Below are 112371 nucleotides of genomic sequence, written 5' to 3'. Positions count from 1 at the left end.
CGGACACAGCGGCTCAAGACACCACGGCCCAGCAGCCGGCTCAGTAAAACGCATCGGGTTTCGTCCCACTCCCGGCCCGGCTTGCGAAAAGCCGGGCTTTTTTTTGGGGGGCTCGACAACGGCGCCTTTCGGCTCTCCCCTTTTTGACGTACTTTTCCGGAAAACCAGGAGACCAAAATGAAGCGGCTCGCTCTAGTTGCCTTATGGGCTTGGTGGCCAGCTGGGCTTTTGGCGCAGTCGGCCTTGAGCTGGACCCCGGAGCTAGTCCTGCGCTTCCGCGCCGTTTCGGATGTGGCCATGTCCCCGGATGGCGATCTAGTGGCCTACGTGGTCCGAGAGGCCCTTACGGAAGGCGAAAAGTCCGAGTACCTAAGCCACATTTGGGTCGCTTCGCGCCTAGAGGGCTGGAGCCGCCAATACACGCGGGGTGATAAGTCCTGCACCGCCCCCGCCTTCTCCCCCGACGGCCGATATTTGGCCTTCTTAAGCACCCGGTCGGGCCGTAACCAGATCTGGCTTCTGCCCATGCACGGCGGGGAAGCCGAACAGCTCACAGACGTCGAAACCGGCGTAACCGGCTTCCGCTGGGCCCCAGATGGACGTAGCCTGGCCTTTTTGGCCCCAGACCCAGAAACGCCCGAAGAACGGCAGCGCAAACGCGAAAAGCGCGACGCCTACGTGCTGGACGGGGACTTTAAATACCAACACCTGTATCGGGTCCCCGTGGAGCCAAACGCCCAGGGCAAGCGGCCCATACGCAGGCTCACGCGCGGGGCCTTTCACGTGGTGAGCTTTGACTGGACCCCCGACGGGCGCCGCATCGTGTTTGCCCATCAGCCCGATCCGCGCCTAAACACGGGACTTGTGGAGGTGGATCTTTCCTGGGTGCCGGCCGATAGCGGCTCCGTTACGGCCCTTGTGCGCCGTCCGGGCGTGGACACCAACCCCAAAGTCTCTCCAGACGGCCGATGGGTGGCCTTCACGTCCCACGGCGGCCAACCTGAACGCATCGGGCTTGCGGACGTCTGGGTCGTGCCCCTAGAAGGGGGGCAGCCCCGCAAACTGGCCGACACGCCGGATCGCAACGCGACGCTGCTGGGCTGGTCGGCAGACGGCCGGTATGTGTTCGTGGAGGAAAACGTGCGCGTGGACCGACACGTGCTCCGCCTGCCCGCAGATGGCCGCGCTCCGGAGTTTCTTACGCGGGGCCCGGGCGTGTACGGCCAAGCGGCCTTCGATCGGAACACGCGTTGGATGGCCTTCACCTACGAAAACTCCGACACCCCGGTTGAAGTCTACACGAGCGCCGTAGAGCGTTTCGCTCCGCAGCGCCTGTCGCGGCTCAACGTGGACGTTCCTCTGCCCCCTATGGGGCGCACGGAGGTCCTGCGCTGGCGCTCCTTCGACGGGCTGGAGATCGAAGGCCTGCTCATCTACCCAGTGGACTATCAACCGGGGCGACGTTATCCGCTTATCCTCAACGTGCACGGCGGCCCAGCCGGGGTCTTCAGCCGCACCTTCACGGGCCGAGCCGGGATTTACCTGCTGCAGTACTTCGCCCAACACGGCTACGCGCTGCTATTGCCCAACCCGCGAGGGTCGACCGGATACGGCAAGGATTTCCGCTACGCCAACGTACGGGACTGGGGCTATGGGGATTTCGAGGACCTTATGAGCGGCGTCGACGAGGTCATCCGCCGCGGCGTCGCGCACCCGGACAGCCTGGCGATCATGGGCTGGAGTTACGGGGGCTACATGACGGCCTTCGCTGTTACGCGCACCTCGCGCTTCAAGGCCGCCAGCATGGGGGCCGGCCTGTCGAACCTGATCAGCATGGTCACCACCACCGACATCCCGGATTATCTGGTAGCCCACATGGGGGCGGAGTTCTGGGAGGACTACGCCACCTACGCCAAGCATTCGGCCATCTACCAAATCCAGAACGTACGCACGCCCACGCAGATCATCCACGGGGAAAACGACCGACGCGTGCCCTTCTCGCAGGGCCTGGAGATGTACGTGGCTCTAAAACGCCGCAACGTGCCCACGGAGATGGTCGTGCTTCCCCGCACGCCGCATGGGCCCACCGAGCCCAAACTGCTCCTACAAGTCTCCGGCTTCATCCTGGACTGGTTTGAGCGGCACCTGCGGGGACGAGCCCGCGTAGTCGGCAACGGCTAGCGGCTATGCGGCACAGGCACCAGGCGAAGGTCCTGAAAATCGAAGCTAAAGTCCGTAGCCGGCGACACCGGACGCAAGCGCGCTTCGGCGATTGAGCCGTCGGGGCTAAGCCAGAACGTCAGGAAGGCATCGGCCCGCAGCTCCCGATCATCCCAGCGCACCCAGAAGGTGTCGTATTGCCAGTGCCGCAGCTCCCCCTGTAAGCTTTCGGTGGGCAGAAACCGAATCCGCAGCCGGCCCTCTGCGTAAGTGATCTCCACGTCCCCGTACCAGGCGTCTCGATAGCGGCCTGCATAGCGCTCCAGAGGCAGCGACGGACCTCGGGTGCTGTCGCGCTGGGCCAAGATCCGGGCCTCGGTTTGGGCTAGCTCCCGCTGCGTCCGTTCTTGCAGGCGGCGGTAGGCCTCGATCCAGTCGTAGGCGGGGCGAACGCCCAAGTAATAGTCCAACACCCACCAGGTCAACGCGTTGAAAGCAGCGCCGGATTCTTGATTCGTCAGCACCGCCACCCCGAGCTTGAGCTCCGGCACCAAGGCCACGCGCGAAAGATAGCCCGGAAGCCCTCCCGTGTGCGTGGCCAGCTTTCGGCCTCGATAGTCGCGCACCTGAAAACCAAGCCCGTAGCCGTTAAACTGCATGCGCAGGGGCTCCAGCTCCGCCTCCATGCGCTCCGGAATCGGCATGGGGGTGACGATCGTCCACAGCGCATGCGCCAGGCGCGGACTAAACAACCGCGACCCATCGGCCAGACGACCGGAGTCGAGCAGCGCGATCATCCAGCGGGCCATGTCCTCAGCGCAGGAGTTGATACCCCCGGCCGGATTGGCCGCATCGTGCGTGTAGGGCCGAACGGGCCGCAGGCGCCCCTCTACGGGCGCATGCGGCGTGGCCACGTTGCCTGGCTGCGCCGCCGCAGACAGACGGGGATCGGAGTTGCGCATACCCAACCGATCCAAGATGCGCCGTCCCACGAACTCCTCCCACGTCTGGCCTGAGACGGCCTCTATAAGCTCTCCGGCCACGATGTACAGGTTGTTGTTGTAGGCGTATCGATAGCGCAGCGGATGCGCGATCGGCAGCTGCCGCAGGCGGCGCACGATCTCCTTCCGTGTATACGTCGTGGGCGGCCACCAGAGCAGATCGCCGGCCCCGAGCCCCAACCCGGATTGGTGCACCAACAGGTCCCGCACCGTAAGCTGGCGCGTGATGTAGGGATCGGCCAGCTGAAACCAGGGCAGATACTCGACCACCGGCCGATCCCATTCGAGCTTGCCCTCCTCCACCAGCATCCCCAAGGCCACGGCGGTGAAGGCCTTTGAATTCGAGGCGATGCCGAATCGAGTCTGCGCGTCCACGGGCTCCGTTCGGCCCACGGTGCGCACCCCATAGCCCTTAGCGAGCAAAACCCGGCCGTCCTTGACGATCGCCAGCGCCAGACCCGGCACCTCGAAGGTGCGCATGAGGCGCTCTACGTACGCATCTAGCCCCGGCGGCAGCTCTGCACGGCGCTGCGCCTGCGCCCCCTGTAGGGGCGCAACGAACACAAAAACGGCAACTAGCAGACGCTTCATAGATCCCCCCTTTCGCGGTGCGCTTATGAAAATCCGCCTTCGGACGAGATAAGGCAAACGCCAACGGGTGGGGAAACGCGAGCGCGGTCTTAGGCGTGAAAACGCCTAGAGCCGTCTCCTAGCGAACGATGGCCAAGCTTCGACATCGGAGCCGCAGAAACCGCCTACTTGCCCTCTTGCACGTAGCACGGCGCGAACTAGGCTGGACCGAAGCGCAGTATCGGAACTGGCTAGAGGCCCAAACGGGACGGCGATCCGCCGCCCAGTGCACAGAGGAGGAACTTGAGCGAGCCCTCTACGCCCTACGCGCATGGGGTTGGCCTATAGGGCCGATCCTGAGCCCACAGGCGCGGCTTATTCGGGGTCTATGGGCCCGGCTGCATCGGCTAGGCGGGGTGCGCAATCCGTCTTTGCGGGCGCTGCGCCGCTTTGTACGGCGTATGACCGGAAAGCCCGATGAGACGTGCCTGGATACGCGCGAGGCCAATCGGGTAATCGAAGCCCTCAAGGCCTGGAAAGAACGCCTACGGACATCCCAGGCGGAAGGAGACTAACCGATCCCCGGCTCCGGGTTATCGGGCCCGCCCTTGAGCGGCCACGGCCTCGGCGGCTCGGCGGACCTCCTCGGGATCGCCCAGGTACCGGCGGCCGACCGGCCGCAGGCTCCGCTCGTCAAGCTCATAGACGAGCGGAAAGCCGGTGGGGATGTTCAGCTCCATGACCTCCGACTCCGATAGCCCCTCCAGGTACTTCACCAGGGCTCGGAGGCTGTTGCCATGGGCCACCACGAGGGCCCGGTATCCGGCGCGCAGAACGGGGACCAGATGATCGTGCCAATACGGCAGGACCCGCTCCAGTGTATCGTGCAGCGACTCGGCGGCCGGGAGCACCTTAGGATCCAAATGAGCGTAGCGGGGGTCGAAGCGCGGATGCCGCGGATCATCCCAGGCGAGCTCCGGAGGCCGCACCCCGTAGCCGCGGCGCCAGAGCCTAACCTGCTCCTCCCCGTATCGGACGGCGGTTTCGCTCTTGTCTAGGCCCTGTAGCGCCCCATAGTGGCGTTCGTTTAAACGCCATGAGCGGTGCACGGGCACCCACATCCGATCTAGGGCGTCTAAGACGATCCAGAGCGTGCGGATGGCCCGTTTGAGCACAGAGGTGAAGGCGAGCTCGAAATCCAGCCCGGCCTGGCGCAGCAGCTCGGCCGCGCGCAGCGCCTCCCGTCTTCCCTCCTCGGAAAGATCCACATCGACCCAGCCCGTAAAGCGGTTTTCGAGGTTCCACTGGCTCTGTCCGTGTCGCAGCAAAATGAGCGTCCGGGGCATAGCGAATCCAAAAGCCTACGGGATAGCAAGTTAGCTACGGAAGCCCCCATAGCGCTATGGGGCTTGCTGGGCCGGCCAAGCCAGAGCGACCTGGCTTGGGCTGAAGAGCTCCTGAATTCGCGCTTGGCGGTAATCGAAGATGCGCGCTAAGGCGCGCCGGATCCAAAGCGCATGCAGAATCTTACCCAGGGGGCCAAAAGGCACCTGATACAAGACCTCGTCGGTCATGAGCGTATCGGAGCCCTCTTGGCTAAACCGATGCGTGTGGTGCCAGAAGCTATAGGGGCCGCGCAGCTGCACGTCTACAAACCGATACGGGGGATCGTAGGCAGCAATATAGGTTGTCCAGCGCACAGGCAGGCCCAGGAGCCGAATCCGATAGTCGATAAGCGCTCCCAGATGCATAGGAACCGGCGAGGGGGTGAGCAGCACAAAGCCCAAATCGGGTGGGGTGATGAGGGACAAATTCTCGGGCCGCTCAAAGAAGGGAAAGACCTCTTCTATCGGGCGCGGAATGCGCTGCTGCCGATACAGGCGGTATAGGGCGGCTTGTGGTGTTGCACCCGCTAAGCTGCGCCGAGCCATAGCCCAATCTCGTGTACGCGGTTTAAGCGAAGCATCGACCCAAACCGATCCGGACCCTGATCTTGTTCCCTAGAAAGGGTCTAAGAGCAGCCCAAACCACACCGATGAGCTTTTCCCAAAGAAATGGAAAAAGACCGCCTTCGGGCGGCCCGTGGTGCACCGCCGGGGACTCGAACCCCGAACCCGCTGATTAAGAGTCAGCTGCTCTGCCAGTTGAGCTAGCGGTGCACAGGTAAGTTAACACGCAGGGCCAGGGCGTTTCAAGCGCCCCTTAGGGGTTAAGCCGCTGGCGCAGGGCCTCGTAAAGCAGAAGGGCCGCGGCCACGGACACATTTAGGCTGTCGGCCAAGCCTCGCATCGGGATGCGCAAGCGCACCTGAGCCTGGCGCATCCAGCGTTCCGGAAGCCCCTCGTGTTCGGCTCCCAAGGCCAACGCCACGGGCGGACGCCAGTCGAAATCCCAATACAGCCGCTCCGCCCTCGGAGAGGCCGCAACCAGGGTAAGCCCGCGGAGCCGGATCCAGTCTAGAGCCTCTTGCTCCGAGGCGGGATAAACGGGAAGCCGAAAAACCACCCCCGTGCTGTTGTGAATCACCTGGGGGCTATATAGATCCGTTCCACCCACGACAAGCACAGCGTCTACGCCTGTGGCGTCGGCGCTGCGCAGAATCGCGCCCAGATTTCCGGGTTTTTCCAACCCGAAAAGCACGAGCACTAGCGGCCGTTCGGAAAGGCCTGCGCTTTCAAGCCTACGATCCGGCAAGGGGAAGACCCCGATCAAACGGGCCGGGTGTTCCCGTGTGGAGACGCGCTCCAGGGCCCGCTTCGAAACCCACAACACGGGTCCCGGAGCCCAAGCCAGCAGCTTCTGGGATTCGGGGTCCAGGTCCGGATGCGCCAGGATTGCCTCGGGTAGCAGTCCCGCCTCCAGGGCCCGGGCTATCAGGCGCGGGCCCTCTACAAGCATGCGACCTTGTCGTTCGCGCTCGGCGCGCTTTTTTAAGGCGGCATAGGCCCGGATGCGCGCGCTTCGGGGTCCAAGCAGCTCCGTCATGGAGGTGTCGCCTTCTGATGCCCGTCTTCTCGTCCGTATTTTTGTTTTGGCGGAATCGGTTTGTCTATGTGCGCCTCGACGCAACATGAACGCACCGGGAAAGTCGTCGTCTCGCACGGAGCCTGGTATGAAGTCGATCTAGGCGAAGCAGGACGCGTACGCGCGCGCATTCGGGGTCGGTTTCGGATCGGGGACCGAACCGAGATCCACCCCGTTGTTGTGGGCGATGAAGTGCGGGTGCGCCTGGAACCTGACGGCACAGGCCTGATCTTGGAGCGGCTGCCCCGACGCAATCAGCTCGTTCGGCGCGCGGCAGGGGGGCAGAACTTGGCCCAGGTGTTGGTGGCCAACGTGGACCTGGCCATCTGCGTTCAATCCGTTCACCAGCCGCGCTTTAACCCGGGCTTCCTGGATCGGTTCCTCGTAGCGGCCGAGTCTTATGGCATCCCCGGTGCGCTGTGCGTGAACAAAATCGACTTGGCGCAGAAGCGCGACTGGCGCTGGCTAGAGCCTTTGTTGCGCGTTTACGCGGCGCTAGGCTATCCGGTCGTGCGCACAAGCGCCCACACAGGCGAAGGGCTTGCGGAGCTGCGCGCGCTGCTGAGCGGGCGCGTCTGCGTCTTTTCTGGCCCCTCCGGGGTCGGCAAATCCTCGCTGCTTAACGCCCTTCAGCCCGGCCTGAAACTGCGCGTAGGCGAGGTGAGTCCGGCCACAGAAAAGGGCCGGCATACGACGACGTTTGTCGCCCTGTACCGGTTGGATTTGGGAGGCTACGTGGTCGACACCCCGGGGCTGCGGGAGTTTGGACTGTGGAACATCTCCCCAGAGGAGCTGGGACATTATTTTCCGGAAATGCGCTCCCTGTTAGGGGCCTGCCGGTTTCACAACTGCACGCACGCGCACGAACCAGGCTGCGCTGTTCGGGAGGCCGTCGCCAGGGGCGCAATCGCCCCTTGGCGTTACGAAAGCTACCTGGCCATGCTGGCTACGCTGGAGGAGGCCGAAAGTTAACCTGCCGGCGTCTCCGCAGAGGATGCCCCGGAGCCCATTGTAGGCGGAGAGGCGCTCTGCCCCAGGGACTCCCGCATGCGCGTGTCGGCCTGCAGGTTGCGCAGGGCAAAATAGTCGAGTGCCCCGAGGTTACCTTGGCGGAGGGCCTCGGCGATGGCCCGCGGGATCTCGGCTTCAGCCTCGACGACCTTGGCGCGCATCTCCTCCACACGGGCCCGCATCTCCTGCTCCAAGGCCACGGCCGCAGCCCGGCGCTCTTCGGCCTTGGCGCGGGCGACCTTCAGATCGGCCTCGGCCTGGTCGGCCTGCAGCTTGGCCCCGATGTTTTCGCCCACGTCCACGTCGGCGATGTCGATCGACAGAATCTCATAGGCCGTTCCGGCGTCCAGACCCTTGGAGAGAACCACGCGCGATATTTCGTCGGGGTTCTCCAGCACGCGCTTGTGTGTTTCGGCTGAGCCGATCGTGGTCACGATCCCCTCGCCTACGCGCGCGATGATCGTCTCCTCCCCGGCCCCGCCCACAAGGCGCTCGATGTTGGCGCGCACCGTAACGCGCGCAATAGCCCGCACCTGGATGCCGTCCTTGGCCACGGCCGCCACGGGCGGGGTTTCGATCACCTTGGGGTTGACCGAGATCTGCACGGCCTCGAAAACATCCCGGCCGGCCAGATCTATGGCGGCGGCCCGCTCAAAAGAAAGCGGAATGCCAGCCTTGTCGGCCGAGATCAAGGCGTTGACCACGCGCTGCACGTTGCCGCCGGCCAGATAATGCGCCTCCAGGCGCGCCAGGTCGATCGGAATCCCGGCCTTCGTGGCCGTGATCAGGGCCTTGATGATCACATCGGGCGGCACCTTGCGCAGCCGCATCCCCACGAGGTCCCGCAAGATGTTCAGCCGAACCCCCGAAAAGTAGGCCGTAATCCAGAGCCCGATGGGCACAAAATAGAAAAACAGGATCACGCCCAGCAGAATGGCCAAGATCACCAATAGCGATCCAAGCGTGAGCACCTCCATGGAAAGACCCCTCCTGTTCTGTTTGGGTTAGTCCGCTAAACGTACGACAAGCCGTCCGGACTCGACGCGCACCACCCGCACGCGCGAGGAGCGCGCGATGAACTCCCCTTCGGTTACCACGTCCCAGCGGCGGCCGTCGATCTCCACTATGCCCGAGGGCCGTAGCGGGGTCAGGGCCGTGCCCTCGCGACCGACCCAGCGCTCCGGATCTTCCGAGACGGCAGACCGAAACCCCTCCTGGCTGCGCAGCTCGGCCCGGTTTACAAAGCGCTCCCAGGCCCCCGAGCGGTGCAGCATCCAGAAAAGCAGCCCCACAAGGGCCGCCGCCAGAAGCAGCACCACCGTGCCCCAAGTCCAACCTTCGCTCGAATACGCATAGACGACCCCTGCGGCCAGGGCGAGTAGACCCAGGACGCCCACCACGTTGATCCCGGGTATGAACAGGATCTCCACAAGCAGAAGGCTGGCGCCTAGCAAGACCAGCACGATGGCCAGCAGCGCGTCCATGGGCTCACTCCCGAGCGCGCACCAGCAGCTGCGCTCCGCGCACGTCGATCACCTCCACCTCTGAGCCGGCCGGAATATACGGGCCCTCCGAGACGGCATCCAGCCGCCTGCCGTTGAGCTCGATCACCCCGGAGGGGCGCAGCGGGGTAAGGGCTCGGCCGATCTGTCCGATCCAGTCGGCGGCCGGCTCTACAGCCGTGTAACCCGATTCGGCCTCCTCCAGCACAAGCCGGCCCAGCGGCCTCAGGCGCGGCGCATAGCGACCAAGCGAGAACACGAGCGCCAGAAACAGCACCAGCGTCAGGGCCAGCGTCACTGTAGCGCGAGCCAGCTCATCGAGGCCGGGGAACCGAAGCCCCACATTGCCGATAAGCGCCGCCAGCAGACTCGCCAGCATAAGGCCGATCCCCAATACGCCCGCCACCCCGAAGCCGGGCAGCAGAAACAGCTCCACAAGCAACAACGCGACCCCAATCAAGAAGAGCACAAGCTCCCAGGCCTCAACTAGGCCCAATAGGTAGTGCGGAGCGAAAAAGAGCACCGCGCCCAAAAGCGCCATCAGTCCCGGAAAACCCACACCTGGGGTCTGGAGCTCAAAGTACAGCCCCCCTAGGATCATGAGCAGCAGAATGCTCGTCACCAGGGGATGGCTGAGAAACCGAAGCACGCGCTCCGCCCAAGAGGCCCGATGATCGACAAGCTGAGCCCCCGCCAGCCCTATGGCGGCCAGCGCCTCCTCGATGCCGGCGGCCTTGGCCTCGGCCACCCCCAAGCGCATCGCCTCCTCGGCGCTCAGCGTAAGTACGGTCGTCGAATCATCCAGGCCCGGCACCACGACGCGTTCGTCGACCATGGCCTCCGCAATGCGGGGGTCGCGCCCCGTGGCCTCGGCCGTTGCGCGCATGAGCGCGCGCATGTAGCTCTGGTACTTATCGGGCGCCCGCTCCCCGGAGGAGCCCTCTACGACTGTGGCCGCACCCATGGAGGCGCCCGGGGCCATAACGATCCGATCACAGGCGTAGGCGATAAGCGCCCCGGCGCTGGCCGCGTTCGGATTGATGTAGGCGATCGTCTGGGGCCGGGTCTCCAAGATCACCTTGCGGATCTTGTCCGCCGCCTCCAGCAGCCCCCCGAAGGTGTCGATCTCAAACAGAATGGCGTTGAAGCGCTCGCGCTCGGCGCGCGCCACAGCCCGCTCGATGTACTTGGCTAGCCCGTTCTCCACTAGCCCCTCCACATGCACCCACAGGACCCGAGGAGGCTCGGCGGCCCAAGCAGAGGCAAGAAACGGTAGCGTCCATCCAAAGAGAGCTATCCCGATCGTATGCATCATCGGCAACATACCCGACTTTACGCGTCCTTCAACAGGAAAGATACAGTCAACCCAATTGCCCACGCCTCCTTAGCGAAGGTCATCTCGCCGCAGCCCCTCGCGGTTGAACCGAAGGTGGCCTAAACGGGCTCGCATCCAACGCCGGGAGGCTAAGGCCCCCCTAGAACGCCTATGGCCGGCCCGAACCCTGATATGGACCCACACGGCCAGGCGGTTGAAAATTTTGGAAAACACGATCCCAAATGGAACGATTAGAAGCCCTCAGCGGGCGCTAATCCGAGGCAACTTAGCTGAGGCATAAATGCGCCCAGTGTTGCGGCACTTAATCGGCCACCCTGAGGAAAAATGCCATCAGGAAACGGCAACGCGCGGGCCATCTCAATAGATCGCGGGCCTTTGGGGCTCTCGAGGCCGGCACGCATAGGCGACGGTATCTAAAGACAGCCCTATGGGGCATACGGGAAACCGACAGTTTAGGTGGTCAAACAAAAACCCCTCGCCACAACCCAGCGTAGGGGGAGCGCCGGTTTGGGTGATCCCGATCGCTATTGGATCGCGCCCCGTCTTAAGATTCGGACATGCGGGTATCCCGCCCTTGTACGGGTTGCGTGACATCAACGCGCGAGCCTATAGAGGTCGTAGGCTAAGTAAAAGAAAACCGGCCCGTTCGGGGTCACTACCGCCGCTAGCCCCTGCACCGGAACCTCCTGACCCAGCAGATCGGAAAAAAGCCGATCGGCCCGCTCAAGAAGCTCTGCCCGCTGGGTGGCGAGGTTGTACCGAATGAGCCCGGAACGCTCATAAAAGTCCCCGATGTAGTAGAAGTCGTCCCCAATGAAGACCCCGTTGTGCGCTGTGGCAGGAGGCGCGATACGCATACCGTCGGAGTTTAAGACGGCGATCCGGTGTCCTGCTTCCGGGGCTAGCGTCGTGTCGGTGCGGCCCCCCAGAAGTTGGATCAGCGCCCCCGTATTGCCGTTGTAAATGACCGGCCCCCGGCTGGGATGCAGAAACAGAGAAAACAGCGGACGGGTACCCCGAAACGGGCTGCGCAGGGACTCGTTGTTGAAGACGTAATAAAGCCGCAGCCCCCCTTCGAAGGAGCCCCGGTAGAGCGAATATCGATATCCCCCGACGATCGGATCGGCCACCAGAGCCCAGAGTTGTCCCTGCTGCACGGCGACCTCGGTGATGAGTCGATCGGGGTTTTCGAAGAACCGACGCGCTTCCAGACGGCCTGAGCGGAAGCGCAGCACGGATTTCGGATCGGCTGCGTTTACAGCATATAAAACCCCCCCCTCTACGGCGTCCAGGCCTAACAGGCTATCTGTTACGACCTCGGGCAAGCCCGTTCGGCGTCCCGTGGCCAAATCGAGCGGAATCCTATAGATGCGGCCCTTCCAGATATCGGCCGTGTACAGATAGCCATCCTCAAGGCGCAGGCCCCGATAGAGGCCCGGGCCCAGGACAAGATCCAGATACGGGTTCTCGGGGGCCCGCTCGCAGCCGCAAAGCCCCAGCCAAGCCAACAGCAGGAGGGCGCCCCAGACCCGCGCAGGGCGCCTCCGCTTAGGAGGTGCGGGGCTCAGAGGATGCTGCGCGCACGGCCCAACGCTCCCGGCTTTTCTGGCGGGCCAATTCACGCAGATCGGCCACGGTATCGAGCTCATCGACGATCTCAAAACCGATTAAGGTCTCCAAGACATCTTCCAGCGTGACAAGCCCCTCCAGCCCCCCGAACTCGTCGACGACCAAGAACAGGTGCTCGCGCTGCCGCAAAAAGGCCTCCAGAGCCTGCGCCGCGGTGGCCGACTCATAGACGGCGGAGACCGGCCGCAGCATCTGGCGAATCGGCTGATCCAGCTCGTCACGCGCCGCGGCTAGCTGCAGATCGTTCCGCAACACGATGCCCAGCACAGAGTCGAGCTGACCCTCGTAGACCGGAATGCGGGCATAGGGCAAAACGGCGTGATGGGCGAAGACCTCCCGCACGGTCCAGGAGGCGGGCAAGGCGAAGATGACCGTGCGCGGGGTCATGATGTCTTCTACGCGCACAAGGCGCAAGCTGAGCAGGTTCGTGATGATCCGCCGCTCGTTCTCCTGCAAGGCTCCCTCTTGTTGACCGATCTCGGCCAACACGCGCAGCTCCTCGCGCGTGACCGTAAGTGCGCGCTCGGTACGCGGGGTAAGGCGCCGGATGAGCACCTGTGTGAGCCCCACCACGGGGCGCAACAGCCGCTCCAGCGCCCACAGCACGTAAGCTGCCAGCGGGGCCAGACGCTTCCAATAGAGCACGCCGATCGTTTTGGGCCAGATCTCCGTAAACAGCAACACCAGAAGCGTAAAGGCAGCGGAAAACAGGCTTACGACCTCGTTGCCCCACAACCGTTGGGCTTGGGCCCCGGCGCCGGCGGCGCCGAAGGTATGGGCGATCGTGTTGAGCGTGAGAATCGAGCCCAGGTAGCGCTCCACGTTGGCTTTAACGCGCTCCAGGATCCGCCCCGCCCGTCGCCCTTCCTGCACCAGCAAGCGCACGTAGCTATGGGGCATCGACAGAAGCACAGACTCCAGAAGGGAGCACAGAAACGACACCCCCAAAGCGAGCCCGACGTATGCGAGCAGGGCCCCCATGTTCGTCACGTGACCTCTTTTAGAGCCAAGCGGATGAGCTCTTCCAGGGAAGGCTCGCCTTCGGGATGCGCCCGAAGCACGGCGCGCACGGCCCGCTCGGCGGAGGCGCGGCTGCATCCCAGGGCCATGAGAGCCAGCACGGCCTCCCGATAGCGCTCTATTGGGGGATCGGGTCTTCCGTCAAGGGCTAAGCACAAGGGAAGCCGGTCCGCCAGCTCCAGGATGAGCCGCTCGGCCGTTTTGCGTCCGATGCCGGGGGCGCGCCGCAGCGCCTCGGCATCCCGGGCCAGGATCGCCTCGCGCAGCTCCTGGGCCGATAGGCTGCTTAAGAGCGCAAGCGCCGAGCGCGGCCCCACGCCCGAGACGGCCAGCAGCTGCTCAAAGAGCGCCCGCTCCAGGGGCGTGGCGAATCCATAGAGCGCAACCGCCTCAGACCGGACGTATAGATATGTGTACAGCACGACCTCCGCCTCCGGATCGGGCAAAAGCGCGCAGGTGCTGGTCGGCGTCCAGAGCTCAAAGCCTATTCCGCCGACCTCCAGCACGATCCGAGGGGGGGTCTTCTCAAGCAAACGCCCGCGCAGACGCGCGATCATGCTTCGCGATCCACGATCGCCGCTATGAGTTCGGCTTCGCAGGCCCGCTCCCCATCGACTAGGGCCTTGCCGGCCATGGTGCACAGACGCCGGCGCAGGCTTAGGAGCTCCAGCTCAAAGATCACCTGATCCCCCGGCCGAACGGGCCGGCGAAAACGCGCTTTATCGATGCCCACAAAATAAAACAGGACCTTGCTGGGATCCTCCACATGCTGCACCGCCAAGCAGGCGCCCACCTGAGCCATCGCCTCCAGTAGCAGCACGCCTGGCATGATCGGATGGCCCGGAAAGTGGCCCTGAAAGAAGGGCTCGTTGATCGTGACGTTCTTAAGCCCCACGACCCGGTTTTCCTCCAGCGACAAGATCCGATCCACGAGCAAAAACGGGTAGCGGTGCGGCAGTATCTGCAGGATGCGCGCGATATCCAGCACCAAACGTTCCCCCTTCTTAGTAGCGTGCGCGCAAAGTAGGGGGGCCTTGCCGAACCGCGCAAAATCCACTTTCAGGCCGAAGCAGCGCGGTAGGCGGCCTCGGCTCGTTCGAAAGCCTCCCAGTAGGCCTGCAAGGCCTCGGCAAACCGCTCCCAGTTCCGCTCCGCGTAGGCCTCATCACAGGCCTCTCCGGCTTTGTTGATCGCCTCTAGGTCTTCGGGGCGCTCCGAAAAGAGCCAATGCAGCAGCCCCTCGCGCAGCCGCGCCCCCAGGGCGCGATGCGCGCTTCGCAGCAGCCGAAAGGCCAGCGCCTCAGACCAGGGACCGGCTAGATGCATCAGCTCCCGCCGGTAGCGCCGGAGCTCAGCCTCATGCTCACGGGCCAGCTCAAGAGGATGAACCCAGAGCCGATCCTCGGCCACCCAGATATCGGCCCCGGCTCGGCGCAGCCGAGACCAAAGCAGAAAGGCGGCCATCCAGTCCCGCATAGCGGCCTTTTTGTTTTTTACGGCCCGCCTGCGGGCTTTGTTCTTACGGCGGCACGATGGCCAAGATGCGCAGCGGTCCGCCGCTACCGCCCCGGATCTTCATAGGAAGCGCCACGACGTAAGCGCCCTTCGGGGGCAGCGCCTCTAGATTGGCCACGTTTTCAAAAGCAGGGATGTTCCGAGCGGCCAAGATCCGATGGCTCTGAAAGTCCTCGGAACGCCCATAGTCGATGCTCGGGGTGTCGATGCCGATGGCCTTGATCGCCCGCTCCCGAACAAGCCATTGGGCCGCTTCCGGGTGCAGCCCAGGAAAGCTTAGCCGCGCGAGGGCCTCCGGGCCCCGAAGCGCTGTGCCCAGATAACGGGTCCGATCCGGCCAGAAGCGGCCCATACCCGTGCGCAGCAGCACGATAGCCCCATCCGGGATGCGCCCATGTGCGCGCTCCCAGGCTTGTAGGTCGGCCACTTGGACTTGATAGTCCCGATTTTGAGCGCATGAGTCCGATACGTCGATCAGCACGGCCGGGCCCAAAAGCCGATCCAGGGGGATCTCGTCCGCCCTCCAGCCTCCTTGGGCGAAGTGAATCGGGGCATCCAGATGCGTGCCCCCGTGCTCGGCCGTGGCGAAGCGGTTGGCCGCGTAAAAGTAGCCGCGCTCGGTTACGCCTTCGAAGAGCCGCTCAAGCCGAAATCCGAGCGTGTCCGTAGGCCAATAGATCGTGAGGCTATCGTAGGGATGCGACAGATCCACAAGCCGGCCGCTCGGAAAAGGCAAAGGGGCTTGTTGGCAAGCCCCAAGGGCCAAGGTGAAAAGACAGACGCGCGCACGCATAACCAGACCCTTCTTGCTATCCGAAAAGCTCCCGCGCGATGCGGTAGGTTTGCAAGTGCGCCTCCACGGTGCGTTCCATGGGCTCGGCGTAGCCTCCACCCAAGGTGAGCGCGATCGGCACCTTGAGGCGCCGGGCCCAGGACAGGACCAGCTCGTCGCGCTTGGCCAACCCCTCAAGGGAAAGCGCCAGACGGCCGAGCCGATCCTCGCGCAAGCTATCGACCCCGGCTTGGTAGAGCACGAGATCCGGCCGAAAACGCTCCAGCTTCCGCAACACGGCCTGGACGACCTCCAGGTACGGGGCGTCCTCTGTGCCGTCGGGCAGACCCACGTCCAGGTCCGAGGGCACTTTGCGGAACGGATAGTTGGCCTGCGCGTGCACGCTTGCGGTCCACAAGCCCGGTCGGCCGCGCAACAAGGCGGCTGTGCCGTCGCCCTGATGCACGTCCAAGTCGAGCACAGCCACCCGGCGCACCCAACCCTGGGCGAGAGCCTCCAGAGCCGAGACGGCCAGGTCGTTGAACACGCAGAAGCCCGCCCCCCTGTCGGCGAACGCATGGTGCGTGCCACCGGCCAGGTTGCCCGCTATGCCGGCCTCCAGGGCCGTGCGCACGGCCTGCAGGGTGCCCCCCACGGAAGCCCGGGATCTGCGCACAAGCTCTGGGCTCCAGGGGAAACCGATTTGCCGCTGCTGAGCCTGGGAAAGCCCCCCGAAACGGACCGCAGCAAGGTAAGTCGGGCTATGCGCCCGGGCCAGCACATCCCAGTCCGCCATGGGAGCCAAGGCGAGCTCCGCCTCGCGTACTAGCCCGCAGGCGAGCAGCCGTTGGCGCAGCATGCGGTACTTGCCGGCCGGAAACCGGTGCCCCGGCGGCAGGGGCAGCTCATATGGATCGGAGTAGTAAACCCGCATGTCGACGCCTAAGCATTGAGGGCCAACCACCAGTCCCGGTAAGGGGTGTGCTCTACGCGCTTTCCCGTCCAATCCGGCCCTTCCCCCCACCAGGGGGTGCCCCGCTCTCCCAGAGCCCGCTTGGCTCGATCCACCGCCTTCCGGGCCTGGCTGAGCTGCTCTGCATCTCCGGTGCGCTTGGCCTCGCGCACCATGCGCCGGGCCCGCATGAGCTCCCGAACCCAAAAAGCCCTCTCCGCCTCCGAGAGAGCCGGATCCGTGCAGCGCCACAACCGGCCCTTGGCCACAAAGTATCGCCCATCCGGGGTCACAGGGTAGCGTTTCATGAGGTATTTTATGGGCCAACTTGGATCCCCGCGATGCCTTTACAGGCCCCTAGCTCGAACACAGCGCGCAACGAGAGGGGTTCCGGCCCTGCAACAAGCCTAGGCGGGCCCAGAGAGCAGCCAAAATTCATAAAACATTGCGTATGTTTAGGAGCGCACCGTAGGCATTTGCCATGCCCCAGCCTGCAAGCTTCTGGATAGGCCTGGTTGCCCTCGGCTTGGTTTTGCCCGGAGGGCAGAACGCGCCCGTACGCACCGGGGCTGAGCTCCTCTACGAGCAGGGATGGGGGTGGCTACGCAACCGGCGCATAGGGCTCATCACCAATCACACGGCCCTTTTAGGGGATACGCTGCATTTGGCCGATGCGCTGGCGCGCTCCGGGGTCGTGCGCCTGATGGCGCTTTTCGGGCCGGAGCACGGGATCCGAGGCGCAGCCCCGGCCGGCGAACCCATCGCGGATGAACGAGACCCCAAGACGGGCGTGCCCGTGTATTCGCTCTATGGACCGACCCGAAAGCCCACTCCGCAGATGCTGCGCGACGTGGAGGTGCTTCTCTACGACATCCAGGACGTGGGAGCGCGCTTCTACACGTACATCAGCACCATGGGGCTGGCGATGCAGGCGGCGGCGCAAGCGGGCATCCCGTTTGTCGTGCTGGACCGCCCCAATCCGCTTGGAACTCTCGTAGAGGGACCGATTCTGGACACGGCCCGAGTGCGCTCGTTTGTGGGCCTTTATCCGATTCCGATCGTCTACGGGCTCACAGCCGGTGAACTGGCGCGCATGATCCAGGCTGAGGGCTGGCTTCCAGGACTGGAGCAGTTGGACCTGCGCGTGATTCCCGTCTCAAACTGGCGCAGAAGCCGAACCTGGCCGGACTGGGGACGACGCTGGGTGCCCCCCTCGCCGAACATACCGGACTGGGAGACGGCTCTGCTCTATCCGGGCACCTGCCTCGTCGAAGGCACCACGGTAAGCGAAGGCCGCGGCACCCGCGCGCCGTTTCGCTTAATCGGCGCCCCTTGGGTGGATGGGCTCGCCTTGGCGCGCGCGTTAAACCGGCTGAATCTGCCCGGGGTGCGGTTTCAAGACACCGCCTTTACGCCCGTGGACGTGCCGGGCATGGCCGTTGATCCCAAGCACAAGGGGCGGCGCTGCTACGGGGTCTACATCACGCTCACCGAAGAGGCCCGAAGAAAACCCGAGATCCTCCAACCCGTCCGGCTGGGCCTAGAGCTTGTGCGCCTGCTTTATGCCCAGTGGCGGGTCCGCGGCCAAGGAACGGCCTTCTGGCGCACGGAGGCCTTCGATCGCCTGGTGGGCACTGAAGCGGTGCGCCAATGGATCGAATCCGGCAACAGGCGGGCGCTTTGGGGTCCGAGGGGGTACGCTTTAGATGCGGCGCGCGCCTTTTGGGCCCGCACAAGGCCGTATCGGCTCTATCCGGACTAGGACGACGAGGTTTTCTCGCGAAGAACCTCCCAGAGCGTCCGCAGCAGGGCCTCTCGGGTGATGGGCTTGGGCAGATACCCCTCGAAGGCGGCCTTTTGGATTTGTTCGCGATCCTGATCGGTCGCATAAGCCGTTTGCGCGATGAAGGGCACCGCAAGCAGCGCCGGCCAGCGAGCCCGAAGCGCATCCCGTAGGACCCTCCCTTCCCAGGGATGCGGTAGGTGCAGATCCAGCAACACCACATCGGGCCGTTCCCCGCGAGCCTGGGCCTCTTGACAGAGCCGCATGGCCTCCTCGCCGCTCGGCGCCCACTGCAGCCGAACCAGCCCCCGAAGCGCCTCCTCCACAAAACGAGCGCTTTCGGGATGATCTTCGATGAGCCAGATCCTAGGCAGTAGACCGCGAAGCAGGGCCACGTGCTCCGGATCAGGTCCCTGCCTTTCGACATCGGATACGGACTCCTGAGGGGCCTGAGCGGCCGGAAGCCGGATTTCGACCGTTGTGCCCTCCCCTTTGCGGGAGCGCACTTCGATGGAGCCCTCCATGAGCTCCACTAAGCGCTTGGTGATGCTAAGGCCCAGCCCGCTGCCCTCTGCGCGCCGCTCCCAACCCGTGGACTCTTGTGCAAAGGGCTCAAAGATGCGCGAAAGAAAGGCCGCCTCTATCCCTATGCCCGTATCTTGAACCTGGATGAGCACGTGATCGGCCTTCCTGCGGGCGAGCACATGGATCCATCCGGCCTCGGTGAACTTTACGGCGTTGGAGATCACGTTCAGCAACACTTGATAGAGCCGCTGCTCATCGGCGGACAAGAACAGATCGGCCGGAACCTGACAGCTGAAACGCAACCCCTTTTTGTGCGCCTGGGCCCGAAAGGTCGCCAGGGCCTGCTCCACAAGGGGAAGCAGACGCACGGGGCGGATGTCGACTTGGACTTTTCCCGCCTCTATGCGGCTCAAATCGAGGATATCGTCTAACAGCCGCAGCAGACGCTGGCCGCTACGCTGGATGATGTCCACGAACTCCACAAGATCGGGCCGCTTCAGGACCTCCAGCTCCTCGCGCAGGAGCTCGGCAAACCCCAAGATGCCGTTCATGGGGGTTCGGATCTCATGGCTCATGGAGGCCAAAAAGGCGCTTTTGAGCTGGCTTATCTCCTCAGCCTGCCGACGGGCTTCCCGCTCGGCTTCCAGGGCCCGACACTGCTGGGTGATGTCCTGCGCCGCCCCGTAGATGCGCTCAGAGCCATCGGAGTCGGCAGCCGCAGCCGGCCGAGCGTAGTCCCGAATCCAACGCACCGAGCCGTCCTGGGCAAGAAGCCGCAGTTGGCATACGCTTTCCTGTCCGGCGCGCAGCCGCTCCAGATGGGCCCGCCAAAGGGGCCGATCCTCCGGCACCACCCAGGGTTCAAGGCCGCCGGCCTCGTTGAGGGTCGTTCTCTCCAGCCCCAGGATGCGCAAAAAGGCCCCGCTCAGCCACAGGTACCGAAGCCCGCCCTCCGGCTCCAGCTGCGCCTCGTAGGCCATATCGGAGATGAGTTCGGCGATCGCCCGATGGCGCGCCTCGGAGCGCGCAAGCTCCTGCAGGGCCTGGTCGCGTTCCCGGCGCAGGCGGGCTTTGGCTAAGGCTTCCTCGATGGCCACAGGCAGCCGGGCCGGGTGTTGCTTCAGCACGTAATCGGCTAGCCCCTGCTTCATGCCCTGCGCGGCCACCTCTTCGCTTCCGGTGTCCGTGACCATGAGCACCGGCAGATACGGAAGACGGGCCTTGAGGGCCTCCAACACCTCTAGACCCGTGGCCCAGAACAACCGATAATCGGTGAGCACTACGTCCGGGGGCGCTGTAGCCAAAGCCTCCTCAAACTCGGCGGCGCTGCGAATCTCCCGAAACTCGGCATCCGGAAAGGCGGTACGAAGGCGCCGCACTAGCAGCAGCCGATCGTCGGGATTATCGTCTATAATCCAGATCCTCATGCGCCCCCCTGGATCCATCGGCCTCGGCGCGCAACAGTTCGATCCAAAACACGCTGCCCTGAGTCGGGCCGGCCTGCAAGCCTATGCGGCCGCCCATGAGCTCGACGGCCTTGCGCGCGATCGCCAAGCCCATGCCCGTACCGGGGTAGGCCTCTGGCCCATGCAGGCGCACAAGGGGCTCGAAGATGCGTTCTTGGTGCTCTGGGGGAACCCCGATCCCGTTGTCCTCAAAGGCGATCCGCACCCAACGGGGGCCCGGCTGCACCGTTATGCGCACCCAAGGGGCCAGGCCGGGCGATACGTAGGTAAGCGCATTTCGCAGGAGTTCGCTTGCGCCCGTACGCAACAGGCTCGTATCCCCCCAGACCCAGGCATCGGGGCCTAGGACGCTAAACTCAGCCCGACGCGCGGCCGCAACCTCCCGGTGGGCCGCTAGCGTCTGCTCCAGTACGGGCCGAACTTGAATGGGCCGCAACGCGGTGGGCTCTTTGAAGCCCAGCTGACAGAAGGCATATAGCCGATCTACGAGCACTCTCAGCTGATGCGCCGAGGCCCGGATCCGCTCCAGAAACCGATCCGCCTCCGGCTTCAGCAGAGGGCCCAGGTCTTCGCGCAGGGCCTCTACGTACCCGTCGATGATCCGCAGCGGCGCCCGCAGATCGTGCGCGACGCCTCGGAAGAAAGCCTCAAGCTCGCATTGACGCCGGCGAAGGGCGCGCGTATGCTCGCGCACCTGCTCCAGAAAACGCAGGCGCGCCTGTAGCTCGGCCGGCTCCAGCGGCAGCGCGGCTACCTCGTCGACAAGCTCCCCCCAATACGGCCGCAGATCGGGGAACTTACGCCGGGAAACCAGACACAACACAGGCCAGAAAAGAGGTCTTTCGGCGGCTTTGCGCTGATGCAGGCGCGCCTGATATCTTTCCAGCGCGGCCCAGTCTACAACAGCGCCCACAGAGGGCTGCTCCCAAGGCTCTGGACCCTCAGCCCAAACCCAGATCGATTGGGACCCCAGGAGGGCATTTACTCGCTCCCGGAGGGCGCGTCGTGTTATAAGCAAAAGCCAGCGACCCAGCATAGGGACTTCAGGCAGCATAAGGTGGAATGGCTTTCGATGCGCTCCTCTTCTCCCTCCCCTCCGGTTTGTATCCAACCCCTTGCAGGTCAGACTTTTTTAGCAAAAGAAGATAAACTTTAGAATTCAAAGCGGTCAAGCCTGGCCTAACCGTCCCTCTCGAGATCGAGCGCACACTCAACGCCAGCGCAGGCCCTGCCAGGCGCGCTCCAGGCGGGCCAGCAGTTCCGGCCAGCTTCCCCCGATGGCCGTGATATGCCCCATTTTGCGGCCGCGTCGGACTTCGGCCTTGCCGTACCAGTGGAAGAAGACGTTTCGTTCTCGCAGAAGCGCCTCTAGCCCCTCAAGGCCCGCCCCGTCGAAGGGACCGATCAGGTTGCGCATAACACCGCGGCTGCGCGCGCGCCCGTCTCCAAGCGGCAGACCGCAGATCGCGCGCAGGTGCTGTTCAAACTGCGACGTATAGGCGGCCTCCCAGGTGACGTGACCGGAGTTGTGCACGCGAGGGGCCATTTCGTTTAGCAGCACGGCGCCATCGGGGAGCACGAACATCTCCACGGCCAGCAGGCCCACGTAGCGAAGCCCCTCGGCCAGCCGCCGGGCGTAGCCTTGCGCGCGCCGAGCTACGGAGGAGGGCAGACGAGCCGGAAAGCGGGTCTCGAAGAGAATGCCCTCCCGATGGGTGTTTTCGAAGACCGGGAAGACGGCAAGGCGCCCCTCTGCGGTGCGCGCCAACAAAACGCTGATTTCGCGTTCAAAGGCGACCCAGCGCTCCAGGATCCACGGCCCACGGTTGGGATCCAGCTCCCTTAAGACGTTCTCCACAGAGGCCGAATCTCGCAGTACCCACTGGCCCTTGCCGTCGTAGCCCCCCTCGCAGCTCTTGAGCACGGCGGGAAAGCCGATACGCTCCAAGGCCGGCCCAAGGGCCTCTGGGCTATCTATGGGCTCGAAGGCCACCGTGGGTAGGCCCAAAGAGCGAAAAAACGTTTTTTCCCGCAGCCGGTTCTGGCCAATCCAGAGGGCTTCGGCCGGAGGGTGCACGCGGATTCCTTCGGCCTCCAGGGCGCGTACGGCCTCGGAGTCGACGTTTTCGAACTCAAACGTCACCACCTCGCAAGCCCGCGCCAGAGCGCGCACGGCCTCTAGGTCTTCGTACGGGGCCGTGATCTGTCGGTCGGCCACCTGGGCGGCTGGGCTATCTGGGCTGGGGTCCAGCACCAGCACCCGATAGCCCATCCGGCGCGCCACAAGAGCCAGCATACGCCCCAACTGGCCGCCGCCCAGAATCCCGATTCGCGCCGGAGGAGCAAGAGCGCTCATCAGGCCTCCTCCTTTGGGGGCAACGTCCAGCTGAGCACCTCCTCGGCTAGCTCGCGCCGGTAGTTTTCCAGGCGCTCTACGAGCTCCGGGTATTTGAGCGCGAGCATACGCGCCGCCAGCAGAGCCGCGTTGCGCGCCCCCGCCTCTCCGATGGCGACCGTGGCCACCGGCACGCCCGCGGGCATCTGCACAATCGACAGCAGCGAATCCAGCCCCCCCAGGGCTCGAGTGGTTATGGGCACCCCGATTACGGGCAGCGTCGTCTTCGAGGCGGTCATGCCCGGAAGGTGCGCGGCCCCTCCGGCGCCCGCAATAATGACCTCGATGCCGCGCTCCCGGGCCGATTCGGCGTACTGAAACATCCAGTCCGGCGTTCGGTGGGCCGAGACCACGTGCGCCTCATACGGAATGCCCAGGCGCTCGAGCATGCGACAGGCCTCCTGCATAACCGGCCAGTCTGAACGACTGCCCATGATCACCCCAACGCGCATACTTCGCTCCGCTGTTGGATCGAGCCAGAAGTTAGGGCGCTCTAGCGGGCCCGGACAACGATTGCGCGCGAGCTCCAGTCGGACTATTTTGTTGCGCTCGCTTACAAAATGAGAAAACGATGATCCCCCGGGACGCCTGCATTTACGTGGCCGGCCATCGCGGGCTGGTCGGCTCCGCGATCCTACGTCGGCTTCAAGCCGCCGGCTATCGGAACCTCATCCTGCGCACCCGACAGGAGCTGGATCTGTTGCGGCAGGCTGAGGTGGAGGCGTTCTTCGAGCGGGAGCGCCCGGAGTACGTATTCGTAGCCGCCGCCAAGGTTGGCGGCATCTGGGCCAACGCTACCCGTCCAGCGGAGTTTTTGTACGAAAACCTCCTTATAGAGGCCAACCTCATACATGCGGCCTGGCGCTTCGGGGTCAAGCGGCTGCTTTTTTTGGGCAGCTCCTGTATTTATCCGAAGTTCGCCCCTCAGCCTATTCGGGAAGAAGACCTGCTAACGGGCGCGCTGGAGCCCACCAACGAGCCCTATGCGATCGCCAAAATCGCCGGGTTAAAGCTTTGCGCGGCCTACAATCGGCAGTACGGCACGGACTTTCGGTGCCTGATGCCGAGCAACCTCTACGGTCCGGGGGATAACTTCGATCTGGAGACCAGCCACGTGCTGGCGGCCTTTATTCGCAAGTTCCACGAGGCGCTTCCGGATCGGCCCGTGGTGCTCTGGGGCACGGGCAGCCCGCGTCGGGAGTTTCTGCACGTCGACGACCTGGCCGAAGCTTGTCTGTTTGTGATGAACCTGCCCGAGTTCCCTTATGAGTTTCTGAACGTGGGCACGGGGGAGGATCTGGAGATTCGAGAGCTGGCTGAGCTCGTACAGCGCATCGTCGGACATCGAGGCCCCATCCAATGGGACCAGACGCGGCCCGACGGCACCCCACGCAAGCTACTAGACGTTTCGCGGCTGCGCGCCCTGGGTTGGGCCCCGAAGATCGGGCTAGAAGAGGGCATCCGACAGACATACGCCTGGTACTTAAGCCAAGTGGCCTCCTCGGCCGCTTAGCGGGAGAGGGCTTTATGTTGCGCCCCAAACGCGCGCTCATCACCGGCATCACAGGCCAAGACGGCGCGTACTTGGCCGAGCTGCTGCTCTCGAAGGGTTACGAGGTGCATGGCATCAAGCGCCGCTCTAGCCTATTTAACACGCAGCGCATCGATCACCTGTATCAGGATCCCCACGAGCCCGGCACGCGCTTCTTTCTGCATTACGGGGACATGACGGACTCCACGAACCTGATTCGGATCATCCAGGAGGTGCAGCCCGACGAAATCTACAACTTGGCCGCTCAGAGCCACGTCAAGGTCTCCTTCGAAACCCCGGAGTACACGGCCAACGCCGACGCCTTGGGCACACTGCGGTTGCTGGAGGCGATCCGCATCCTGGGGCTCACGGATCGCACCAAGTTCTATCAGGCCTCCACAAGCGAGCTTTTCGGCAAGGCCCCAGAGGTACCGCAACGAGAAACCACCCCCTTCTATCCCCGTAGCCCCTACGCCGTGGCTAAACTCTACGCCTACTGGATCACGGTCAACTACCGAGAAGCCTACGGGATCTTCGCTTGCAACGGGATCCTGTTTAACCACGAATCTCCGATTCGGGGCGAGACCTTTGTAACGCGTAAAGTCACGCGCGCGGCGGCCCGCATTAAGCTGGGCCTGCAAAAGAAGCTCTACATCGGCAACCTGGAGGCGCGTCGCGACTGGGGGCATGCGCGCGATTATGCAGAGGCCATGTGGCTTATGCTCCAACAGCCGGAGCCGGACGATTACGTCATCGCCACAGGCGAGACGCATTCCGTGCGGGAGCTCTGCGAGCTAGCCTTTCGGGAGGTCGACATCCCTATCGACTGGATAGGGAAGGGCGTAAATGAAAAGGGGGTCAACGCGCGGACCGGTGAGGTCATCATCGAAATCGATCCCCGATATTTTCGCCCCACCGAGGTGGACATCCTGCAGGGAGACGCGACGAAGGCCCGGGAACGACTGGGGTGGTGCCCGCGCTACACTTTCGAAGAGCTTATCCGAGAAATGGTACGAGAGGACCTACAGGCCATCCTCCATCCCCCCGTCTCCCATGCAACGGAGGATTGACGGCGCCCTCTCGTTGCCCGATCCGCGACCATTGGCCGATATTTCGCCGATCTAATCCGGAAAGAGGCGCTGTATGCGACTGCCCTTTGCCCTAGCCCGTCGCTTCGTGGCCGGAGAGCAGTTCGAGGAGGCGGTCCCCAAGGTGCGCGCGCTCAACGCACGCGGGATCGGGGTCACGCTGGATCTTTTAGGCGAATACGTAACGGACCGCGCGCGGGCCGAAAAGGCCGCTCGTGATTACCTAGAGCTGCTCGAGCGCATCCAGAAGGCTCAGCTGGAGGCCACCGTTTCCATCAAGCTCAGCATGCTGGGCTTGAAAATCGACCGCGATCTGGCGCGTGCAGGATTGTTTCGGCTTTTGGAAAAAGCCCACGCCCTTGGCCAGTTTATCACCATCGACATGGAGGGCTCTGATCTGACCCAAGCCATTTTGGATCTGTTCGAGGAGGCCCACGATCGCTACCCCGAAAACGTCGGCACGGTTCTACAGGCCTATCTGTACCGGACCGAGCAAGACGTAGAGCGCATGATCGCTCGGGGTGCCCAGATCCGGCTCTGCAAAGGCGCCTACAAGGAGCCGCCCTCGATCGCGTACCAGCGCATGGATCAGATCCGCGAGCGCTTCTTGCAGTACATGCGTCGCCTTTTGGAGCACGGCCGCTATCCGGCCATCGCCACCCACGATGACCGCCTTATTGCGGCCACCAAAGCTTTCGCCCAAGAAAAGGGCATAACCGCCGATCGCTTCGAGTTTCAGATGCTATACGGTATCCGGCCGCAGATGCAGGTGCGTTTGGTCGAGGAAGGCTACCGCATGCGCGTGTACGTGCCTTTCGGCCGGGAATGGCTGCCGTACTTCAGCCGTCGGTTGCGGGAACGCAAGGAGAACGTCTGGTTCGTGCTCACGAACCTCTTCAGAGCCTAAGGCCCGATGCGAGCCGAAGGGGAGCTTCTGGAGCTGTTGCGGCAGATCCGCGCTTTCCTCGCCTACCAGGTGGAGGTGTTTGGCCCGGAGCTGCTATGCGCCTCGGCAAAGCCGGCCCAGCCCTCCTCCTCCGAAGGGGCTAGCAAGGGAAACCGCCCCGCCGATCCCTGGGAAGCGCTCGGCGAGGCGCTTCCGGAAGCCCTGCGAGGCATACGGGATCTGGAAACGCTAGAGGCTCTGGTGCGACCTTGCACGCAATGTCGGCTGGCGCGCACCCGTCGGCACGTCGTCTTCGGAACAGGCAACCCCCAGGCGCGTCTTGTGCTGGTCGGGGAGGCCCCAGGGGCCGACGAAGACGCCACAGGGGTCCCCTTTGTGGGCAAAGCCGGTCAGCTTCTGGATCGTATCTTGGCTGCCATTGGGTTCACGCGCCATGAGGTTTACATCTGCAACGTGCTCAAATGCCGCCCTCCATACAACCGGGACCCGGAGCCCGAGGAGGTCGCGGCCTGTCGTCCGTACTTGCTGCGGCAGTTGGACCTTATCCGCCCTCGGCTTATTTTAGCTTTGGGTCGGCATGCGGCCACGGCGTTGCTGCAGACCACGGAGCCGCTTTCTCAGCTCCGGGGGCGCTTGCATCCGTTCTATGGAGCGGAGGTAGTCGTCACCTACCATCCAGCCGCTTTGCTGCGCAACCCGGGCTGGAAACGGCTGGTCTGGGAGGACGTACAGCTGCTGCGCCGTCGATATGATGAACTCATCGGGTCATGAGCGGCCGAGGTAAAGATCTGCCCAGACGCGTTGAGGACCTGCTGGGAGCCTTCTCAGAGCCCAACCCTCTTTTGGGGTCCACCCCGGTTTCGGGCTCTCCTCCGACGCGGCCGAACCCTCCCGGAGGCCGCCTGCCTCCTCAGGCTGTAGAGGTGGAACAGGCGATACTGGGAGCCCTGCTCACAAGCCGCGAAGCGATCCCCAAGGCGATCGAAATCCTTCCCCCAAGAGCCTTCTATCACCCCGGACACCGGTGGATCTACCAGGCGATTATGGAGCTCTTCGAACGGGGCGACCCCGTGGACTTGATCACGGTCCAGGAAGAGCTGCGCCGGCAGGGACGCCTGGAGGAGGTGGGCGGGGTGGCGTATCTGGCCGGATTGACCGCGCAGGTGGCCTCCAGCGTCCACGTCGAATATCACGCCCGCATCGTTCTGGAGAAGGCCATCTTGCGGGAGCTGATTTCCCTGGGCTCTCACATAGCGCAGCGCGCTTTCGAGGAGGACGCCGATCCATTCCAGTTGCTCGATCAGGCCGAGCAGGAGATCTTCCAGCTATCTGCCGCGGGCATGCGGCGGCCGGCGCAGCGCATGAACGACGTGCTCAAAGAGACCCTGGAGCGCCTTGAGGCTCTGCATGGCCGCGACGGAGGGGTTACGGGCGTGCCCTCCGGGTTTCATAAGCTCGATGAGCTCACCGCGGGCTGGCAGCCCTCGGATCTCATCATCGTGGCCGCGCGCCCGTCGATGGGCAAAACGAGCTTCGTGCTTTCGGCCGTGCGCAACGCGGCCCTGCACCCGCGCAAACCTACGGCGGCTGTGATCTTTAGCCTGGAGATGTCGGCCACGCAGATCGCCCAACGGCTTCTGTGCGCTGAAGCGCGCGTTGACGCCCAGGCGCTGCGCACGGGCAAACTCCATGACGACGAATGGCCCCGGTTGGCGCGCGCAGCCGGCGTGTTATCCCGGGCTAAGATCTTTATTGACGATACGCCCTCGATGAACGTGCTCGAACTACGCGCCAAGTGCCGACGCCTAAAAAACGAGCACGACATCGGGCTCATTGTGCTCGACTATCTGCAGCTCATGCACGGATTGCGAGGCGCACAGAGCCGAGAACAGGAGATCGCGCAGATTTCGCGCTCCCTTAAGGCCCTGGCCAAGGAGCTCGACGTGCCCGTGATCGCGATTTCGCAGCTGTCGCGCGCCGTGGAGCTCCGGGCTGATAAAAGGCCTCAGCTATCAGATCTGCGCGAGTCGGGCTCGATCGAGCAAGATGCGGACGTCGTGCTCTTTATTTACCGCGCCGAACGCTACGGGGTCAAAGTCGACGAACGGGGCAACCCCACCGAGGGCATTGCCGAGCTGATCGTGGGCAAACAACGCAACGGACCAGTGGGGACCGTGTACCTGGCCTTTATCGATCAGTACGCACGCTTCGAGAACTTGGACACGATATATGCCTCTTATCCCGGCTCTCCCCCCGCGAACGCGCCTTTTTAGGCCCCCTCTGGTGCTTTTTGTGCTCTTCTGGCCGTTTTCCCCGGCCTTCGGGCAGGGCGCTTGGGCCGTACACGGGCAAATAGGCCCCACGGTCTTTCGGGGGGATTATGATCCGGGGCCCTGGCGGCTGGGACTGAGCATAGGCGGGGCCCGGGAACTATGGCCCGACGCCTGGTTGGGGGCCGAGTGGGGCTGGTTACCCTTCCAAGCCCGCGTTCGTCCCCTTTGGCTGAGCCAACATCCCCAGCTGCCCAGCTCAATCCAGGCCGACCCGATGTACCTCAGCCTGCTTTTGCGCTGGACCCCCAGACTAGGGGCGGAGTCTTGGTATCCTGTGCTTGAGGCCGGTGCCGGCCTTATGTGGCTAGAACCGCAGAACGCCTCGGGCGCGCGGCTTCGCAGCCTTCCGGAAACACGCGCCCCGGGAGAATCCTACAGCGGGCTGGGGAGCGCTTTTCCCCTTCGGATCGGCCTGGCCCGGGAAATACACCCCCGCTGGGCCGTGCGCGTTTTGGTGGAGGCCTGGCTTCCATTGCAGGATTACTGGGATAACACAAGCCACCTGGCCAACCCCCGTACAAAAGACGCGCTCTGGGGACTCCGTGTAGGGCTGCTCTATCTCCATGATCGCCCTTTATCCGGCTCCCCGCTGCCCGCCGAAAACCGGTCGGAGGACCCGTTGGTGTGGACGGTCCGTATCGTAACGCTTGCCAGCGCCGATCAAGCGGTCCAGGTGCGGGCCTTCCTTTCGGCTAACCGATGGGAGGTGGAGATGCTCGAGAAACCGGACCCGATACACGGCCGTCTCTGGGTGCTCTTTTTCGGCCGTTATAGCAATCGCCAGGCTGGGGAGTCAGATCGGGCCCGCATAGAAGCTCTGCTCAAGGAGTCACCCTACTTCCGACTCGACCCCAACCCTCCTGAGGTGGTCCTGTTGCGCACCCTGCGCCTGATCCGCAATCAGGAGTAGCCGGATCCGGAGCCGACGGGGGCGTGCTCGGAGGAATGCGCCCGGACACGCCAGAAGGCCTCCACGCGCGCCGCGATGCCGGCGGGATCCAACCCCACCTCGGCGTACAGCTCGGCCGGGGAGCCGTGTTCAACGAAGCGGTCCGGTAGCCCCAGACGCAGCACGTGCCCCGAGTAGCCGCGCTCGGCCAGGTATTCGAGAACGGCGCTTCCGAAGCCGCCCATGAGGACGCCGTCCTCTATGGTGACCAAAACCGGGTAGCGTTCGGCCGCCTCATCAATCAAAGCCGTATCGAGAGGCTTGACGAAACGCATATCGTAACAAGCGGCCGAAATGCCGCGCTCCTGTAACAGCTGACGGGCCCGCATCGCGTGCGTTCCGATGTGTCCGTAGCTCAGCAGGGCCAGATCCGTTCCATCAGCCAGCTTGCGGCCCCGGCCGATGGGGATGCGCGCAAATCCGGGCCGCAAGGGCATGCCCGTAGCGGGCCCTCGCGGATAGCGGATCGCAAAGGGCCCCTCATGGTGCAGGGCCGTGTACAGGAGATCCCGCAGGTCTTGTTCGTCCATGGGCGCGGCCACAACGAGGTTTGGAATGCAGCGCAGATACGCGATATCGAAGGCCCCATGATGCGTGGGGCCGTCAGCCCCCACGAGCCCAGCCCGGTCCATGCAAAAAATGACCGGCAGCTGCTGCAGGCAGACGTCGTGGATGATCTGATCGTAGGCCCGCTGCAGGAAAGTCGAATAGATGGCCACAAAGGGTCGGAAGCCCTGCGTGGCCAATCCGGCTGCGAACGTGACGGCGTGCTGTTCGGCGATGCCCACGTCAAAAGCGCGATCCGGCATGGCCTCCATGAGCAGGCGCACGCTTGTGCCCGTAGGCATGGCGGCCGTGATGGCGAGCACACGCTCATCGCTTTGGGCTAGCTCCACAAGGGCCCGGCCGAAGACGTCCTGCCAGTTCGGAGCCTTGGGAGCGTCGGCGCCCTTAAGCGGTTGGCCAGTGATCTTGTCGAAGGGATGGCCCTGTGCGTGCCATTTGACCTGATCCCGCTCGGCGGGCCCGAAGCCCTTTCCCTTGACCGTGACCACGTGGAGCAGCTTGGGGCCGGGTAGCGCGCGCAGATCCTCCAGCACGCGCACTAGCCGGAACACGTCATGGCCGTCTATGGGGCCAAAGTAGCGAAAGCCCAATGCCTCAAAGAACATCCCCGGCGTAAAAGCGGCCACGAGCGCATCTTCCAGACGCGCGGCCACATGGCGCAGCTGCTCACCTAGACCCTTAAGATGCCCGAGCCACTTCCAGATCTCGTCTCGGATGCGGTTAAAGGTCTTTGTGGCCGCCAGTTCCGCCAAGTACTCTTTAAGCGCCCCCACGTTGGGGTCGATGGACATCTGATTGTCGTTGAGCACCACGAGCAGATCGGTCTTGAGAGCCCCCGCGTTGTTGAGCGCTTCAAAGGCCATGCCTCCGGTAAGCCCCCCGTCGCCGATCACCGCTACGACCTTTCGGTCGCGCTCGCCCTTGCGATCTCGGGCTATGGCCATGCCCAGGGCGGCCGAAATCGAGGTAGAGGCGTGCCCCACACCGAAGGTGTCATAGGGGCTTTCACCGCGCTTGGGAAAGCCGCTCAGACCCCCGTACTGACGATTGGTGGGGAAGCGATCTCGACGCCCAGTGAGGATCTTGTGCCCGTAGGCCTGATGCCCCACATCCCAGACGAGCAGATCATACGGGGTCTGGTAGACGTAATGCAGCGCCACGGTCAGCTCTACGGCCCCGAGGCTGGCGCCGAAGTGGCCGCCAATCACCGAAATGACATCGATGATATACTGCCGGAGCTCCTCGCAAACCTGAGGGAGCTGATTGAGGGGTAGACGGCGCAAATCGGCCGGCTCGTCGATCTGCCGAAGCAGGAGACCTGGGGTGAACGACATGCGCGCCCTCGCTTTACGTGGAGGCCTCGTCCTGGAAGTCTGAGGCGATTTGCCGAACCCGCAGCGTGGCCTCATCCAGTTGCCGCAGGCAATAGCGAATAAGCGCCATGCCCCGTTCGTAGCGGCGAATCGCCTCCTCAAGCCCGATATGGGCTACGTGCGCGGACTCCAACGATTGCACGATCGCCTCCAGTTCCCGCAACGCCTCTTCGAAGCTCAAAGGATGTTCGGGGTGTTCGCTCATGCAGATCTCCCTTCGATACGAGCCGGCAAGCGACCGTCATAAAACTCCAGCTCAATCCGATCTCCGGCGGTTAGCTCCCGAGCCTGATGTATCAGGTGGCCATCGTGCCAGACCAAGGCAAAACCGCGTTCAAGGGGCACCGTAGGCCGTTGGGCAGCAAGCCGCATCCGTAGCTGCTCCAAATGCGCACGCTCCCGCTCTAGCCGCCACGCGATGGCCCGCGCAAGCCGTTCGGCCAGATCCGAAAGCCAGCGCTCGCGCTCGCGCAGTAGATCGAGCGCCCGGCGCAGCCCGTGTCGGTTGCGCAGGGCCCCTAAGCGCTCCCGCTGCCAGCGCAGCATGGCGCGGAGAGTCGCCTCCAACCGCTGAGCCTGCCTGAGAAGCCGATCCCGGAGCTCGACTTGATCCGGCACCACGAGCTCGGCCGCGTTCGAGGGCGTAGCCGCGCGCACGTCAGCGGCCAGATCGCAAAGGGTGATATCGATCTCATGGCCCACAGCGGACACAACGGGGATGCGCGAGCCGAAAACCGCCCGCACGACGACCTCCTCGTTGAAGGCCCACAGGTCCTCGGCCGACCCCCCACCGCGGCCCACGATGAGCACGTCAACGGGTTCGCAGCGGTTGAAGTACGCGATACCGGCTGCGATCTCATCGGCCGCCCCCACCCCCTGCACGCGGGCAGGATAAACGAGGACCTCTACAAGGGGAAAGCGCCGTCTGAGGATGCGCAGCATATCCTGCAGGGCCGCTCCCGTAGGCGAGGTGACGATCCCGATTCGCCTCGGGAAGGGGGGAAGCGGTTGACGTGCCTTAGAAAAAAGCCCCTCGGCGTGCAGACGCGCCTTTAGCAGTTCAAAGGCCCGTTGCAGGGCTCCGATGCCGTCAGCCTGAAGCCGGTCGACGTCAAGCTGATAGCGCCCCTGCCGTTCGTAGACCGTGATGCCGCCGTGGGCGCGCACCTGCATGCCGTCCTCGGGCCGAAAGGGCATATAGGAGGTACGCTGACGCCAAACTACGCATTCCAAGGCAGCCTCGGCGTCTTTAAGCGTAAAATACCAGTGCCCGTTTCCGTGTTGGCGAAAATTCGAAACCTCCCCTACCACCCAGAGGTCGTCGAAACCTGCCTCCAACGTAAGGCGAATGGCGCGCGTAAGCTCCCCCACGGTGAGGGGGCGTACCTCAGTATGCTCCATCAAGCTCACGGCTTCTAGGGCAAGCTAATCCGATCGGCGTGGACCTCTACGAAGGTCTTCCAGCCGCGCCGGGGCTTTCTTGCGCTCGCCTGATCTCGATGGGCGTGGCAATAGGCCACGGCCAGCGCATCGGAGGCGTCGGATGAAGGGGGCTTTTGCTCTCCGGACAACCCCAGAAGAGCGCATAAGGTACGCCACACCTGCTCCTTGGAGGCGCTTCCGCGTCCGGTGACGGCCTTTTTGACCTGCGCCGGCAGGTATTCGACCACCGGCACGCCCTCATGCGCGGCGGCCAGCATGGCCGCGGCTTGAGCGCGCCCCAATTTGAGCATAGCTTGGGGGTCGCGTCCGTAAACAGGCATCTCCAGAGCGCAGACATGAGGCCGATGATGGCGCATGATCTGCCGCAGGCGCCGGTAAAGCTCTTCGAGCCGCTCCGGATGCGGGGCCCGGCAGGTGAGCTCGAGCGCACCAAACCCCCGGAGCAGGCAGCCCCTAGAGTCCGCCTCCAACACGGCAAACCCGGTGCGACGGGAGCCCGGATCGATGCCCAAGATGATCATGCGCCCGCCTCAGAGAGCGCGGCCACCGTCTCTTCGTCCATCTCCAGGTTCGTGTAGACGGCCTGCACGTCGTCTAAGTCCTCCAGAGCCTCGATGAGCCGCAATGCCCGACGGGCCGTTTCGGGATCGACTTTGACGGTCGTCGTGGGCACCATCTCAAGGGCGGCCTTCTCCATGCGGAAGCCGGCCGCTAGAAGGGCCTCCCGAACAGGGGCGAAGGCCTCGCGCGGGGTGGTGACCACGTATACGTCCCCTTCCAGAGCCAGGTCCTCAGCTCCGGCGTCCAAGATGGCCTGCAGCAGATCCTCCTCCCGCACCCCGTCGGCGGGCACGTGCAAGATGCCCTTGCGTTCAAACAGGTAAGCCACGCTGCCGGAGGTGCCCAGGTTGCCCCCATGGCGGCTGAAAAGATGACGCACCTCGGCCACGGTCCGGTTAGGGTTGTCCGTGAGCGCATCGATATAGATCGCCACCCCGCCGGGCGCATAGCCTTCGTAGGTCACCGCTTCGTAGGCTTCGGCCTGGTCTTGGCCTGCGGCCTTCTTGATGGCCCGCTCGATGTTTTCCTTGGGCATGTTCACGGCGCGCGCGTTTTCGATGGCCAACCGGAGCCGGGGGTTGCCATCGGGATCGGGGCCACCTTCGCGCACGGCCACCGTGATCTCGCGGATGAGCTTGGTAAACAGTTTGCCCCGCTTGGCATCGACAACGGCTTTTTTGCGCTTAATCTGCGCCCATTTGCTGTGCCCCGCCATAATGCGCTGCCTAGCTTAGCTGCGCTTGAGAAGAAAGGCGCCCGGCTAAAAATAGCCATATGGAGGGGCCGGGCGCAATGAAGCCGGCCCGCTTTCGGGCGGACCGGCTTCGAAGGAGGAGAGGAACGCCCGGAGGCGTTTGGAGTAGGCTAAGCAGGGCGTGATTCGACCTCCGCTGAGGCAACAGGCAGCTCGGCCACCGGCACGGAGTCGGCCAATGTAAAAGTACGCCGGAACCAGGCGCGACCCCGCTCGACCATCACGTACATAACGGGCACAACAACGAGCGTCAAGAACGTGGCCACCGTTAGTCCTACGATCACGGCCACGCCCATCGGCCCCCACCAGGCGGACTGCTCACCACCCCAGAAGAAGTCCGGCTCCAGACGAGTAACCAGCCCTAGGAAGTCGATGTTCATGCCGGCCGTAAGCGGCACAAGACCCAAGATGGCCGTGGAGGCCGTCAGCAGCACGGGCCGCAACCGGGTGCGGCCGGCTCGAACCACGGCCTCCTCAAGCGGCATTCCGCGAGCGCGCAATAGATCCGCGTAGTCGACGAGCACAATCCCGTTGCGCACGGCGATCCCGGCTAGGCTGATGATGCCCAGGCCCGTCATGATGATGGAGAAGGGCATCCGAAACAGGATCAAGCCCCAAAGCACCCCGATGATGGAAAGCAACACGGAGGTGGCGATGATAAGGGGCTTGACGACGGAGTTGAACTCCGCCACCATAATGAGCAGAATGAGCAGCAGGCCAATCAAGAAAGCGCGGCCCAGAAAACGAGAGGCCTCCTCTTGCTCCTGCCGCTGGCCTGTAAAGCGCATCGTGTAGCCTGGTGGGAGCTCAAAGCCCTCCAAGAGGGCACGCACCTCGCCCAGGACCGCGTTCGCGTTGTATTCGTCCTTGACGTTGGCCGAGACCGTGGCCACGCGGTTGAGGTCCTTGCGGTTGACCGTGCCCAGCCCTTCGGTGAGCTCCCAGCGGGCCACGGCGCTTAAGGGGATCTGCCGGCCCTCTTTGAGCACCACCAGGTTGGCCAGCACCTCTGGGGATAGGCGATCTTCGGGCGAAAGCCGCACGGTGATGGGGTATTCGTCCTCGCCGTCCCGGTATTTGCCGGCCTCCACGCCGTTGATGGCGCTTCGGATCGTGGAGGCGATCATCTGCGTGTTCACCCCGTAGAGGGCGGCCCGCTCCCGGTCGATGTGCACCACGAGCTCGGGCCGAACGTCGTTCATGTCGCTCTTTAACCCGTCGAGCTTGGCATACACGGGAGAGCGCTTGAGGGTCTCAAGCACCTGATCCGAAAGCCGCTTGAGCACCTGAAAATCATCCCCGATGATCTCGATGTTGATGGGCAGGCCCGTGGGCGGCCCGATGTTATTGCGTACCACGGACACGTCGGCCCCAGCTATAGCCTCCGGCACGACCTGGCGGATCTGGCGCAGAGTCTGGAAGGCGTCGTGCTGACGCTTGTGGTAGTCGATCAGGTTGAGCGTCACACTGCCCTTGTTGAGCCCTCCGCTGCCGCCAGCGGAAAAGCCAAAGGGATCGGCGGCCCCACCGGAGATGGCCACAATGGACTCTGCATCCTCTCTGCCGGGCAAGCGCGAGACGACCTGCTCCGCGGTGCGCACGGCTTCATCGGTGCGATCCAAGGTGGTACCGGGTGGGAATTCCAGGTTTACGGCTACCGTCCGAGGCGGGGTGTTGGGAAAGAACTCCACCCCAGCATTCAACAGGGCGAAAAGCAGGAAGGTGAGCACCCAGATGCCAAACGTCCCCCCCAGCACGAGCATCCGGTGGCGGAGCCCCCAACGCAGCAGGCTTTCGTAGCGCGCGCTCAACAGAGGCATACCTTGATGCATGAGCCACCGAATGGCGGGCTTCAGCAACCAGCGGCCCGCCGCCCAGGCCAGCACGGAGCCCACCACCAAGACCAGAAACGTCACCCAGCTTACGAGCAGGGCCAGAAGGCCGAAAAGGCCCATACCCAGGGCGAGCAAAATCTTGGCGTTGCGATGCAGGCCGGGGCCGCGCTCGCCCTCCCGACGCATAAACGTGGCCGCTATGGCCGGATTGATCACAAGGGCCACAAACAGAGAGCAAGTAAGGGCGATGATCACCGTGATGGGCAGGTACTTCATGAACTCGCCCACGATGCCCGGCCAGAAAAGCAGCGGGAAAAAGGCCGCCAAAATCGTGAGCGTGGCCGTGATCACGGGCACGGCCACTTCGGCCGTGGCCAACCGGGCGGCTGTAACGCGATCGTAGCCCTCCTCAACGTAGCGGTAGATGTTCTCCACGACCACGATCGCGTCGTCGACCAAAATCCCCAGCGCGAGCACCAGGCTGAAGAGCACAATCATGTTCATGGTATAGCCCAGGGCCCAGATCACGATGAAGGTGAGCAGCATCGTGATCGGGATCGCCACGCCTACGAGCACGGCGTTGCGCACGCCCATGAAGAAGAGCAGCACGGCCACCACCAGAATAAGCCCGGCGATGATGTGATTTTGCAGGTCGTGCACCATGACGGCGATCGTCTTGGACTGATCGCCCGTGATGTCGATCCGCACCCCGGGCGGCAGACTGGGCTTGACCTGGGCCAAGATGGCCTTAATCTGCTCGGCCGTTGCGATAATGTTCTCTCCGCTTCGCTTTTTGACGGAAAGCGTCACCACCGGCTGCCCGTTTAAGCGGGCGTAACTGGAGCGCTCCCGGAAGCCGAAATCCACCACCGCCACGTCGCGCACATACACGGGCCGGCCGTTTACGGTTTTTACCACCAAGTCCTGGACTTCCAGGGGGTCGCGAAACTCCCCAGGCACGCGCACCGCAAAGCGACGGCTTTCGAAGTCGATATTCCCGCCCGGTATGGTGAGGTTTTCGGCCCGAATGGCGTTCACCAGATCCGTGAAGGTGAGGTTGTAATACTTAAGCCGGTTCAGGCTGGCGTAGACCTGCACTTCTCGGTCCAGCCCGCCCGATACGGTCACCTCGAGCACCTGCGGGACCTGCTCAAAACGCTCCTTGAGGTCGTCGGCGATCTTTTTGAGCACTACGAGGCTGTAGTCGCCGGATATGTTCACCTGTAGGATCGGGAACTGGGAGAAATCGATCTCCTGGATGACGGGCTCATCGGCGTCGGCCGGAAGCTTCGTCTTGGCCAGCGCGACCTTTTCCCGGACCTTCTGCAGCGCCTCCTCCATGTTGGTGCCGGCCACAAATTCGACGGTGACCTGGCTGTAGCCCTCTCGGGACTTGGAGGTGATCTGCTTCACCCCGGGTATGGCCTTCAGGGCTGTCTCGATGGGCCGGGTGACGAGCGTCTCGATGTCTCCGGGAGAGACCCCAAGGTAAGGGGTGGCGACGATGATGGTCGGCACCTCGACTTCGGGGGCGGACTCCTTGGGCACGCTCACGTAGGCCATCAAACCGGCCACTACGATGAGGCCCACGAGCACGAAAACGGCGGTTCGATAGCGTACGGCCAATTCCGTGAGCCCAAACCTGCGCGGCCCTGAAGCTCCGTTTCCCGGAAAACCCTGCTGCACAGCGGCCATAATCGGGGTCTCCTTACTTGATCGCCACGGGTTGAACCGGGTTCAGGATCCGGACCCGGTCGTTGGGATTGAGCTTCTCGTATCCGACAGTGATAAGCAGCTCTCCGGGAGCAAGACCCTTGGTTACGACGACCTCGGTTTCGTTTTCAGGGCCCAGCTCCACCCGGCGCGCCTCGGCCCGATAAGAGCCATCGGCTTGCCGAGCGGCCACGAAAACCTGGAAGCCGGCTTCTGTGCGCACCAGCACGGCCTTGGGAACCACGAGGGCGGCCGGCAGGCGCGTTAGCAAGATTCGGAGCTCGGCCACCATCTCAGGCTTGATCAGCCGACCGGGATTGGGGATCTCCACCTCGATCGGAAGCGTGCGGTTTTGCGCATCGATGGATGGGCCCACGTAAGCAATGCGACCCCGAAACGTTCTGCCCGGCAGGACGTCGAAGGACAGCTGCGCAGGCATGCCCGGCCGAATCCTTTCAGCCCAGCGCTCCGGCACCCCGGCCGTGACCTTGATCCGGTCCACGTGAACCAAACGAGCCACAGGGGCGCCGGGAGCGGCCATTTCGCCCTCATGCACGAAAAGACGATCCACAATCCCCGAGACCGGGGCGCGCACGACGGTCTTCTCCAGGCGGGCGCGCAGCGTCTCCAGCTTAGAACGGGCGGCCGCATACGCATAGCGGGCCTGCAGGTACTGAAGCTCGGTTCCGATCGAGTCCTCCTGCCACAGGCGCCGCTGCCGCTCGTAGGTCTCCTTGGCTAGTTCATGAGACGCCTCGGCCTCTTCGAGAGCCGTGCGCAAGAGCGTGTCATCGAGCTTTACAATAGCCCCTCCGGCCGAGACGTAGGCGCCCTTGTCGGCGTATACCTTGGCCACACGCCCGCCCTCCTCTGCGGCCAGGCGCAGATCGTAATAAGCCGCCGCCGTGCCCGTAAGCCGCAAAAAGGCGTCAAAGGGCTTCTCTTGCAGGGGAGTGACCTCCACATTCAGGATGCGCTCCGAGGCGGCGGCCGGCTGAAGTTGGATCGTGGTCTCCTGGGGTGAGCGCGCAGAGCCGCCCGCCTCGGGGCGCTGACATCCGATGAGCACGAGAGCGCCAATGCCGTAGGAAAGCAACCGCAGTGTGTGCACGGATCTAGCTCCTTTACTTTTCGATTTCGGGCACATGGCCCATCGCCCGATCCAGCTCGGCCCGGGCGATGAGGGCATCGTAGATGGCCTGCAGTCGATTGACTTCGGCCTGTGTAAGCAGAAACTCGGCGTCGGTGATCTCTAGTTGGCTACCGGTTCCCTCGCGATATCGAGCACGGGCGATCTCATAGCCTTTTCGCGCCTGTTCTACGGCCCGATTCTGAGCCTCTACGCGGGCTAGGGCCTCGCGCAGGTTGCCGATCAGAGTCCGCAGCTCGGCCTTGGCCAGCTCCTCAAGCTGCTCCTGTTGGGTCCGCGCCTGTCGATAGCCCAGCTGCGCCTGCTCGATGCGAGCGATGCGGCGAAAGCCCGAAAAAATCGGCACCTGCAGCTGCAGCCCAACGGCCAAACTGCTCACGAAACGCTGTTGGGGGTCCCCCATGCCGAAGAAGCGGAATTGTTCGCCTTGAGCCTGCCCCTGCCAACTGGCGAAGGCGTACAAGCTCGGATACAAAGCGGCGCGCTCGGCCGCCACGCGCTGCGCCTCCAGGCGCGCCCGAATCCGCGCCTGACGCAGATCCGAGCGCCGCTCCTGGGCTATAGCGAAAGCCTCCTCTAGGCTCGGTATCGGACGCGCGTCGGCATAGGCCAAGGCGCCCGAGACTTCGATCGGAGCCTCCACATCCAAGCCGATCTGGGCTTTTAGAGCGTTTTTGGCTGCCTCTACCCCGTTCTGTGTCCGGATCAGCTGGGGCTGCAAGTTTGCCAGCTGCACCTCCAGACGCAGCACGTCATAGCCGGAAACCAGCCCCTGGGCCTGCAGGGCCCGGGCTTCCCGCAGGGCGGCCTCGGTCCGCTCTATACTCTGCTGCACCAGGCGCAGCTGCTCCTGTGCCAGCAGCACCCCGTAGAAAGCTTGTTTGACGGCCGTGACGACCTGCAGGCTGGAGCCGCGCAGGGCCTCCTCAGCCAACTCTTCGTACACTTGGGCCACACCGAGCCCCACAAAGACTTGACCCTGAAAGAGCGCTTGCCGAACCGTAAGGACGGTGTTCCAGGCGTTAAGCGCCCCCACCGTGATGGGCCGCAGGGGACGCTTGCCATCCGGGCCCGGCTCGGCCGTGAAATCCGGGAAGAAGAAAACCGGACGCCTGACGTTGTTCGTGTACTGCGTCTGCGCCGTGATCTCAGGGTAGACGTTGCCCCAGGATTCGCGCACCTGCTGTTGGGCGCGCTCCCACTCGAGCACGGCCACCCGCAGTTGACGGTTGCGATCCAAGGCTATCTGCAGAGCATCCTCCAATCGAAGCGGCCGCCCTGCGCTTTGGGCTTCGACCGGTATGGGACCCAAACAGCAAAGCCCTATCAGGGTAAGGACACGCATAGTGGATTCCCTTCTTTAGCTTCTCGGTAAAAGCCCCTCAAAAAGCACCGAAACCACGAAATCGGCCAGCTCTTCGGGGCGCGGCGCCTCCTCTTGACGCGCCGTGAGCATCATGTAATGGTGCACCGCCCCCAGAATCATGTACACCACGCCGCTAGGGGCAAGGGGCCGAATCTGCCCCTCCGCGATGGCTTGCTCCAAGGGCTGACGCAGCACCTCCACCAGGGCCTGATGTTTGTGCATCCAGTAGCGGCCGGCCTCGCGCTGAGACGCCTCCAGCAGCAGCCGCTGACCGTCTTTGATGAGGATCTGGAATAGGTCCAGGTTGTCTTGAAAGAGCCCAATGGCCTCCAGCATGTACTGGCGGTACTTCTCCTGAAGGGGCAATGGGCGACTCATAACGGCCTTAGCCAAGGCCAGACCCTGCGCGTGGACCTCGTCCAAAATGCTGAAGAAAAGCTCCTGCTTGCTGGGGAAGTAGTTGTATACGGTCCCCTTGCCGAGCTGGGCTCGTTGGGCGATCTCCTCTAGCGTAGCGCCCTCGTATCCGCGCTCGGCAAAAACCTGGCGGGCCGCTTGCAATAGCTCGTTGCGTCGCTGCTGTTTTTCGCGCTCCCGGCGCGAAAGCTCAAGTGTGCTCACCCCGGCCTTCCCGGTTCACCTAAAAGTTGACCGATCGGTCATTTCATGACCAATGGGTCAGCGCGGTAAACATCTCCACCCTGGGATAAGTTCCCGGACCAAACGAAGCGGGGATCGGTTACATAGGAACTCCGTTAAACACTCCCACGCGGAGAGCCGTCTAAGCTTGCTGCCGCATTATGGAAAAAACACGCTGGGATAAAACTGCAGAGGAAGCTTGGGCGGAAGAGGCCGCGCTATTGGAGGCGTTTCGCAACGGATGCCGCGAGGAGGCGTTCACCGAACTCGTACGGCGCTATCAGGAGCGGATCTACGGCCTGATCCGTCGCTTGGTTCGCGACCATGCCACGGCCGACGATCTCACGCAGGAGGTGTTCTTGCGGGCATGGGAGGGCCTGGGGCGCTTCCGCGGCCAGGCGCGGTTGTACTCATGGCTGTATCGCATCGCGCTCAACGTGACCATGAGCTATTTTCGCAAACAGCGCCTGCGTCGCTGGATACGTCTGGAGGAGCTCCTGCCGATTCCTGTGGATCCCGCCGAAGATCCCGCAGAGGTTTTGGAGCTTGAGGAACGACAGCGCGCTCTCGAGCGCGCCGTAGAGCGGCTCCCGCCCAAGCAACGCATGGTCTTTATGCTGCGTTATTTTGAGAACCTGCGCTACGAAGAGATCAGCCAGCTTTTGGGTCGCAGCGTGGGGGCGCTTAAAGCCAACTACCATCACGCCGTGGCCAAACTGGGCCGGTACTTAAACCCCAATAAACCTAACGAGCTGCTATGAGACCGTATGCTGTGCCCGAGGGGTACTTCGAATCCCTGCCGGCTCGGATCTGGTCCCGCATCCAGAAGCGGACACAGCAAAGGCGCCGGCGCCGCTGGATCGCTGTGGCCTCCCTCCTGGTGGGAGGCCTTGGCATGGTTTTCTTGCTCCGGTGGCGCACCGATTCTGCCTGGTCTGCAGAGGACGTCTGGGCGCTGCAGCTCCTCCATACGGGCTATGATGCGGCGCTCCTGTGGCTGGATCCCACCTTTGCGAACCCAGAGCCGGATTACCCCTTTCCTGAACCTCCCCACTGGAACGGACTGAACACGGAGTAGCCGCGATGCGCACGTCCTGCTTCTTGACCCTGTTGGCGCTGTCCCTGAGTCCGCTGCAGGCTCAGGCTCAGGACCCAGAGCTGCTTGCTCCTATCGAGCGGCTGGAGCAGATGCACCGTCGATTTCTTCAGAATCGCCTGGCCCTGCCTCCAGAGCGCGCGCAAGTGTTTTGGGCGCTGTATCAGCAGTACACGCGAGAGCTCAACGACCTGCGCCAGGAGCGGATTCGGCTTAACCGCCAACTGCGCCGCGAACGAGACTTCGGCACAGACGAGACCCGCCTGGCCGAGTTGGCCCTGCAGGTGGCAACCTTTGAGGGGCGTATCGCCGAGCTTAAACGCCGCTACTACGAGCGGTTCCGCGAACTGCTGGGCCCACGGGGACTGGCCGCCCTGGTCATCAGCGAACAGGATTTTCTGCTGGAGTTGGACCGTTTAAGACGGGCACGATCCCGTTTTTGACAGCGCCCATCCCGTCGCCGTCTGCCGTGCCCTAGTGGCGGCTGCCTTCATCACGGCTCCCCTCTGGAAAGCGACCATAGCCAGGGGGCTTTCCGGAAGAGAATTGGTAAAATTCACACCAAATTGCGCTTACTTAAGGCGCAGCGCCTTCTAAGGAGCTCGGCATTCCGGGCCTCGCAAACGTATATCTTTATGAACTCCGCCTGAAGAGGTGCGACCATGAAATCCCGCTTAGATGTTCTTGTGGTGGGGGCCGGTCCCGTGGGGCTATGGACGGCCCTGCGGCTACACCAGCTCGGTGTGCGCGAACTAAGGCTCATCGATCGAGCCCAACGCACCAACCTGCACAGTTACGCCTTAGCCCTCCACAGCCGTTCCCTGGAGCTCCTAGAGGCTGCGGGCCTGCTCGAGGACGCACTAACGCGCGGCCACCGCATCAGCCGGATCGGGCTTTACGAGGGATCTACCCTGCAGGCCGAGCTAGACCTAACGAGCCTGCCCAGCCGGCATCCCTACGTGCTTGTGCTCCCGCAAAGCTCCCTGGAGGCCATTTTGGAACATCACCTGCGCGCCCAGCATCAGCCCGTGGAGTGGTATCATGAGCTAGTTGAGGCCACTTCCGGGCCAGATAGCGTGCGGGTGCGCATAGCCACGCTGACGCAAACCATGCAGGGATACCCTATACTGGAACTCGTGCAAAGCGTAGCCCATGTGCGGGAGCTCGAAAGCCGCTTTGTGATCGGGGCAGACGGATTTCACTCCTTCGTGCGTCGGGCGGCTGGAATCGAGTACTCCTCTTTCGGGGAGGCTACCTATTACGCGGTCTTCGAATTCCGGACCCCGGCGATTTTGCCCGACGAACTGCGCCTGCAGTTTGACGGATCCTTGGGCAGCGCCCTCTGGCCGATGGGTCACGGCTTGTACCGGTGGAGCTTCCAGATCGACGCCGGACAGGTGAGCCTGCCTATCAACCCCGAGTGGTTCGAGCAACTCCTGCGCAGCCGCGCCCCGTGGTGGGCCGAGATCCCCTTCGAAATCGTGTGGATGTCCAAGGCCCGCTTTGAACGCCGTTTGGCCGATCGATTCGGCTCGGGCCGCATGTGGCTGGTGGGCGACGCAGCGCACCTGAGCTGGCCTTTTGGTGTGCAGAGCATGAACCGGGGGCTTGAAGAGGGCGAGGAGCTAGCCCAGAGCATAGCGGCGATCCTGTCGGGCAACGCCACGGAGGCGTCGCTCGAGGCTTATGGGGCCAGAGCGCAGGCCGCCTGGGAAGCGCTATTAGGGGTGACGATCCAACCGGAGGCCACCGATACGGCTTCAGCCTGGACACGAGCACACCGGCTGGAGTTGCTCTATAGCCTGCCCGCCACGGGAAAAGCGCTGGAGGCCCTGCTAGCCCAAGTAGGCCTGCGTTGGCAAGCGCCTCTTATGGCGACTTAGCGTTCCCTACCGGGGATGCAACCGCCTCTAGCGCCGGGACCATGGACGTCTGACTCTGCAGGACATCCCGATAATGCCCCAGGAGCTCATCCATGACGCGCTCCCAGGCGAAAGTCTCCGCCCACTGGCGGGCCTCCTGCCCCATACGCCGCCGCAGGGGCTCATCGCGCAACAGAAGCCGGATTCGCTCCACGTAAGCCTCCACCTCGTAGGGGGGGCAGAGAAAACCCGTCTGTCCATGTCGGACCAAGAAGCGGCTGCCGGCGGCGTCGGCGCATACGGCCGGCAGGCCGCTCGCCATAGCCTCCAGCGTAACGTTGCCAAAGGTCTCCGTATCGGAGGGGAATACGAACACATCGCTTGAGGCGTACCCTGTGGCGAGCGCCTCTCCTGTTTGATGCCCCAGAAAGCGCACAAACGGCAGGGCGCGGGCCAGCTCCTCTCGCTCCGGACCGTCTCCAATGACGACAAATCGAAGCTCCGGCTCCAGAGCGTGCAGCTGCTGAAAGACGGCCTTGAGCGTGGGCAGGTTCTTCTCCTGCACGAGACGGCTGACGAAAAGCACGACCCGCTCCCGATCCTGAACCCCGACCATACGCCGCCAGGCCTCGGAGCGACGGGCGGGGTGAAAAAGATCCGTGTCCACGCCGCGCGCCCAGCGTCGGATTTCGGTTTCCACGCCGTGGGCGCGCAGCTCCCGCTCCATCTCCGGGGTGGGCACGTATACGTGCTGGCATTGATTGTAAAACCAGACGAAGTAGCGCCAGCTGGTCTGCTCCAGGCCGTCAAAACGATAGTACTTGAGGTAGCTGGCAAAGTGGGTATGATAGGAGGCCACGACCGGGATCCCATGCCCTTGCCCATAGCGAAGCGCCATCAGACCCAGCAGATCCGGGGTAGCCACGTGCAGTAGCGTGGGCCCAAAGGCGCGCAGCCGGCGCCAGAGGCGGGGGGAGAAGGGGATCGAGAACCGATATTCCGCCCGCCCCGGCACGGGCACCGAAGGAACGGGTACCAGCTCTCCGGTTGGCTCCAGAGCAGGTCGGGGCGCAGTGGGGCTAAAGACCAGCACGGGGATGCGCCGCTCCAGCAGAAACCGCACCAGCCGGTTGAGCGTGAGCGCCACCCCGTCGGGGATGTAATGATAATTGCCCGTAAAAAGGGCAACACGCAATGCGGTAGCCGACATCGTCGTCTCGGCCCTGTTAGCTTCGCAAACCGTCAGGCCGGAGCGCCTGGCCTTCTGGGATCGAACCCCCTACATGCCAGCCCTTTCGGGGCAGTCGGCCTGTGTCCTCCAAGTACTGCAACAAAGCGGGCAGAAGCAACAAGGCGCTCAGGAGCGTCAAGCCCACGCCCCAGAAGGCCACAAAGCCCATACTCCACAGTCCAGGGTGGAAGGTGGTAAAAAGACCCCCAAAGCCCAACATCGTCGTGGCCGAGCCGATGGTAATATGCTGCCCGGTACTGCGCAGTACCCGGAACAGACCGCCCGGGCCCTCCTCTTGGTAGCGATGCGTGATGTGCACCCCGTTGTCCTCTCCGATTCCGAGCACGGCGGGAAGCACGGTGATGTTATACAGGTTCAGCAGAACCCCGGCCAGCCCCATAAGCCCGAAAAGCCACCCGAAGCCCACCAGAAGGGGCAGAAGGGCGATGAAGGTCCAGCCCAGCGAGCCAAAGGTCATCCACATAAGGAGCACGATCACGCCCAGGGTCGCCCCCACCATATACGGGGCCTCGGCTTGCATGAGCTCGATCATGTCAGCGGCGACAATCGAGGAGCTCGCCGCATAGTAAACCTTGCCGTTGGGAAGCGCGATGCGCCCCACGTCCTCTTTAAAGGCGATGGAGTTGCGGGCGTCCGAAAGGCCCACGGCGGGGTAGATCACCACAAAGTTGCCCAGCGTCCCCTCCCGGGTAAGGAAAAGCTGCTTGAGGTAATCCGGCACCTCTTCGACCCGAAGGGGGCGGTCAACCTGGGCCGCCTCCCGCAGCCGATCCAGAAGCGCCTGCTCCTCGCCCTGCGCGCCTCGCAAAAAAGGGTCCTCAAGCAGGGTTCGGATCTCGGCCAGCAGGGCGAGCTTGCGCCGCTGCGTTTCGGGATCCACGGGCAAGCGCTCGGCCAGGGCCTCAACCGAAAGGATCGTAGGCGAGCTCGTGTCGGCCGCCATGCGACGGCGCAGCTCTGCGGCCACGGCGGCGGCGTCCTCTGGGCTAGCGGTGATCACGTAGGCCGGGTTGCGCTTCTGCACCAGGCCAAAGACCCGAACCTCAAGCTCGCGCAGATGGGCGTACTCGGGGAATTCGGGCTCTAGCCTGCCGAAGTCGTACTCGAATCCCAAACGGGGCAAAGCCGCAAGGCATATCGCGGAAAGCCCAAAGCCCAGGCCCAAGACGAACCGGGGGGCCGGGAAGCGTCCCGCAGGAGAGGCGGCCCGCTTCGGCGGGGTCACCGCCGGGGGGAGGTGCACGAGTCGAAAGCGCTCCGCCCAAACCAGAAGGGCCGGCAAGATAAGCAGCGCGCCTACGAGGGCGAAGAGCACGCCCGTGCCCGCTATGAAGCCAAACTCCGAAAAGCCCCGAAAGCGGGCGAACACGAGCACGTATAAGGAGGCGGCCGTGGTGAGCGCGCTTGTGGCGATGGCGGGCCCCACCCAACGGATGAGGTGCTCCAGGGCCCCGAAGACGTCGTCGCCCCGCGTACGCAGCTCTATATAGCGTGCATAGGCGTGAATGCCGTAGTCGATGCCCATACCGAATAGGATCACAAACAGCACGGCCGTCATGAGGTTGAGCTTGCCGAAAAGCCACCAAGCCAACCCGAAGGTCCAGCTCAGGCCCATCAGCAGGGGAAGCCCGATAAGCAGCAGCGGCACCGGAACGCGCAGAAGCTCCTCCAGATAGGCCCGGCGCTTGGAGAAGCCGGCCCGAATGCGGGCCCGAGCGGCTTTAAGCCAAAAGTATCCGGCTAGCAGCGCAAGCACCGAGGAGAAGCCGGCCGCGAAGCTGGAAAAGACGTCATGGGTGACGGCCTCTAGTTCGAAAAGCCGCCGGCGCATGCGCCCTCCGAGCTCCACATGCATCTGCGGATGATAGCGCGCCGGCCTTAGCTCCCCGACCAACCGCTCTAACCGCTCATAGAGCCGGCGCACGTACCCCACGTCGATTTCGCTCCCCACGGGGACGAGCTCGACGATCATGACCGTACTGTCTTCCGAGATCGGGTAGCGCTTGGGCAGGATTGTATTATAGGCGTCCTGCAGCAGGCTGCGCTCTCGCATCCAGACGGCCTGCTCGGCGCTATCGGGCTCTTCTTCGAGCTCGAAAAAAAACGGGTTGGCGCGCAACCGAGCCCGTTCGGCCTCACGCTCCAGAAAGCGCTTTAAGGCCTCTAGCTCCTGCTCAGTGGCCAGATAGAGCGCCTTGGTGCGCAACGGGCCCGGATCGCGCTCAAAGTCGATGCGCCGAAAAAACGGCTCCCCCGTTACGGTGTCGCGCAGGGAGCGCGCGGCCTCGATAAGACTTTGGGCAAAGGCCAAGTTCGCCGCAAAAGAGGGGCTCTGGATGATAACCTGCACCTTGGATTCCGCGCCTAGGGTCTGGCGCAACCGCTCCAGGGCGAGCACGCTGGGGGTCTCCCGCGGCAGCAGGTTGGCCAGATCCGTATCGATGCGCAGCCGAAGACCGTAATAGGCCCCCAGAAGGCTGAGCGAGCCGGCCGCCAGCAAGACCCATCCCGAGCGCCGATACAGGCGCACCAGATGCGGAGCCAGGCGGGCGAACAAGGCGTTCATGGCAGCAGCCGCATGGCCAGCTCAGCGCTCGGAAGCGCGATCAGGTTGTCGAAGTCCGCCTCTGATTGATCCTGAGTGGAGTCGGAGTCCGACCACAGCCCGATGGCAAGCGGAATCGCCGGAGGCTCACCCCCGAAGAGGCGGCGGTAGTCCTGCCGCACATCCCGGACGAGACTCATCCACCGGTTGAGCCCCTCGGGGCCGCTGGCCACCACCACGATTTTGAGGTTCCCCCAGACGCCCTTAGAGAGGACCGTGCCCACGGGAAGCGTGCTGCTCCAAACGTATCGGATCGTGCGAGGAACGCCCAGGGCGTTGACGGAGAAAGTGATCATAAGGCCCGCGGCGGAATCGTCTATGGCCCTTTGGTCTTCGCGCGCGCCCCGGGGGAGCCGGCGCACGCGCCAGTTCCAGTAGAGCACCGGATGGGTGTGCAGGTTCCAGATCCGGCGCTCGCCGTTCGGATAGAGCACGTAGGTCCAGATCCCTTCGGTGCGCACGCGCACGAATTGGTTGTCGCATTCCCGTCGGATCCGAAACGGATATCGGCCGGCCGCCGTATCCTGAGCCGTAATAGGGCGCAGCCGCCGATCCTCAAGCGCCCCCCACGCCTGGGGCCAATGCCCAGGGGGATCGAGCTCGAAATCCTCGATGAGCACGGCGGATCCCGGAAGGGGCCTCCTCAAGGGCGGCAGGCAGTCCCCGAGGCGGGGCATCCCTTGGGGCTCAGCGCCCCACAACCAACCCGCTAGCACCCACAGAGAAGGACCCGAAAGGACCACGATAGCCTCCGGCTTCAGGCAAGATGCGTCTCCGATGCGGACGCTTGCGCCCCTTTAAACGCACCCCGGGGGCTAAGGTTGCCGACCTGTAGGAGAAGCACCAGCACGTTGAGCAGCTTATCCAGAGCGGTTTGCGCCAAAAACAGCGCCGCCACCGCCGCAGCCGGCAGGGCCAACGACCCGGCCAGGGCGATCTGCAGGTTCATTACCAGCACGTCCTTGCCCGGCAGAGCCGGCAGGCGGGCCGACAGGATATCGAGCGCCAGCAACGTCAACCATCCCCTCAGGGGCACCTCCGGGGCGCCCGCCCACCACATGCACACGGTGAGCGCGTGCACCAGGATCAGCCGCCCCGTATGCACCCCGGCTAGCTCCAGCAGCACGCGACGGGGCAACTGGAAAAGAACCCTCCGAAACCGGTATGCGATCGCGCCAAGTAAGAGCAACCCCAAGGCGCATGCGGCCCAGGAGAGGCGGTCCGCTCTCGGCAGGAGCCGGCCGGCCAAGGTGGCGTCGCTTAACAACAACGCCAGCAGAATGCCGACAGCTGTGATGCTTGAGATAAGAGCCGAAAGCAGATTGTTGTCCTTGACCCCCAACCAGGCCTGCCGAGGGGAGACGCCGGCTACACGCTGAGCCCAGAAGAGCAAATAGGCCTCTCCGGAGTAGCCCAGTAGATCGCGGTTATAGACCTTTTTGACCAGAAACGCGCGCAAGCCCTCCCGGAGCGGGAACCGCCAGAGCCTGCGGTACACCCATAGCTCCGAGAGCGGCAAGGAAAGGTAAAGCACTAAAAAAAGGCCATAAAACCAGGGGGAGGTGGGCAGCTTGGCGGCGATCTTCTCCCACCCCAGCTGGCCCAGGTGATAGAGGGAAAGCCCGATTGCGCCCCAGAGGAACAGCGCCGAAGCCCACCGGCTCCAAGAGGAGGACTTAAGAGCGCATGCAACCCGTTTAAGAAGCTCCCGCATAAAAGGAGGCATGTTCTTGTCGTACGATTTGCGTGTCGCGCTCAAACTGGGCGAAGGCCAGCTGCTCCTGAGGGCTTAAGCGGAAGGCGGGGTGATGCGCCCAGCTGCCCCGAAGCCGCGCATACCAGTAAGCCAGGTATCCAAGGGGATGGTTGCGCAGCCGCACAAGAAAATGGGCCAGGTCCCAGGTGTTGCGCCCATGGTAGCAGCGGATGAACAGATACGCATAGCGGCGCCCCAACACCCGCACCCGTCGGGAGCGCCATTGGTCCCGATAAGCCGTATCCTCCTGACGAGCCCATTCCGGGTAGCGCATGCGCAGGTCGCGGCGGTGCAGGATCGTGCCGGGGGTGCCGTGGGGCAGCCAGGCCCGAAAGGGGTGTTTTCGCCATAACGGAACGTCCAGATGCATGAGCGTGTGGCCCAGCAGCACAGCTTCATAGCCCATGAGGGCGTAGCGCATCTGCACCCGGATTCTATCGGGGTGGTACCAATCGTCGTCGTCCCATTGTATGCAGTAGTCGCCCGTGGCGAGCTCCAGGGCCAGGTTCCGGAGCGCCCCAAGGGGCTTGCGGGGTCCTCGGAGGCGCTCGTATCGGACTTGTTCAGGGGGCAATTCAGCCAAAATCGGGCTTAGGTCCTCTTGCCCGTCGTCGAGCACGACGAGCTCCCGGTGAGGCCAGGTTTGCCACTGAAAACACCGCACAGCCCGCCGCACCCACAGGGGGCGGTCAGCGGTTACCATGAGACAGCTCACTTTGGGAAGGGCCATGGTCACAGAACTTGGGCCGAAAGGGCGGGCTCCTCAGAGGTTCCGTTTAGCGGGGCGGCTGTGAGCGTCAGCTCTGCCCACAGCCGGTCGGCGAAGGCGTCAAAGGGCCCCTTCTCCGGCAGTATGCCAAAATGCAGGGCGTACGGAGTCACATACAGATAATCCCCCCATCCCGGTAGCAGGCTAAGTAGACCCATGAGCAGCGTGCGCAGCCAAGCGGGTCGATAGCTGCGCAGCGCATACAGCAGGGGCCGACAGTAGTACAGTACAGAGACGCGCTCAAAATCCGGATCGTATTCGGTAAAATCCGCCACGAAATCCAGCTGCGGGCTTTCCTGGCCCTGCAACCAGGGGAAAACGGGCAGGTTTAGCTTGGCCATCGCCATGGCTAGGCTCCATTCGGCCGATTCCTCAGAGCGCCCCACCTCCTGCCGACGGCTGCGAAAATGCGTCTGGGGCATTTGGCGCAGAAAGTAGGCGGCCAAATCACCCACCCGACGGGCCAGATCCCGATCCTGCGTAAACATCATACCGGCCTGCACGCGGCTTAGGTAGGTGAGGCCGAAGCGATTGAGCGTGCGTTGGCGGCGATTGAGCAGCCAATCCCAAAGCACGCGCACGTCCTTGGGCCCCCCGAAGAAGATGTCCGCTACTTGGGTGCCGGTGATCGTAAAAGAATAGGCCCGCAAGTGCTGCCAAAGCGGATCCGGAGCGCGGCACCAGATCAGATCCGCGTCCACGTACAGGGTGCGCTGAAAGGGTAGATACCGATAAAAGTTGTGCTTAAACCCTACGACCGAGGCGTGCTCGGGGGCCAGCGGCAACAGGAGATCAAAGAGCCCCTCCAGAGCGCGAGCCCGAAGGGCCTCCCGGTGCGCCTCTGAACAAACCAGGGCGACCGGTCGGGATGTATCGTAACGGCGCAGCGTGACCACAGAGGCCACGGCATGCCGTAGGTATCGTAAGTCCCCGTAGGTGACGTATAAGTAGCCCTCTTCTCCAAAAGCTTGGGGAATATCGCGACTTGACATGCTGGCCTGGCTCCTTTGGCTTGCCTAAGAGGATGCTGGACGCGCCCGACGTTGCAGGCGCTCCAGGAGATAGTGAAATCCGCGTGATCGAAGCACGGGTTCAAAAGAACGACGGTAGCTCTGGGCTGTGCTGACCCCATCGAGCACATAATCCACGATCACCCACGCGGCCCCGCGTTTGCGCAGAACATAATCGACGCGCGCGCTCGTGCGCTCCAAGGCGGCGCGGGTCTGCACGTAGGCGGAATCGCCCACCACGCGAATACCCTCGTAGGCGACGCGGGCGCGGTAAATATCCAGGTTTTTGAGGGAATTTTCCTCTATCACCCGTCGAAAGGCGCTCACAAACTGAGTTCGCTCGGCTGCGCTGATCCGCTCCCACCATGGGCCGAGGGCCACGCGGGCCATAGCTTCGAAATCCATGAGCTCCGTAAGCACGCCCTTGAGCCGCTCCCGCTGCTCAGAGCTATAGCTCGCTCCCTGAGGACCCAGGATGGCTTTGATTTGGCGATCGCGGGCCTCCAGAAGCGCGCGGACCCGCGCCTCCTCGCCCTGGCCCCTGGCGACAGAAACGGCGCCCAGCAGAAGAAGCGCCGTGCGAAACCCCCAGCCAAACCGCAGCATTCCTTTACTCCTTTCGCGCCAGTAGTTCCGCCCGCAGGCGCCCGGAGACCTGCTGCAAGCGCAGCCAGGCCAGCTGGCGCTCATAGAGCGTGGTATATAGCGCCATGCGCAGCTCAAACTGACTCTGCACGGCCTCCACCAGATCCTTGGCGCTGCCCAAGGCCAGATCGAAGTTGATCTCCTCGGTGCGCAGCCATTCGTTGGCCACCTGAAGGGCGCGCTCCAGCGCCGCGCAGGCGCTATCCTTGGCCGCAAATTCGGCCCAAGCCTGGGTCACCTCGGCCCGTATGGCCTGTTGCAGCGCCTCCCGCTGCGCCTGCAGCTGCTCTACGCGCGCCCGCGTTCGCTTTAGCGCAAGCGCGCTTTGCCGGAAGTTCAGGTTCTGCCGAATCACCACGCCCGCGCCCACGTAACGCGCGTTCAGAGGATCGTAAACAAACGGATTGCGAAAACTCGACACATGAGGGGCCATGCTCCACTCGCCGCGCAGGCCGAAAAAGACTTGGGGCAGGCGTTCGGCTTGGGTGGCCCGGTGCGTGGCCATGGCGGCGGCAAGAGCCGCCCCTAGCCCCCGTAGTTCGGGCCGCTGATCCAGGGCCAAGGCCACATAGTCGGCCAGAGGTCGCAGGAAATACGGTTCCCGGCGCAGCGCGGAGTCGGCCGGGTAGACGCGAACGCCTTCCGGAAGATCGAGCTGTAGCCGCCACCCTTCCTGCAAGACCCGCTGCTGCCGCTCTAGCTCAAGGGCGCGCAACCGCAACTGCTCCTGAAGCAACCGGGCCTTGTACAAGTCCGCCTGCCGCACGCCCTCTTCGCCTTGTGCAAACAAGCTATCCAGCAGGCGCAGGGCGCGCCGCAGCAGCCCCTCGGCCTCCTGACGCAGTGCTTCGAGCTCCCGCAGGTATAGGCTCGTGTAGTAAAGCTGCGCCACCCGGAAGGCGATCTCGTCGGCTTTGCGCGCACGTCCCTGCTCGGCGGCTTCTTGGGCCGCCGCCGCGGCCTCATACAGGGCACCGGTGCGGTTCCAGAGGTAGATGGGCTGCAGCGCCTCCAGAACCCATTGGCTGAAAGGACCGGGGCGCGACCAATCCCAGGAGAGATCAGGGTCTCGGTAATCGCCCTGAGCCGACGGGGTGAGGGTCAAGAACCCGCGCAAGCTGAGCTCGGGCAGCCAACGCAACGCGCGCGCGCGCTCGCGTTCGAGTTCGGCCAGCCGCACCTCGACGGCCGTTGCCCGCAACTCCGCGGAACGCTCCAGGGCTCGCTCCAAAGCCCCAGGAAGCGTCAGCACCAGCGAGTCGGCCCCCCATAACAGGCCAACCCCCCACACCCATCCCGGCACCATATGTGTCTCCGCGGACTCCTTGCGCCTGCCGCGTGACCTTGACCGACCAGCGGGTCATCTTCCGACCGAAGGGTCGCGCGGCGTTAACGTGTGCCCCTCGCCGGAAGTTCCAAAAAACCGGCGCCCCGCCTCGGGGGGGCCCGCGAACACCGCCATTGCGGCCTTTCCGGCTTGGCCTGTAGCTTTACGCGAATCCCGAGCTTGCTTGCTGCTCCCTCAAAGGGGGCGCATGCCTTTTAGACGAACGAAACAAGGAAAGGGGACATGCGATTACCGAAATCCATCGCCGTGGTGGGCGCTGGCACCATGGGCAACGGAATCGCGCACGTCTTCGCCCTGCATGGCTTCTCGGTGCGGCTCTTCGACGTCGCCCCCGAGGCAATAGCGCGCGCCCTGCGCACCATCGAGCGCAACCTGGATCGGCAGATCCAAAAGGGCCTCATCCCGAAGGGGGACAAGGAGGCGGCCCTTGGACGCATCCAGGCGCACGCGGATCTGGAGGCGGCCCTGACCGAGGTCGAACTGGTGGTGGAGGCGGCGCCCGAACAAGTGGAGCTTAAGCTTGAGCTATTTGCGCGTTTTGACGCCCTCGCGCCCCCAGAGGCGATTCTGGCCAGCAATACCTCCTCGATCTCGATTACGCGCCTGGCCTCGGCCACGCGCCGTCCGGATCGGGTGATCGGCATGCATTTCTTCAACCCCGTGCCCGTGATGGAACTCGTGGAGATCATCTCCGGCCTGCAAACGTCAGAGGAGACCTTTCGCGTTATTGAGGAGACGGCTCGACGTTTGGGCAAAACGCCCGTGGCGGTGCGGGATTTTCCGGGTTTCGTCTCCAACCGGGTGCTCATGCCCATGATCAACGAGGCCATATGGTGCCTCTACGAAGGCGTGGCCACCGCGGAGGCCATAGATCAGGTGATGCGGCTTGGCATGCGCCATCCCATGGGGCCGTTGCGGCTAGCCGATCTTATTGGCCTTGACGTGTGCCTGCACATCTTGAACGTGCTCTACGAAGGCTTCAAAGACCCGAAATATCGCCCCTGCCCGCTTCTGGTGAAGATGGTCGAGGCGGGCCAGTTGGGGGAGAAAACCGGACGGGGGTTTTACGAGTACAAGCAAGCGGAGCCATGAAAGGAGGACCGCCGGTATGCAGCCCGATGTGCTGCCGCAGATGATGAGCTTCGAGCTGTCCGAAGAACAGAAGCTGATCCGACAGACCGCGCGCGAGTTCGCCGATCAGGTATTGCTGGCGGGCGTAATCGAGCGCGACGAGGCTGAGCGCTTCCCCTATGACGAGATCCGCCAGCTGGCCGAGTTGGGCTTCATGGGTATGATGGTCTCCCCGGAGTACGGCGGTGCGGGCCTGGATACGCTGAGCTACGTGCTGGCCATGGAGGAGATCTCCCGCATCGATCCGGCGACGTCGGTCGTCATGTCCGTGAACAATTCCCTCGTCTGCTGGCCCATTGAGCAATACGGGACCGAAGAGCAGAAACGGCGTTATCTGCCCCGGCTCGCTTCCGGGGAGATCTGGGGCGCTTTCTGCCTCTCGGAACCCGAGGCCGGATCCGACGCCTCCAACCAGCACACCACGGCTGTGCGGGATGGGGACTACTACGTGCTCAACGGCACCAAAAACTGGATCACAAACGGCGCCACCGCGGGCCTGTACCTGGTCTTCGCCCAAACCAACCGCGAACTGGGCCACCGAGGTATCTCGGCCTTTCTCGTCGAAAAGGGCTCCCCCGGACTTACCGTCGGGAAAAAAGAGAAAAAACTGGGCATCCGGGCCTCCGACACGACCTCGCTGCACTTCGAAAACGTGCGCGTGCCCGTAGCCAACCGCCTAGGCGAGGAGGGCATGGGTTTTAAAATCGCCATGAGCACCCTAGACGGAGGGCGCATCGGGATCGCGGCCCAAGCCCTGGGCATCGCCCAGGGTGCTTTTGAACGAGCCCTGGCCTATGCGCGCGAACGCAAGGCCTTCGGGGAGCCCATCGCCCAGTTGCAGGCCATCCAGTTCAAGCTCGCCGATATGGCCACGGAGATCGAAGCCGCGCGCCTGCTCACATACAAAGCGGCCTGGGTGAAAGACCAGGGTCGGCCCTACACAAAGGAGGCCTCCATGGCCAAGCTATATGCCTCGCGCGTAGCCGTGAAAGCAGCCCTGGAGGCCATCCAGATTCATGGGGGATACGGGTACGTGCGGGAATACCACGTCGAGCGCATGCTGCGGGATGCAAAGATAACGGAAATCTACGAGGGCACAAGCGAAATCCAGCGCCTGGTGATCGCGCGGCAGTTGCTGAAGGAGTTCGCTTAGGCCATTTGCTAGGCGAGCACACCCGCGATGCGGCCCGGCACCGAGGCCAGAACGGCATCCAGACGGCCGGCCTCGCGCCCCCCGGCCGTAGCCAACGTGGGCTGTCCGCCGCCGCCCCCGCCGAGCTCACGGGCCAGCTCCGAGACGAGCTGACCCGCGTGCAGGCCCCGTTCGCGCACTAGGTCCTCTGAAACCGTGGTCAGGAGCAGCACCTTGCCCTCTGCTGTGACAGAGCCCAGCACGCCCACGGCGCCGGGTCCGAGCCGCTCGCGCAGGTAATAGCCCAGCTGTTTGAGCGTCTCTACGTCCTGCACCTCGATGCGGCCCACTAGCAGCCGCACAGGACCGACAGCCTGCAACTGACTTTGAAGCAGATGCTGCAGCTGGGTCTGAGCGATCTGCAGCCGCAAGCGGGCCAACTCCCGCTCCAGCTCGCGTTTGGATTCGGCCAGGTGCCGCACGGCCTCGGCTACGGAGCGCGACGCGGTGCGGAAAAGCTGCTGTATTTCGGCTAGCTCGGCCTTCTCCTGACGCAGCACCGCATCGGCGGCTGGGCCCACGACGGCCTCCAGGCGTCGCACGCCCGCGGCCACGGCCTCTTCGTGAAGCAGGCGGAAGTAGCCGAGTTCGCCCGTGGCGTCCACGTGGGTGCCGCCGCAGAGCTCCACGGAAAAATCCGGGTCAAAGGTGATCATGCGTACAAACTCGCCGTACTTCTCCCCAAACAGGGCCCGAGCCCCGCGCGCCAGCGCCTCCTCCAGGGGCACTTGGCGCTCCTCGATCTTGGGGATGTTCTCCCAGATTTTTTCGTTGACCAGGCGTTCGATCGCATCCAGCTCGCGCGCGGAGAGACGCTCAAAATGCGAGAAGTCAAACCGCAGCCGATCCGGAGCCACTAGCGATCCCTTCTGGACCACGTGCTCACCCAGGATCCGACGCAGGGCGGCGTGCACCAGATGCGTGGCCGTGTGATGCCGCTTAGCCCCTTCGCGCCAATCCCGATCCACTAGGGCCTCCACGGGGCCCTCGAGCTTTTCGGGGAGGCGTTCCAGTACGTGCGCGATTCGTCCGTCGCGCTTTTGCACATCCAGCACGCGCACCGCCTCCTCACCCCACACAAGCAGGCCGCGGTCGGCGACCTGACCGCCGGCTTCCGCGTAAAACGGGGTCACATCGAGCAACACTTCATATCGGTCCCCTAGCGGACGCCAAGCCCGAACCTGCGAAAGGGTTCTGAGCGTGTCATAGCCTACGAACTCCGAATCGGGCCCCTCGGATACGACCCTCCATTCTTGGCCCAGGGACTGTTGGGCGCGGAAGAGACCGGCTGCGCGAGCTCGCTCCCGCTGCTCCTGCATGAGGAATTCAAAGCGGGCCGTATCCACGGATAGGCCCCGTTCGCGGGCCATGAGCGCCGTTAGGTCGATGGGGAATCCGTAGGTGTCGTGCAAAAGAAAGGCCGTCTCTCCATCGAAGACGCGCTCGCCTTTGGCCTGCAGCTCCGCTGCCCGTCCTTCGAAGAGCTCAATACCCCGGCCCAGAGTGCGCAAAAAGGCCTCCTCTTCGGCGCGCATCACCCGTTCCACGTATGTGGCCTGCTGGCGGATTTCCGGGAACACGTCCCCCATAGTATCCGCTAGAGCGGGCAACAGAGCGTGCAAGAAGGGCTCCCGAAAGCCCAACGCCTGATAGCCATAACGAACGGCCCGCCGAAGCAGGCGCCGCACCACGTAGCCCCGACCTTCGTTGGAGGGCGGAGCCCCGTCGGCTATCGCGAAGGCCACAGCGCGCACGTGATCAACGGCCACGCGCATGGCCACCTGCACGCGCTCCCGTTCGGGCTCCGGCAGCTCTATCCGATCGTAGTCCTCGACCTCTGGACGCGGCACCAGTTCGGCTAGACGCCGCAGAAGCGGCCTGAAAATGTCCGTATCGTAGTTGGAACTCTTGCCCTGCAGCACAGCCGTGATGCGCTCAAAACCCATCCCGGTATCCACGTGCTTGGCCGGAAGCGGCTCCAGTCGGCCGTCCGGACGGCGGTTGAACTGGATGAAGACCAGGTTCCAGATCTCCATCACGCGCGGATCACCGGCGTTCACAAGAGCCGAGCCGGGCACAAGGCGCCGTTCCCGATCCGAACGCAAATCGATGTGGATCTCCGAGCAGGGCCCGCAGGGGCCGGTCTCGCCCATCTCCCAGAAGTTGTCCCGCTTGCCGAAGCGCAACACATGACCGGGGTCTATGTCCGTGACCTCCATCCAGAGGCGAGCGGCCTCCTCATCGGGCTCCAAGTTCTCCTCCGGATCGCCGGCGAAAACGGTCGCATACAGGCGATCCTTGGGCAAAGCCCAACGCTCGGTGAGCAGCTCCCAAGCCCAAGCGATGGCCTCGCGCTTGAAGTAATCGCCAAAGGACCAATTGCCCAGCATCTCGAAGAAGGTGTGATGATACGTATCGTGCCCGACCTCCTCGAGGTCGTTGTGTTTGCCCGAAACGCGGATGCATTTCTGCGTATTGGCGGCCCGCTTGTAGGGGCGTTTGCCCAGACCCAGAAAGACGTCCTTGAACTGGTTCATGCCGGCGTTGGTGAAAAGAAGCGTCGGGTCATCCTTGGGCACCACGGGCGAGGAGGGCACGATCTCATGACCGCGGGCGCGGAAGAAATCCAAAAACTCCTCTCGGATGACGCGGGCAGGTTTCATGGCGAGCAGCTAGGGGCTACCTGACTTCGTGAACAAAAGTACAAAGCAGTGCGCCGTAGAACAAATGAAAGAACGTTTTTTGCGAAGACAATTTGATATAGACGTATCAGCTTGTCTTAAGTTATATCAAGTAAGTACATTTTACTGCTTTGTTGCATTTTGGCCGATTGCCCTCTGGGTTATGGAGGTCAAAATCGCGCGGCCTGTGCGCAGCCGCGACAGGTTTTTGGTTTTTGGTTCTCCTTTGATCGAGCCCGAAGCGATCGAGGAGGTGGTCGACTGCCTCCGAACGGGCTGGCTGGGTACGGGGCCGAAAGTAGCCCGCTTTGAGGAGGCCTTTCGTCGTTACGTGGGCGCACCGCATGCGGTGGCGGTGCACTCTTGTACGGCCGCGCTGCATTTGAGTCTGTTATCCTCCGGCATCGGGCCCGGCGATGAGGTCATCACCACGCCCCTTACGTTTTGCGCTACGGTCAACGCCATCCTGCACGCAGGCGCGCGCCCGGTGTTGGCCGACGTTGATCCGGTGACCATGAACCTGGACCCGGCGGCCGTCGAGGCCGCCATCACGGGGCGCACAGCGGCCATTTTGGCCGTGCACTTCGCCGGCCGCCCCTGTTCGATGGATGCCTTGACTCGGATCGCGGAGCGTCATGGGCTGTTGCTCCTAGAGGACTGCGCCCATGCGATCGAGGCCGAATACCGGGGGCGCAGAACCGGAACGTTTGGTCTTTTTGGCTGCTATAGCTTTTACGTGACCAAAAATATCACCACCGGCGAAGGCGGCATGGTCGTAACCGGCTCCGCTGAACACGCCGCGCGCATCAAACGGCTATCCCTGCATGGACTATCGCACGATGCGTGGAGGCGCTTTGGCGACTCCGGCTACCGGCATTATCAGGTGCTTGAGGCGGGGTTCAAGTACAACATGACGGACCTGCAGGCCGCTATAGGCCTGCATCAGCTGCCCAAGATCGATCTTTGGTGGACGCGCCGCAAGGCGATCTGGGAACGCTACAACGCAGCCTTCGCCGATTTGCCCGTAATCCGGCCCACAGACCCCGAACCCGAAACCCGGCACGCCTTTCATCTGTACACGCTGCTCATCGACGAGGAGCGGGCCGGACTGAGCCGCGATGCGTTTCTTCAGGCCATGACGGCCCATCACATCGGCGTCGGGGTGCATTACGTGAGCATTCCCGAACATCCGTTCTACCGAGAGCACCTCGGCTGGCGACCGGAACAGTGGCCTGTGGCCATGCGCATCGGCAGGCAAACCGTAAGCCTTCCCCTCTCCCCCAAGCTCACGGACGAAGACGTCGAAGACGTCATAGCCGCGGTGCACGACATATTTTCACGCCTGCATACGAGATGGCTTTAGGCCGATGCGGCCCCTTGTATCGGTCATCCTGCCCGTATACCGACGCCCAGCCGAGTGGCTCTGCGAGGCGATAGCGAGCGTTCGGGAGCAGCATCTCTCAGACTGGGAGCTTCTGATCGTAGACGACGGTTCCGAGGACGAAGAGGCTCGCCGGGCCTTTGAGCGCTTTCGAGACGAACGCCTGCGCTTCTATAAGCTCCCTCAAAACCGCGGCCCTGCTGGGGCGCGCAACGTCGGTGCGTGCTTAGCCCGGGGACGATATCTGGCCTTTTTAGACAGCGACGACCGCTACTTGCCGCACCGTCTGCAGCGGCACTCGGAGCTGCTGGAGGCGCACTCCGAAGTGGGTTTTGTCTACGGAGAGCTGATCGGCCAGTTTCCCGATGGTCGGCTCACCAGCCGACCCCTGCAGGGCAAGGGACGTGCGCTGCCGTCGGGCTGGATCGCGCCCGCGCTGCTTCGCCGAAGCTTCATTCGGACCTCGGCTGTGACGGTGCGCCAGGCGGCCTTCCTGTCCGTGGGGGGGTTTGATGAGGCGCTGCGTTGGAACGAAGACGACGACCTGTGGTTTCGCCTGGCGCTGCGCTATCCCGTCCTGTTTTGCCCGGATCCGGTTGCGGTATACCGGTTTCATCCCGGCCGCATGAGCCTAAAGCGGACTGAAGCCGCCCGCTATCAAATCGCCACGTACGCCAAGTACCTCAGCTGGTATCCGGAGCTTATGCGCGCCCTTTCGGCGCCGCTGCGGCGCCGCCTCCTGGGGATCGGTCGGCTATACGTGAGTCGATCTTTGGGGGCCGGATGCGCGCCAGACCGGTCCGTGTTGGGGGCTCTTCTGAAAACGCTGCGCCAGCTACGGCGCCTGCGGCGTCTGGTCCCATGGGAGTGCGCATGAGCGATCCGATCCGCGTGCTGCATCGGGTGCGCACTTGGCTGCCCCGAACCCAGACTTGGCTCTACGAGCAGCTTCGGCACCTGCCCAGAGAGCGCATCCGCAGCGCGGTGGCCGCCGAACGTCCCGAGGGGGATCGCACGGCTTTTCCGTGGCCGGAGCTTTACCTGCTTTTTCAGGATAGCCCTCTTCGATGGGCCTTGGAGCATTTGGCCTTTGCCGTGGGCCTGCGCCCGTATTGGCCCTTTGTGGTCGAGCAGGCAAAGCGCTTAAGGGCCCAGCTGCTGCACGGACACTTCGGCGATGTGGCCTGGGAGGATCACCGAGCGGCAGCCGCGCTCGGGCTTCCGTTGGTGGTGAGTTTTTACGGTCGGGATGTGGGCTGGCTTCCCCGGCGCGATGCGCGATGGTATGCCCGATATCGGGCGCTTTTCGCCCAGGCCGCCTTGGTGCTCTGCGAAGGGCCGCACATGGCCGCTCGAATCGCGGAGTTGGGATGTCCACTGGGGAAGATCCGCGTCCATCATCTGGGGGTGTCGCTGGAGAGGCTACCCTTTGCGCCCCGACGCTGGCATCCGGGACAGCCGCTGCGGGTGCTGATCGCCGCCTCCTTTCGCGAAAAAAAGGGCATCCCGTACGCGCTCGAGGCGCTGGGGCTTTTGCAGCGGGAAGTTCCCCTAGAGATCACGCTCGTGGGCGGCGCAGACGGCTCCTGGCGCAGCCAACGCGAACGGCTCCGCATTGAGCGCGTAATACGCCGTTACGGGCTTGGCCGAATCATGCGGCGTCCGGGGTTTTTGTCCCATCGGGCCCTGCTGGAGGAGGCCTACCGGCATCATGTGTTTCTGGCCCCGAGCGTAACGGCGCACGACGGGGACAGCGAAGGCGGCGCGCCCGTGGTGCTTATTGAAATGGCCGCCACGGGGATGCCCGTGGTAAGCACCTGGCATGCAGATATCCCGGAGGTGATCGTAGCCGGGGAGACGGGGTTGCTCGCTCCGGAACGGGACCCAGAGGCCCTGGCTGAGCAGATTCGCTGGCTTCTTCGGCATCCGGAGCGCTGGGAGGCTATAGCGCGCGCTGCGCGCGCACGCACAGAGGCGGAGTTCGACGCCATCAAGCAGGGAAGGCGACTAGCCGAGCTGTATGTCTCCTTAGCGCAAGCCGGATCGGTTTAAGCCCCTTTCCGTTCCGCCTCCTCGGCCTGTAGGGCGCGTTGGAAGAGCTGCATGAGCTCGTCGCTCATGCCCATCGAGGAAAAGCCCCCGTCGTGATAGAGGTTTTGCATGGTGACCTTGCGCGTGAGGTCTGAGAGCAGGGTCACCACGTAATCGGCGCAATCCTCGGCCGTGGCGTTGCCCAGCGGGGCGAGCCGGTTGGCGAACTCGAACATCGCGTCGAAACCCTCGATCCCCGTACCGGCTGTGGTGCGCGTGGGGCTTTGGCTGACGGTGTTAACCCGAATGCCCCGCTTGCCCAGACGCGAGCCGAAGTTGCGGGCGATCGACTCCAGAAGCGCCTTGGCGTCGCACATATCCGAGTAGCGCGAAAAGATGCGCTGCGCTCCGATGTAGGTCAGCGCCACGATACTGGCCCCGTCGTTGAGCACAGGCAAGGCGTGATGGATGATGCGATGCAAGGAAATGGCCGAGATGTCGAGCGTCTTCACGTACCAGTCGTAGTGCAACGCCTCATAGGGACGTCCTTTGCGGATGTTAAGCGACATGCCGATAGAGTGCACAATGAAATCGACACCTCCAAAGAGCTCCCGCGCCCGCTCGAAGACCGCCTGGATGTCCGCGTCGTTTGTGGCGTCGGCGTATACTACCGGAGCGCCTCCGCAGAGGCGGGCAAGCTCTTCAACCTTGCCGAAGCGCTGCGTAACGGGGGCGTTGGAAAGGATAAACCGCCCGCCCTCACCGTAGACGGCCAAGGCGATATGCCAAGCGATGGAGTGCTCATCTAACGGTCCGAAGATGACCCCCTGCTTACCTTCCAATAGCCCGTAGAATTTCCGGCGCATAGGGTAGCTCCCCCTGTTGGTGTGCGGCCCAAAGGTAGGCCCGCGCCTTAAGGCCGAGCAAGGGCCGGGATTGCCCAGCGCCGCAGGCTCCCGGTATATTCAAGAGCCGGTTGCAGACACCGGGGGTTCGCCATGTCGATTCAGCTCGCCCCGATCGCCGAGCGCGTGCAGCGCCTTACCCCCTCCCAGACTCTGGCCATGACGCATCGGGCTATGGAGCTCAAGCGCCGTGGAGAGCCGATTATCAGCTTAAGCGCCGGAGAGCCGGACTTCGACACGCCAGACCACATCCGGGAGGCCGCCATCGAGGCGATCCGGGCCGGATTTACGCATTACACCCCCAATCCGGGCATACCGGAGCTTCGGGAGGCGATCGCGCGCAAGCTGGCGCGTGAAAACGGCCTCCACTACGAACCCGATCAGATCCTCTGCTCCTCGGGCGCCAAGCAGTCCTTAGTGCTCGCGATACTGGCCTTGGTCAATCCGGGAGAGGAGGTGCTCATCCCCGCTCCGTACTGGACCACATACCCGGAGATGGTTAAGCTCGCTGGCGGGATCCCGGTGTACCTGCAAACGGGCCCGGAACGCCGCTTTAAGATCACGGCTTCGCAGCTAGAGGCCGCCATCACGACGCGCACACGCCTGCTTTTGCTCTGTTCGCCCTCCAATCCCTCGGGCATGATCTACACGGAGGCCGAACTAAACGCCTTGGCTGAAGTGCTGCGTCGACACGAACGGGTCTGGGTGCTTTCGGATGAGATCTACGAGCATCTGGCCTACGAGCTACCCCATGTAAGCATAGCCAGCCTGCCCGGCATGCAGGAGCGCACGATCGTCGTCAACGGCTTCTCGAAGGCTTACGCCATGACGGGCTGGCGGCTAGGCTATGCGGCCGGCCCCAGGCCGGTAATCGAGGCCATGGAGAACCTGCAGGGCCAGATGACCTCAGCTCCCAACTCGATCGCGCAGAAGGCCGGGGTGGCCGCCTTGGAGGGGCCGCAAGAGCCCGTCCGGCGTATGCGCGAGGCCTTTCGGGCGCGGCGCGATTTCCTGCATGAAGCCCTTAGCCAGATCCCGGGCCTGGTTTGCCCTAGGCCCGAGGGGGCCTTTTATCTGTTTCCGGACGTATCGGCCTACTTTGGCCGCAGGGCGCCCGATGGGCGCCGGATCGAGACAGCCCAGGACCTGTGTCTGTACTTGCTCGAGCGACAGCTAGTGGCCCTCGTGCCCGGAGAGGCCTTCGGAGACCCTCGATGCGTGCGCTTCTCGTATGCCGCCTCCATGCCGGATCTGGAGGAGGCCGCACGGCGGATCGCATCGGGTTTAAGCGCCCTGCACTGAGGGCCCGCAGCGATGTCCAGGCGATCTACGGTGGCCTTCGCATACGCTAGAGGCGCCCTCTTCTGCGGCCTGCTAGGAATCCTGGGCGGATGCCGCGCGGACGATCCGAAGCTTACTGAGGCGCTACTGGCTCGGCTGCTTGCGGAAGCGCATCTAGTGGAGGCGCGTTATACGGAAAAACGAGCCCGTGATTCCGCTTTCGCCGCCGTCTGTCGGGCTTACGGAGTGGACACGGCTCGGTTTTTCCGAGCTTATCGATCTGCCGTAGAGGACCCGCAGCGGCTGCGAAGGCTTCAGGAGCGCGCCTTGCGGTGGTTGGAGCTCGGCTCGGATACCTCGCCATGAGCACGCCGGAAGACCTCAGCCTACGCTTTCGATCCCGCTTCTTGGTACCCGAGGGCGTTGTGGAGCTGCGCGCCTTCACGCACGGGCTTATGCCCTGCACGGTGCCCGAGATGATGGCCCGTTTCGCGGAGGACTGGGCCCTGCGCGGGGTGGACGCCTGGAATCAAGTGCCCAACCATTGGGATCCAGGGGATCCTACTCCGGTGGGCTGGTGGAACCTGCCGGAGTACCTGGGCGACCGCTTCATCGCCCCCCTGCTGGGGGCCCAGCCCGGAAGCTGCATCCTGCTTCCCAGCGTGCATTGGGCCGTGCAGGCCTTGTTATCCTGCCCCGAGCCCTTTCGGGGCCGCAGACGCCTGGTGTGGACGGAGGCCGAGTTTCCTTCGGTGCGGCATAGCGCTCTGCGGTGGGCCCAAGCCGAAGGCTGGGAGGCCGTAGAAACCCCATATCCGAGCTCGGCAAAGGCCCTGCACGCCTTGCTGGAGGCGATCACGACGAACACGGCCCTGGTCTTCGTAAGCCATGTGGCCTTTTTGACGGGAGAGCGCCTGCCGGATGCCGTCATCGCGGAGTTGGTTGATCGGTGTCGCAAGACCGGCTCTTTACTTGCGCTAGACGGCTATCATGCCGCGGGCTCACGACCCATTCGGGTTCAGGAGCTGGGCGTGGACTGCTACCTCGGGGGGCTGCTTAAGGAGGGGTGCGGCTCAACCGGAAACGCTTTTCTGTACATACGGCCCGGATTAGAGCTCAACCCGCGCCTGGGGGGCTGGGTGGGAGAGGCCGATCCTTTCGCCTTCGAGGAAGCGTATCGCCCGCATCCAAGTGTGCGCCGGCGTTTTCTGGGCGGAACGCCCGCCATCGCCCCTTTGTATCACGCCGTGGAGGGGGTGCGGATCCTGCTGGAGGCTGGACTAGAGGCGGTTGAAGCGGACAACGCAGCCAAGACGCAGTGGCTGCTGGAGGCTATTCGGCGTTCGCACGTACTAGGCCGCTCGGTCCGGATCGCATCCCCTGAGGATCCGGACCGACGCGGCCCTATGCTGGTGCTCGAGGTGCCCGAGGCCGAATGCTTGGTCCGTTGGCTCGCTCAACGGGGCATCCTGCTCGACAGCCGACGGAACCGCCGAGTGCGCCTAGCCCCCTTTGTATGGAATAGCTATCCAGAGCTGGAACGCTTCATAGAGACCCTGCAGGAGGCGCTGCGTTCGGGGGCTTACCAGGAAGCCCCTCGATCCCTGGGCCCTGTGCCCTAGGAGGTCACCCGGGTGAGCACAACCGAGATCGAACGCCCGCTCATGCCCATGCTCATCGACCCCACTAGCTGCCCGTTTTTGAGCTCTAACTCCAGCTGCGTGCGCACGGTGCGTTCCTGTCCGTCGGGTGTCTGAAAGGTGCGCACTTGCTCCAGCAGGACCTTGCTACCCTTGATCTCCACCTTGTTGAAGGGCATTTTCCCCTGCGGGGTGGACCAGTAGGCGGCAAGACCCGCTTCGGTTTTCTCAAAGATCAACTGCCGCTCCCCCATGGCGCCCATCATACGACCGCCCCCACCGCCCGCAGGCGGGTTTGCGGGGGTTTGAATCTCAAGCCTCCAGGTGCCCGCCAGCTGATCGGGCTCTAGCGTCTGAGCACGCGCATCCCAAGCGCTCAACTGCGCCAGCACCCCAGAAAGTAAGAGGATTCCCAAAGCGCGCATAGCTGAACCTCCTGTCGCTTAGGGTTCTTGCGGAAGGGTATCCATAGGCTTTGGAGGCGCGGGCCGTAGGGTATCCCACCTCCGAAAGCGCCGTTCCTCTTCCCGAAGCCCGAGGCGTCGCTCGCGCCGCAGGCGCTCCAGACGCTCCCACTGGGCGTCTGTGAGGACCGGGCGGATCGCCTCTCGGTAACGCTGGGCCATAGCGCGCAGCTCCCGACGAAAGCGCTGCCGAAGGGCGTTCATCTGCTGCGCGTGCGCTCGGGTGATCTCCTCCAGCCGCCGCGCCTGTTCGGGGGTGAGCGCCAGCTCCTGGCGGACTTTCGCCCAAGTGCGGCGCTCTAGCAAAAGCAGCTCCGGACCACCCCGGAAGCGCGAATGAAGCAGGAAGCGATCCACGAAAACCCCCGCTCCGATCCCGGCTGCGAAGATGAGCACTCCCAGTAAAACAGGCCACAGCCATCGGGCTCTCATGGCGAAGGCTCCTCCGTGGAAGCGCTCTCTAATAGGATCGGGCCAACCGCATCTGCCGTCAACGGCTCAGAAGAGGAGAGCATAATCAGTTCAACGCGGGTAAAGCTCTCCCAGCCGTTCCAGCTCCAATCGAACTCATGCCCCTGACGGGCCGCCATCCAGGCCAAAACCCAGAACGCCACGGCGGCCGCAGCGGCCCAGTACCAAAGGCGCTTGGCCCAATGGCCAACCCAGAGCGTGTGCCCAACGCTGCTGGGTAGGGTCTGACTCCAAAAACGCTCCAAAGCCTGATCCGGCGCCGAGGGAGCGGGAAACTGACGGGCCTGCTCCAACAAGGCCCGATAACGTATTGCCCACAACGTGCGCTTCATGACCTAAAAGCCTCCGCATGCGTGCGCAACCACTGTATGATCTTACGTCGCGCTCGGAAAATACGGGTTTTGACCGTACCCAAGGAGACCCCCGTAATCCGGGCGATGGTTTCGTAGTCCAATCCCTCTACATCGCGCAGCACCAACGCCTCGCGCAGCGGCTCCGGCAGGGCCCGAATGTAGCGCCACAGACGCTCGCGATCCTCGGCGCGCTCCAGCTCCTCATGGGGAGACTCCGTCCTGGGCCCCATCAGATGAAGCTGCTCCGGATCGGGCTCCGGAGCCCAATGACGCTGCCGCACCTGCCGGCGCCGAAGGACGTCCCGCGCATGATTCAAGGCAACTTGATAGGCCCATGTGCTGAACTGCGCATCCTGCCCTCGAAAAGAAGGTAGATGCCAATAGAGTTTGAGCATCACCTCCTGCAAGGCGTCGGCGGTTTCCTCGGGATGTCCCAGTACCGAGTACACAAGCCGGTACAACCGCCCATAATGCCGACGCATGAGCACCGTGAACACCCGATCCCGATCGGCCTCCGAATGGCGAAACCGTTCTACGAGCGCGCTATCGGTCCAATCCTCCAATCGGAGCACGGGCATCGCGAACGTACGGTCGTTTTTTAGACGACCTCGCATCCGAAAAGTTCGCTGGTGCGGCGACCCTTGGCAGAAATGGCAAAACTTTTGCTCAAGCCCTAAAGTGTCCCCCAACCCGAGCATAGAGCCCCTTTAAGGGCGGCATAAAATAGACAAAAGTCCCCTCCCTTTTAGAGGGTGTGCTAGGGGCACGAAGGAGGTTTTTCACTAAAGAGGGGAAGAAAGGTAGTCGAAATGGACCTAGCTCTCCAAGAGGCGCGTCGTCTGGAGGCCCTGGCCCGGTATCAGATTTTGGATACCCCGCCAGAGCCCATGTTCAACCGGATCGCGGAGCTAACGGCGCGCATTTTCAATGTGCAACTGGCCTTCGTTGAGCTTGTCGACGATCGACGCATCTGGTATAAGGCCTGCGTGGGCTTTGACCGAGGCGAGGTGCCCCGAGAGGGCACGCTGGCGGATCTAGTGGTGCGCACCGGCGAGGTGCTCTTCGTCGAGGACGCCACGCAAGATGCGCGTTTTCGGCATAGCCCCTACGTAACGGGCCCTCCCTACGTGCGCTTTTATGCGGCGGCGCCCCTTGTTACGCCCGACGGATTCGTGATTGGGGTCTTGGCCATGGCCGATCCCCATCCCCGCACGCTTACGGACAACGAGCGGCACATCTTCCTTGAGATGGCCCAGCAGACGATGAACGAGATCGAGCGCCGCTATGCGCTTCTAGAGCTCCAGGCCTCCGAGCGACGGATCAAAACTATCTTGGAATCCTCCGGGGACATCATCTTCACCCTGGACGCCGAGCATCGGCTCACCTACCTCAACCCAGCCGCGGAGCGCTTCTTTGGCCTTAGCCAGGATCACCTCCGGGGGTGCCATTTCTGCGAGCAGGTTCTGCCCGGCTTTCGGCGCCCCCTCTGCTATGCGCTCAGCGCGCACCTGGTTGACCTACACGGGGAGGTGCGCGTGGAGGTCCCCGTGCATACCTCCCAGCACGCGCGACGTTGGCTCAGCCTGTACTTCACGCGCCAGCCCGGCGGGGAGGCGGACGGCGCCTTCACTTGCGTGGCGCGGGACGTCACGGACAGGCGTGAGGCCGAGGAACGCCTCCGCCAAAGCGAGGGGCGCTTCCGCTTGGCGCTTTCGTTTCTGCAGGAAGGCATTACGCTGTCCGACCCCGAGGGCCAACTGCTCATCTACAACCCCGCCATGGAGAAGCTAACGGGCTACAGCCTGGAGGAGGTGCAGAGCACAGACCTGCACATCCTTCTATATCCCGATCTGAGCGAGCGACAGCAAGCTCTGGATGCGCTCTTGGAACTGCTCCGAACCGGAAAGCCGCAGCAAATCGAAACGCGCATCCGACGCAAGGACGGCGGCGAGCGCCTGGTGCAGGTCTCGGTGTGCCTAGTGCCCTACGAGGGCAAGGCCATGTTTCTAAGTAGCTACCGGGATATCACCGAACAGCGCCAGGCTCAAGAGGCTCTGCGGCGCCGGGATGCGATCTTGGCCACGATCGCGGACTGCGCCCATGAATTATTGCGAAGCTCCGATATAGGGGAAGCCATCGCGGATACCCTGACACGTTTAGCCCGCATTACGCAGGCCCGGGGGGCGGCCCTATGGCGCTGTGAAGAGGCTTGGCTGAAACTAGAGCGCGCGGCATTCGAAGGGGCACAGCCCGATCCCCCTCTGCCCAAGGCGCTGCCCATGGAGGGCGCATTGGCCGCTTGCAGAGCAAACGTGTTCATCCATCGAAAAGGGATTTTCGCCTGCCGCGAATGCGTATCCGACCCCGAAATGCTGAAGCTTCTCGAAAGCCTGCACGCGGACACGCTGGCCGTTGCGCCTATCTTCGTGGGCGAAACCCTCTGGGGTGTACTCAGCCTGCATCATGAGGACACCTATGACTGGCTCGAAGCCGAACGCGACGCGCTTCTGGCCGCCGCAAGCCTCATCGGATCGGCCCTGCAGCATGAACGCAACGAATCCGCCCTTCGGCAAGCCAATCGTATGCTGCAAGAGCAGGCTCTGGAACTGGCCCGCGCTCGGGACGAAGCCCAGCAGGCCAGCCTGGCCAAGAGCCAGTTCTTGGCCAATATGAGCCATGAGCTGCGCACCCCCATGAACGCGATCATCGGCTACACGGAGCTGTTGATGGAGATCCTGGAAGAAGAAGGACAAACGGAGCACGTAAAAAACCTCCAGAAAATCCACACGGCCGCGCGCAACCTGCTCGGCATCATCAACGACATCTTGGACTTCTCCAAAATCGAAGCGGGCCGCATGGAGCTTTTCGTCGAGGAATTCGACCTGGAGCCGTTTTTGGAGGAACTTGCGCACACGATCGCTCCGCTTATGGCGAAAAACGGCAACCGATTCGCCATCCGCGGCCTGCGCAAAATCCGCCTGCGGCAAGATCCCGTCCGACTGCGTCAGGTGCTGCTGAATTTGCTTTCGAACGCGGCCAAGTTCACGGAAAACGGGCGCGTTCTTCTGCGCGTCCGACGCAGCCGATCTCCGGCGGCGGAGCCCGTGCTCGTTTTCGAGGTGGCGGACACCGGCATCGGGATCGCACCAGAGCACCTGCCGCACTTGTTTGAGGAGTTCCGGCAAGCCGATATGTCCACCACGCGCAAGTACGGCGGTACGGGCTTAGGGTTGGCCATCTCGCGCCGACTGGTCCGTATGATGGGTGGGGAGATCTCCGTCGAAAGCGAGCCGGGCAAGGGCTCCGTATTTAGCGTCTGCTTGCCGCAATGCCTGCCCAAACGCGAGGGCGGCGATCTGCCGAAACCCGAACCACCCCCGCATCCCCCTGTGCTCGGAGGAGATGGGCCCGTAGTGCTCACGATCGACGACGATCCCTCCGTCGGCGAGCTGATCCAGCATTATCTGAGCCGAGAAGGCTACCGGGTCGTTTACGCCGCCTCCGGAGAAGAGGGCCTAGAGCTGGCCCGTAGGCTCAAGCCCATCCTGATCACGCTGGATGTGCTTTTGCCCAAACAAGACGGATGGGCGATCCTGCGAACGCTCAAAACCGACCCGCAGACGGCCCACATCCCGGTGGTGATGTTGAGCTTTTTGGAAGACCGCCATCTGGGCTATGCCTTGGGGGCGGACGATTACCTGCTTAAGCCCGTGGACCGGGAGCAACTGCACCGGGTCCTGGCCCGCTTCACCCCTGAACACCGACCGGGCCAGGCGCTGATCGTAGAAGACGACGAGGCGCTGGCGGAGCTCATGACGCAGGCGATCGCCCGCGAGGGATGGCAGGTAGCTTCGGCCCCCAACGGCCGAGAGGCCCTGGAGGCCCTGGCGCAGAGCCGCCCGGATGTGATCTTTCTGGATCTCATGATGCCCGAGATGGACGGGTTCGCGTTCCTGCATCGGCTACGGCAGCATCCCGATTGGCGGCAGTTGCCCGTCGTGGTGGTCACGGCCAAGACCTTATCGCAGGCTGAGATCCAGTACCTAAACGGGGGCATCCTCTGGATCCTGCAAAAAGGCCTCTATGACCAGCTTAGCTTGCTGGGGGAAATCCGGCGCATATTGCGTTACGTGGGAAGACGCATCCTCAATCCCAGTTAGCCTGGCTATGCGGATCTTGCTCGTTGAGGACAACGAAATGAATCGCGATATGCTCGTGCAGCGGCTTCAGCGGCGGGGCTTTAGCGTGCTTACGGCGCACGATGGAGCCGAGGGCGTGGAGCTGGCTCGCCGAGAGCGGCCCGATCTGGTGCTCATGGACCTGAGCCTGCCCGTCATGGACGGCTGGGAGGCTACGCGACAACTTAAAAGCGACCCCGACACAGCCTCCATCCCCATCATCGCCCTTTCTGCGCATGTGCTGCCGGCCGAACGCGAGCGGGCCCTAGCCTGCGGAGCCGACGCCTACGCCACCAAGCCGGTGCATCTGCCTGAACTGCTCGGCCTCATCAAGCGCCTAGATCCTCGCCGAGGCCCCGATGCCCCATAAACCCGCCCATATTCTGATCGTCGACGATCAGGAGTTCAACCGCGACCTGCTTGTGCAGCGGCTGCGGCGCGAAGGCTACGAGCCGGAAGCGGCCGAAAGCGGCCCACAGGCCTTGGCATGTATTGCCCGGCGTGTTCCGGATCTCATCCTGCTCGACATCATGATGCCCGGCCTAAGCGGCTATGAGCTCATCTCGATACTGCGCGCGCAGCCGGCCACCCAGGAGGTGCCGATCATCCTGGTCTCGGCCAAGGGCGAGACCGAAGACATCGTCCAGGGCCTGAGCTTGGGGGCCAACGACTACGTGACCAAGCCCGTCAACCTGCCTGTGCTCAAGGCCCGCATCGAGACCCAGCTCCGCCTGCGCCGCTCCCTGGAGCAGGTGCGCATGCTCAGCCAAGAGAAAGACGAAATCCTCTCGGTGGTATCCCATGACCTGCGCTCTCCGCTTTCGGGCATAGCGGCCCTGTCGCGCCTGTTGCTCTCAGAAGAGATGGGACCGCTCACCTCGCTTCAGCGGGAGGCGCTTCAAGATATCGCGCAGACAGGCGAACGGCTGCTGCGCCTGGTAAACGAATTGCTGGATTGGGCCCGTCTGCAGGCCGGACAACAAGAGCCGAACTGGGAGCCCATTTCGCTCGGGGAGCTGCTATCGGAAAGCGTTCAGGCCCTGCGGGGAGCCGCCCTAGAGCGGGGGGTGCGGCTCCTCTGGACTCCTCCGGAGACCGCCATTACGATTTTAGGCGATAGCACATGGCTTTTCCAGATCTTCAGCAACTTGATCGGAAACGCCATCAAGTTCTCCCCCGCCGGCGGAGCGGTTACGATTCGGCTCGAGCACAGCGCAGAACAAGTGAACGTGGAGATCTCCGACGAAGGTCCGGGCATACCCCCAGAGGAGCTGGAGCGGATCTTCACGCGCTTTTACACGGGCAGCCGCGCCGGTCCCAGAAAAGGGGCCGGCTTGGGTCTGCATATCTGCAAGGTCCTCACCGAGCGCCTGCAGGGGCAGATCAGTGTAGAAAACCGCACCGAAGGAGGGGCGCGATTTCGGGTGCGTTTTCCCGTACAGCGCTCCCTTCCGGCGGCCGTCTCCTAGGGACTTGTGCCTTCCGGAAACCCAAGCGTATATTTAATTCCTGCGTCGGGGCTGTAGCTCAGTTGGCTAGAGCGCCAGAATCGCACTCTGGAGGTCAGGGGTTCGAATCCCCTCAGCTCCACAACAAGAAGGGTAAGTCCTGTACGGCCAGCTCCCGCTGAACCCCGCCAGGCCCGGAAGGGAGCAACGGTAGGCGGTCGCAGCGGCGCGATACAGGGAAGCTTACCCTCATTTTTTATGCGCCTACCTTCGCCTTAGACCGGCTTCGCTTAGCCATCCAGGCATCCAGGGAATACCTTCCCCCTCCGTACAGCAGAAAGCCCAAAGCCACAAACAGGTACAGCAACGCCAATTCGCGCTCCGCAAACGGATCACCGGCGTGGCGCCAGAAGGCGGCCACGGTCATCGTGATCAGAATAAAGGCCGCGGCCGGACGCGTGGCTAGCCCCAGGGCGAGCAGCGCACCGCCGATGAGCTCCGAAAGAGCGGCCGCGGCGGCGAAGAACTCCGGGACCGGAAAGCCCATCCGTTCTACGGAATCCACAAAGCGCTCCCAACGGCCAGGTTCAAAGAGCTTAGGCCAACCGTGGGTCATCATGCCGAGCCCGGCCAAAACGCGCAGGGGCACCCATGCGTAGGAGGGGAGCGACTCCAGTATCGGACAAGCAAATCGCATATACGCCCCGAGTCCTTCTCGCCCCTATATTAACCGGGGCCTGAAAAGGAAGGTAAATGCGCGATGCGCTGGATCGCAAGGCTTGGCCAGTTGCTCAAGGGCCCTCTACCCGGACCCGAGGCGCAGCGCGAAGCCTTTCCCGATGCTCCGGATCGGGTGGCTCGCTGTGAGCCGGGGGCCCGTCCAGCGGCCGTGCTGGTGCTCTTTTACCCTCGGCCGAGGCGTTGGTGCTTTCTTTTGGAAAAGCGTCCGGAAAACCTGCCCGTGCATCGCGGCCAGATCGGGCTGCCGGGTGGGGCCCAGAAGCCATGCGATCCCTCTCCGGAGGCCACCGCCTTGCGGGAGGCGGCCGAGGAGTTGGGGCTGGATCCGTTGGCCGTTGAGGTCTTAGGCCGCCTAAGTCCGGTCTACATCCCCGCATCCGGCTTCGTCGTCACCCCCGTGGTGGGCTGGCAACCGCATCCGCCTCTGTTGCGGCCGAATGGGCGCGAAGTGGCCCGGGTGCTAGAGGTCTCCACGCGCGCGCTACTGGATCCGGGCCGCTTTCGATTGGAAACCTGGACCCTGCACGGCCGCCCGCAGCGCGTGGGCTGTTTCCGGTTTGGCGGGGAGACGGTTTGGGGGGCCACGGCTATGATCCTATGTGAGCTGCGGGCGCTGCTGCGCCAGCGAAGCTCCAGGTCGGCTTTTTGCAACTTTAGGTAAAACCCTCCGAAGTTGCACTGAAGCCCTCCAAAGGGAGCCATGAAGGTTATCGAACACCTTGAGCGGGCTCGCGAGACACTTGTGAGCTACGAAATCATTCCGCCCAAGCGGGGGGGAAACATTCAGCACATCTTCGCCCTTGTGGAGAGCCTGCTGCCCTTAAATCCGCCCTTTATCAACGTCACCAGCCATGCGGCCCAGGTGGAGTACGAAGAGCTGCCCGACGGCACTTGGCGGCGTCGCGTGATCCGCAAACGCCCCGGCACGATCGGCCTATGCGCGGCCATCCAAAACCGCTACAACATCGATACCGTAGCGCATTTGCTCTGCCACGGTTTCACCCGCGAGGAAACCGAAGACGCCTTAATTGAGCTTCACTACCTGGGCATCCACAACGTTATGGCCTTGCGAGGGGACGATCCAGGATATCGTAAGATGCTCACCGACGGACGCACGCGCAACGAGTACGCCGTGGATCTGGTGCGTCAGATCGTAAACATGAATCAGGGCCGCTACCTGGAACCCGATCTCCTGGACGCCGCGCCCACGGATTTTTGCATCGGGGTTGCGGGCTATCCGGAGAAGCACTTCGAGGCCCCCAACCTGGAGCGGGACCTCAAGCACTTAAAAGAGAAGATCGATGCCGGGGCCCACTACATCGTCACGCAGATGTTCTTCGATAACCGGAGGTTTTTCGACTTCGTGGCCCGCTGCCGCGCCATTGGCATCACCGTGCCCATCATAGCGGGCCTGAAGGTGATCACGAAAAAGTCACACCTTGTGAGCATCCCCAGCCATTTTCACGTGGAGATCCCGGAGGAGCTGGCTGCAGAGGTGGAGCGCACGCCTCCTGAACGCGTCGTCGACGTGGGAGTGGAGTGGGCGGTTCGGCAATGCGCAGAGCTCATGGAGCATAAGGTGCCGTGCATCCATTTTTACATCATGCAGGACACCTCAGCCGTTATCCGCGTCGTAGAGAGCTTGCGCAAGCTGGCCTGAAGCCACTGAGCTGCTTGCTGTGCGCGTGCTTGCTTGCGGGGATGGCGCGCGCTCAAGGCGCCGTCGAAGAGGCCCAGCGGCATCTGGAACGCGCCTTGGAGGCAAGCGGACGGGGGCGCTTGGCGGAGGCCGCCTTGCTGTACCGCGCCGCCGCGCGCCTGCTTGCGCAAACCGGACGGGTGCGTTCGGCGACCGTGGCCTTGGACAGCTTAGGTCAATGCCTGCGGCGGCTCAACCGCTCTTGGGAGGCCCTGGAGGCCTACAACGAGCTCCTGCGCTTGGATGTCGGCTACGTCCCCGCCTATTTAGCCAAGGCGCGCATTTATCTGGAGACGCAGCAACCCCGAAATGCGCTCGAGACCCTGGAGTTGGTCCAGCGCTTTGCCCCCGATCAGCCGGAGCGGCTTGAGCTACTGTCTCGGGCCTATCTCGCGTTAGGGCAGCCTGCGGAGGCTGCGGCCACTCTGCAGCGGCTGCTGGCCTTACGAGCTGATCGCACCTACCGGGAAGCCCTCTGTATGGTCCTGGAGGCCCGGCGTGAGCAGCTGGAGCGGTTAAACGCCCCGGATAGCCTGCAATGGGCTTTGGCCCTTGAGCTAGGCCGCTGCTACCTCGCCTTGGGCCGTACGGAAGAGGCTCTGGCCTACTTTCAGCTCGCCACACGCCGGTTGGGATTCGAGGCCTTCACAGGGCTAGCGGAAGCGCACCTAGCCCAGGGGGACGTAGCCGCCGCGCGCGCCGCTTTGTACCAGGCCGTCGGGCTAGCCGCAAAAACAGCGGATGCGGCCGCCGCCTATCGGGCCTTAGCGGACCTTTTTGAGCGAGCGGGACAACCGGCCCAAGCCGCCCGCATGCGCCAACGCGCCCTGGAGCAAGACCTTCGGCAAACGGTTCAGCGCTCGGCCAGCGCGCTGCGGCAGAGCTACGAGCAGGAGCTTCTCTGGTGGCAGCTAGAGGCCGGCTACGGTTGGTGGATGCCGCTTCAACTTGCAGGCCCCCTGCGGATGCGACCCGCCTGGGCGAGCCGGCAGACGTATTGGAGCGCGCAGGTTACGGTTCGGCTCTTGCGCAGCCCCCTGCAAGCCGGTTTGGGCTACAGCCAAGACCTGGGCCCCGAGTGGCGATATCTCTTCGGCAGCTTAGGCCTCAACTTCACCGATCCATACGAGGCTTTCGGTTGGGTGCTCGTGCCCTCGGTGCGCTACGGCATCGCCCCTCTCGATTTTGAGGCCTTCACCTATGAGCTTCATGTGCTCTTAGGGGTGCGCGTGCTGTTTGTATCGCTTGGAGGTGAGTTCCTCCTGCATCGGCCGCTGCCGCGCGAACCGGGCTGGCGCGCCGGGGCTGGCGGTTTCTTGCGGCTGCACGTCAACTAAATAAAAGCCTTCAGGGCCTATCCGAGCTGGCCAGCCTGCGCAGCACGCGCCGGAAGATCTCCGTAAGCTTGGGCTCCGCCTCCTGCGCCGCGGCGACGACCTCCTCGTGCGTAAGGGGCCTTAAGGCCTCCGGAAAGCATTCGTCCGTGATCACGGAAAGACCGAGCACGCGCATGTCCATGTGCCGAGCCACGATCACCTCCGGCACGGTGGACATCCCAACCGCGTCGGCGCCGATCCACCGCAGAAACCGGTATTCGGCGCGCGTCTCCAGGTTCGGGCCGGCCACGGCCACGTAGACGCCCTGCTGTAGCTTGATCTTGGCCTCCAGGGCCACCTCCTCCGCGAGGCGGCAGAGCTCCGGATCGTATGGGGCGCTCATGTCCGGGAAGCGGGGCCCCAGCTCCGGATCGTTGGGCCCGATCAGGGGGTTATCCCCGAGCAGGTTGATGTGGTCCACGATCAGCATCACGTCCCCCCGACGGAAAAGTGGGTTCATGCCGCCGGCTGCGTTGGAGACGAAGAGCATCTCGGCCCCGAGCTTTTTCATGACCCGGACCGGATATGTGATTTGCTGCATCGTGTAGCCCTCGTAGTAATGGAAGCGCCCCTGCATGGCCACCACAGGATGTCCCTCCAGATGCCCGAAAAGCAGCCGTCCGGTGTGGCTTTCAACCGTCGACAGGGGAAAATGTGGAATCTGCTCGTAGGGCACAACAAGTTCCAGCTCGATATGCTCGGCCAGCGACCCCAGGCCCGTTCCTAGGATGATACCCACGCGGGGCCGCAGGGCCGTGCGGGCCCGTAGCAACGTCACTGTCTCCGCAAGCTGCCTGCGCAGCTCCTCTACTGAAATCGGCATACGCAACCCCCTTGACTTAAGATGCGCCATCGGAAGCGAAGTTGAGGGGACCGCCCAAGGCGGCGCAAGATCTATTCGAGTTGGTCCAAAATGCGTCGGATCTGCCGGATCTCCTCCTCCGAGGCCACCGCGGAGCGAGGCTCCAGCTTCTGCAGAGCAGCGGGCGCATCCGAGGGGGAAGGCTCAGCCGAGGGTTCGGGGAAGGCTGGCGCGGAAGCCATAGCCGCTAGCTCGGTCTTCATCTCCTGCTGCGAGGCCCTCTCCAGCTCGGGGACATCCCCGGATGCCTCAGCTTCGAAACGCTCCAGAAGCCGCAGCTCAGATTCCAGCAGGGATCGAATCCGCGCCAGGATCTCCTGCCGCTGCGCGATCAAGCGGGCTAGCTGCGTCTGCAGGCGCGTCCGCTCTTCGTGGACGCGCAACAAGAGCTGACGCGCCTTGAGCTCCGCTTGCTCCAGCAAAACCTGAGCGCGGCGCTCGGCGTTGCTTAAGGCCTCGCGGGCCATCTCGCGTGAGGTGGCCAGGGTCTGCTGCAGGGCCTCTTCAACCTTCTGATAATGCTCCAGGCGCTCCTGAAGCTCGCGGACCTGGCGGCGCAGGTTCTCCAGCTCCTCCTCCCGCTGCTCCCAGTAGGTCGCTAGAGCCCCTAGAAACGCCTCAACCTCGCCGGGATCGTATCCGCGCACACGACGCGCAAAACGCTGCTTGCGAATGTCACCAGCCGTTAGCCGCATCTGGACGCCCCCCGGTGGCACTTTCCTAATATGGCCGTTTTCAGCCTGCTGCGCAACCGTCGGGAAACCCCACATGGGGGGAACGGGGTTTTAGCCGTTGGAAGCCAACAGGAGACCCCCCAGAATGAGAAGCTGCCTTCTGCGCGCAGGGCTACTAGGCTGTTTACTTCCCTTTTCGGCCTCGGCGCAACCGGCCACTGTACAGGGGCGCGTGGTGGACTTTTCCACACAAGAGGGGCTTGCCGGGGCCTCCGTGCTCGTTTTGGGCACCTCCGTGGGCACCGCAACCGACGCCCAGGGCCGGTTTCGGCTCCCCGGCCTTCGGCCCGGCACTTATAGACTACAAGCGCGCATGCTGGGTTATGAGCCGGCTGAGCAGACCGTCACGCTGCCGCCGGGAGGGACGGTACAGATCACCTTCGCCCTCCGGGAGCGTAGCCTGGAGATCTCCCCCGTAGAGGTGACAGCCGAGATCGTACGCGACGCCCGCCAGACCGAGTCCGGCGTCGTCTCCCTGGAGCCGCGCGCGGCCAAGGCGCTCGCCGGAGGCCTGGAGGACGTGCTGCGGGCTCTGCAGGTAATACCCGGCGTGATCGCCACGGCCGATTTTAGCGCCCAGCTCACGGTTCGGGGCGGGGGGCCAGATCAAAACCTTATCCTCATCGATGAGGTGGAAGTCTTCAATCCCTATCGGCTCTATGGCACGATCTCCATGTTCAATCCGGCCGTAGTCGAGGACATCACGCTGCTAACGGGTGGGTTCCCGGCCCGATACGGGGACCGGCTTTCTAGCGTGCTTGCGGTAACCCAACGGGAGGGCGTGCGCACAGCGGCCCTTTCCGGCAACCTCAACATCAACATCGCCAACGCTAACCTCGTCGTCGAGGGCCGACTGCCCTGGGACGGTTCGTGGCTGCTCACCACCCGGCGCACATACTACGACCTCATCGTCGGACCCATCGTGAAAGCCGCCGGCCTGCTTCAGGGCGATGTGGCCTTTCCGAACTTCACGGACCTGCAGAGCAAGCTCGTGCTGCGCCCGCGGCCCGGACATACGCTGTCGCTGCTGGGCATTTTCAGCTGGGATGCGTTTGACCTGTACACGGTCAACCGGGACACCTCAGCCCGCAGCAGCGCGGTTCGGCGCCTGGAGGCTCAGGATCTCACGCGCAACGACGTGCTGAGCCTAAGCTGGACCTACTCGCCCTCGGGCCGTTGGGGGATGCGCTGGATTAGCTCTTGGTATCGCAACGGGGGGCGCAGCAACTTCGGAGGCGAGTTCACACCCCGAGACGCCTCCCGCGACCTTCAAGTGGTCGTGCGCGACACGGTGAACACCTTTAACTTCGAATACGACCAGTCCTTCGGTTTTACCAAGTGGAGCCTGTCAGCCCGGCTTTTTCGCAGCTGGGGGCGGCATTTTCTGGAGGCAGGATTCGGCACGGATTGGCTGCAAAACGGGCTTACGTATGAGCTGCGGTTTTTAAATGAGTTCTCGCGCGCCCTTTTCCAAGCCGTACAGCGCCTGCCGCGCGGACCAGGCGCGTTTCCGGAACGCATCGAGCAGCGCACAACCTACGGCCGCTGGCATGCGTTCGTGCAAGACCGCGTACAACTCGGGGAGCGCCTGTACCTGCAACCCGGGCTGAGGCTGGATTACTACGGCCTGCTCGGACGCGCTTACCTTTCGCCCCGCCTGAACGCCTCCTATCAGCTAGACGCCCAGAGCACGCTGCGCCTGGCCTGGGGTCTGTTTCGGCAATCGCCGGGTCTAGAGAAGATCATCGATCAGAGCGTGGTATTCGACCTCTCCAACCCCCAGGCGCTAAGGCGGCTGCAGGCGGAAACAGCCGCCCACTACGTATTGAGTCTAGAGCGCTGGCTAGATGCCCGTTGGGTGCTGCGCCTGGAGGGATACTACAAAGCCCTGCGGGATCTGCTGGTGCAAAGCAAAACCATCCGACCCGTCTGGCGCGCGGTGCGCCTGCCCGATACGCAGGACCGCCCCAACGACCCAGCTGCATATAGGCTCGTACAGAACTATGAAGAGGTGCTCGAAGCCATCCCGGTAAACGCCGGTCGCGGTCGCGCCTACGGAGTGGAGCTGCTTCTGGAGAAACGCCGGGCCGGCTCCCAAGACCGGCTTAACGGCTGGCTAAGTTACGCCTACGCGCGCGCCTACCGAGAACGGGACGGCTACGCGATCCCCTTTAACTACGACCGTCGGCACGTAGCCAACGTCGTGCTGCAGTATCGTCTGAACCGATCCTGGGAACTGGGCCTCACCTGGCGTTACGGCTCGGGCTTCCCCTACACGCCGGCCATCGGATATGAACCCCTAGTGGTGAGCGAGCTCAACGCGGCCGATCCAAGCCAACCTCCTCAGGTGCGTCTGGCCACGAACGCGCGCACGGGGCTTGTGCGGTACCGGCCTGTTTTCGGTTTGGAATCCCAATACAACAGCGCCCGTCTGCCCGCCTACCATCGGCTAGATGTGCGCGCGGTCTATCGCGCCGCATGGGGTCCAAGCCGCTGGGAGCTTTACCTGGACGTGATCAACCTCTACAACCGCAAAAACGTGCTTGCCTACCGCTATCGGGTGGAGCTAGACCCCAGCCGACCCGCAGATCCCCCGCGTCTGGTGCGGGAGGCCACGACGATGTTTCCGATCTTGCCCACGCTGGGCCTTAGCGTGGCTTTTTGACTCAGCGGCTCAAATACAGAGAGCGTATTTTATAAGGCCGCTGGAAGTGTTCGTCTTTTAGGTCGCGCACGAAGACGATCGCCTCGCCTGTGGATTTCATCTCCGGACCGAGCTCGCGCTCCACTTCGGGGAACTTCTCGAAGGAGAAGACGGGCTCCTTGATCGCATACCCATCCAAACGAGGCACCAGCAGATGCCGGAACTCCCGGAGCTTACGCCCCAGCATCAGCCGCGTGGCGATGTCCGCCAGAGGCACGCCCGTGGCCTTGGCCACAAACGGCACCGTCCGGCTGGCGCGCGGATTGGCCTCGATCACGTAGACGGTCTGCCCCTGCACGACGAACTGCACGTTGATCGCCCCCACGACCGCAAGCCGTCGCGCGATGCGCTCCGTGTAGTCGCGGATTACGGCCTGAACCTCCTCGGAGAGGGAAAACGGGGGCAGCACGGCCGTGGAGTCGCCGGAATGCACCCCGGCCGGCTCGATGTGCTGCATGATGCCGCCGATGTAGAGCTCTTCGCCGTCGAAGAGCGCGTCTACATCGACCTCGATGCCGTTTTCCAGAAAGCGATCGATAAGCAGGACGTTATCGGGCAGCATCTCGTAGATGCGCTGCACGTAGGCCGCCAGCTCTTCATCGTTGACCGCGATGCGCATCCCCTGTCCGCCCAACACGTAACTGGGCCGGACTAGAACAGGATAGCCGATCTGATGCGCCACCTCAATGGCCTCGGCCACTGAATGGGCCACCCCATAAGGAGGATACGGGATACCAAGCTCTTTAAGCAGCGCAGAGAACTTACCCCGGTCCTCGGCCAGATCGAGCGATTCGAAACGCGTGCCCAGAATCGGGATGCCGTGTTCGTGCAGCTTTTGAGCCAGCTTCAAGGCCGTCTGCCCCCCAAGCTGCACGATCACCCCGATGGGCCGTTCGTGCTCCAGGATATCCCAGACGCGCTCCCAATAGAGGGGCTCAAAGTAGAGCTTATCGGCCACGTCGAAGTCCGTGGAGACCGTCTCGGGGTTGCAGTTGATCATGATGGCCTCATAACCCTCATCGCGCGCGGCCAAAACGCCGTGCACGCAGGAATAGTCGAACTCGATGCCCTGGCCGATCCGGTTGGGGCCGCTGCCCAGGATGACGACCTTGGGGCGCTCGGTGCGGATGGACTCGTTTTCGGGGGGGTTGCCCCAGGCGTCTTCGCGCTCATAGGTCGAGTAGTAATACGGGGTCTCGGCGGGGAATTCGGCCGCGCAGGTATCGACGAGCTTGAAGACGGGGCGAAGGCCCATGGACAGGCGTAGCTGCCGCACCGCCTCTTCGCTCGGCCTGTCCTGCAACAGATAGGCGATCTGGGCGTCGGAGAAGCCCGCCTGCTTGAGCTCCAGGAGCAAATCGCGCGGCAGTGTGCGCAAGCTGTGGCGCCGGGCTTCGCGTTCCAGTTCCACCAAGTAGCGGATCTGGTGCAAAAACCACGGATCAATACGCGTGATATCCCACACCTCCTCTACGGAGGCGCCCAAGGCGAAGGCGTTGCGGATCTGCAGAAGCCGATCCCAGTAAGGGCGGCGCAGGCGCTGACGCAAGAGCTTCGGATCCAACACGTCGCGGCCGTCCATGCCGAGCCCAGCGCGGCCCACTTCAAGCGACTGCCAGGCCTTCTGCAGAGCTTCTGCGAAGGTTCGGCCGATGGCCATGACCTCGCCTACGGCCTTCATCTGCATGCCGAGCTCCTCGTCGGCCCCCGGGAATTTGTCGAAGTTCCAGCGTGGGATTTTGACCACCACGTAGTCGATAGCCGGCTCAAAGCAGGCGCTTGTGGTACCCGTTACGTCATTGGGCAGCTCATCTAAGGTGTAGCCGATGGCGAGCCGGGCGGCGACCTTGGCTATCGGGTAACCTGTAGCCTTGGAGGCCAGGGCCGAAGAACGGCTCACGCGCGGGTTGATTTCGATCGCCACCATGCGCTCGGTCTTGGGATCGACGGCGAACTGCACATTGCAGCCGCCGGCGAAGTTCCCGATGGCCCGCATCATGCGGATGGCCATATCGCGCATCCGCTGGTACATCCGGTCCGTAAGCGTCTGCGCCGGGGCCACCGTAACGGAATCGCCCGTATGGATGCCCATGGGGTCGACGTTTTCGATCGGGCAGACGATGATGACGTTGTCGTTGCGATCCCGCAAAAGCTCTAGCTCGAATTCCTTCCAGCCGTAGATGCACTCCTCGATGAGCACCTCGTGGACCGGGCTCATCTGGAGGCCCCGAAGCACCTTACGCTCGAATTCCTCGCGCGTCCAAACGATCCCGGCCCCCGTGCCGCCCAGAGTGAAAGAGGGGCGGATCACGAGCGGAAAGCCGATCTCCTCGGCGATCTCCTTGGCCTCCAATAGGCTACGAGCCAGCCGGCTGCGGGGGATGTCGATGCCGATCCGCAGCATGAGGTCGCGAAAGGCTTGTCGATCCTCCGTGATGCGGATGGCGTTGATGTCGGCCCCGATGATCTCGATGCCCTGTTCGCGCCAGAAGCCCTCGTTTTCCAGTTCCACGGCCAGGTTCAGGGCCGTCTGCCCGCCCATAGTGGGCAACACCGCATCGGGGCGTTCCAGAAGGGCCACCTCACGCACGTTCTCCGCCGTAAGAGGACGCAGGTAGACGCGATCGGCCATCATGGGGTCGGTCATGATGGTGGCCGGGTTGGAGTTGATGAGCACCACCTCGATCCCCTCGGCGCGCAGCGCCCGACAGGCCTGGGTGCCGGAGTAGTCGAACTCACAGGCCTGGCCGATGATGATCGGCCCGGATCCGATGATGAGCACCTTTTGGATGTCGTCGCGTTTGGGCATGGCTAGGCGATCACCTTCTGCTGTACGTACGCCTCCAGACGGGCGCGGAACTCATCGAAGAGATATCGGCTATCGTGCGGACCCGGACAGGCCTCGGGATGGTATTGCACGCAAAAGGCGTTGCGGCCCACGAAATCCAACCCCTCCACGGTGCGGTCGTTCAGATTGAGGTGGCTCACCTGTGCGATCGCGGGATCAACGGATTCCCAGGCCACGGCAAAGCCATGGTTTTGCGTGGTGATCTCCACCCGTCCGGTGCGCAGGTTCTTGACGGGGTGATTGGCCCCTCGATGTCCCGTATGCATTTTGTATACGGTAAAGCCCGAAGCCAGGGCCATGAGCTGATGACCCAGGCAGATCCCAAAAAGGGGCAGGTCGGTTTCCTGAAGGAAGAGGCGCACCGTCTCGATGGCGTACGGCATGGCGTTCGGATCACCCGGGCCGTTGGAGAAGAAAACGCCATCCGGATTCCAGGCCAGCACCACCTCAGGGGGCGTTTGGGCGGGAAAGACGCGCAGCGAGCAGCCGCGCGCGCGCAGCTGCTCCAGGATGCTGCGCTTGACGCCATAGTCATAGACAGCGACCCGAAACGGCCCATCGGCGGGCAGATCGTAGGGCTCCGGGGTGCTTACGCGCGTGGCCAGCTCCAGACCCTTCATGGAGGGCCAGCTTCGGGCCTTGTGTATGAGGCTTTCGTTGTCCAGGTCCACTGCGGAGATAACGGCGTTCATGGAGCCCTTCTCGCGCAGGTGCCGCACGAGCATGCGCGTATCCACCCCCGTGATGCCCACGATACCGTGCCGCTCCAGCCACTCTCCCAGTGAGGTGTCCGCGTGCAGGTTGCTGTGGGTCGCGGAAAAGGCGCGCACGATCACCCCCTGCACCATCGGCTTGGAGGCTTCAGAGTGGTCCTCGGTGACCCCGTAGTTGCCGATGTGCGGATAGGTCATGAGCATAAGCTGGCCGAAATACGAAGGATCGGTGAAAATCTCCTGATAGCCCGTCATGCTCGTGTTAAAGCAGAGTTCCCCGGCCGTCTCCCCTACACGGCCGATGGCCCATCCCGATACGACCACGCCGTCGGCTAAGGCCAGCTTGGCGGGCATGCGCTTTTTCGGCATCATTCCCCCCGTGCGCACATACCGTTCTGTTTCTAGAAGCCAGACCGCATCAGCGTCTGGCCTACGGATACAAAAAAAGCGGCGCTCGGGCCGCTTGCGATCCGTTGCTTTGCGCTCTTCGGGTTCCGGCGCGCCACCTCTGCATTGCGATCGCTTGCGAGCCCCGCAGCTGGATGCCACTCCAGGCTCGTCGTCGCCTAATTGCTATGGAGGATGACGCTCCCATACGATTCGGGGACAAAAGTATATGCGCAGCGAAGAGGCGCGCAAGGGGGCGACTTCAGGCCTCGTACTCCAGCTCGGTCTGGGCCTCTACGGCGCCCAATTGGGCCTTTAAAGGGGCGCGCAACAAGTCCCCATTCCAGGGCAAAAGGCGCTTCAAGGGAGCCTGCCGAACAGGACAGGAATCGATAGCGCACAGGGCGCAACAGGCTGGCCAGCAGGGCTCAGTGTGCACGATCACGTCTGTCGGCTCCGGGCACCGAGCCCGGAACAGCTCATGGATCGCGTGCTCGGCCTCATGGCTCTGTTGCAGGGTCCAGTAGTAGGGCAGAATGAGGTGAAAATCCACATGCAGCGTCGCTCCGCTCCGCCAGAGGCGCAGCCGATGGGGGGCGATCCACCCCGGCTGCCGACCTTGCTCCAGAATCTGAGCCACGCGCTCCAGTATGGAGGGATCGGCCTCATCCATGAGCCCCGCTACGGCCTCACGCACCAGTTTGTAGCCGGCCCGCAGGATGTGCAGGCCAACGGCGATCGCCACCGCGGGATCTAGCCACCACAGGCCGGTCCAGCGCACGAGCAGAAGCCCCATTACGACCCCGGCGCTCGTGTAGGCGTCGCTCAGCACATGATGGCCGCTGGCGCGCAGCGTAGCTGAGCGCGTCCGACGCCCTGTATGAATAAGATACCCTCCTAAGGCGGCGTTCACGAGTCCGGCTCCGGCTACAAGAGCGGTACCGGCCTCCAGGCGCTGCGGCGGTATCCCCGCAAGCAGAGCCTCGACGGCCTTGTAGCCAATCGCCCCGCCAGCGAGCATGATCAGGGAGCCCTCAAAACCGGCGGAGAAGAACTCGATCTTTCCATGTCCGTAAGGATGGGTTGCGTCCGGAGGTCGGGCGGCCAAGTGCACGGCCACCAAAGCCAGCAAGGCCGCCACGACGTTGATGATCGATTCCAGGGCATCGGACAAGACCGCAGCCGATCCCGTAAGCAGATAGGCTGAAAACTTGAGCCCCAGCAGCACAACGCCCACCGCAAGCGACCAGCGAGCGGCCCGCAGGCGATTGGGAACATCTAGCATAGAATGCGCATCCATACGTTCTAAAATACGAGCGGGACACAAAAAAGGCCCGGCCAGATCGGCCGGGCCATGCAAAGCGTTTGCAGGGGGACTAGCGTTTAAGCTGCACGGTCTCCTGGAGCATCTCATCGGAGGTCGTGATGATGCGGGCGCTGGCCTGAAAACCCCGCTGCGTAACGATCATGTCCGTAAATTCGCTCGCCAAATCCACATTACTCATCTCCAGAGCTCCACTTACCATGGTTGTGGCCGTATCCTCGCTGGCTCTATAAAAGACGATGGGTCCTGAGGTGGCATTGGCCCGGAAGATCCCGTCCCCGATATGCTCCAGCCCCTGCTGATTGGGCACATCCCCTACGGCCAGCTGTGCGATCGGCCTTCTCTGTCCGTTGCTGTAGAGCACCTCCAGGATACCGTGAGAGTCGATCCGAAACGTCACGAAATCCCCTTTGGGAAAGCCGTCTTGGGATTCCACCCGGGCCGTAGAGGCCCCCTCATACTGAACCAGACTACCTAAATCGAGCTGGATGACCTGATTCCCAAGGGGTCCGGGGCCATCCGGATCGAACTCCACCTCCACGCGGCTATCCCCACTGCCAAACGGAATCAGCCGACCTTGAGCGTCGAATTGCAAAGGCACCGTCACGGTGTCTGCATCGGTATCCGTGTCAGCGGGCACGGCCCCTGTGGGTTGTCCAATATTGAGGAAACCGCCTGCGTTATCCTGCACCCGGATCAGAGCGTCCCACTGGCTGGCGCCTGTGCGGCGGAACTCCACGATCATCGTACGGGCCACCCCTTGAGCGTCATAGATCACCGTAGAGATGGTGTGGGCCTCCGGCTGCGTGGGCGAATACGGCGGCAAGGAGGCGTTTAGGTTGCCCGTTATCCTGACCAGCTGCGTCTCCTTGGGCTCGGAGACCCCGTAATCTGTGAGCCGTATATCCGTGAGCTTGCGGTTCAGATCGTAGATAATGCGCCCGTCGGCGTCGCGCTGTATGTTGCCAGAGGCGTCCAGCCTGGGCTGGAAGGTCCAACCCTGCACGTTGAACCCGTTGACGTTTACGAGTTCACCGCGGTTGTTGAACTGGAAGTTGCCCGCGCGCGTGAGCACGATCTCCTTGTCCTTGCGCAACACAAAAAAGCCCGGACCATCCAGGGCCACGTCCGAGGCGATGTTGGTCGACTCAAAAGAGCCCTGCGTAAAGCGCCGGTCGATAGAGGCCACAGCTACGCCCAGACCGATCTGAGCCGGATTGATGCTGCCCCCCACGGCGCCGCGACCCGAGCCCAGCAGGCTTTGGCCCAGAAGCTGAGCAAAGGTGACGCGTGAGCTTTTAAAGCCGATCGTGTTGACGTTGGCGATGTTGCTGCCCACCACGTCCATACGAGTCTGATGCGACCGCATGCCCGAAACGCCCGAGTACAGAGAGCGGATCATGACGCTACCTCCTTTGGGTTTAGGGTTTAAACACGGCTTCCGTCGTTCCGCCGTGTACGGGCCTCCCGTCTCGGGTCCAGCCCGTTTACAGAATCAACGCGCTGTCAATCTGCGTAAAAACGCGCTCCCGCATCTGATCAAGATCCACAGCCGTTATCACCGTCCGATTGGGCACGTTGACCAAAAAGGCGGCCCGGGGATGCACGACAAGGCTATCTTGGGCGCCTTTTTGCGCCAGCCGATCCAGAGCACGACCTAAAAGCTCCAGCTCGCCTGGGCTGAGCCGGATGTCCCGCTCCGAGAGCCGCTCCAGGGCGTGGGCCGAAAAGCGCACCCCCGTCCCGGGAGGACTTTCCATGGCCCGACGCAAGAGCTCGGCAAACGGAGGGGCGCTTTGCGCGCCCGGGACCGTTTGCGGCGTAGGCGAGCGAACCCCAGATCCGGATAGCGCGCCGGGATCTACCCGACGCAGTAGCTCTTGGACTTGCATCGCTGCTACCTCCCTTGTTGCGGTTGGCGGATCTCCTCAACGGCGCTCCAATCCACCGGGATGTCCCCCACCCAGAGTTTGGCGCCATCTCCGGTGTACTGCACTTTCGTGATCAGGCCCACAAGAAAGAGCTTGACGTCCACGGGCTTGCCGGAAGCTTGAGCTTCGACCTCTATGCGATATAGCCCCCTGGGCAGCCGATTTCCGCGCTCATCGGTTCCATCCCAGAGCAGCTCATGGGACCCGGCCGCATGCGGACCCAGCTGCAGCGTGCGCACCACGCGTCCGGAGGCGTCCTTCAGGCGCAGCGTAAGGGCGTCGGCCCTCTCCGACAGGCTCATGGAGATCGGCGCGGGGCGCTCGCCATCAAAGAAAACGGCGGAAGCCTGCACTTTGGCCTCTTTGCCGATTAGCCCGGCGGCCAGCAAATGATACAGGCTCTGACTCCACAGGCCTGAGGACTGAAAGTGCTGCGCAAGGCCTTGATTGATTTGAATGAGCTGCTCCACGGAGGAGAACTGAGCCAGCTGCGCCGCAAACTCCTGCCCCTGTAAAGGGTTGAAGGGATCTTGGTTGCGCAACTGGGTCACAAGCAGCCGCAAAAACTGATCGCGGTTCAGCTGCGCCCGCTGAGCGGCGGCCTGTGCCAGCGAAGCATTCCCCTTGGGGGCGCTTCCTGAGGGCTTGTTAGGGCTTACCGTCGTTGAAGTCGGCATAGATCCGACCCTCCTAGGCTAAAAACTCGATACTGTTATATCCCCACCAGCGCGGCCGATGTTCGTTTTCCCCGGTGGGGCCGGGTTCCGGCCCCACAAACGGAGCCCTCCCTGCAGAGGCCATTCGCGGAGGGAAAAAGCGCTCCCATCCTGAGCGGGCCTCTTGACCGCCTCCACCCGCGTAGAAACCCCCGCCCTCTTGCAGGTTTACCTCCACGCGAACCCCCAGGCGTTGCTCTAGGGCCTCGCGCAGCCCCCCGAGCATGTGCCGCAGGCTTTCATGCAGCCTCCCGTCCGAAGCCGAAAGCTGAAGCTCAAGCCGATCCGGATGCTCCTGCAGCTCCACTAGCAACCCCGCATCCCATTCCGGAAGCCGGACCTCAAAGCGCACCGGGGGGGAAAGCGCTAGCGTCCGCGCCTGCACGACCGCTACGCGCAGGGCCTGCTCCAGCCGATTTGTCGCCGTCGGCTCCGGGTGTCGCTCCCCATGAACCTCTGCAAGCGCGCGTCCTTCACCGGTTCGCTCCAAAGCCGGTAAACCGGGCGCTCGGATGGGCTCAGCGGGCTCCGCAGCCGCCGAAAGCGGCTCACCTTGTGGTTGGGGCTTTTCAGGTAATACCGCCTCTGCTCCCGTCGCATCCGGTGCTGAGCCCTCTAGGCGCAGGTGCTCCTCATGCGCGGCCCGGGAAGCCTCGCGACGGGTCTGCTGAGGTACCGGGACGTCGCCGGCCTGCTGAAACGCAGGGGGATCTGGCGCTTGGGGTGGGGCGATCGCATCCGTTAAGGGCTCCCGAGGACCCAGAGAAACCGGAGAGCTAGCCTCCGCAGCAAGCGCACCGCGCTCTAGAGTCGGCCCCGAGTAGGCGGCCCAGTCCTCCTTAATGGTTAAAAAGCCCCAAGCCGATAGCCCCCCCTCGGGAAGAACAGGCGCGTTGGCCTTTGTCTCCGTACGAGAGTGCGCGGGCATAGCGGGCTCCAGCATCCGTACAAGGACGGATGCCTCGGCGGGGGCTCTGCGGTTTTCCCCGACGGGCTCTGCGGACACGATGCTTACGGGCACAGTAGGGCCCTTGGTGGGCCGCTTTGGCTCAGCTGGGGGGGGCGTCGAGGCCTCGGAAGCCTCTGCAAATCCGATGGGACCGCCTGAGGAAACCGGCTCATGCGGGCTAACGCCTCGCCGTGGCCATAAGGCGGGGGGCGCTTCCTGTCGGATTTTTGCGGGCTCAGGTGCAAGCCCCATCGGCTCAGAAGGGGCTAAGCCCCAAGTCTCGGTACGGCTCACTGGGATAGGGGGCGTTTTTAAGAGAGGCTCGCCTTGGTAAGCGGGCGGCGCGCCCCACGGCAGCTCTCTCGCCGTCTCGGGCTGTTGCGTCGGCTGCGGGTGAGGTTGCCTCGCAGTAGCCGCCGCCTCCAGCTCAACCGTCCTTGGCCAGCTGGGCGCGGCCTCCGAAGAGATGTCCACGGCCACAGGCTCGATCCGATCCAGTTCAGCCCCCCCAGAGGCCTCCTCAGAGGAAGCCGGAGCTTCTACGATAAGCCGATCCGCACCCGACTGAGCCTTAAGCAAGAAGGCGCCTGCGGGGCTCACCCCAGCAAGGGGCGATCCCCCCAGCATGCCGGTCGAGGGGTCCTCCGGAGCCTGAACAGGCAGCTCGCCTTCGGATGTGCTGCAGAGGGGGACATCAGCTGGTGTGGGGGGCCCAACTGAAGCCGCGCAAGGCGGGCAGAGGGATGCGCATTGGGCCAACACAGCCCAGAAATCCCCAGGCGGATCGGCCTCAAACGCCCTGGAGGGTTCGGATGCCAGGCCCCAAGCAAGCGGAGATGCGACCCAGAGAGGCTCCATGTTTAACGGCTCCTTACGATATCCTGAATAAGCGCCGCGGCCCGCTCCGGGGGAAGAGCGCGCAGCAGCACGGGCCGTCGGCTAGCTTCGATCTCCCAGAACAGCTGCCGCAACGTGTTGTGATCGAGCTGGCCCAAAATGCGACCCAGCTCTTCGGCCTTGAGCTTGGCAATCGCCGTGGCTAGTTCTTGCAGACGCGGAGCTTGTCCTCCTGAGACCGGAGATGTGGACGATCGTGCACGCCGCAGCTCGGCCACCTCGGCCTCAAGTGCAAGTAGCCGCGCTCGAAGCTGCGCCAGCGAATCCCAGAGCGCCGCGGAGAACAAGGAATCGTCCCGCGAAGACGTCCCAGCGGAGTCCGCGGCATCTGCCGAGTCGGCTGGCGAGCTCGGTCCGCTTGCCCGCAAGGAGTCCTCATCTGCACGCCTGTGCCGCAGGGAATCCAGGGCAGCCACGTAAGCCTCGGGGCTGTTGTAGCCCTTTAGGCGGGGGTAGAGCAAGTACATGCCGTAGATAAGCCCCAAGAAAGTTAGGGGCGCCCCCAAGCCTAGGCCGATATAAAGCAGCAGCTGCTTCATGGGCCCTTTCTGCGGCGTCGCCCGTATTGGATTAGGGCGATTTCTCCGAGTTGCCGCGCCTCCTTTTGGGCCAGCTCCTGTTGGTATGCAGCTAGGGCCCGCTCACGGAGCCGATCTAGAACAAGCCGCTCCTGGCGAGCCCATAGTAGGCGCCTCTGGGCCTCGGCGTGACGCGATTCGGCCTCCGCGGCGCTCTGGCGATGCTGGCGCAAAAGCTGTTGCTCCTGTAGGATGTACCCGTGCAGGGCTTGCCACAGGGCCAGCTTGCTCCCCGCAACCCCTCTCTGAAGGGTTTGGTGAAAGACCCGCTCCTCGGCTTCCAGACGCGCGCGCGCCTCCTCCAGAGCCTGGCGCGCCTGGGCGGCACGCACCTGTTCGAGCCGCTCCCGATGCTCCCGCAGACGCCGCAATGGCTCCAGAGGAAAGCGAAACCGTCTCATAAGGCCTGCTCCTCGCCTCGTACGATGTGCTCTAGCCAGGGCAGAAGCGCCCGCTCCTCAGCCGAGGCGAGCACATCCTGCCGGAGGAAAGCGCGCAGGGCCTCGATTCGCTCTAAGGCCCAATCGATACGCGGATTGGAGCCCCTCACGTAGGCTCCGATATTGATCAAGTCTTCGGCCTCTGCATAGGTGGCCAGCAGGGCTTGGGCCTCTTGGGCCAAGCGCCGGTGTGCCGGGGAGACGATGCGCGGCATAACGCGGCTGATACTGGCCAGCACGTCGATAGCCGGATAGTGCCCCTGGTGCGCCAGCCGCCGCGAAAGCACGATGTGCCCATCCAAGATCCCCCGCACGGCGTCGGCGACGGGGTCGTTGAAGTCATCGCCTTCAACGAGAACCGTATAAAGCCCCGTGATGGTACCCCGGGCGCTAGCTCCGGCCCGCTCCAGCAGCCGAGGAAGCAACGCGAAGACGCTCGGCGTGTAGCCCTTCGTAGTGGGAGGCTCGCCGGAGGCCAGCCCGATTTCACGCTGGGCCATGGCCACGCGCGTAAGAGAATCCATCATGAGCAGCACATCCAGGCCTTGATCGCGGAAGTACTCCGCTATAGCCGTGGCCACAAAAGCGCCTTTTACCCGACTCATAGCGGCCTGATCGCTTGTGACGGCCACGACAACGGAGCGAGCCAGCCCTTCCGGACCCAAGTTGTCCTCGATAAATTCGCGCACCTCCCGGCCGCGCTCGCCGATGAGCGCGATCACGTTCACCTGTGCGGCGCTACGACGCGCGATCATGCCCATGAGCACGCTTTTGCCCACGCCGCTTCCGGCGAAAATGCCCACCCGTTGTCCTTTGCCGATCGTGAGCAACCCGTCGATGGCCCGTACGCCGGTCCAGAGGGCTTCCCGAATCAGGGGCCGGCTCATAGCCGGGGGCGGATCCCGATGTACCGGGTAGAAGTCCGTGCAGAAAATCGGCCCCTGGCCATCCAGAGGTCGGCCGGCTGCATCCACGACGCGCCCCAAGAGCTCCCTTCCAACGGGGATGCGCAGCGGTTCGGCGCTGCGCCGCACCCAGGCCCCCGGGCGCAGCCCCACGATCTCCTCAAGCGGCATAAGCAGGGTTACATCCTCACGAATCCCCACCACCTCGGCCGATACGACCCGTTCACCGCCCAGCTCGATCTGGCAAAGCGCGCCTATGGGCGCATCCAGCCCCACAGCCTCGATGAGAAGGCCTACTACAGAGCGCACGCGCCCGTAGCGGATGGGCTCCACCGTAAGCCGGTCTATGGCTTCCTCCAACGTCCTATGGAGCTCAGCCCACCTCATGGGTCCACCGCAGCTCCTCCTCGAGGCTGCGCAAGGCCTCTCGAAACCGAAGGGCAAACTTTTCCGTCGGAGTCTCTACGACGAACTCACCCGGCTTAAGCTCCGGGTCCTCCACACACCGTAAGGCGGGGGAGCACGCCCCTAGCCGCTGGACCCAGCCCACGGGGAGACGCACTTCAATGGGCTGGACGTGGGCCACGGAGGCCACAATCCGCTTCAGCCTGCGCTCCAGGGCTGGCTGCAGGCTTTCGGCCTCCAGGGGGCTGTCGAGGATTTTCTCGGCCAGCCGCAGGGCCAGGGCGGCCGTCGTGCGGGCCATGGCCTCGCAGAAGGACTCAAAGGCCCCCTGCAGACGAATCAGCTCGGCTGCCAGGCGCTCCTCCAGGGCTCCCAACTGCTGCCGATAGCTCAGCTCAAGCTCCGCGCGGGCGGCCTCATAGCCGGCAGAGAACCCTTCGGCCCGGGCCTGCTCGAGCCGATTCGCCTCTTCCTCGGATGGCTCCGGAGATGGAGCCGCGGCTGGAGTTTGGGCCTCTGGGGATTCGATGCGCCCTCCCTCGACCGCTTCGCCGCTCAGCTCGGGGAACAGGAGCGGCCCGTACGTTTGCACCTGCGCCGCGTCGGGTTGCATCCGAAAGGCCCCGCGCCGAATCACAGCGCCTCCAAACACGGCCATAGACAAGCTTCCCTGTCAGATGTACTCCTCTTGTCCGCCGCGAGAGATCACGATCTCCTCGGCTTCTTCCAGCTGTCGGATGACGCGCACGATGGCGTTTTGCGCCTCCTCGACATCGCGCACCCGCACCGGCCCCAAGTAGGTCATCTCCTCCTCGAGCATCTCCGCTGCACGCTGGGACATGTTGGATTTGAACTTCTGCCGCAGATCTTCGCTCGCCCCACGCAACGCGATGGCCAGCTGCCGCGTATCGATCTCGGCCAAAATGCGCTGGATAGCCTGATCCGGCAGGCCCAGGATGTCTTCGAAGGTGAACATGAGGCTCTTGATCTTCTCGGCCACCTCGGGATCGCGCTGCAAGAGCACCCCCATGATGTGCCGCTCGGCCTGACGGCTGACCAGGTTCAAAATGGCTGCCGCGGCATGTGGGCCACCGGTTTCGCTAAGTTTAGAACCGAAGATGTTGCCCATTTGCGAGCGGATCACCTCCTCGATCTCGTGAATGAGCTCTGGAGGCGTCTTGCCCATCGTAGCCAGTCGGTAGGTGATCTCTCCCTGTAGGTCCGGGGGCAAATTCGAGAGCACATCGGCCGCCTTATGCGGATTGAGCTTGGCCAAAATCAGCGCGGCCACCTGCGGGTGCTCGCTCTGGATGAAGTTGACCAGCTGGGCTGTCTCGACGGTCTGCAACAAGTAAAAAGCGCTAACCTTTGTGGCGGCCTCGATGCGCATGATGATCTCTTCGGCTTTTTTGCGCCCCCAGATGCGCTCCAGAACCTCCATAGCGAACTCTAGCCCGCCCCGCAGCACGTACTTCTTGGCCGTCATCATCTGGTGGTATTCCGTTACGACCGCGTCGATCATCTCCGGGGTGACCGAGGCGATGCGGGCGATCTCCAGCGTGATGCGCTCCACCTCTTCTTCGGAAAGTTTTTTCAGAATCTGCGCGGCCGTCTCGACCCCCATGGAAACCAGGATGATGGCCGCCTTTTGCGCCCCGCTGAGCTTGGCGTCGCTCCTTTCCGAGGGCGTCTGCGCCATGAGCTCCGAAACTGCCTTAGCGGGCACGTTGAGCATGGACCTCATCCTCCACCAGCCAGGTCCGAATCAGATTCGTGGCCGCATCCGGCTCTTGTTCGACAAAGGAGCGGATCTCCTCCATCATCTTCTCCTTAGCCCGCACCCGAGCTCGGGCCTCGGGCGAAAGGCGCTGGATGAACATATCCTCGCTTAGCTCATAGTCCCCCGACTCCAGACCCTCTAGCACGGGCTCAGGCCGGCCCGTGAGCAGATTAACCGTCTGCCCCGGGGGAAGCGGCGCCCCGCTGGAGAGCGGATACGGCTCCACGCGCTGACCCAGACGACGCACCAGCAGCAACACGAGCAGAAAAGCCAAAACAAGTCCTAAGGCGATGAGCCCGTAGCGCAGGTACTGTTGCTGCTGCTGCCGACGCTGCCAAGCCTGCAGCTCTTTCTCCAGCTGCTCATCTGCGGAGGTATCGAATCGGATCTGTTGGATACTTAACTCATCCCCCCTTTCGCTCTGAAAACCCACGGCCTTGCGCACCAGGTCGGCGAAGCTCTCCAGTTCCTGGGCGGAGTAAGGCTCGTAGCGCACGCCCCCCGTGTTGGGATCGCCTGTGGTGAGGCGGCGGTAGTTGAGGATCACCGAGACGCTCAGGCGTTTGATCTGCCCCACCCCGTGCTCTATGCGCTCCCGCGTGCGGGATAATTCGTAGTTGCGCACCATATTGGCCACACGTTGCTGCGCGCCAGCCCCGGCGTTGGCCCCTGTTGCCCCCCCTGTCGGAGCCTCACGCTGCTCATCGAGCGTCTCCTCGCTGATCACGGTCTGGGATTCCGGGTCGATCAGGTCGCGCTCCTGGACCAGCCGAGTGAAATCCACCTCAGCCGATACGCGCACAAGACTGTTGCCCCGGCCCAGAACGTTGTCCAGCATAGACTGCCCTTTCTGCGTGAGATAGGCTTCTAGCTCCTGCTGGTATTTGATCTGGGCTGAGGCCGCGGAGAACTCCGGATTGCGGGCCGCGGTGTTGGAAAGCAGGTTACCCCGCGTGTCCAGGATCGTGACGTTTTCCACGGTAAGCCCCTCGACACTTCCGGCTACGAGCGCAGCGATTCCTTCAATTTGAGCCGGGGAAAGCGCCATTCCGGGCCGCAACTTGACCACCACGGAGGCGGAGGGGACGTTCTGGGCAGCCTGGAAAGGAGCGCGCTCCGGCACAACCAGGTGCACGCGGGCCATCTCGACCTGCTCGAGGTTGGAGATCGTGCGAGACAGCTCTCCCTCGATGGCCCGCTTAAGGTTGACGCGCTGCATGAAATCCGTCATTCCCAGGCCGTTTCCATCCAGTAGCTCATAGCCCAAGGATTTGCCGCTGGCCAATCCTTTTCCGGCCAGCCGCACGCGCAGCTCATAAACCCGATCAGACGGCACGTAGATGCTGCTCCCCCCATCGCGGAGCCGATAGGGGATTTTCTCCTTTTGCAGCTCCTCTACAATTCGGCTCGCCTCAGCTGCTTCTAACCGGCTAAAGAGCAGCGCATACGTCGGACGACTTGCCCAGAGGGCTAATGCGATCAGGCCCCCCAGGACGATCGCACTCACCCCAAACAGGGAAATACGCTGAGCCGCGGTCAGCGAAAACCAAAACCTGCGTAGCCCTTCCCACCAGCTTCCCACAACCGGCCTCCGTTATAGCGGCATCCGCATAAGCTCTTGATAGGTCTCGACGATCCGGTTGCGGATCTCGATCATAAGCTGTAGGCCCACCTGCGCCTGCTCCAGCTGAATCATGATCTCGTGCAAGTCCTCCGTTTCACCCGCCACGAAAGCCTGAACCCCCTCGTCGGCCTGCTTTTGGGCTGCATCAACAACGCCTAGCGTCCGGCCCAGCAGCGCGTTGAAGTCCTCTTTCGCACTTCTAGGGCTGCGGGGCACCTCCGAGGGGGGGCGGACGGATCCAAGGGCATCGGGCAATCGGCCTAGAGGCAGCATGGCTTATCCCTTCAGATCAAGATGCCGTCCTAGCGCGTCTGGACGCAGTTCTTGGACTTGACGAGGGCCGTAGACGGTGAGCTTGCCCGTGGGGGCCTCGGGAAAATAGCGGGCGATCAGGGCGCGCTCCTCCTGAGTTAGGGGGGAATCGGAACCCGAAGCCCTATGCGCAAGCGCACGCAACAGGCCTCGCTCTCCGGGGATGCGTTCGATGGGCAGGCCGGAAATGCGGATCGGATCCATGCAGAGCCTCCTCGGACTAAATCTCCAACGTCTTGCGGATCATTTCTTTGACCGAACTGAACACGGATAGATTGGCCTCATAGAGACGGTTGGCGCTGATCATGCGGGCCATTTCCTCCACCACGTTGACATCCGGATACCAAACCAGCCCATTGGCGTCCGCATCCGGGTGCGTGGGATCGTATTCCGGCCGAAACCGAGGGCTAGGCAGCACCTGGGAGCGAGGACCCAGATCCGGGCTCTCTTCGGGCAGACGCAGCTCGCCTGCGCGGCGATGCTGAGGGTTTTTGACCAACACGGGCAGCGACACGCGCCGCATAGCGCCCCAGAAAAGAGGCTCTGGAGCCTCGCGAAGCACGCGTTTGGGTACGTACGGTCCACCCTGTGGGGTGCGCGTGGTCTGCGCGTTGGCCATGTTCTCCGAAACCACGGAGAGCTCCTGGCGGAACGTCTCCAGACCGCGCGCCACCGTGCGGAAAACCTGAAAGAAAGGACCGATCTTCACCTCTCAGCTCCCTATCCGTGCTGTATCATCCGGCCGTGCGCCCGGTGATGGCCATGCGCAGGCTCCGAAAAGTGTGCTGCAACGCGCGCACCACAACCGCCACGCGCATCTGCGTATCGGCCAACGTCATGAGCTCATCTTCTAAGACCGGACCCTCGTAGGCCGCCTCAAGCCGCGCTTGCGTTGCTTGAGGGGGTTGTAGCGAAAAGCCGGCCTTGTAGCGGCGCCGGGCGCGCGCAAGCGCCTCCTCAAACTGGACGTCCAGCCGCCGGTAGCCTGGGGTGTCAAGGTTCGCCACGTTGCTAGCGGTCGTCCGCTGCCGCAGCGCATAGGCGTCCATGGCGCGGCGCAGAACCGTAATCGCTGGAGTTTCCAAAAGCCGCATGGCCATGAGGTTCTCCGTTCCCTTTTCCACCGGGGCGCGCAACGGATGTGCCGGCCCATTAAGTCCTCTAAACGGCCCTTAAGCCTCAAATAGCAGCCTCAGAAGCCGGCATTTTTTTCCCCTCCCTTTCCGCGGCCTTCCCCGATGGCACGCTTTTGGACCTGCGGGTACACCGTCCCGTCTGGAGCCCTCCCGACGAGGCGAAAGCCAGGGTAGACGGGCTTAGCGGGGAAGTTTATGTGTCCATGGGATTCCAAAAGGTAACCCCCTAACCCCCTAACCACACATAAGGAGGTTGGTCATGTTCATCGGACATCGCATCCGCACCGCTTCTGGCCTGATTCTTGGGTTCTGCCTTTGGGGCTTGAGCTCAGCCTGGGCGCAGACCCCCACCCAGCAGCTGTTTGCGCTCAAGGAGCTCTACCCCGGACTCAAGACCATTGGGGTGTTGACGAGCCAGACGCCGTCGGAGGAGACCACGAAGGCGCTCAACCGGGCCTCGGCCGCCACGGGTGTTAAGGTAGTGGTAACAGTGGTGAACTCGGTGGCGGAACTGGCTCCTAAGTTCCGGGAGCTGGTGAGCAGCTACCAGGTGCAAGCCATTTGGATCCTGGAGAAGGACAACGTGCTAACAAGCCCGTTAGCCAAGGACTTCCTGTACAAAAACACGGTAACGCGCAACTTGGCGCTGTTGGCCCCAGATAAAACAATGGTCGGCGAAGGGGCCCTGCTGCACGTCAGCAACGAGGGCGGCAACCTGCGCCTGTACCTGAACCAGCGCGTAGCGCAGGCGCTGAACGTAAAGGTGCCGGATCAGTACCAGGCGCATGCGACTTTCGTAGCCAACTAACAAACAAACGGACGGAGTTGGGATTATGCAGCGCTGGACGCTACGGGCCAAGATCACCACCACGGTGGGTGGGATGATCTTGGTGCTGGCCGGATCCCTGACGGCCTTTTATGTGCAATGGATGGGTCGCAAGCTCGAAGCCGCCTTTGAGGTCAAAGGCCGCCAGGCCGCGCAAAGCCTGGCCCAGCTCTCCGCCTACAGTATTTTGCTCCAGGACGCGGAGCAGATCCGCAGCCTGGCCCAGCAACTAGCCAAGGCCAACCCCGAGATCGTGGCCGCGGCCGTATACGATAAGGACAATACCCTGCTAGGCGGGCTCAAAGCTGAGACGTTTCCCAAGTTAGCCCCAAGCCCGGAACAGACCCAGGTGGGGCGACTGCGATCCCGTTCGCAGGAGCTACTGGACGTGCTCACGCCCGTGCACAACGAGGCCGGCGAACGCATCGGCCTAGCCCGCGTGGCCTTAACGCTCGCCCCGGTGCGCGCCGAACAACGCAGCGCGCTCTTGGCTGGCCTGAGCGCCTCGGCCGCGGCCACGCTGCTGGCCTCAGTGGTGCTGCTGCTCTTAAGCCGCATGATCGTTCGTCCTGTTCAGCATCTCCAGGAGGCCGCGCGCCGGGTTACGGAGGGAGACCTAGAGGCCCGCGTCAGGATCCGCCAGCAAGATGAGCTGGGTGAGCTAGCGGGCGCCTTCAACCATATGGTCGAGCACCTGGCCGAAACCCTGGAAGCCATCAGCCAGCAGCGCGAACGAGCCGAAGAGGCCCAGCGCGCCGCGGAACGCGTGCAGATGGAACTGGAAGCGCGCCAGGCTCACCTGGAGCAATACGTAAGCCGCATGGGCGATGTGATCGAGCAGATCACAGCCGGGGACTTGACGCCGCGCTTTGAGTCCTCCTCTGAGGACGCCCAACTGAACCGCCTAAGCGAGCACCTGAACACAATGGTCGCCGACCTGCGGGGCATGATCCAGCATGTGCGCGACGCAGCGGCGGCCGTCTTAGACGCCAGCGTGCAGATCTCCTCGAGCACCGAGGAGATGGCCGCGGCCATGCACCAGCAGACCGAGCAGGCGCGTCAGGTCGCGCAGGCCATCGAGCAGATGACGCGTGCGATCACGGAAAACGCCCGGCATGCCATGCAAGCCACGGAGACGGCCCGACAGGCCAACTCGACCGCCGCAGAGGGTCGGGAGGCCGTTGGCCGCATGGTCGAGGGCATGCGGCGAATCGAGCAGGTCGTCCGGCAGGCCGCGGAAACCGTCAAAGGCTTGGGGACCTCTAGCGAGCAAATCGGCAAAATCGTGCGCGTAATCGACGAGATCGCCGATCAGACCAACCTGCTCGCCCTAAACGCCGCCATCGAGGCCGCTCGGGCCGGCGAACAAGGCCGGGGCTTTGCGGTGGTGGCCGACGAGGTGCGCAAGCTCGCCGAGCGCACCACCGTGGCCACGAAAGAGATCGCGGCCATGATCGAACAGATTCAGGCCGAAACGGCCCGCTCGGTGGATTCGATCCGGCGCGGCACAGAGGAAGTCCAGCAGGGCATCGTGCTGGCACAGCAGGCCGGACAGGTGATCGAGTCCATCGTGGGCGTCGTAGGCCAGATGAGCGCCCGCGTAGAGGAGATCGCCGCAGCCACAGAGGAGCAATCGCGCGTTTCGGAGACAATCAGCCGCAACGTCGAGGCCATTACGGTCGTCTCCCAGCAGACCGCCGGCAGCACCCGACAGGTGGCGCAGGCGGCTGATGGGCTGCACCAACTCACGCTTAAACTGCAGAGCGTGGTGGAGCGCTTCCGCCTGGACTCTGGGGCTTCTGCTGCGGCCCGTCGCGCAGGCTCCCCTGCCGCCGTGATGGCGAATGGACACAAGCGCACCAGTGGCAAGGAATAAAACGCTATGTACTCCGCGACTTCCGGCACTTCCACGATGCAACTTGTAAGCTTCGCGGTCGGACCTGAGAACTGCGCGCTGGAGATCCTGCGCGTCTGGGAGATTCACCGGGTGCCGGAGATCACGCCGGTGCCCGGCGCCCCTCCATACGTGCGGGGCATCATCAACCTGCGGGGCACTACGATCCCGATTCTGGACCTGCGCCTGCGCATGGGCCTGTCCGATCGGGACGGCGACGCCAGAGAGCAGCGTATTTTGGTCGTGGAGAGCCGGGGTCGCATCGCCGGCCTACTGGTGGATCGGGTCTACCAGGTCGTGCGCGTCTCAAGCGAACAACTTGAGCGCGCTGCGAACGGTCGGGAAGGCTTCGTACAGGCCGTGGTGAAAACGGAAAACGCCCTGTTGAGTTTGCTTAACTTGGAGGCCGTTCTGGGACTCCGAGAGGAAACACCCACTCCAGCGTGAACATCATCCCCTCCATAAGCGCAAGCGGGGCCCTCCATTTAAGAGGGTCCCGCTTTTTGCTTAAGCCCATCGCCAGCGGAAGGCTGTTCCCCGATCGGGATCGGATTCGAGTAGATCCAGGCTCGCCCCGTGCAGATGGGCGATTTTGCGCGCGATCGCCAGGCCCAGACCGAGATTCTGGGCTTTGGTCGTAAAAAAAGGCCAGAAGATTTTCTCCCGGAGCGCCTTCGGAATCACAGGCCCCCAATTGCGGACCTCCAGTTCCGGGGGCGACGCCCGGAGCCGCAACCGAATCCGGGGGGTGCCCTGAACGGCCGCCTCAAGGGCGTTGAGCAGCAGGGCGATCCAAGCCTGCCGCAACAGGGCCTCATCGGCCTCTACGCTTACGGGATCGGCGTCTAGTTCGATCTGCACCTGGGGGTACTCGTAGGCGAAGGCCTCTTGCAGATCACAGAGCAGGCTTCGGGCGCAGACCCGACGCCAGCGCGGCAGCAGAGGTTGGCTGAATTGCAGCAGGTCCTGCACCATTCGCTCCAGCCGCACAGCCCCTTGTGCGATATGGCGCACGTTGTCGCGGATCTCCGGCTGTCCGGCCGCCTCTTGCTGGATGAGTGAGGCAAACCCCACGATACCGGTCAGCACGCTGCGCATCCGGTGCGCGATCACGGCGCTCATCATCTCCAGCGTGTGGCTATCCCCGGCGGCCAGCAGCGAAGGCTCCGGATGCCATTCGATCGCATAGCCCTGTAGGGGAGGCGGTAGGGGACACCGGCGCCATCCTTCAAGGGGCTCACCGCTCCAGGCCGCCCGATTGGCGAGCCAAATGCGCCCTGTGGACTCCTCCACGATCCGCGCAGGCCGCTCCCATAGGCTTAAAACCACCTCCAGCAGAGGCCCGTAGTCGGTCCACTGCTCCAGCGGCCGGCCTCGCTCGGCCAGCGCTTGGCCGTAGAGCGTGCGCAGGGCCTCTAGATGCTCCTCGAAAATCGCCCAAGAGGGTTTGCTCGGCTCAGGAGCGCTCGGCTTGATGCGATGCGGCACGGCAGGGTTTTCCCGCTTAAGACGCGCTCGTAGCACGGGTCAAAGCCTATGCCGCAGAAGGCCCCCTTGCGCCCCTAGAGCGGGCCCCATACCTTAGTCGGCCGAGATCGGGGGAAGCCCATGGCGGGATGGTGGTCTCTGGTGCCGCCGCTGGTGGCAATTGGATTGGCGCTGCTGACCCGGGAGGTGTTCTTATCGCTTCTGGCCGGCATCCTGGTAGGCTCGATTTTGCTGCATCGCGGCCACCTGTGGGCCGGGCTTCGGGAGCTGTTTGATCAACTTGTGGCCGTCTTTGCGGATGCGGGCAATACGCGCATCCTGTTTTTCTGTTTGCTCGTGGGGGGGCTTATGACCCTCCTACAGGCTTCCGGGGGGGTCGAGGGGTTTATCGCGCGCGCCAGCCGCTGGCGCTGGGCGCGCAGCCGGATCGGGGCCCAATGGTTGGTCTATGGGCTGGGGTTGCTCATCTTCGTGGAATCCAGCATTACCTGCCTCATCACCGGCGCCGTGGGCCGGCCGCTCTTCGATCGGCTTCGGATCTCGCGCGAAAAGCTGGCCTATTTTTGCGACGCTACGAGCGCCCCGGTGTGCATGCAGATCCCCCTAAACGGCTGGGGGGCGTACGTACTAGGGCTGCTCATGGCGCAAGGTCTCAGCGAAGCCATGGCCGTGCAAACGCTGGCCCAGAGCCTGCTGTATAACTTTTACAGCCTGCTCATCCTGTTCAGCCTTCCGGCCATCATCTACGGGCTTGACTTCGGCCCCATGCGCGCAGCCGAGCTTCGGGCGCAACACACCGGCAAGGTGCTGCGCGATGGGGCACAGCCGCTCGTATCGGAAGAGCTCGTCTTCGCGGAGCCGCCCGCGGATCGCCCCCGGCGAGCCCTGAACATGCTGCTTCCGCTGGCCGTGATGATCGGCATGATCCCCCTGGGGCTGTGGATCACGGGAGCGGGCAACCTGATGCAGGGCTCGGGCTCTACGGCCGTGCTGTGGGCCGTGAGCGCGGCCATCGTGGTGGCCCTCGGCCTGGGCCTGCTGCAGGGCCTGTTCTCCTTATCCCAAGGGGTGCAGCTCGTGCTCCGAGGCTCTTCGGGGTTGCTGGCTGTGACGATTCTGCTCGTCTTCGCCTTCGCCCTGAGCCATATTTGCCGGGAGCTGGGGCTGGGCCCTTACGTGGCCGGGCTCATCTCCCCCGAATGGCCGGTCTTCTGGATTCCGGCCCTGGTCTTTCTGGTGGGCTGCTTCGTTTCGTTCACGCTCGGCTCCAGCTGGGGCGCCTTCGCCATTCTTATGCCCGTGGCCGTGCCGTTGGCCCAGGCCACAGGGCTTCCGCTGCCGCTTGTGGTGGCGGCCGTCTTAAGCGGGGGCGTCTTTGGGGATCACACCTCACCGCTTTCGGACACGACGATCATCTCCTCGATGGCCTCCGTCTGCGATCACATGGATCATGTGCGCACCCAGCTGCCCTACGGGCTTTTGGCAGCGGCGCTGGCCGCAGTCGCCTTCGGCACGGCGGGCTGGCTGTTTAGCCGGTAGCGCAGGCTTAGACGGGCTGGGGCTCGGGGTAGTAGAGGCGCTGTGCGGCGCGCAGCGTATTCTCCAGGAGCATAGCGATCGTCATGGGTCCCACCCCGCCGGGCACGGGGGTGATCCAGCTGCTTTGGGAGGCCACGGATTCGAAGTCTACGTCCCCCACTAGCCGATACCCGCGCGGATGCGTCGGATCCTCGAGGCGGTTGATACCCACGTCCACGACGACCGCGCCTGGGGCGACCATCTCGGCGTTTACAAAGCGAGGCTGTCCAATGGCGGCCACTAAGATCTCCGCCTGCCGGGTGAGGGCGGCCAGATCGCGCGTGCGGCTATGGCAGACGGTCACCGTGGCGTCGATCCCCTTCTGCAGAAGCAGGTTAGCCAAGGGCAGGCCCACGATGTGGCTGCGGCCCAACACGACCACGCGGCGGCCTGATAGGGGAATCTCGTAGGCGCGGAGTAGCTCCCAAATGCCGGCCGGGGTGCAAGGCCGAAACCCCGGCTGACCCAACATGAGCCGGCCCGCGTTCAGGGGGTGAAAGCCGTCAACGTCCTTGCTGGGATCCAGGGCCGCGATCACGCGATCTGTCGAGATGTGAGGGGGTAGGGGGAGCTGCACGAGAATCCCGTCCACGCTGGGATCGGTGTTAAGACGGCTGATGCGCTCCAGGAGCTCGGCCTCCGAGAGGGTGCTGGGCAGATGGATCGTCTCGGAGTCGATGCCGACCTCGGCCGCGGCGCGCCTCTTGGCCCGCACATAGGAGGCCGAGGCCGGATGTTCGCCCACCAGCAGCACGGCCAAAAAGGGTCTACGGTGACCGGCCTGAACCCAGTTGGCGACCTCCTGACGCAGCCGCTCTAGGATAATGGCGGCGACGTGCTTGCCGTCCAGTAGGTGATAAGTGGCCATAGCAGCGTGTTGCAGAGCGCCTTATCTGGCATAGGAGACGGCCCGCACCTCGCGGATAACCGTCACCTTGATCTGCCCCGGATACTGCATTTCTTGTTCGATCTTCTTGGCGATGTCGAGGGCCAGCAGCTCGGCCTGGGCGTCGTCGACCTTGTCGGCCTCCACCGTTACGCGCACCTCACGGCCGGCTTGCAGGGCGTATACCTTTTGCACGCCGGGAAACTGGCTAGCCAGCTCTTCAAGCTTCTGCAGCCGCTTGATGTACTGCTCGATGGTCTCGCGTCGCGCCCCGGGCCGGGCCCCGCTGATGGCGTCGGCCGCCTGCACAAGAGGCGAAATCAGGTTGTCCATTTCGATCTCGTCATGGTGCGCCCCCACGGCGTTGCAGACGATCGGATGCTCCCCGTAGCGACGGCAGTACTCCATCCCCACAAGCGCATGGGGCCCCTCGGGTTCGCCTTCGATGACCTTGCCGATGTCATGCAGCAGCCCGGCGCGTTTGGCTAGTTTCGCATCCAAACCTATTTCGGCAGCCATGATCGCGGCCAGACGCGCCACCTCCATGGAATGCGCCAGGAGGTTTTGGCCGTAGCTGGAGCGAAAGCGCATCCGCCCCACAAGCCGGATGAGTTCCGGATGCATGTTGGCGATGCCGAGCTCCACGACGGCCCTTTCGCCGGTCTGCCAGATCTCCTCCTCGATCTCCTGGCGCACCCTGGCCACGACCTCTTCGATGCGAGCCGGATGGATGCGGCCGTCTTGTATGAGCCGCTCCAAAGCGATGCGTGCGATCTCACGCCGAACGGGGTCGAAACAGGACAAAATGACCGCCTCAGGGGTATCATCTACGATCACCTCAACGCCTGTAGCGGCTTCGAAGGCCCGGATGTTGCGCCCCTCGCGTCCGATGATCCGGCCCTTCATGTCGTCGGATTGGATGTTGACGACACTGACCGTGTTCTCGATCGTGTGCTCGGCCGCTGTGCGCTGAATGGCCTGGATGATGATCTTTTTGGCTTCGCGATTGGCCTGCAGACGGGCTTGATCGCGGATCTCCTTGATGAGCTGCGCCGCCTCGTTGCGGGTCTCCTGGAGCAGGTTTTCCATCAGCATCTTACGGGCTTCTTCGGCCGTGAGGCCGGCGATACGCTCCAGGCGCTGGTTTTGCTCCCGAAATAGGGTTTCGACCTCCTCAAGCTTTTGCGTGTACTCCTGCTGCAAGCGCCGGTAGCGTTGCTCCTCCTCCCGAAGCTGCTGCTCGCGGCTGTTGAGCTGCTCAGCCCGCCGATCCAAGTTGAGCTCGCGGTTCTTGAGCTGCTGCTCAAACTCCTGCAGCTTGGCGCGGCGACGCTCCGCTTCTTGGTCGAACTCCTGCTTTTTACGCAGCCATTCGTCCTTGACCTCGATCAGCTTTTCGCGCTTGAGGTTTTCGGCCTCGCGCTGTGCCTTGCGCAATAAATCGTCGGCGTCGCGTTGAGCGCGTTTGCGTGTGTCCTCAGCTTGCCGCGTGGCGCGATCCAAGATCTCACGGGCCCGTTCCTCGGCCTCCTGAATAATCCGGTGGGCACGCCGCCGGAGCAGCCCGCGCCCCAGGGCGTACCCTCCCCCAAGGGCTAGCGCCGCGGCGATAACCCCCGCAGCTACTATCACGATGTCCATAAAGGCGCATGCTCCTTATCCACGTATGCGTTCACGACCCGGCTTCGGGGCGCTGGCGCCTCTCCCTGGAGGCGCCGGCGGGCCCAACCGGGGGCGCATCGCCTGTGATCCGCTGCACCCAATCGGTCAGCTGCCGCAGGGCGGTGCGCCATTCCTCCATAGCCACTTCCTGCCTATGGCGACGCGCCTGCAATTCCAAAGCCAAATATAACGCCGTCATAACGGCATACAGTGTATCCGGAAGCCCCGGCCGCTGCTCCCGGTACTCCTGCATCCGGCGGTCCACCTCGGCCGCGGCTTGGCGCAAAGCCGTCTCTTGATCCGCCGGGACTCGAAAGGTATACTCCTGATCCAGGATCAGGATCCGAATCGGCACCCGGTCCATTAGGCCTTCTTAGCAACGCGCCTGCGACGCTTGGAGGCCTCCAGAGGAGGCGCCAAGAGGGCGTCCAGACGCTCGATGAAACCCATTAATTCAGCCCGCAGGTGCACCCACACCTCCGGCTCCAGAGGACCCTGAAGCCGGCGGGCCAGTTCCGCGCGCAGCCGAAGAATTTCGGCGTCGCGCTCCTGAAGCGTCAGGCGCAACCGATCCAGCTGCGCCTCCAAAGCGGCGCGCTCGGAGCGCAGCTGGCGAACGACGGCCTCTAGGGTTCGCAGTCGCTGCCAGAGCTCCTCCCATTCCGGCAGCTGCCACGGTCCTGGGGAATTGGCCTCCTCGTGCGGTATCATTGTCGCAGCTGCGCTCCCAGACGTTCCCCTGCGGCCCGCACTAGACGCTCCAGCACAGAGGCGACCTCGGCATCGGTCAGCGTGCGCTCCGGATGGGCCAATCGAAGCCGATAAGCCAGGCTGCGCATGCCGGCTGGAACGCGTTCTCCCTGGTAAAGATCAAACAGCGTCACGCGCACCACCTCCGGCCGTCCCAGATCCCAGAGCAGGCCCTCTACGGCCTCCGCGGGGATCTCCTGGGGGACCAGAAGCGCGATATCGCGCTCCACAACGGGCAGTCGGCTAAAGGGCTTGTATCGGCGTTCAGCCTCGCGGGCGCGCATCTCCTCCAGGAGGGCTTCCCAGTCGAGCTCGGCGAAGGCGACCGGCCGGCGCAGCTCAAAGCGCTCCTCCAGGGCCCGCCCCGAAAGCGCCATCCACCCTATGGATCGACCCCCGTAGCGCAACCGAGCCGGATACCGAAACCAAGCCGCCTGTTGGGCTTCGTTGTAGGGCAGCACGGCGGGCCTGTCGAGGCCCAACGCCTCAAAGAACGCCTCCAATAGGCCCCGCATGTCGAACCAATCGACAGCTTCCGCGGGCCGATCCCATCGAAGGGGCTCGCGGGCCCCGCTGAGCAACAGGCCCAAATAGAGCCGTTCCGCGTAACCGGATCCCGACGAGTCCGCATGACGCCGGAAAACGCGCCCAAACTCGAAAAAACGCCCATCTTCTTGTTGATGCCGCTGGTTGTGCGAGGCCACGCGCAGCAGCCCAGGTATCAGGCTAGGCCGCGCCACCGCCATGTCGGCCGAGATCGGATTGAGCGTGCGCACTTGGGCCTCGGCGGGGACGAAGGGCTCCGCCCAGGCCTCCGACAGCAGGCTGTTGGCGTACACCTCCCAGAGGCCCATGCCGGCCAGCACATCGCGCACCCGATCGGTGCGGTAAAACGCGTCGGCCTCGGACATGGCGGCATAGGGCAACACCATGCGTTCGGGCACGGGCAGCGCATCCCAGCCCCGGATGCGCCCCACCTCCTCGATGAGGTCGATCTCCCGCTCCAGATCCGGCCGGTAGCTTGGGATCCGACAGCGCCAAACGGAGTCTTCCTCGGACTCTGGCTCTAGCTCGATGCCCAAGCGCTCAAGAACGCGCGCGACCTCCTCGGCCGTATAAACGGACCCCAAAACGGCGTTTACGCGCTTCAGGCGCAGCCGCACCTGGCGTGAGCTCAAAGGCCGCACATACTGATCGATCGTACCCGCTACGACTTCGCCTCCGCTGAGCTCGGCGATGAGCCGAGCGGCGCGCTCCACAGCCCACAGGACCCCCTCGGGGTCGACGCCGCGCTCAAAACGATAGGCCGCCTCCGTCACAAGCCCCAGGCGCTTGGCCGTGCGGCGGATCGAGGTGGGCTCAAAGCAGGCGCTCTCCAGGAGCACGTCGGTGGTGCGCTCGTCCACCTCCGAATTAGCTCCTCCCATGACGCCCGCTATGGCGATGGGCTTTTCGGCATCGCAAATAAGCAACATGTCGGGCTCCAAGTCGCGCTTTCTGCCGTCCAGGGTCGTGATCGTTTCCCCGGAACGGGCCAGACGCACCCGGATCTGCGGTCCGGCTAGCTTGGCCAAATCGAAGGCATGTAAGGGTTGGCCGATCTCCAACATGACGAAGTTCGTCGCGTCCACCACGTTGTTGATCGGCCTCAGCCCCGCAGCCCGCAGCCGATCGGCGAGCCATCTCGGCGAGGGCCCTACGCGTACGTTCCGAACGAGCTTGGCCGCGTAACGGAAACAGGCCTCAGGAGTCTCGATGCTCACCCGCACCAGGCGGCCGGCCTCGTCTGCGGTGCGCTCGATCGCAACAGAGGGCAGCCGAAGCGCTCGATCGGTCAGAGCGGCCACCTCCCGGGCTACGCCCACAATCGAGAGCAGATCGGCCCGGTTGGGGGTGACCTCTACTTGCAGCACCACATCCGGCTCCAGCCCCAAGTATGCGGCCAGAGGCTCTCCCACAGGGGCCTCAGGGGGCAAAACCAGGATGCCCGAGTGGTCCTCGCCGAGGCCCAGCTCATCTTCCGCGCAGAGCATGCCCTCAGAGCGCACGCCGCGGATCAGCAGCTCTCGAACCTCTAGACGCTTTCCCGGCTCCTTCTGCACGGGCAGCACAGCACCCGGCAGGGCCACGGCGACCTTCTGTCCGGGGGCCACGTTTGGGGCTCCGCAGACGATCTCCAGGGCCCGATCCTGTGCCACGTCCACCCGACAGACCCAGAGCCGATCCGCCTGGGGGTGGGGTTTGCGGTCCAGGACGCGCCCGACGATGACGCCTTCGAGCCGGTCCCCCCAGGCCTCGATAGCGGCCACCTCCAGCCCGCTGCGCGTTAGCCGTTCGGCCAGCTCCTGAACCGAGCACGAGACATCTACGTACTGGCTGAGCCAACGCAAAGGGATCCGCATGGCGGGCTCCGTTTAGCTTATGGGGAATTGCCGCAGAAAGCGCAGATCGTTTTCGTAAAAAAGCCGGATGTCGTCGATCTGATAGCGCAACATGGCGATGCGCTCCACCCCCAAGCCGAAGGCGTAGCCGGTGTAGCGTTCCGGATCGATGCCCACGGCTTCGAAAACGTTCGGGTCGACCATACCGCAGCCCAAGATCTCCACCCAGCCGGTGCCCTTGCAGACCCGACAGCCGGAGCCGCCACAGAGAAAGCAGCTCACGTCCACCTCCGCACTGGGCTCGGTAAAGGGGAAGAAGCTGGTGCGCAGGCGGATTTGGGCCGAGGGGCCGAACATCTGCTGGGCGAACGAGCGCAGGGTCTGCACTAGATCGGCCATGGTTACGCCCTCATCCACGTAGAGCCCCTCCACCTGATGGAAAAGACAATAGCTGCGGGCGCTGATCGTCTCGTTGCGGTATACGCGTCCGGGCGCGATGATGCGTATCGGCGGCTGTTGGCGCTCCATTGTGCGCACCTGCACCGGCGAGGTATGCGTGCGCAAGAGCAACTCGGGGCCTAAAAAGAGCGTATCCTGCATGTCTCGGGCCGGATGCTCCGGGGGGAAGTTGAGCGCGGTAAAGTTGTACCAATCCGTTTCGATCTCGGGGCCTTCGGCCACGACGAAACCCATGCGGGTGAAGATCGTCACGATGCTTCGCAGCGTCTGTGTGATCGGATGCAGCCCCCCCGTAAACGGACGTCTGCCCGGAAGCGTAAGGTCCAGGGCATCCGAGGCCTCGCGCTCCTCAAGGCTAGCCCGCAAACGCTCGTAACGGGCCAAAACGGCTTGCTTAAGTCCGTTGAGCCGCCTTCCGAGCGCGGCGCGCTCCGACTGGGGAAGTCCAGACAAGCGCTCAAAGTATTGGCTCAACACGCCCCGGCGGCCCAGAAAATGGGCTTTAAAGCGCTCCAGATCTGCGTAGGACCGTACCGGATAGGCCTCGATTTGCTCGGTTATTTCCTCCAGAGGCGCCAACACCGCATCCATACGCTCTCCCCTCCTGCTTCGCCCAACCCCTAAGATACCAAAAAGGGCTCGAGCACGCTCGAGCCCTCCGCAAAGCCGTCCACCCAGCTCGTGCTCAACTTAGGGCGCGCTGTACGACAGACGCAAACGCCTGGGGGTCGCGCACCGCCAGATCGGCTAGCAGTTTACGGTTTATCGCTATACCCTTTTTGTGCATCGCCTCGATTAGACGGCTGTATGTGGTGCCGTGGAGGCGAGCGGCGGCGTTGATGCGGACGATCCACAGGCGACGGAAGTCTCGCTTTCGCTGCCGGCGATCGCGATATGCGTATTGAAGGGCTTTCTCTACGCTATATTTAGCGATCGTGTAATTTTTGCTGCGCCGCCCCCAAAAGCCCTTTGCCTGCTTGAGGATCTTCTTCCGGCGGCGCCTGGAGGCTACGCTGTTGGTCGCACGGGGCATGTCGGACGTGCTCCTTCTGGTTTCCTCTGTCGTGCCGCTAGGCGGCTAGCAGCCGCTTGACGCGGCGGACGTCTACGGCGGCCACGAGATCGGCCTGCCGCAGATGGCGCTTGCGCTTGGGGCGCTTCTTCGTCAGCAGATGGCTATGCCCAGCTCGGTAGCGCCTGATTTTACCCGTGGCCGTAAGCCGAAAGCGCTTCTTGGCTGAGCTGTGGGTTTTCATCTTGGGCATCGTGCCGCGCTCCTGGGAACCCCAACTGTTTGGGCTTGCGATATGCTAAATTAGGAATTGCGGGCGCTATCTGTCAAAAGGCCTAAGCCAACCCGCCGAGAGGCAGTGGGTCGCTAACGTTTCCTCTTGTCCGGAGCCAGGATCATGCCCAACCGTTTGCCCTCCAGTTTAGGGGGCATTTCGATTTTGCTCACGTCCTCCAGCGCTTGAGCGAAACGAGCTAGCATCTCCTCTCCCCGCTCCTGATAGACGATGTCCCGACCTCGAAATTGCACGTAGACGCGAACCTTATTGCCCTCTAGCAGAAACTCCCGTGCATGTCGGGCCTTAAACTCAAAGTCGTGCGTGTCCGTGACCGGGCGCAGACGGATTTCCTTTATTTCCGTGCTCTGCTGCCGCTTGCGCGCCTCGCGCTCTTTTTTCTGCTGTTCGTAGCGGAATTTGCCGTAGTCGATGATTTTGCAGACCGGCGGATCGGCGTTGGGAGCGATCTCGACCAGGTCCAGCCCTTGCTCCCGCGCCATTTCCAAGGCTTTTTCTCGGGTGTAAATCCCGTGCCGACCGTCGGGCGAGACGACCCGCACTACGCGGGCCCGAATCTGCTCGTTTACGCGCACCTCGGCGCCTTTTTCCGACTTAGCTATGGCCGGACTCCTCCATATTTAGCATACGTTGATGGATCTCCGCTCGCAGCGCAGCCAGAAACACCTCCAGCGGCTGACGCCCTTGATCACCCCTCCGATGGCGCCGCACGGCCACAGTGCCGCTGGCCTGCTCCTGCGCGCCTACCACGAGCATGTAGGGAACCTTCTGCAGCTCCCAGTACCGGATCTTGTAGCCCACCTTCTCATCGCGCCCATCCAACTCGGCCCGCACCTCGGCCTGCAATAGGCTTTGGTAGACGGCCTGAGCATACGGCAGATGTGCCTCGCTAACTGGGATAACGACCACTTGCACCGGCGCTAGCCACGTCGGAAACGCGCCCCCATAGTGCTCGATCAGCAATCCCACCAGACGCTCAAAGGATCCAAAGGGAGCCCTGTGGATCACCACCGGCCGGTGCTGCCTCCCATCGGCCCCTATGTATTCCAAATTAAACCGTTCCGGCATTACGTAATCAACCTGCACAGTGCCCAACTGCCAGGACCGGCCCAGCACGTCGCGGACCATGAAGTCGATCTTGGGCCCGTAGAAAGAGGCCTCGCCGATGCCCACGAAATACGCAAGCCCCATGCGCTCGGCCGCGGCCAGGACGTCGGCCTCGGCCTGCTGCCACAGTTCGTCTGAGCCCCCGTATTTGGCCTTGTTGGCCGGATCCCGAAACGACAGGCGCACGCTCACCTCCTGCAGCCCCAGCTTGCGGAACACGTGTTGCGTAAGGGCGATGACCGCACAGAGTTCTTCGCGCAGCCCCTCGCGGCTGACGAAGATATGCGCATCGTCCTGCGTAAAACCCCGCACCCGAACTAGGCCCGCCAGCTCACCGGATTGCTCATAGCGGTAGACGGTGCCGAATTCCGCAATGCGCAGCGGCAGCTCCCGATAGCTGCGCGGTCGGGAGGCATAAATCATGAAGTGATGCGGGCAGTTCATGGGCTTAAGCAGATACTCTTCGTCCTCAACCCGCATCGGGGGAAACTGGCTATCCTTGTAGTAGGGATAGTGCCCGCTTGTCTTGTACAGTTCGATGTTGCCCACATGGGGTGTGTAGACGACCTGATAGCCGCGGCGCTGCTGTTCTTCGCGCAAAAA

At 63.4% G+C, this 112371-nt stretch carries 107 protein-coding genes, 2 tRNA genes and 1 other RNA gene (2 of these 110 running past the window's edge); 36 read left to right on the top strand and 74 right to left on the bottom strand.

The window, feature by feature from the left end; genetic code table 11:
* Positions 1-47, top strand: the 3' end of a protein-coding gene (locus NZ993_02935) for a hypothetical protein (GenBank protein ID MCS7154751.1). 127 nt of this gene lie to the left of the window's left edge; 47 of the gene's 174 nt are visible here — the last part of the coding sequence; the start codon falls outside the window, past its left edge; it ends in the stop codon at positions 45-47.
* 130 nt (positions 48-177) lie between these two features.
* On the top strand, positions 178-2181 hold the full coding sequence (locus NZ993_02930; protein ID MCS7154750.1) for a S9 family peptidase: 2004 nt from the start codon (positions 178-180) through the stop codon (positions 2179-2181).
* Here the strand turns inward: NZ993_02930 and NZ993_02925 are convergent.
* A complete protein-coding gene (locus NZ993_02925; protein ID MCS7154749.1) occupies positions 2178-3752 on the bottom strand; it encodes a serine hydrolase in 1575 nt (524 codons plus the stop codon). The two genes, NZ993_02930 and NZ993_02925, sit on opposite strands and share 4 nt — an antisense overlap.
* Before the next feature lie 128 nt (positions 3753-3880).
* On the opposite strand from NZ993_02925, the gene NZ993_02920 reads away from it, so the two are divergent.
* Positions 3881-4306, top strand: a complete 426-nt coding sequence (locus NZ993_02920; GenBank protein MCS7154748.1) for a regulatory protein GemA — start codon at positions 3881-3883, stop codon at positions 4304-4306.
* 18 nt (positions 4307-4324) lie between these two features.
* Here the strand turns inward: NZ993_02920 and gpmA are convergent, their stop codons facing one another.
* The 4 genes from gpmA to NZ993_02900 form a co-directional block, all read right to left on the bottom strand.
* On the bottom strand, positions 4325-5077 hold the full coding sequence (gpmA, locus tag NZ993_02915) for a 2,3-diphosphoglycerate-dependent phosphoglycerate mutase (GenBank protein MCS7154747.1): 753 nt from the start codon (positions 5075-5077) through the stop codon (positions 4325-4327).
* A gap of 54 nt (positions 5078-5131) precedes the next feature.
* Positions 5132-5662 (bottom strand): SRPBCC family protein, encoded by a 531-nt coding sequence (locus NZ993_02910; GenBank protein ID MCS7154746.1) that lies wholly within the window; start codon positions 5660-5662, stop codon positions 5132-5134.
* A 152-nt stretch (positions 5663-5814) separates the two neighbouring features.
* Positions 5815-5890: transfer RNA gene (locus NZ993_02905), tRNA-Lys, on the bottom strand.
* Between the two features lie 43 nt (positions 5891-5933).
* Positions 5934-6716, bottom strand: a complete 783-nt coding sequence (locus NZ993_02900; protein MCS7154745.1) for an RNA methyltransferase — start codon at positions 6714-6716, stop codon at positions 5934-5936.
* A gap of 66 nt (positions 6717-6782) precedes the next feature.
* Here NZ993_02900 and rsgA point away from each other — a divergent pair, with 66 nt between their 5' ends.
* Positions 6783-7727 carry a ribosome small subunit-dependent GTPase A gene (rsgA, locus tag NZ993_02895; protein ID MCS7154744.1) on the top strand — a complete coding sequence of 315 codons (945 nt, stop codon included), beginning with the start codon at positions 6783-6785 and terminating at the stop codon, positions 7725-7727.
* Here the strand turns inward: rsgA and floA are convergent.
* The 11 genes from floA to NZ993_02840 form a co-directional block, all read right to left on the bottom strand.
* Positions 7724-8743, bottom strand: coding sequence for a flotillin-like protein FloA (gene floA / locus NZ993_02890; GenBank protein ID MCS7154743.1), 1020 nt, complete (start codon positions 8741-8743; stop codon positions 7724-7726). The genes rsgA and floA overlap by 4 nt on opposite strands.
* A 27-nt stretch (positions 8744-8770) precedes the next feature.
* Complete coding sequence (locus NZ993_02885) at positions 8771-9250, bottom strand: hypothetical protein (GenBank protein MCS7154742.1); 480 nt, start codon at positions 9248-9250, stop codon at positions 8771-8773.
* Between the two features lie 4 nt (positions 9251-9254).
* Positions 9255-10592: a hypothetical protein gene (locus tag NZ993_02880; GenBank protein ID MCS7154741.1), complete on the bottom strand. Its 1338-nt coding sequence runs from the start codon at positions 10590-10592 to the stop codon at positions 9255-9257.
* Positions 10593-11197: 605 nt separating this feature from the next.
* Positions 11198-12112 (bottom strand): hypothetical protein, encoded by a 915-nt coding sequence (locus tag NZ993_02875; protein MCS7154740.1) that lies wholly within the window; start codon positions 12110-12112, stop codon positions 11198-11200.
* Positions 12113-12152: 40 nt separating this feature from the next.
* Positions 12153-13214 carry a hemolysin family protein gene (locus NZ993_02870; protein MCS7154739.1) on the bottom strand — a complete coding sequence of 354 codons (1062 nt, stop codon included), beginning with the start codon at positions 13212-13214 and terminating at the stop codon, positions 12153-12155.
* A gap of 5 nt (positions 13215-13219) precedes the next feature.
* The gene (ruvA, locus tag NZ993_02865) at positions 13220-13810 is read right to left on the bottom strand and encodes a Holliday junction branch migration protein RuvA (GenBank protein ID MCS7154738.1); all 591 of its coding nucleotides are present in this window, start codon (positions 13808-13810) and stop codon (positions 13220-13222) included.
* Positions 13807-14244, bottom strand: a complete 438-nt coding sequence (gene fabZ, locus NZ993_02860) for a 3-hydroxyacyl-ACP dehydratase FabZ (protein ID MCS7154737.1) — start codon at positions 14242-14244, stop codon at positions 13807-13809. Before fabZ ends, ruvA begins: the two co-directional genes overlap by 4 nt.
* Before the next feature lie 68 nt (positions 14245-14312).
* A complete protein-coding gene (locus NZ993_02855; GenBank protein ID MCS7154736.1) occupies positions 14313-14729 on the bottom strand; it encodes a hypothetical protein in 417 nt (138 codons plus the stop codon).
* Positions 14730-14772: 43 nt separating this feature from the next.
* Entirely contained in the window at positions 14773-15561 is a 789-nt protein-coding gene (locus NZ993_02850) for a cyclase family protein (GenBank protein ID MCS7154735.1), read from the bottom strand.
* Between the two features lie 16 nt (positions 15562-15577).
* Complete coding sequence (locus NZ993_02845) at positions 15578-16474, bottom strand: histone deacetylase (protein MCS7154734.1); 897 nt, start codon at positions 16472-16474, stop codon at positions 15578-15580.
* An 8-nt stretch (positions 16475-16482) separates the two neighbouring features.
* Positions 16483-16800: a hypothetical protein gene (locus tag NZ993_02840; protein MCS7154733.1), complete on the bottom strand. Its 318-nt coding sequence runs from the start codon at positions 16798-16800 to the stop codon at positions 16483-16485.
* Between the two features lie 173 nt (positions 16801-16973).
* Between NZ993_02840 and NZ993_02835 the strand changes: the two genes are divergently transcribed.
* Positions 16974-18254 (top strand): DUF1343 domain-containing protein, encoded by a 1281-nt coding sequence (locus NZ993_02835; GenBank protein ID MCS7154732.1) that lies wholly within the window; start codon positions 16974-16976, stop codon positions 18252-18254.
* Here NZ993_02835 and NZ993_02830 read toward each other — a convergent pair.
* The 4 genes from NZ993_02830 to purE all read right to left on the bottom strand — a co-directional run bounded on the left by NZ993_02830 (position 18251) and on the right by purE (position 23113).
* Positions 18251-20227: a response regulator gene (locus NZ993_02830; protein MCS7154731.1), complete on the bottom strand. Its 1977-nt coding sequence runs from the start codon at positions 20225-20227 to the stop codon at positions 18251-18253. The genes NZ993_02835 and NZ993_02830 overlap by 4 nt on opposite strands.
* The gene (locus NZ993_02825) at positions 20202-21179 is read right to left on the bottom strand and encodes a HAMP domain-containing histidine kinase (GenBank protein MCS7154730.1); all 978 of its coding nucleotides are present in this window, start codon (positions 21177-21179) and stop codon (positions 20202-20204) included. Before NZ993_02825 ends, NZ993_02830 begins: the two co-directional genes overlap by 26 nt.
* Positions 21180-21476: 297 nt before the next feature.
* Entirely contained in the window at positions 21477-22622 is a 1146-nt protein-coding gene (locus tag NZ993_02820) for a 5-(carboxyamino)imidazole ribonucleotide synthase (GenBank protein ID MCS7154729.1), read from the bottom strand.
* Positions 22622-23113: a 5-(carboxyamino)imidazole ribonucleotide mutase gene (gene purE, locus NZ993_02815; protein MCS7154728.1), complete on the bottom strand. Its 492-nt coding sequence runs from the start codon at positions 23111-23113 to the stop codon at positions 22622-22624. Before purE ends, NZ993_02820 begins: the two co-directional genes overlap by 1 nt.
* 119 nt (positions 23114-23232) lie before the next feature.
* Here purE and NZ993_02810 point away from each other — a divergent pair, with 119 nt between their 5' ends.
* The 6 genes from NZ993_02810 to NZ993_02785 all read left to right on the top strand — a co-directional run bounded on the left by NZ993_02810 (position 23233) and on the right by NZ993_02785 (position 29430).
* The gene (locus tag NZ993_02810) at positions 23233-24174 is read left to right on the top strand and encodes a GDP-L-fucose synthase (protein MCS7154727.1); all 942 of its coding nucleotides are present in this window, start codon (positions 23233-23235) and stop codon (positions 24172-24174) included.
* A gap of 14 nt (positions 24175-24188) precedes the next feature.
* A complete protein-coding gene (gmd, locus tag NZ993_02805) occupies positions 24189-25262 on the top strand; it encodes a GDP-mannose 4,6-dehydratase (GenBank protein ID MCS7154726.1) in 1074 nt (357 codons plus the stop codon).
* Between the two features lie 73 nt (positions 25263-25335).
* A complete protein-coding gene (locus tag NZ993_02800; GenBank protein MCS7154725.1) occupies positions 25336-26187 on the top strand; it encodes a proline dehydrogenase family protein in 852 nt (283 codons plus the stop codon).
* Between the two features lie 6 nt (positions 26188-26193).
* A complete protein-coding gene (locus NZ993_02795) occupies positions 26194-26958 on the top strand; it encodes a uracil-DNA glycosylase (protein MCS7154724.1) in 765 nt (254 codons plus the stop codon).
* On the top strand, positions 26955-28460 hold the full coding sequence (gene dnaB / locus NZ993_02790) for a replicative DNA helicase (GenBank protein MCS7154723.1): 1506 nt from the start codon (positions 26955-26957) through the stop codon (positions 28458-28460). Before NZ993_02795 ends, dnaB begins: the two co-directional genes overlap by 4 nt.
* A 10-nt stretch (positions 28461-28470) precedes the next feature.
* Positions 28471-29430: a hypothetical protein gene (locus NZ993_02785; protein ID MCS7154722.1), complete on the top strand. Its 960-nt coding sequence runs from the start codon at positions 28471-28473 to the stop codon at positions 29428-29430.
* Here the strand turns inward: NZ993_02785 and dxs are convergent.
* The 9 genes from dxs to NZ993_02740 all read right to left on the bottom strand — a co-directional run bounded on the left by dxs (position 29421) and on the right by NZ993_02740 (position 40852).
* The gene (dxs, locus tag NZ993_02780; GenBank protein MCS7154721.1) at positions 29421-31370 is read right to left on the bottom strand and encodes a 1-deoxy-D-xylulose-5-phosphate synthase; all 1950 of its coding nucleotides are present in this window, start codon (positions 31368-31370) and stop codon (positions 29421-29423) included. The genes NZ993_02785 and dxs overlap by 10 nt on opposite strands.
* A gap of 13 nt (positions 31371-31383) precedes the next feature.
* The gene (gene xseB, locus NZ993_02775) at positions 31384-31614 is read right to left on the bottom strand and encodes an exodeoxyribonuclease VII small subunit (protein ID MCS7154720.1); all 231 of its coding nucleotides are present in this window, start codon (positions 31612-31614) and stop codon (positions 31384-31386) included.
* Positions 31611-32810 carry an exodeoxyribonuclease VII large subunit gene (gene xseA / locus NZ993_02770; protein ID MCS7154719.1) on the bottom strand — a complete coding sequence of 400 codons (1200 nt, stop codon included), beginning with the start codon at positions 32808-32810 and terminating at the stop codon, positions 31611-31613. The genes xseB and xseA overlap by 4 nt, the downstream gene beginning before the upstream one ends.
* A 14-nt stretch (positions 32811-32824) precedes the next feature.
* Positions 32825-33373: a crossover junction endodeoxyribonuclease RuvC gene (gene ruvC, locus NZ993_02765; protein ID MCS7154718.1), complete on the bottom strand. Its 549-nt coding sequence runs from the start codon at positions 33371-33373 to the stop codon at positions 32825-32827.
* Complete coding sequence (locus tag NZ993_02760) at positions 33370-34128, bottom strand: YebC/PmpR family DNA-binding transcriptional regulator (GenBank protein MCS7154717.1); 759 nt, start codon at positions 34126-34128, stop codon at positions 33370-33372. Before NZ993_02760 ends, ruvC begins: the two co-directional genes overlap by 4 nt.
* Before the next feature lie 149 nt (positions 34129-34277).
* Positions 34278-37697 (bottom strand): efflux RND transporter permease subunit, encoded by a 3420-nt coding sequence (locus NZ993_02755; protein MCS7154716.1) that lies wholly within the window; start codon positions 37695-37697, stop codon positions 34278-34280.
* A gap of 13 nt (positions 37698-37710) precedes the next feature.
* On the bottom strand, positions 37711-38826 hold the full coding sequence (locus NZ993_02750) for an efflux RND transporter periplasmic adaptor subunit (protein ID MCS7154715.1): 1116 nt from the start codon (positions 38824-38826) through the stop codon (positions 37711-37713).
* A 13-nt stretch (positions 38827-38839) separates the two neighbouring features.
* The gene (locus NZ993_02745) at positions 38840-40210 is read right to left on the bottom strand and encodes a TolC family protein (protein MCS7154714.1); all 1371 of its coding nucleotides are present in this window, start codon (positions 40208-40210) and stop codon (positions 38840-38842) included.
* Between the two features lie 15 nt (positions 40211-40225).
* On the bottom strand, positions 40226-40852 hold the full coding sequence (locus NZ993_02740; protein MCS7154713.1) for a TetR/AcrR family transcriptional regulator: 627 nt from the start codon (positions 40850-40852) through the stop codon (positions 40226-40228).
* Between the two features lie 179 nt (positions 40853-41031).
* Between NZ993_02740 and NZ993_02735 the strand changes: the two genes are divergently transcribed.
* The 4 genes from NZ993_02735 to NZ993_02720 all read left to right on the top strand — a co-directional run bounded on the left by NZ993_02735 (position 41032) and on the right by NZ993_02720 (position 43849).
* A complete protein-coding gene (locus tag NZ993_02735; protein MCS7154712.1) occupies positions 41032-41631 on the top strand; it encodes an RNA polymerase sigma factor in 600 nt (199 codons plus the stop codon).
* Positions 41628-41948, top strand: a complete 321-nt coding sequence (locus NZ993_02730; protein MCS7154711.1) for a hypothetical protein — start codon at positions 41628-41630, stop codon at positions 41946-41948. Before NZ993_02735 ends, NZ993_02730 begins: the two co-directional genes overlap by 4 nt.
* 5 nt (positions 41949-41953) lie before the next feature.
* The gene (locus NZ993_02725) at positions 41954-42409 is read left to right on the top strand and encodes a hypothetical protein (protein MCS7154710.1); all 456 of its coding nucleotides are present in this window, start codon (positions 41954-41956) and stop codon (positions 42407-42409) included.
* Between the two features lie 219 nt (positions 42410-42628).
* Positions 42629-43849 carry an FAD-dependent monooxygenase gene (locus tag NZ993_02720; protein ID MCS7154709.1) on the top strand — a complete coding sequence of 407 codons (1221 nt, stop codon included), beginning with the start codon at positions 42629-42631 and terminating at the stop codon, positions 43847-43849.
* Here the strand turns inward: NZ993_02720 and NZ993_02715 are convergent.
* The 8 genes from NZ993_02715 to NZ993_02680 all read right to left on the bottom strand — a co-directional run bounded on the left by NZ993_02715 (position 43836) and on the right by NZ993_02680 (position 53171).
* Complete coding sequence (locus NZ993_02715) at positions 43836-45038, bottom strand: glycosyltransferase family 1 protein (GenBank protein MCS7154708.1); 1203 nt, start codon at positions 45036-45038, stop codon at positions 43836-43838. The two genes, NZ993_02720 and NZ993_02715, sit on opposite strands and share 14 nt — an antisense overlap.
* 16 nt (positions 45039-45054) lie before the next feature.
* Positions 45055-47646, bottom strand: a complete 2592-nt coding sequence (locus NZ993_02710) for an MMPL family transporter (protein ID MCS7154707.1) — start codon at positions 47644-47646, stop codon at positions 45055-45057.
* A complete protein-coding gene (locus tag NZ993_02705; GenBank protein MCS7154706.1) occupies positions 47643-48362 on the bottom strand; it encodes a DUF3047 domain-containing protein in 720 nt (239 codons plus the stop codon). The genes NZ993_02710 and NZ993_02705 overlap by 4 nt, the downstream gene beginning before the upstream one ends.
* An 80-nt stretch (positions 48363-48442) precedes the next feature.
* Positions 48443-49399, bottom strand: coding sequence for a hypothetical protein (locus tag NZ993_02700; protein ID MCS7154705.1), 957 nt, complete (start codon positions 49397-49399; stop codon positions 48443-48445).
* Entirely contained in the window at positions 49383-50144 is a 762-nt protein-coding gene (locus NZ993_02695) for a glycosyltransferase family 2 protein (protein MCS7154704.1), read from the bottom strand. The genes NZ993_02700 and NZ993_02695 overlap by 17 nt, the downstream gene beginning before the upstream one ends.
* 29 nt (positions 50145-50173) lie before the next feature.
* Positions 50174-51202: a hypothetical protein gene (locus tag NZ993_02690; protein ID MCS7154703.1), complete on the bottom strand. Its 1029-nt coding sequence runs from the start codon at positions 51200-51202 to the stop codon at positions 50174-50176.
* Positions 51203-51226: 24 nt separating this feature from the next.
* Positions 51227-51826 carry an ABC transporter substrate-binding protein gene (locus tag NZ993_02685; GenBank protein MCS7154702.1) on the bottom strand — a complete coding sequence of 200 codons (600 nt, stop codon included), beginning with the start codon at positions 51824-51826 and terminating at the stop codon, positions 51227-51229.
* 4 nt (positions 51827-51830) lie between these two features.
* Positions 51831-53171: a TolC family protein gene (locus tag NZ993_02680; protein ID MCS7154701.1), complete on the bottom strand. Its 1341-nt coding sequence runs from the start codon at positions 53169-53171 to the stop codon at positions 51831-51833.
* 264 nt (positions 53172-53435) lie between these two features.
* Between NZ993_02680 and NZ993_02675 the strand changes: the two genes are divergently transcribed.
* Positions 53436-54305 carry a 3-hydroxybutyryl-CoA dehydrogenase gene (locus NZ993_02675; GenBank protein MCS7154700.1) on the top strand — a complete coding sequence of 290 codons (870 nt, stop codon included), beginning with the start codon at positions 53436-53438 and terminating at the stop codon, positions 54303-54305.
* A gap of 43 nt (positions 54306-54348) precedes the next feature.
* Positions 54349-55497, top strand: coding sequence for an acyl-CoA dehydrogenase (locus tag NZ993_02670; protein MCS7154699.1), 1149 nt, complete (start codon positions 54349-54351; stop codon positions 55495-55497).
* An 8-nt stretch (positions 55498-55505) separates the two neighbouring features.
* Here the strand turns inward: NZ993_02670 and alaS are convergent, their stop codons facing one another.
* A complete protein-coding gene (alaS, locus tag NZ993_02665) occupies positions 55506-58199 on the bottom strand; it encodes an alanine--tRNA ligase (GenBank protein MCS7154698.1) in 2694 nt (897 codons plus the stop codon).
* Positions 58200-58380: 181 nt separating this feature from the next.
* Here alaS and NZ993_02660 point away from each other — a divergent pair, with 181 nt between their 5' ends.
* The 3 genes from NZ993_02660 to NZ993_02650 are packed head-to-tail and all read left to right on the top strand — an operon-like array spanning position 58381 to position 61650.
* The gene (locus NZ993_02660) at positions 58381-59580 is read left to right on the top strand and encodes a DegT/DnrJ/EryC1/StrS family aminotransferase (protein ID MCS7154697.1); all 1200 of its coding nucleotides are present in this window, start codon (positions 58381-58383) and stop codon (positions 59578-59580) included.
* A 4-nt stretch (positions 59581-59584) separates the two neighbouring features.
* Positions 59585-60475 (top strand): glycosyltransferase family 2 protein, encoded by an 891-nt coding sequence (locus NZ993_02655; GenBank protein MCS7154696.1) that lies wholly within the window; start codon positions 59585-59587, stop codon positions 60473-60475.
* Positions 60472-61650 (top strand): glycosyltransferase, encoded by a 1179-nt coding sequence (locus tag NZ993_02650; GenBank protein ID MCS7154695.1) that lies wholly within the window; start codon positions 60472-60474, stop codon positions 61648-61650. Before NZ993_02655 ends, NZ993_02650 begins: the two co-directional genes overlap by 4 nt.
* On the opposite strand, the gene NZ993_02645 is transcribed toward NZ993_02650, so the two are convergent.
* Positions 61647-62495, bottom strand: a complete 849-nt coding sequence (locus tag NZ993_02645; protein MCS7154694.1) for an enoyl-ACP reductase — start codon at positions 62493-62495, stop codon at positions 61647-61649. The genes NZ993_02650 and NZ993_02645 overlap by 4 nt on opposite strands.
* Positions 62496-62627: 132 nt before the next feature.
* Here NZ993_02645 and NZ993_02640 point away from each other — a divergent pair, with 132 nt between their 5' ends.
* From NZ993_02640 to NZ993_02630, 3 genes are read left to right on the top strand one after another with little or no spacing between them, the layout of a single operon-like run.
* Positions 62628-63836: a pyridoxal phosphate-dependent aminotransferase gene (locus tag NZ993_02640; protein MCS7154693.1), complete on the top strand. Its 1209-nt coding sequence runs from the start codon at positions 62628-62630 to the stop codon at positions 63834-63836.
* A 12-nt stretch (positions 63837-63848) separates the two neighbouring features.
* Positions 63849-64181 carry a hypothetical protein gene (locus NZ993_02635; protein MCS7154692.1) on the top strand — a complete coding sequence of 111 codons (333 nt, stop codon included), beginning with the start codon at positions 63849-63851 and terminating at the stop codon, positions 64179-64181.
* Positions 64178-65437: an aminotransferase class V-fold PLP-dependent enzyme gene (locus NZ993_02630; GenBank protein MCS7154691.1), complete on the top strand. Its 1260-nt coding sequence runs from the start codon at positions 64178-64180 to the stop codon at positions 65435-65437. Before NZ993_02635 ends, NZ993_02630 begins: the two co-directional genes overlap by 4 nt.
* Here NZ993_02630 and NZ993_02625 read toward each other — a convergent pair.
* From NZ993_02625 to NZ993_02610, 4 genes are read right to left on the bottom strand one after another with little or no spacing between them, the layout of a single operon-like run.
* A complete protein-coding gene (locus NZ993_02625; GenBank protein MCS7154690.1) occupies positions 65434-65880 on the bottom strand; it encodes a hypothetical protein in 447 nt (148 codons plus the stop codon). The genes NZ993_02630 and NZ993_02625 overlap by 4 nt on opposite strands.
* An 18-nt stretch (positions 65881-65898) precedes the next feature.
* Positions 65899-66351 carry a Spy/CpxP family protein refolding chaperone gene (locus NZ993_02620; protein ID MCS7154689.1) on the bottom strand — a complete coding sequence of 151 codons (453 nt, stop codon included), beginning with the start codon at positions 66349-66351 and terminating at the stop codon, positions 65899-65901.
* The gene (locus tag NZ993_02615) at positions 66348-66722 is read right to left on the bottom strand and encodes a hypothetical protein (protein MCS7154688.1); all 375 of its coding nucleotides are present in this window, start codon (positions 66720-66722) and stop codon (positions 66348-66350) included. Before NZ993_02615 ends, NZ993_02620 begins: the two co-directional genes overlap by 4 nt.
* Entirely contained in the window at positions 66719-67321 is a 603-nt protein-coding gene (locus NZ993_02610; GenBank protein MCS7154687.1) for a sigma-70 family RNA polymerase sigma factor, read from the bottom strand. The genes NZ993_02615 and NZ993_02610 overlap by 4 nt, the downstream gene beginning before the upstream one ends.
* Before the next feature lie 231 nt (positions 67322-67552).
* On the opposite strand from NZ993_02610, the gene NZ993_02605 reads away from it, so the two are divergent.
* The 5 genes from NZ993_02605 (at position 67553) to ffs (ending at position 72621) form a co-directional block, all read left to right on the top strand.
* The gene (locus NZ993_02605) at positions 67553-70903 is read left to right on the top strand and encodes a response regulator (GenBank protein MCS7154686.1); all 3351 of its coding nucleotides are present in this window, start codon (positions 67553-67555) and stop codon (positions 70901-70903) included.
* A gap of 7 nt (positions 70904-70910) precedes the next feature.
* Positions 70911-71291: a response regulator gene (locus NZ993_02600; protein MCS7154685.1), complete on the top strand. Its 381-nt coding sequence runs from the start codon at positions 70911-70913 to the stop codon at positions 71289-71291.
* The gene (locus NZ993_02595) at positions 71281-72390 is read left to right on the top strand and encodes a response regulator (protein MCS7154684.1); all 1110 of its coding nucleotides are present in this window, start codon (positions 71281-71283) and stop codon (positions 72388-72390) included. Before NZ993_02600 ends, NZ993_02595 begins: the two co-directional genes overlap by 11 nt.
* 47 nt (positions 72391-72437) lie before the next feature.
* Positions 72438-72511: transfer RNA gene (locus tag NZ993_02590), tRNA-Ala, on the top strand.
* 9 nt (positions 72512-72520) lie between these two features.
* Positions 72521-72621, top strand: an RNA gene (gene ffs, locus NZ993_02585) — signal recognition particle sRNA small type.
* Positions 72622-72625: 4 nt separating this feature from the next.
* Here ffs and NZ993_02580 read toward each other — a convergent pair.
* Positions 72626-73066 carry a DoxX family protein gene (locus NZ993_02580; protein MCS7154683.1) on the bottom strand — a complete coding sequence of 147 codons (441 nt, stop codon included), beginning with the start codon at positions 73064-73066 and terminating at the stop codon, positions 72626-72628.
* A gap of 63 nt (positions 73067-73129) precedes the next feature.
* Here NZ993_02580 and NZ993_02575 point away from each other — a divergent pair, with 63 nt between their 5' ends.
* Genes NZ993_02575 through NZ993_02565 form a run of 3 tightly spaced genes read left to right on the top strand, consistent with a single transcriptional unit; the run spans position 73130 to position 76146 of the window.
* Positions 73130-73771, top strand: coding sequence for a CoA pyrophosphatase (locus NZ993_02575; GenBank protein MCS7154682.1), 642 nt, complete (start codon positions 73130-73132; stop codon positions 73769-73771).
* 39 nt (positions 73772-73810) lie between these two features.
* Positions 73811-74770 carry a methylenetetrahydrofolate reductase [NAD(P)H] gene (gene metF, locus NZ993_02570; protein ID MCS7154681.1) on the top strand — a complete coding sequence of 320 codons (960 nt, stop codon included), beginning with the start codon at positions 73811-73813 and terminating at the stop codon, positions 74768-74770.
* A 41-nt stretch (positions 74771-74811) separates the two neighbouring features.
* Positions 74812-76146, top strand: a complete 1335-nt coding sequence (locus tag NZ993_02565; protein MCS7154680.1) for a tetratricopeptide repeat protein — start codon at positions 74812-74814, stop codon at positions 76144-76146.
* Between the two features lie 10 nt (positions 76147-76156).
* Here the strand turns inward: NZ993_02565 and NZ993_02560 are convergent, their stop codons facing one another.
* Together NZ993_02560 and NZ993_02555 are read right to left on the bottom strand one after the other, a co-directional pair.
* On the bottom strand, positions 76157-77008 hold the full coding sequence (locus NZ993_02560) for a purine-nucleoside phosphorylase (protein MCS7154679.1): 852 nt from the start codon (positions 77006-77008) through the stop codon (positions 76157-76159).
* 71 nt (positions 77009-77079) lie between these two features.
* Entirely contained in the window at positions 77080-77742 is a 663-nt protein-coding gene (locus NZ993_02555; GenBank protein ID MCS7154678.1) for a DivIVA domain-containing protein, read from the bottom strand.
* Between the two features lie 124 nt (positions 77743-77866).
* Here NZ993_02555 and NZ993_02550 point away from each other — a divergent pair, with 124 nt between their 5' ends.
* Positions 77867-80446 (top strand): TonB-dependent receptor, encoded by a 2580-nt coding sequence (locus tag NZ993_02550; GenBank protein MCS7154677.1) that lies wholly within the window; start codon positions 77867-77869, stop codon positions 80444-80446.
* 1 nt (position 80447) lies between these two features.
* Here NZ993_02550 and carB read toward each other — a convergent pair whose 3' ends face one another.
* The 17 genes from carB to NZ993_02465 all read right to left on the bottom strand — a co-directional run bounded on the left by carB (position 80448) and on the right by NZ993_02465 (position 97430).
* Positions 80448-83294 (bottom strand): carbamoyl-phosphate synthase large subunit, encoded by a 2847-nt coding sequence (gene carB, locus NZ993_02545; GenBank protein MCS7154676.1) that lies wholly within the window; start codon positions 83292-83294, stop codon positions 80448-80450.
* Between the two features lie 2 nt (positions 83295-83296).
* On the bottom strand, positions 83297-84400 hold the full coding sequence (gene carA, locus NZ993_02540) for a glutamine-hydrolyzing carbamoyl-phosphate synthase small subunit (GenBank protein ID MCS7154675.1): 1104 nt from the start codon (positions 84398-84400) through the stop codon (positions 83297-83299).
* A gap of 295 nt (positions 84401-84695) precedes the next feature.
* Positions 84696-85718, bottom strand: a complete 1023-nt coding sequence (locus NZ993_02535; protein ID MCS7154674.1) for a cation diffusion facilitator family transporter — start codon at positions 85716-85718, stop codon at positions 84696-84698.
* A gap of 91 nt (positions 85719-85809) precedes the next feature.
* Positions 85810-87159: a flagellar hook protein FlgE gene (locus tag NZ993_02530; protein ID MCS7154673.1), complete on the bottom strand. Its 1350-nt coding sequence runs from the start codon at positions 87157-87159 to the stop codon at positions 85810-85812.
* An 85-nt stretch (positions 87160-87244) separates the two neighbouring features.
* Entirely contained in the window at positions 87245-87649 is a 405-nt protein-coding gene (locus NZ993_02525; GenBank protein MCS7154672.1) for a hypothetical protein, read from the bottom strand.
* A 5-nt stretch (positions 87650-87654) separates the two neighbouring features.
* Positions 87655-88365: a flagellar hook capping protein gene (locus NZ993_02520; protein ID MCS7154671.1), complete on the bottom strand. Its 711-nt coding sequence runs from the start codon at positions 88363-88365 to the stop codon at positions 87655-87657.
* A gap of 13 nt (positions 88366-88378) precedes the next feature.
* A complete protein-coding gene (locus NZ993_02515) occupies positions 88379-89332 on the bottom strand; it encodes a hypothetical protein (GenBank protein ID MCS7154670.1) in 954 nt (317 codons plus the stop codon).
* An 881-nt stretch (positions 89333-90213) separates the two neighbouring features.
* Entirely contained in the window at positions 90214-90789 is a 576-nt protein-coding gene (locus tag NZ993_02510; protein ID MCS7154669.1) for a hypothetical protein, read from the bottom strand.
* Complete coding sequence (locus tag NZ993_02505) at positions 90786-91229, bottom strand: flagellar export protein FliJ (GenBank protein MCS7154668.1); 444 nt, start codon at positions 91227-91229, stop codon at positions 90786-90788. The genes NZ993_02510 and NZ993_02505 overlap by 4 nt, the downstream gene beginning before the upstream one ends.
* Complete coding sequence (locus NZ993_02500; protein MCS7154667.1) at positions 91226-92560, bottom strand: FliI/YscN family ATPase; 1335 nt, start codon at positions 92558-92560, stop codon at positions 91226-91228. Before NZ993_02500 ends, NZ993_02505 begins: the two co-directional genes overlap by 4 nt.
* Positions 92547-93236 (bottom strand): hypothetical protein, encoded by a 690-nt coding sequence (locus NZ993_02495; protein MCS7154666.1) that lies wholly within the window; start codon positions 93234-93236, stop codon positions 92547-92549. Before NZ993_02495 ends, NZ993_02500 begins: the two co-directional genes overlap by 14 nt.
* Before the next feature lie 15 nt (positions 93237-93251).
* Positions 93252-94313 (bottom strand): flagellar motor switch protein FliG, encoded by a 1062-nt coding sequence (gene fliG / locus NZ993_02490; GenBank protein ID MCS7154665.1) that lies wholly within the window; start codon positions 94311-94313, stop codon positions 93252-93254.
* On the bottom strand, positions 94294-95940 hold the full coding sequence (gene fliF / locus NZ993_02485) for a flagellar basal-body MS-ring/collar protein FliF (GenBank protein MCS7154664.1): 1647 nt from the start codon (positions 95938-95940) through the stop codon (positions 94294-94296). The genes fliG and fliF overlap by 20 nt, the downstream gene beginning before the upstream one ends.
* 12 nt (positions 95941-95952) lie before the next feature.
* Positions 95953-96255 carry a flagellar hook-basal body complex protein FliE gene (gene fliE, locus NZ993_02480; GenBank protein MCS7154663.1) on the bottom strand — a complete coding sequence of 101 codons (303 nt, stop codon included), beginning with the start codon at positions 96253-96255 and terminating at the stop codon, positions 95953-95955.
* Between the two features lie 3 nt (positions 96256-96258).
* On the bottom strand, positions 96259-96498 hold the full coding sequence (locus NZ993_02475; GenBank protein MCS7154662.1) for a hypothetical protein: 240 nt from the start codon (positions 96496-96498) through the stop codon (positions 96259-96261).
* Positions 96499-96514: 16 nt separating this feature from the next.
* On the bottom strand, positions 96515-97003 hold the full coding sequence (gene flgC, locus NZ993_02470; protein ID MCS7154661.1) for a flagellar basal body rod protein FlgC: 489 nt from the start codon (positions 97001-97003) through the stop codon (positions 96515-96517).
* A gap of 25 nt (positions 97004-97028) precedes the next feature.
* Positions 97029-97430: a flagellar basal body protein gene (locus NZ993_02465; protein ID MCS7154660.1), complete on the bottom strand. Its 402-nt coding sequence runs from the start codon at positions 97428-97430 to the stop codon at positions 97029-97031.
* A gap of 259 nt (positions 97431-97689) precedes the next feature.
* Between NZ993_02465 and NZ993_02460 the strand changes: the two genes are divergently transcribed.
* From NZ993_02460 to NZ993_02450, 3 genes are read left to right on the top strand one after another with little or no spacing between them, the layout of a single operon-like run.
* A complete protein-coding gene (locus tag NZ993_02460; protein MCS7154659.1) occupies positions 97690-98238 on the top strand; it encodes a hypothetical protein in 549 nt (182 codons plus the stop codon).
* Positions 98239-98263: 25 nt separating this feature from the next.
* Positions 98264-100132 carry a methyl-accepting chemotaxis protein gene (locus tag NZ993_02455; protein MCS7154658.1) on the top strand — a complete coding sequence of 623 codons (1869 nt, stop codon included), beginning with the start codon at positions 98264-98266 and terminating at the stop codon, positions 100130-100132.
* Between the two features lie 6 nt (positions 100133-100138).
* Positions 100139-100597 (top strand): chemotaxis protein CheW, encoded by a 459-nt coding sequence (locus tag NZ993_02450; GenBank protein MCS7154657.1) that lies wholly within the window; start codon positions 100139-100141, stop codon positions 100595-100597.
* Positions 100598-100657: 60 nt separating this feature from the next.
* On the opposite strand, the gene NZ993_02445 is transcribed toward NZ993_02450, so the two are convergent.
* Positions 100658-101638, bottom strand: a complete 981-nt coding sequence (locus NZ993_02445) for a HAMP domain-containing histidine kinase (protein ID MCS7154656.1) — start codon at positions 101636-101638, stop codon at positions 100658-100660.
* Positions 101639-101758: 120 nt separating this feature from the next.
* Between NZ993_02445 and NZ993_02440 the strand changes: the two genes are divergently transcribed.
* Positions 101759-103177, top strand: a complete 1419-nt coding sequence (locus tag NZ993_02440; protein ID MCS7154655.1) for a sodium:proton antiporter — start codon at positions 101759-101761, stop codon at positions 103175-103177.
* A 7-nt stretch (positions 103178-103184) separates the two neighbouring features.
* On the opposite strand, the gene folD is transcribed toward NZ993_02440, so the two are convergent.
* The 10 genes from folD to thrS all read right to left on the bottom strand — a co-directional run.
* Positions 103185-104084: a bifunctional methylenetetrahydrofolate dehydrogenase/methenyltetrahydrofolate cyclohydrolase FolD gene (gene folD / locus NZ993_02435; GenBank protein MCS7154654.1), complete on the bottom strand. Its 900-nt coding sequence runs from the start codon at positions 104082-104084 to the stop codon at positions 103185-103187.
* A gap of 21 nt (positions 104085-104105) precedes the next feature.
* A complete protein-coding gene (gene rny, locus NZ993_02430) occupies positions 104106-105743 on the bottom strand; it encodes a ribonuclease Y (GenBank protein ID MCS7154653.1) in 1638 nt (545 codons plus the stop codon).
* A gap of 31 nt (positions 105744-105774) precedes the next feature.
* Positions 105775-106128 (bottom strand): cell division protein ZapA, encoded by a 354-nt coding sequence (locus NZ993_02425; GenBank protein MCS7154652.1) that lies wholly within the window; start codon positions 106126-106128, stop codon positions 105775-105777.
* Entirely contained in the window at positions 106128-106475 is a 348-nt protein-coding gene (locus tag NZ993_02420; GenBank protein MCS7154651.1) for a hypothetical protein, read from the bottom strand. Before NZ993_02420 ends, NZ993_02425 begins: the two co-directional genes overlap by 1 nt.
* A complete protein-coding gene (pheT, locus tag NZ993_02415) occupies positions 106472-108916 on the bottom strand; it encodes a phenylalanine--tRNA ligase subunit beta (protein ID MCS7154650.1) in 2445 nt (814 codons plus the stop codon). The genes NZ993_02420 and pheT overlap by 4 nt, the downstream gene beginning before the upstream one ends.
* A 12-nt stretch (positions 108917-108928) precedes the next feature.
* Entirely contained in the window at positions 108929-109936 is a 1008-nt protein-coding gene (gene pheS / locus NZ993_02410; protein MCS7154649.1) for a phenylalanine--tRNA ligase subunit alpha, read from the bottom strand.
* Positions 109937-110039: 103 nt separating this feature from the next.
* Complete coding sequence (rplT, locus tag NZ993_02405) at positions 110040-110387, bottom strand: 50S ribosomal protein L20 (GenBank protein ID MCS7154648.1); 348 nt, start codon at positions 110385-110387, stop codon at positions 110040-110042.
* Between the two features lie 37 nt (positions 110388-110424).
* Entirely contained in the window at positions 110425-110619 is a 195-nt protein-coding gene (gene rpmI, locus NZ993_02400) for a 50S ribosomal protein L35 (protein ID MCS7154647.1), read from the bottom strand.
* Between the two features lie 113 nt (positions 110620-110732).
* Positions 110733-111236, bottom strand: coding sequence for a translation initiation factor IF-3 (gene infC / locus NZ993_02395; GenBank protein MCS7154646.1), 504 nt, complete (start codon positions 111234-111236; stop codon positions 110733-110735).
* A 19-nt stretch (positions 111237-111255) separates the two neighbouring features.
* On the bottom strand, positions 111256-112371 hold the 3' portion of the coding sequence (thrS, locus tag NZ993_02390) for a threonine--tRNA ligase (GenBank protein MCS7154645.1). Its footprint extends 840 nt past the window's final position; only the last 1116 of its 1956 coding nucleotides appear in the window; the start codon falls outside the window, past its right edge; the stop codon is at positions 111256-111258.

This window comes from Bacteroidota bacterium (assembly GCA_025059945.1).
In the GTDB taxonomy this organism is placed as follows: Bacteria; Bacteroidota; Rhodothermia; order JANXDC01; family JANXDC01; genus JANXDC01.
This window is presented reverse-complemented; position numbering and strand designations above follow the sequence as displayed.

Coding starts and splice junctions, on each gene's coding strand:
- NZ993_02930 (MCS7154750.1), top strand. CDS start 178: ATGAAGCGGCTCGCTCTAGTTGCCTTATGGGCTTGGTGGCCAGCTGGG.
- NZ993_02925 (MCS7154749.1), bottom strand. CDS start 3,752: ATGAAGCGTCTGCTAGTTGCCGTTTTTGTGTTCGTTGCGCCCCTACAG.
- NZ993_02920 (MCS7154748.1), top strand. CDS start 3,881: ATGGCCAAGCTTCGACATCGGAGCCGCAGAAACCGCCTACTTGCCCTC.
- gpmA (MCS7154747.1), bottom strand. CDS start 5,077: ATGCCCCGGACGCTCATTTTGCTGCGACACGGACAGAGCCAGTGGAAC.
- NZ993_02910 (MCS7154746.1), bottom strand. CDS start 5,662: ATGGCTCGGCGCAGCTTAGCGGGTGCAACACCACAAGCCGCCCTATAC.
- NZ993_02900 (MCS7154745.1), bottom strand. CDS start 6,716: ATGACGGAGCTGCTTGGACCCCGAAGCGCGCGCATCCGGGCCTATGCC.
- rsgA (MCS7154744.1), top strand. CDS start 6,783: ATGTGCGCCTCGACGCAACATGAACGCACCGGGAAAGTCGTCGTCTCG.
- floA (MCS7154743.1), bottom strand. CDS start 8,743: ATGGAGGTGCTCACGCTTGGATCGCTATTGGTGATCTTGGCCATTCTG.
- NZ993_02885 (MCS7154742.1), bottom strand. CDS start 9,250: ATGGACGCGCTGCTGGCCATCGTGCTGGTCTTGCTAGGCGCCAGCCTT.
- NZ993_02880 (MCS7154741.1), bottom strand. CDS start 10,592: ATGTTGCCGATGATGCATACGATCGGGATAGCTCTCTTTGGATGGACG.
- NZ993_02870 (MCS7154739.1), bottom strand. CDS start 13,214: ATGGGGGCCCTGCTCGCATACGTCGGGCTCGCTTTGGGGGTGTCGTTT.
- ruvA (MCS7154738.1), bottom strand. CDS start 13,810: ATGATCGCGCGTCTGCGCGGGCGTTTGCTTGAGAAGACCCCCCCTCGG.
- NZ993_02855 (MCS7154736.1), bottom strand. CDS start 14,729: ATGCGGGACTGGATGGCCGCCTTTCTGCTTTGGTCTCGGCTGCGCCGA.
- NZ993_02850 (MCS7154735.1), bottom strand. CDS start 15,561: ATGCGTGCGCGCGTCTGTCTTTTCACCTTGGCCCTTGGGGCTTGCCAA.
- NZ993_02845 (MCS7154734.1), bottom strand. CDS start 16,474: ATGCGGGTTTACTACTCCGATCCATATGAGCTGCCCCTGCCGCCGGGG.
- NZ993_02840 (MCS7154733.1), bottom strand. CDS start 16,800: ATGAAACGCTACCCTGTGACCCCGGATGGGCGATACTTTGTGGCCAAG.
- NZ993_02835 (MCS7154732.1), top strand. CDS start 16,974: ATGCCCCAGCCTGCAAGCTTCTGGATAGGCCTGGTTGCCCTCGGCTTG.
- NZ993_02830 (MCS7154731.1), bottom strand. CDS start 20,227: ATGAGGATCTGGATTATAGACGATAATCCCGACGATCGGCTGCTGCTA.
- NZ993_02820 (MCS7154729.1), bottom strand. CDS start 22,622: ATGAGCGCTCTTGCTCCTCCGGCGCGAATCGGGATTCTGGGCGGCGGC.
- purE (MCS7154728.1), bottom strand. CDS start 23,113: ATGCGCGTTGGGGTGATCATGGGCAGTCGTTCAGACTGGCCGGTTATG.
- NZ993_02810 (MCS7154727.1), top strand. CDS start 23,233: ATGATCCCCCGGGACGCCTGCATTTACGTGGCCGGCCATCGCGGGCTG.
- gmd (MCS7154726.1), top strand. CDS start 24,189: ATGTTGCGCCCCAAACGCGCGCTCATCACCGGCATCACAGGCCAAGAC.
- NZ993_02800 (MCS7154725.1), top strand. CDS start 25,336: ATGCGACTGCCCTTTGCCCTAGCCCGTCGCTTCGTGGCCGGAGAGCAG.
- NZ993_02795 (MCS7154724.1), top strand. CDS start 26,194: ATGCGAGCCGAAGGGGAGCTTCTGGAGCTGTTGCGGCAGATCCGCGCT.
- dnaB (MCS7154723.1), top strand. CDS start 26,955: ATGAGCGGCCGAGGTAAAGATCTGCCCAGACGCGTTGAGGACCTGCTG.
- dxs (MCS7154721.1), bottom strand. CDS start 31,370: ATGTCGTTCACCCCAGGTCTCCTGCTTCGGCAGATCGACGAGCCGGCC.
- xseB (MCS7154720.1), bottom strand. CDS start 31,614: ATGAGCGAACACCCCGAACATCCTTTGAGCTTCGAAGAGGCGTTGCGG.
- xseA (MCS7154719.1), bottom strand. CDS start 32,810: ATGGAGCATACTGAGGTACGCCCCCTCACCGTGGGGGAGCTTACGCGC.
- ruvC (MCS7154718.1), bottom strand. CDS start 33,373: ATGATCATCTTGGGCATCGATCCGGGCTCCCGTCGCACCGGGTTTGCC.
- NZ993_02760 (MCS7154717.1), bottom strand. CDS start 34,128: ATGGCGGGGCACAGCAAATGGGCGCAGATTAAGCGCAAAAAAGCCGTT.
- NZ993_02755 (MCS7154716.1), bottom strand. CDS start 37,697: ATGGCCGCTGTGCAGCAGGGTTTTCCGGGAAACGGAGCTTCAGGGCCG.
- NZ993_02745 (MCS7154714.1), bottom strand. CDS start 40,210: ATGCGTGTCCTTACCCTGATAGGGCTTTGCTGTTTGGGTCCCATACCG.
- NZ993_02735 (MCS7154712.1), top strand. CDS start 41,032: ATGGAAAAAACACGCTGGGATAAAACTGCAGAGGAAGCTTGGGCGGAA.
- NZ993_02730 (MCS7154711.1), top strand. CDS start 41,628: ATGAGACCGTATGCTGTGCCCGAGGGGTACTTCGAATCCCTGCCGGCT.
- NZ993_02725 (MCS7154710.1), top strand. CDS start 41,954: ATGCGCACGTCCTGCTTCTTGACCCTGTTGGCGCTGTCCCTGAGTCCG.
- NZ993_02720 (MCS7154709.1), top strand. CDS start 42,629: ATGAAATCCCGCTTAGATGTTCTTGTGGTGGGGGCCGGTCCCGTGGGG.
- NZ993_02715 (MCS7154708.1), bottom strand. CDS start 45,038: ATGTCGGCTACCGCATTGCGTGTTGCCCTTTTTACGGGCAATTATCAT.
- NZ993_02710 (MCS7154707.1), bottom strand. CDS start 47,646: ATGAACGCCTTGTTCGCCCGCCTGGCTCCGCATCTGGTGCGCCTGTAT.
- NZ993_02705 (MCS7154706.1), bottom strand. CDS start 48,362: ATGCCCCGCCTCGGGGACTGCCTGCCGCCCTTGAGGAGGCCCCTTCCG.
- NZ993_02700 (MCS7154705.1), bottom strand. CDS start 49,399: ATGCGGGAGCTTCTTAAACGGGTTGCATGCGCTCTTAAGTCCTCCTCT.
- NZ993_02695 (MCS7154704.1), bottom strand. CDS start 50,144: ATGGTAACCGCTGACCGCCCCCTGTGGGTGCGGCGGGCTGTGCGGTGT.
- NZ993_02690 (MCS7154703.1), bottom strand. CDS start 51,202: ATGTCAAGTCGCGATATTCCCCAAGCTTTTGGAGAAGAGGGCTACTTA.
- NZ993_02685 (MCS7154702.1), bottom strand. CDS start 51,826: ATGCTGCGGTTTGGCTGGGGGTTTCGCACGGCGCTTCTTCTGCTGGGC.
- NZ993_02680 (MCS7154701.1), bottom strand. CDS start 53,171: ATGGTGCCGGGATGGGTGTGGGGGGTTGGCCTGTTATGGGGGGCCGAC.
- NZ993_02675 (MCS7154700.1), top strand. CDS start 53,436: ATGCGATTACCGAAATCCATCGCCGTGGTGGGCGCTGGCACCATGGGC.
- NZ993_02670 (MCS7154699.1), top strand. CDS start 54,349: ATGAGCTTCGAGCTGTCCGAAGAACAGAAGCTGATCCGACAGACCGCG.
- alaS (MCS7154698.1), bottom strand. CDS start 58,199: ATGAAACCTGCCCGCGTCATCCGAGAGGAGTTTTTGGATTTCTTCCGC.
- NZ993_02660 (MCS7154697.1), top strand. CDS start 58,381: ATGGAGGTCAAAATCGCGCGGCCTGTGCGCAGCCGCGACAGGTTTTTG.
- NZ993_02655 (MCS7154696.1), top strand. CDS start 59,585: ATGCGGCCCCTTGTATCGGTCATCCTGCCCGTATACCGACGCCCAGCC.
- NZ993_02650 (MCS7154695.1), top strand. CDS start 60,472: ATGAGCGATCCGATCCGCGTGCTGCATCGGGTGCGCACTTGGCTGCCC.
- NZ993_02645 (MCS7154694.1), bottom strand. CDS start 62,495: ATGCGCCGGAAATTCTACGGGCTATTGGAAGGTAAGCAGGGGGTCATC.
- NZ993_02640 (MCS7154693.1), top strand. CDS start 62,628: ATGTCGATTCAGCTCGCCCCGATCGCCGAGCGCGTGCAGCGCCTTACC.
- NZ993_02635 (MCS7154692.1), top strand. CDS start 63,849: ATGTCCAGGCGATCTACGGTGGCCTTCGCATACGCTAGAGGCGCCCTC.
- NZ993_02630 (MCS7154691.1), top strand. CDS start 64,178: ATGAGCACGCCGGAAGACCTCAGCCTACGCTTTCGATCCCGCTTCTTG.
- NZ993_02625 (MCS7154690.1), bottom strand. CDS start 65,880: ATGCGCGCTTTGGGAATCCTCTTACTTTCTGGGGTGCTGGCGCAGTTG.
- NZ993_02620 (MCS7154689.1), bottom strand. CDS start 66,351: ATGAGAGCCCGATGGCTGTGGCCTGTTTTACTGGGAGTGCTCATCTTC.
- NZ993_02615 (MCS7154688.1), bottom strand. CDS start 66,722: ATGAAGCGCACGTTGTGGGCAATACGTTATCGGGCCTTGTTGGAGCAG.
- NZ993_02610 (MCS7154687.1), bottom strand. CDS start 67,321: ATGCCCGTGCTCCGATTGGAGGATTGGACCGATAGCGCGCTCGTAGAA.
- NZ993_02605 (MCS7154686.1), top strand. CDS start 67,553: ATGGACCTAGCTCTCCAAGAGGCGCGTCGTCTGGAGGCCCTGGCCCGG.
- NZ993_02600 (MCS7154685.1), top strand. CDS start 70,911: ATGCGGATCTTGCTCGTTGAGGACAACGAAATGAATCGCGATATGCTC.
- NZ993_02595 (MCS7154684.1), top strand. CDS start 71,281: ATGCCCCATAAACCCGCCCATATTCTGATCGTCGACGATCAGGAGTTC.
- NZ993_02580 (MCS7154683.1), bottom strand. CDS start 73,066: ATGCGATTTGCTTGTCCGATACTGGAGTCGCTCCCCTCCTACGCATGG.
- NZ993_02575 (MCS7154682.1), top strand. CDS start 73,130: ATGCGCTGGATCGCAAGGCTTGGCCAGTTGCTCAAGGGCCCTCTACCC.
- metF (MCS7154681.1), top strand. CDS start 73,811: ATGAAGGTTATCGAACACCTTGAGCGGGCTCGCGAGACACTTGTGAGC.
- NZ993_02565 (MCS7154680.1), top strand. CDS start 74,812: ATGGCGCGCGCTCAAGGCGCCGTCGAAGAGGCCCAGCGGCATCTGGAA.
- NZ993_02560 (MCS7154679.1), bottom strand. CDS start 77,008: ATGCCGATTTCAGTAGAGGAGCTGCGCAGGCAGCTTGCGGAGACAGTG.
- NZ993_02555 (MCS7154678.1), bottom strand. CDS start 77,742: ATGCGGCTAACGGCTGGTGACATTCGCAAGCAGCGTTTTGCGCGTCGT.
- NZ993_02550 (MCS7154677.1), top strand. CDS start 77,867: ATGAGAAGCTGCCTTCTGCGCGCAGGGCTACTAGGCTGTTTACTTCCC.
- carB (MCS7154676.1), bottom strand. CDS start 83,294: ATGCCCAAACGCGACGACATCCAAAAGGTGCTCATCATCGGATCCGGG.
- carA (MCS7154675.1), bottom strand. CDS start 84,400: ATGCCCGCCAAGCTGGCCTTAGCCGACGGCGTGGTCGTATCGGGATGG.
- NZ993_02535 (MCS7154674.1), bottom strand. CDS start 85,718: ATGCTAGATGTTCCCAATCGCCTGCGGGCCGCTCGCTGGTCGCTTGCG.
- NZ993_02530 (MCS7154673.1), bottom strand. CDS start 87,159: ATGATCCGCTCTCTGTACTCGGGCGTTTCGGGCATGCGGTCGCATCAG.
- NZ993_02525 (MCS7154672.1), bottom strand. CDS start 87,649: ATGCAAGTCCAAGAGCTACTGCGTCGGGTAGATCCCGGCGCGCTATCC.
- NZ993_02520 (MCS7154671.1), bottom strand. CDS start 88,365: ATGCCGACTTCAACGACGGTAAGCCCTAACAAGCCCTCAGGAAGCGCC.
- NZ993_02515 (MCS7154670.1), bottom strand. CDS start 89,332: ATGCCCGCGCACTCTCGTACGGAGACAAAGGCCAACGCGCCTGTTCTT.
- NZ993_02510 (MCS7154669.1), bottom strand. CDS start 90,789: ATGAAGCAGCTGCTGCTTTATATCGGCCTAGGCTTGGGGGCGCCCCTA.
- NZ993_02505 (MCS7154668.1), bottom strand. CDS start 91,229: ATGAGACGGTTTCGCTTTCCTCTGGAGCCATTGCGGCGTCTGCGGGAG.
- NZ993_02500 (MCS7154667.1), bottom strand. CDS start 92,560: ATGAGGTGGGCTGAGCTCCATAGGACGTTGGAGGAAGCCATAGACCGG.
- NZ993_02495 (MCS7154666.1), bottom strand. CDS start 93,236: ATGGCCGTGTTTGGAGGCGCTGTGATTCGGCGCGGGGCCTTTCGGATG.
- fliG (MCS7154665.1), bottom strand. CDS start 94,313: ATGCTCAACGTGCCCGCTAAGGCAGTTTCGGAGCTCATGGCGCAGACG.
- fliE (MCS7154663.1), bottom strand. CDS start 96,255: ATGCTGCCTCTAGGCCGATTGCCCGATGCCCTTGGATCCGTCCGCCCC.
- NZ993_02475 (MCS7154662.1), bottom strand. CDS start 96,498: ATGGATCCGATCCGCATTTCCGGCCTGCCCATCGAACGCATCCCCGGA.
- NZ993_02460 (MCS7154659.1), top strand. CDS start 97,690: ATGTTCATCGGACATCGCATCCGCACCGCTTCTGGCCTGATTCTTGGG.
- NZ993_02455 (MCS7154658.1), top strand. CDS start 98,264: ATGCAGCGCTGGACGCTACGGGCCAAGATCACCACCACGGTGGGTGGG.
- NZ993_02450 (MCS7154657.1), top strand. CDS start 100,139: ATGTACTCCGCGACTTCCGGCACTTCCACGATGCAACTTGTAAGCTTC.
- NZ993_02440 (MCS7154655.1), top strand. CDS start 101,759: ATGGCGGGATGGTGGTCTCTGGTGCCGCCGCTGGTGGCAATTGGATTG.
- folD (MCS7154654.1), bottom strand. CDS start 104,084: ATGGCCACTTATCACCTACTGGACGGCAAGCACGTCGCCGCCATTATC.
- rny (MCS7154653.1), bottom strand. CDS start 105,743: ATGGACATCGTGATAGTAGCTGCGGGGGTTATCGCCGCGGCGCTAGCC.
- NZ993_02425 (MCS7154652.1), bottom strand. CDS start 106,128: ATGGACCGGGTGCCGATTCGGATCCTGATCCTGGATCAGGAGTATACC.
- NZ993_02420 (MCS7154651.1), bottom strand. CDS start 106,475: ATGATACCGCACGAGGAGGCCAATTCCCCAGGACCGTGGCAGCTGCCG.
- pheT (MCS7154650.1), bottom strand. CDS start 108,916: ATGCGGATCCCTTTGCGTTGGCTCAGCCAGTACGTAGATGTCTCGTGC.
- rplT (MCS7154648.1), bottom strand. CDS start 110,387: ATGCCCCGTGCGACCAACAGCGTAGCCTCCAGGCGCCGCCGGAAGAAG.
- rpmI (MCS7154647.1), bottom strand. CDS start 110,619: ATGCCCAAGATGAAAACCCACAGCTCAGCCAAGAAGCGCTTTCGGCTT.